The sequence below is a fragment of the Vibrio sp. Vb1980 genome (assembly GCF_033338615.1).
Classification (GTDB): Bacteria; Pseudomonadota; Gammaproteobacteria; order Enterobacterales; family Vibrionaceae; genus Vibrio; species Vibrio alginolyticus.
The window spans coordinates 1-115343 of sequence record NZ_JAWOSZ010000009.1; the positions used below are offsets into that span (position 1 = coordinate 1).

A 115343-nucleotide genomic window follows, 5' to 3' on the forward strand; every position below is an offset into this window, starting at 1 on the left:
CAATTTAATTAATATTGAGACAGGGATAGTAAAAGTGGGGGAGTGATCAAGGTCACAACTCTTAGGCCGAGATTTTTTCAGAGGTGACAACTCGCACCAACAAGAAGACATTATAAGTAAAGTTTAGCGATGGTGGGTGGTTTTAAGTTGCTGTTTTAAATTGATAATATTGCTAACTTTACTTGTTAGGATAGGCCGAAAGGACACCGTTGGAGCTGTACGGCCTGTTAATAGTGACAAACAAAGTTTAGCATATTACTATTGTTGAAAAGATGAGCTTTAGGAAGAGGTTAGTGCCATATGCGCCTTTCAGCGATAGCACAAGCAACAGAAGATCTAAGACCAGTTGTTATCACTTACACACGATTTTCAACGAACATTCAAAAAGAAGGTTTGTCTGAGTATCGGCAAGACGAACTAACACAACGATATGTTCTAGATTTTTGTGAAGAACACGGTGTTCCAGTCGAAGATATAATATCACTGAAAGACCGAGGAATTTCAGCGTATCGTGGTAAAAATATGACGAAGGGTAGTCTTTCAGAGATTATCGCTAAGTTTAATTCTGGTGAGCTACCAAAAGTCTATAACGAGAAAGGCGAGATAAACACTTTCTTGTTCATTGAATCGCTAGACCGTCTTTCTAGGGCAGATCTACACACAGCAAATAAACTCTTCTTAGACCTTGTTGAATACTGCAACATCGTAGTTGTGGCAGAAAATGAGAAGAAAATCTACTCACTCAATTCTTTGAAAACAGATATGGGAATGCTCGATCTGTTTTCTGCACTTCTAACATTATCTCGTTCACACAACGAATCAAGAATGAAGGAAATGCGTCATAGGGCTAACTGGTCGAAGAAGCGACAAGTTGTAATTGACTACTTTGAACTACCAGAAGATGAAAGAGAGGGCGTAGAATACCCGTTAAACCCGACAAAAACTTGTCCTTGGTGGTTACGTCCAAAAGCTGATAATCGAGGGTTCGAGTTCATAGAAGAGCATAAAGAAGCAATGCTGTATTTCTTGAATCGAATGATGGAAGGTCACGGTTTAACATCGTGCATTAGACGATTGAATGAAAAAATTGAGAATGGTGAACTAAAGGTAGAGTTTACGGAGCGTCAGAAAAAAGCTAAAGGGTTTCAAACCCATACGTTCTATCAACTACTTTCAGGTGATGATAATGAGTCAATCATAGGGAATTTGATTTTCCATCAAGATTACTATCCTACTGAGAAAGATGTTCAGCAAGGTCTATATGAAAAAAAATCACTTGGTAAAAAAGTAAGAATCCCTGTTTTTACAGCTAAGGGTTTCTATCCTGCACTTTTGAACGAAGTTGAGTATATGCGCTTAAAACAGCAAATGAAGCAGCGTAAACAATCTCAGACCAAACCTACTAAAAAAGTGCAAAACATAGCTCAAGGACTCTTAAAATGTCCTTTATGTGGATATAGCTATGTTTATGTCGCTGATAATAGAAAGGGACGACACCACAATTTAGTTTGTGGATTATCACGCTCTAAGAAATGTAAATCATATACTTTCAGATACAAATGGTTTGAAAAGAATCTTCTTAATTATTGTCGTAACCTCGATATGAATAGAATCTTGGGAATCAAAATCGACAATAAACTAAAGGAACGTATTAGTGAATTAGAAGTAAATGCGCTAACTTACGAACAAGAGATAGAAGTGAAAAACAAGGAGTTGGAACAACTTGTTGAGAACCTAAGCAAGATTACAATTCCAACACTACTAGAAAAAGCACAAGATCAGTATGTGAAAATCGAGAATAGTATAAAAGTCATTACTTATGAAAAAGAGCAAAATGAACTTGAGCTAGTTGATTTGAAAAAACGTTCGATTAAGAGTGATATTGTCAGTAAAGAGGTCTATGAACTGATTGACTCAGTTCAACTTCAAGAGAATGTTAGTTTAAGAGAAAGATTAAACATTGAACTGAAAAAAGTTATTTCAGAACTTTATATTTATCATAAAGACAACCCAAATAATTATTTTGGAAGAAATATGATTGTTGTTAAGTTTAGAGATGATTATATTAGGTTTATTCCATTAGATCGTGAACTTGAAAGAGAAGAACTGTATAACATTCTTCCAACCATAAGCACGAAAAAAGCAGTAGACTATTCTAAATATGAAATATTGCCTTTTGACTATTTAGAAGGATTAGAGGAAGGGCGATACCCTGAACATCAATTCATAACTAAATTTTATCAAGAAAATCCTGATGTATTGGCTGAGATACTTAGTGAACTTGATGAAGCTGATAATGTTTACGTATAGGGGAAAGTCTCATAGGGACAGGAAATTAACTCGCTTTTTCATAGTGAGTTAATACCTCTTTGATGGTAATCTCACCTTTCTTAAATCGTTTTGCAACGTCAAGATCGATAAGAATCACATCTTTTCTCTCATTTTGATAAAGTCGAAAAGGGACTTTAACAGGTCGAGGCGTGGTGAATGACAATGGTGAAGTTTTTTGGCTTGCCATAAATGATTTTCCTTAAATCAAATGGGTTGCCACAGAAAGTCAAAATCCATCTTGACGTTAAAGATACAACAAACGTAAAACGTATGTGTCTCTTCTCAACTCTCACTTTCCTTATGGTTTGCGCCATATCCTTATGGCAGTTCACTGTGTTTCGTCACGCTATGAGACTCTAACAATGTATCAATTCAAAATTGTTCAATCAAGTGAAGGTCGATTTTTTACCTAGAACTAGGGATTTTTTAGCCCTTTTCCAAAAGTCGGATTTTCGCAAGTGTCGTGTTTTATAAGACCTGATTTGGTTAAAGTGACCCATTTTATAACTTGATCTAAGAGTAAGTGCTGCATTTTGTAAAACCCTTCTCTATTAGAGATATATTTAATTGAGATAGATCTTAAAAGAATAGATATGGTGAAAAATCATTTTCACAGGTTTTTAAAAACAAAGTGATTTTGAATTTTCTATCATAGATCTTACCGTTCAGACTAATCTTCATAAAGTTTTGAAAATCGCTTCGCTCTAATTCTGTGAAAAAACTTTGAAACAGTTCAATTCATTTAAAAACTTCAAGAATTATTATTTACAGAATTGAAAATCTTTGATTTTCTTCGCCACTGCGTCAAAAAAAGAACTTAAAACGAAAGTAGATCTAAATGAAGTAAAGTGATTGTTTAACGATTGATTGAAAATCATACATTTAATTAGTATTAAAGTATTTAAGGAAAATTTGAAAAGCAAATAAAAGAATAAATATAGGAAAAATATTTATATTTACATATATTATTTATGGTTTGGCACTTGATTTAATCTTGTTTGATGATAAAACATTAATTACAGACGAAAAAAAAGCTCATCTGCAAAATGAACTTTTTTAGTAAAGATAGATTACCCAACTAATCTATAATATAAATTACAGCACTTTTATAGAAAGTCAACATTATATCTATCTTTATTTTAAAAATATTATTATACAAATAAGGAAATATATAATGCTAAATCCAATTACATCAATCAAAAAAGGTTTAAGTTTCGATGTTTTAAACCTTCCAACATACCTAATCCAATCAGGTTTTATCAGAGATAATATCAATCAAACAGAAACAATTCACACTGCAACTACTGGTGAAACTGTTAGACTAAACACAGTTCATTGTGAATTGAAGATTGGCGCACCACTTTTCAGCTATTTACTTACTCACCATCAAAATCTTTCATTAAACAAATGGAATGAATCAAAAGATACAATAACTGTGAAATACGGAAAACACAGCGATCTATTGAAATGCCTTAAAGCTAGAGAAAATCACAGAATAGGTGCAATAGAGAAACTTCTAGAGAGATTCGTAACTTACCTAAAGCCTGAACAGCAAATCACTCTAAAGGGTGAAACATTCAGTATTTTCGACACGTTAGAAGTTGATTATGAAGAAAGAACTATAACTTATAGATTCTCTGAACAGTTCATCAACAGCTTGAACGAAAGAAAATACCCATTTACATACATTCAAATCGAAGATCTAAAAGAAGTTGGTTCAAACAAACTAGCAGGTCATATCTTTTTATATTCAAAATCAATCGCAAAAATGAATGAGAAATATTTAAGAAAAGATAAATTGGCTGCGATGTTCGCAATCGTAAAAAACTCTAATCAATACATAGATAGTGCGTTAGAAACACTGAAAAACAAAGGAATTGTTTTGATTGAGAAGTTTATAGGCACAGAAAAAGTAGATGGAATATACAAACGTTTTTCTAAATATATTTTTAAGAAGATTAAAAAATCAACTGTAAGAAAGGCTAAAGATCCAACAACAGTTAAAAAAGATTCTGTTTCTAAACCAGTAGAAACACAAGGGACTGTAAAAGTATCAGAAGAGCTTTTAGGTGAAAACTATTACCTACAGTGTTATAGCAAGTTAAAGAATAACAAAAAGAAAAACAAAACTATTTTTGCTTAAGATAATAGACTTTTGACATTACCCTTCTACGATTTTTTGACGTAAAAAAATTGAATGATATAAATATATTTATGCGAATAACTATATTTGGAGAAAGGTTATGTTTAAAAGAATAAAAGAAAAGTTTAAAGCAAGAACTTTAGAGCAAGATCTTAAAAGAATAAGACTTGAAGAAGCTCAAAGACGCAAACGTGAAGAATTTGAGCAAAGAGAATATGCACAAGTTGAAGAAAACATTTCAACATTACAAGAAGAAGTAAAAGCAGTAAGAGAGCATTTCTTAAAAAAGGGAAGTGAATTATGCACTTTCTTAACTTTGAGTTTTGGTAGTTTCCTTGCTTCGCTATACGTCTTTGCTTATGTGTATCTAAGCTTTGAAAATCCGTTTGAAATGCTAAACCTTATCTTTTACTCAAGTGTGCTGATTTTCTCACTGCTGTTCGTTCTGTGGCAAAACCAACTCTTTGAAGAGAAGCTTCAACACATAGCTAAAGCTGTAGTGTTAAGCTTTAGCGTTGCTATATGGTATGTAGTTTACTTCTTCATACCAGACAATATACAAATAGTTCATTTCTTGCTGTGTTTGATACCTTTCCTTACTGTTAAGTTTATGATGAACAAGCATATCAAAACCTATGCAAATCAAGAAGATAAATTCAGAAAAAGAGCTATTTATCTTGGAAAAGTAAGAAAAAATAATCTAGAAGATTCAGTTCAAGAAGAGTATGAAAAGGAAAGTTCAAAATAATATTATTTTTTGAAAAATATAATATTATTTGTGATCGGGTGATAATATTATTCTCGAATATAATAATATTCTAACCCTTCAATAAATCAAAATATTTGACTTTTATATTTAGTTTTGATAAAATATATATAAAGAGATCAAGTTTTGATTTGGTTTTTAGATCGAAAAATCGCACTAAGATACGAAGAAGATAATTGAGACTTCCAATATGCTAATAGACAATACTCTTTCTTTACGTTAAGAATGTTTGTGAAGAAAAGTTACTGTAAAAAACATAATTCAATTTCCTTTTTTCAATCGAGTGTTCGGTGAAATTAAAAAAAGAGGTTTTAATTATGATTAGATTTTTAACAAACTTTATGCTACAAACAATTTTCGTCTTAACTGGTAGAGATCCACTAGTAAGAGTATCATTACCAATATTAATTCTTGGTATCGTAGGTGAATACTACTTCTTTACTGGCGTTGTTTTCTCTATACTACTACTTTACGCTTTTTACACTACAGAAAATGCTTAAAGGAAAATTATGTTATACAGAATTTATCAAACAGAATAAAAAAGATTATGAGTTAATATCATAATCTTTTTCTTTCTTTACTTTTTCTGCTTTAAGCAACTTTGTTTCAAAATCGTATATTCCTTTTCTAAATACTCTTCTTTATTGAAGTTTCTCTTCAAAACTAAAACTTCCATTGGTTCACCTTCTTCTTGATTAAGCCTAAAGTCGATAGGTTTGTTGAAGTTGGTTTTATACTTACCACCATCAACACGCTTGAAAGACGTTCTATCATAAATTCTAAGCTCATACGTATCATAGTTCCTTTGCTGAAATTCCCACTTCATACCATAACGCTTGCCGTTTGATTTCGCTTCTCTGTCGAAAAAACTATAACTGTATGTTGATTCTTCTAGATCTTTAACAGCGATTTCTTCTCTGTGACTTCCAACTCTCACATTCAAATTATAATGTGGGTTGAAGTAATAACTTTTGAGTTTAGGATTGATTTTTTCATCACCCTTATACTCTAAATAGATTCCATTGAAATCAGATTGACCATTGGCTTCGACAAAAGATTCATAATCATTAGTGCAACCACTGTAATATTTAGATAAATCTATGTCTTTTGCTATTGTAATGTTACTGATAGATAATACTATCATTGATAAAATTAATTTTTTCATATTGTATTCCTTTACATGATTTTTGATAATTTCTTAAGTTTGTTATAAGCATTTCCTGAAATCCCTTCAGGTGATGTTTTAAGAATCTTGCCTAGATAATTCCCAACCCATTGAAGCGATTTTAATAAATAAATTGAACTTATTACTTTAATGATAATCACAACAGCAAGAGTAACGATATAGTTAGAAGCTGCTAGTGGTATATAGCTGAATAACATCAAAACTATTGAGACAAACATTGTTGTTCTTAATAATGTTAGAATGGTGATATAACTCATTGAAGCTAGAGTTTGAACAATCATAATAACTCTGTTTAATAAAATTTCAGGTTCTTTCTTTGACACCAATAAAAAACCACACTCAAGCACAAACATAACTGCGTGTTCAAGAATCTTCATAATCAGTACACCTAAGAACATTATAAATATAAAGAACATTACAATGTATTCTAAATTCAATGCGATAATGGCTATGTTAGAGATGGTGTTTACCCCATTCCAGAAAACAGCACTCTTAGGCATTTCTTTAGCAAGAATCTTTGATGAAACTTTTATGCCCATCAATAAAGCCATTGTTTCAATGTAGTGGTCTGAAGTTCTTAAAATGTTAAAGTGTGTTTTGAATCTCTCTGTTGCAGTTCCATCAGTGTATTGACCAAAAGCAAGTTTATAATCTTTCAAGAACGCTAAACTATCACTCATTGCTGATTTAACTAACGAACTACTATTGAACAGAACAGTAATCTCAGCGTTAATTTTCGTAAAGAAGTCGTTAGCGTTTAAAATTACTATATTATCTATTTCTCTATCTTTTAGTGCATAACCTTTTTCTAAGTTTCTTGATGAACCCATAACTTTGTTAATGTTGTTTAGCTCAACATCAATAGCTTGCTGATATTCATCTTTTAAATGATTTGATTTAAAGAATCGAACAAGCAAATCCCAATAAGATAAAATCTTTGTTTCATCTTCTACATCATTTAAAACGATACCTGCTTCAGTATCAGAACCTTTTAGAGCTGCTTTGATTCTCTCAGCAGCTTGAACATTCATTTGATTAAATAAAGGGTAAATATCGTTCATTGCAAAAAGGGAGGAAAATTGTTCAAATTTTCTATCTTGATAGTTCAGGCAGTAAGAACCATTTGCTTCTTTATCTTCTTCAAAAGCCTTTTCACAGGTCATACCAACGTATTCATTGGTAAACTTGACCATTTCACTAATGTTCTCTTCAAACGCCTTGTTTAAGCCGTTAACACTCGAATCTAGCCTAAAACCACCACAATCTTTATATACAACGCCAAACTGAACGGAACACTCACGAACAGCAGCACTAAGCAAAGTGGTATTGCCAATCTCAGCAAAAGACTTAGAAGCGTTAGCCTGAATATAATCATCAATACAGTTCAATTCATCGTGAGTATCTTGAACAAGAGTTTCTTCCATCAACTCTTTTGTTGAGTAAATCGAAGCTAAATCTTGTTTATAGGTGATTGCACAAATCTCAGTGTTAACAACGTCTGAATTGAATTTAAGAGCTTTCTCTTGCACTTGACTCATTGACGCTTCAATAGTGCTATCAACGACAGGATTGAATGATTCTTTAACGTGAATCATCGAGACTAAGGTTTTCATTGGAATACCTAAGAACGTATCGTTCATCACTCTTACAGCAGCCTGAAGACCTCTTTCACTTGTGATAATCGTTGCGAGAGTCAATACAATCACTAAGCTGAAAATCATCTTGGATTTTTGTATATTCTGTTCGTTTTGAAGATCTTGAGATTGAAGCTTATATACAGTGTATAACTTTGAAAAAATCATCAATGAAGCAAAACCAGTTAAAAGATAAACAATCCATTCAACAGTTGCAGAGTAATCATCAGGTGAAATAACTCTTCTCATTAAATCACCTTGTCGGGTGTTTTGTGATAATTCGTGACTTACACAATCCTCAGATTGTTTTCTGATCTCGCTAATGTCATTACCTTGAATTCCACATTCTTCAAAAGTTTTATCTTTTTCATAAGCAAAACTAAGGGAAGTTGAAAGCGTCAGTAGTAACAAAAATGTATATAATATTTTTTGCATAATAAATAATCCTTTGTATAAGAATTATTTACCATATAAAATTATTTGTTCAATGATTCGTAGAAGGGGAAAAGCATTAATCGCTAGATTAAAGTAAAAATAAATCATAGAGAGACAGTAAAAGAATTATGTTTTTGATGTGATATTTTTTGATTTGTTGAAAGGTTAGAGTTGTCAATCGTGATTAGTATGATGTATAGGAAATAATATTATAAATATTGAAAAATAATATTATTTTAAAGAGCTACAAAATGTGATTTTGTTCCTCCAAATTTTCATTGATAAGACTTCGCTATATAAATTCAAAATGTGCGAGGGTTAGTATTGAAGGTAAGAGATATTATAGTTTTAGGTGTCTGTCAGGGTAAAAAAAGACCCGTTAAGGTCTAATCTTCTTGTAAGTGAGGTGAAACGAAGTCTATCAGGTTTCTCAACATCTTTTCATTCATAATCCAGTGTGGAAGCTCTTCTTTTACTTCAGGCTTTAACCATATGTTACCTTTGAAAAATAGTCCTGTTTCTTGAATAGAGTAAGAAAAGGCAGGTTCACCACAATCATCATCAAAAGGGTAAAATGAAATAGTATCTTCATCAACGATTAATTCAACATTTCGTCTTTGAGCAAAGTTAAAAGTTGTTTTTGAAATTTTCATAAAAAATCCAGATAAGAAATTATTAATATAATTATAGTATCTGGACCTTTATCTTATAGCAATATTTTAGTTAACTATTCTTCATTGTTTTTATCACCAAAATCATAGTGATCTTTTAGAGCGTCTTTTGTTCTTTCTTCACCAATTTGATTAACAGTAGTTTTAGTTTTACTCTTATGATACTCATCAACATCATCTTTCCATTGTTCAAGTTTATCTTTTCCTGAAGTCGGTTCATCATCTTTTTCTTCTTTAGAATCTTTACCTTCTTTCTTCAGCAAGTCTTGAAGAATGTCTTTATCTTTATCAGTAGTTTCATCGTTTGAGTTTTTGATCTTATCACTACCAGTATCAATATTAGGTTTACCATTATCATCAACACCATTACCATCACTATTACCACCTTTCTTCTTAGGTTGAGATAATTCGTTAATATAGTTATCAGTGCCTTGTTGAACTTTACTTAAATTCGCCATTGCACCAGTCGCTAAACCAAACATCGCAGCTTGAGCAAGTGAAGCCGTATCATTGCCAACCTTAAAACCTTTTGAGTTTGTTTGATCCATAATGTTGTTGTGAATTGCTACAGAAAGAGACACAAGAATCTTGAACATAAGATAACCAAACGCTACACACGTTATGATTAATAGAGCAATTGCCATAAAGATAGAATTGTCATAATCAGCATTTATTAGATCGAAAATTGCACCGCCTAAACTTGGCATTGTTAATAGACTCATTACTATGTAGATCGATAACATAATTGAACCTGAAGCGATAACAATACTCTTAACAATTGTTGTAGTTGTTGTAAGCGTCAAGAACTCATTAAAATCTTGTTCATTGCGATCTGAAGTTACATAACGAATTGTGTTATAAACTCCTTCAATCATAAATGACAAATAACCAACAACGAAAGCAGAGACAAAACCTATCGCAAAAACGAACAGTAGAAATACATCGTAGAAAACAGGTAATTGGTTCACTGCAAACAAACCAATTGCAAGACCAAAGAATACTCTTGATAAAGGTTTAATAAACGTATCTGATAAACCATCAACACCTTTCACGACACCACAACCAATCATCTTATAAGGATTTCCTTTACCTATAACAACATCAGCTTTAGTTCCAGTAAGATTATCAGCAGCGTCACAGATTCCGTTTGTCAAACTTGCTCCCACATCGAAAGCTCCTAAAGTAAATGCAAGATCCTTAGTGTGTTTCACATTTTGAACATTTATCTCAGCAATGCTTGCATCACATAGACCATCATTATCAACAACAGGACAAACAGGTTTAAACTCTTGAGAGAATGAACTCTCTTCATTCTTTCTAACCTCGTTTGCACTTTCTACAAACTTAGTTGTTGAGTGAGTGAAGAACTCTGAAAAATCGAACTTTCCTAAACCTTTATCTTTAGCAGCACCTTCAAGGTTTTGGTTATAACCGAATCTTGGAAAATCATAATAGTATTCAGGTTCAAGCATATTGTAATAACTCAATTGAGTTTCAATAATCAAAGAATCTTCAACTGCTTTAAGAGCAGAATAAAGCTTTTGCTTTGCGTCCGAAGTGATAGAAAAAGTTGATAACGATTCAGCGAAACTACCACTCATAGAGTTTGCAGCTTGCAAGATGATTTCTTTATATAAATTATCGTTCTCTAATATCAATTCCATTGCTGCTTGTCTTCTTGCAGCAAACAGCACATCAACAGCTAAGTATCTATCCTGAACAATCTCTCTTAACTTTTGAGAACTTTCAAACTTACCACCTGCCGATATAGAACCATCATCGTAAAATCTAAAACAGTGAGTATCATTCTTTAAAGAGAAATTTCCTGCGTGGCGAAGCTTAGTAGAGCGATCTAAACCATTGAACCTTTCAGCATACTTTTGACGAAGTTTATATTCATTGTCACTACCAAGACTTTCAGCACATCTAAGCTCTAAAGCAAGAAGTTGAGTCTGGTCTATGTAGTCCATCAGGTAAGTAATACCCATAGTAGTTTTATCTTCTACTTCAGAATCATCAGTTCCTTCCATATTGAACAACTCAGAGTAGTTATACTGGAAAGATTTTATCCCTAAGAACCCAACCCCTGCATAAGTATCTAGACCTTCAATTTCTTTGAAGTCGAACAAACTACCCATCTTAGATTTGTTCACTCTAACCAAGTTTTTAAAGGAAGGTGTTTCTTCTAAGATCTTACCTGACTGTCTAAACTCAAAAGCAGCGTTTTCAGCAAGTTCAAGATTGATATTAATAGCAGAAGGGTTAGACGCAGCTTGTTTCTCAGCTTGCTCAATATCCAAGTGCAATTGACCTGTTATGTCATCAAATGCTGACTTCATATGTTCAAGAACAGTTAGATCAGTTCCAAGATATTGAGGGTAGTTATTGTGAATGAAATTTTCTATCACCGTTGGAACGTTGCTCTCTACTGAAAGAAGTGGTGTTTGAAGTCCGAACCTATCTTTATCACAGTTGTAAGTCTTAGTGTCTGTAACGCCATTCACGAAGCTTGCTTTAGTCGTGATTTGAGAGAAGTTGAAGTTCATTAGGTGAACGTTCAATTCATTATCAGGAATGACAAAGTTTAAGCTCTTGCCACACACTCTATAGTAATCAAAAAAATCTTGAATAGTCGGATCAGAAATATCAAAACCTGAAGCGAATAGAGTCTTATCAATTTCGATATGACTACCATACATTAGATCGAATGTTTTAAGCTCAGTAACGTTGTTAACCAACGAACCAAAATGAAGAGCTTGTGACACATCTAAGTCAGTCTGTTTTAGAGCAGGAGCGATCTCAGAAGTATCAATCTCTTTCATCGCTTTAATCGTTTCGTGATCACCACTGTTATAGATCATATAGTTGAGTGAAGCGACATAATAAGTAGTAGCTTTGAAGTAGATTTGTTCAAAGTTAACGCTGAAGTAAAGTAAGACTCCAACTATCAAAGTTTTGAAGATTGTCTTGGGTGTTTGACCACTGTGTTTCAGTCCTGCAACAACGCTAGTTGTGATCCAACAAGACGAGATAAATCCTGCTAAGAAAACGAACTTGATCAAGAACTCACCAAGAACACTTTCTTCTTTCATTTGATTCTTCAACCAATCTGTTTCAGTTCCTAACTTTTGAAGAAAAGTTTTGTTCTCTTCGATAGTTTTCTTACTTACTAATAAAGATAGGTTTGAAGCTAATCTTGAATCCTTTTTGTGAAGAAAAACTTCACAAGCTTTAAATGATTGTGATGAAGCAAGATCTGACTCTTGGAAGTTATTTATCTTTGACGAAACAACAACCGCAGATAAACATTCATCTTCATTAGTATCAGCAAAAGCATTAACTGAAATGAATGAACTTAACATCAACAACATAGTAAAATATTTTTTCATAAGTCCCTCTTTGAAATATTTTTGTTGAAGATATTTATTTAAAAAATTTTCTCGAAGTTCCTTTTACTCCTTCCAACATATTCATTCAGAAAAATCATTTTCGGCTTTGCCGATTCTGAACAATGCAGCGCAAACAATTAATTAAAATAATATCTTATATATTATCTAATAAATCACATATTAAGATACTTACAAGCAAACAATTAACGATCAAAAATGAAAAGCCTTAATCTATAAAGAAATTACAAAAAATTAAAAGCTCAAAACAGCGAAAAACAATAAAAGATTTCATCATTTTTTTTCAAAAATCATAAAAAAAATTTCGACAACCACAACCCTGAAAATTATTGCAAGACAAGGGTTCACTACACAGCATAAATGTTTAGTGTGTAGTAATCCTCAATAAATTATCACGTTGTTTATAATTTACTCCTTTCAGTCGGTTTGCTAGAAAAAAGATTTTCTCTCTTGATTAATATTTTAATAATGGTTTATTGATTACATAAGCTTACTAAAGGAGAAATAGTTTATGTTAAAAAATTTAAAAAAGAAGTTATACGCAAATGACAAGTTCCTAATGAAAAAGATTCTTGCGTGGTCATTACTAATTAACCTTATCTATTCGTTCTCAGTGTCTTGGTTGTATGTTGCAATAAGTTTAATTGTTCCAATAGTTTTAATTATGATAGGCGTTGGTGTGATTTCAGTTAATGCGGAAATTAAGACAGTTACAGAAGATGATGATAATGAGTAATAATTAAGAGAAAAAGAAAATAATATTCACAACATAATTTAAAGGAGAATAATATGAGTGAAATAAATAGAAAAAATAAAAGCGAGTCAGGATTAAATGAATCAAAAAGGAAATGTATGTTTAGTCCAAAAGATGTTCTATTTGGTATTGCAATGGGTTTGTTGCTTACTATGATTTTGAATGCAAATGTAAATGTTATAGATTCGGAAGATAAAATTGGTTTGAGTGTATTTGTAAGCAAAGCTAATGAAGAGGGAAAATAAAACCCCAATAAATAATGGAGTAAAATATTATGGAAAATATTCAACACAATCTCGAACAACCAGAACAACAACAAGTTTCAAAACCTGAAGAGAAAGTAACAGTTAACTTTCCTTCTAAAGTTGAAATAGAAAAAGCATTTAAAGAGAAGAAAGTCAGCACTCAGTTCACTGAAACAGAACTGAACAGCTTTACTACTTCTATACAAGCATTACAGCCAGCTCTTGATTCAGCAGAAGGTGATTCAATCGCTCTAATGACTAAGAACATAGAGCTGATAATCGAAAGCGGTCATAAGCCGTTTCTACGCTCTTACAAAGAGTTTAAAAAGAGCTATCAGGGCAATCCTAAGCAACTATTCAGAGCGTTTGTTTCAAGCTGCACATCTTCACTTCACTCAGCGTTAAATGAGGTTAAGAACGGCAATAAAGAGCAACAGAAGAGCTTGAAAGAACAGAGTATCAATGCACTTGAAGCTATGACTCTATCTAAAGAAGATCTGATCCTTATCGGTATGGTTACAAAAATGTCTATTACGAAGAAAAGACAAACAATCTCAAGCCTAACGAACAAGAAAAAGTAAGTAGGTAGATATGAGCAAAGAAAGGTTTGTTTATAGTTCTTCTAAAGAGTTTGAAGCATTACTGAAGCGAATACTGAAAACGTTCAATGTCCCGAACAAAGGCACGTTCTTTGATGATTTGGTAAATGGTAAAGAGTTCACTTTAGACAGAGGTAAAGTGACTCTATTCGGAAGAGGGTTTAACAGCTTAGAATCTCAAATCCTCGATATAGATAAGAGATTCTTTTCAAGAACACCAGAGCAAAAGGTCAATGACTCAAATAAGTTTCAACCTAACGACTTTGACACGCTAGAAGAGCTTATAGAGCACATTCACATTACAGATATTGAAAATCTACCAGTAAAGAAATACGACTCAGTAAGATTCTCGAACAGTGGTGATTTTGGTCTAACGATATTCTCAAAGCAATATGCAGATAGTTATCTGAAAATTCTACAACAAACCATCGTTAAGTTTGACTTTGAAATTGCAGCTTTGAAGAAGGTTAAGCAATGTTCAAACTCACCGTTCATCAGTGAGCTAAGACAAGAGCTTTTAAACTTACCTGATAATAACGTAGGGCAGAAAGGCATAAAGGAAAGTGGTTTAACTCGTAAAACCCTTTTTGTGAAAGACCCTGTTCAGTTCAAACAGAATACGAATGATTTTGTAGGAGTGAGCCAAGATGAAATTGAAGGTCATTATGATAAGCATAAAGACCTAGTAACGGTATTGACTGAAGCCACTCGATCACTAGACGCACTGACAGCTAACAAGAAGAACGCTATCTATTGCCGACAACAGATTGTTAGCTTAATGGCAGAAATCACCAACACTAAAAAATTGAGTGTTAGAACATCTATAGACTACTTGATTCATCTTCTATCTAACATCAACGTTGTTACCTATGAAGTAGATAAAGAAGCCTTACCAACCATAAAGGCGTTTTCTAGCAATATGGAGAAGCTAAACACTCAGATTCGTGAATATCACGAACTAGCAAAGAGCAAGAAAGCTACCGCAAAAGCACTCTATCAAAAAGCAGCATTGGTTAAGTATCAATTGAGAGTGACAGCGATCAAGAACTACAATCTTGTGAAGGAATTTCAATATTCTAACTAACCTAGTAACTCCTCAGTAGACTCGAAAAAAGAAGTTTGACATTATCACATCATAGTGAAGGAGCTTCATACTCATATGTTTGCTTCTATTGTCCACGTTGACCTAGAAATCTGTTTACCCAAAAGATTTGATATGTTGAGGGTTTTAGTGATTTATGGCTTAGTAATTCTGACAAATTTTGTTAGAATTCTAGGCCATTTTTTATGAACCGTGTTGATTAACTTATAAGCAGATTAATTATTGATGAGAGTATGCAGCTTCTCGTCTTTGCACACGGAACAAAGCCTAGAACTGCACAAGTCTCTTTTGAGATGGAGAACAAAAACTCGCTATGCTCATTGATAATGTCACAACGAAAGTTTCTGATACGCTATCTGATACGATTCAACTGAATGATAAGCTCTCTGTATTAACGGGACTTTTCTCTATCTATGCTTTTGACCATTTGAAAGAGTCTTTGAGTAAACTCGATTCAGCACGAATTCTATTCTCACAAGCAAAAGGCTTTGATTCGGTAGATGTAGCATCACCATTCGGATCACTCAATGGTTCAGAGTTAGAAAACAAGTTTAGAAATCAGTTAAATCAAAAAGCGATTGCGAAGGAATTTTCTCTTTGGTTGGAAGAGAAAGCTTCGGTTCGATTGGTGCAACAAGCAGGTGCAGTTCACCAACACATCACGCACGTTTCGTCAGTTTCGGACTCAATAGCGATAAATGGTGCTCAGTTCAATGGTCAAGGTATTGGTCTAACTGAGACAAATGGCTTTGATATGATAAGTCTTGCTAACTCTGATCAAGCTAAAGAGCTACTTGGATTCTTTAACCGAGTATGGAGCAGCAAAGGACAAGTAGTTGATGCTAAAGAGCAATTAAAATCCGAACTATCAAAGCTTACCGCAGATAATACACCTCAGTTCATCTACTTCATCACGTTATATAATATTTTTAAAGACTTTGTAGGCGATCTACAAGAAGAGAGTATCTTAAAAACCAAAACGGGTTTTAAAGACACAATCGTTTGGAACAAGCTCTATAAGTTTCAACGTGATGGTGTACTTGGTGCAATCGACAAGCTAGAGCATTTTAACGGCTGTATCATTGCTGATAGTGTTGGTTTAGGTAAGACGTTTGAAGCTCTAGCTGTAATCAAATACTACGAACTTCGTAATGACAAGGTTCTTGTACTTTGTCCTAAAAAGCTACGTGATAACTGGCTTATCTACACTCAGAACGATAAGCGTAATTTATTAGCAAATGATCGTTTCAACTACGATGTGTTGAATCACACTGATATGAGCCGAAACAGCGGATTTTCAGGTGATATCAACTTAGAAACGATCAATTGGGGTAATTATGACCTTGTTGTGATCGATGAGTCACACAACTTCCGTAACAACAATCCAAAGAAAGATGGACGCAATCGCTACCAACGTCTACTAGAAGATATTATTCAAGCAGGGGTTAAAACGAAAGTATTGATGCTTTCTGCTACGCCCGTGAATAACCGTTTGAACGATATGAAAAACCAAGTTGCATTCATTACAGAAGCGAATGACAGGGCATTGGCTGATTTTGGTATTCAAAGCATTGAAAGTACATTGAGAAGAGCACAAGGGCATTTCACAAAATGGTCTGAACAAGATCCAGAAGTTCGAACTTCTAAAGACCTTTTGGATTCGATGAACTTCGATTATTTCAAATTACTGGATATTTATACAATAGCCCGTTCTCGTAAGCATATTGAAAAATATTATGGGACTGCTGATATAGGTAAATTCCCGACTCGACTTTTACCTATAAATATAAAATCTCCGATAGATGTCAAAGAACAATTTCCACCATTGGAAGAAGTGAACAAGACCATTCGTAGGCTTTCACTGGCGTTTTACTCACCAATGAAATACGTGCGAATGGATAAGAAAGCCGAATACGCTAGACGCTATGACCAAGAAGTTAAGGGCGGTAAGAGTGTATTCAAGCAAGTGGATCGTGAAGAGAGTCTGATTCACCTGATTCGTATTAACTTACTTAAGCGAATGGAAAGTTCTATTCACTCTTTTGCTCTCACGTCAGAAAAGGTTTTGGCACAAGTTGAAGGATTACTATCAAAAATTCATAACTTTAACGCTAATATCAAACCAACGCTGACAAGTGACCTAACAGAAGATTTTGTTGTTCCACCGATTGAAGAGATTGATGACCTTGAGTTTGAATCTCCTGAGCTTGCACCTTACTTAATTGGTAATAAAACTAAGGTAAGAATACAAGATCTTGATTTAGTGCGACTTTCGCAAGACCTCGAAGCAGATAGGGTATTTCTACAAGAAATAGTTCGAGTATCTAAAGGTATTGACTCAAACCGAGATGCTAAACTTGAAATGCTCAAAAAAGTTTATGCTGAAAAGTGTACAAATCCGATCAATGGAAATAATAAGAAAGTTATTATTTTTACTGCTTTTGCTAACACCGCAGAATATCTCTATAAACACCTTGCATCGTGGGCTGTTCAGGAATTGGGGCTACATTCAGCTCTTATTACAGGGCAACGAACGGATACGACTTTACGTGGTACTGATCGTAAGAAGTTCAAAACTGACCTGAACAGTTTGTTAACTCATTTCTCCCCACGCTCTAAAGAGCGAGATAAGGTCTATCCTGATTTTAAAGAAGAAGTAGACATTCTCATTGCTACTGACTGTATCTCAGAAGGTCAAAACCTACAGGATTGTGATTATCTTATTAACTACGATATTCACTGGAATCCCGTTCGTATCATTCAACGATTCGGACGAATAGACCGTTTAGGTTCAACCAACGATACCATTCAACTTGTTAACTTCTGGCCCAATATGGAGCTAGACGAATATATCAACCTTGAAGCAAGAGTAAGTGGACGTATGGTACTGCTTGATATTTCAGCTACGGGTGAAGAAAACGTCATTGAGCAAGATCCGAAAGTTAACAAAGGAATGAACGATTTAGAGTACCGAAGAAAGCAGCTTGAACAACTGCAAAATGCTGTTGTGGATCTTGAAGAAATATCAGGTGGGGTTTCTATAACCGATCTTACACTGAATGATTTCAGAATGGACTTATCAAGCTTCTTAAGTGACAAGTCAAAAAGTAATACTGAAACCTTAGAACAAACACCTTACGGTTTGTTTTCCCCTGTCATTATCAGTAAAGATTCATTTGAATCTGAATCAAGTCAATTTTCAGGTTTGAAAGACGAAATTCAATCAGGGGTGATTTTCTGCTTGAAAGACATTAAAGGCAAAGTACAGGTAGAAGAGAGCTATTCACTTGCGCCTTATTACCTCGTTTATGTATCTGACGAAGAGGAAGTATTACTTTCATTCAGTCAGTCAAAACAGATACTCGATCTATGCAAGAAACTAGGCTCTGAGTTCAAAGATATTGAACATTCTTCTCAAGCATATCAGACGTTTGAGAAGAGAACTCAAAAGGGAATGAAGATGAACCATTACCAGAATCTTCTTAGCAAAGCGGTAGAGAACATTGCAGGAAAAAGTGAAGAAATTGGTGCAACGAGTCTGTTTAGCCGTGGTGGTACTGTTTTATCAGCTTCTAGCTCTCAAAACGTGAATGATTTTGAAGTAGTGAGTTATATGGTCATTCTGTAGAGGCGTACCAATGAGTAATGTTATTGATTTTGACTCAATTGATGCAAACAGCGAAGACCTGTTTGACGTTGTATATGAACATTTAGCTTTGCCTGATTCAACGTATCTTGGTACTCGAATCACCAAAAAGATGATCCTAGAAAACAACGATTTATCATCAAGTGACAAAAAGTTGGTTAATGAAGTTGTTCAATCAGTAGAGTGGGTTAACACGCTTAAGCGTGAGACGTTGAACATTCCTACGTATGTTACTGAAATGGTTGAGTACACCGAAGTAGCGGTACTCAAAGTCACTTTAAAAGCTGATGATTCAAATCTTGGTAAGTTAAAGAACACGGCGAAGCTATTTCATACCTTAATCCCTTATCCCGTTATATTAATGATTGAGCTAGATGGACAGTTAGCGATCAGTCTAGCGGATAAGCGAATCAATCAGTCTGATAGTTCAAAACTGGTTATTGAACATTACTACAATAGCCAATGGTTTTCAGTTGTCGGTTTGAAGCGCAATGAGAAAGAGTTCTTGAACGACTTTACGCTCAAAAATGTTTCAAACGTCAACTATTACGAACTGTATCAAGATTTCATTTCAATGTTACTCGCATTGGAGGCGAGCCTTGTGACTGGTAAATACAGTCGAGACGTTCGATCAGAAGCTATTGGATTTGAAGATAGAAGCAATGAAGAAAAGATTTCCATTCTCAACAAACTAGCAAGCTTAGAGGCTGAACTGGTAGGTATTAGAGCCAAGTTAAAGTTAGAAACTCAGATGAATCAAAAGATGCGAATGAACGTTGAAGCACACAAGATTAAAAAAAAGATAGATGAACTAACTTCTTGTTTGTAGTAGAGCTTTTCTTATCAGGTCCATAAGGTATAATCAAGGCCTTTTTGGCCTTATGATCTGTTTTAAGTCATCTGTGCCAATATAAATGGGCTAGGATGACAAAAATGTATACAAAAAAAACTGATTGGATGAACGATTATTTAGCAAGTTCTGATTATTATGTATCTGATCACCAATCTTACAGCGATAAATTGGCATTACCTGCTGAGGCAAAAGTTAGTTTAAGATTTATTGGGAACATCAAATCAGGGTACATATTTCTATTAGTAATCAATGCTCACCGCAGTCAATGGAGAGCTTGTGTAACACCTGAATTAAGGGAGCATCTGAATCATTTAAATATGATTACAGGGAGCAATATAGCCCTTTTGTTGTTTTCTGACGATTGTCCAGATCAGTTTGGTGTTGTGGAGAGTAGCGGAAATGCACAAAAACTGGACACTACTGGCTTAAAACAGTTTTTTGGCCAATTTAACCAAGAATATTTACAGAATTTAGGCGATGCAAAACCAAGAAATAAAACCTACAACGATTACTTTCAAGCCTGGACTATCAACAACTTATCAAGGTATCTTACAGTAAACGATATTGATGCGTTTAGTATATCGTTACTAAAAAATCGCTTAAATTTAATCGAGCTAAAGAGACCCAATGAACCTTGTTCAACGTGGCTACCTTATGTTGATGATGCAGGTAACTACAAAGCAGGCAACTGGATGTCGTCTAACCTCAAAAATACTTACTTTAAAACAGTTGCATATAATGCTGAAAATATGGACTCCATTGTTTTTTTGGATGTCTCTCATATTCAAAGAAATGAACTCTCAGGATACTTATTCCGTGGAACGGTGCAAGCCATTGATTTTGAAAGCTTGGCTTGTATGCAGCCTATGGAACACTTCGCTTCGACACGAGTTAGAAGACAACACTACTGATAAGATAACTAAATTATGAAAATAACGAACCGAGATGAATCAAGCAAAAGTTGCGATCTTATCAATGAAAACATTGAAAATTTGAAGAAGATTTTTCCGAACGTTGTAAATGAAAATAAAATCGACTTTGAAGCATTAAGACTCGAACTTGGTGGTGCGGTAGAAGAGAAAAGCGAACGATTTGGCTTCATTTGGCCAGAAAAAGACAAATGTAAACAGCTAGCACTTAAACCGTCAACAGCTACACTGCGACCTGTGTTTAGTGCTAGTGATGATCTTTCGGATAACCTGTTTATAGAAGGTGATAACCTAGAGGTTCTTAAGGTATTACAAAGAAGCTACCATAAAAAAGTTGATGTTATCTATATTGATCCTCCTTATAACACGGGGAAAGACTTTATCTACCCTGATAACTTCAAAGACAATGTTAAAAACTACCTTCAAATTACAGGTCAAATTGACATAGAAGGCAATGCTACTTCTACACAAGCAGAAAAGTCAGGACGCTATCATACCAACTGGCTAAATATGATGTATCCAAGATTAAAACTGGCAAGAAATTTACTTTCAGATCAGGGTGTTATATTTATTTCGATAGATGACAATGAACAAAGCAACCTTAAATCTATCTGTGATGAGATTTTCGGTGAAGACAATTTTGTAAATAATATTATATGGCAGAAAAAGTACTCTCCATCAAATGATGCAAAATGGTTGTCAGATAATCACGATTTCATTCTTTGTTATGCTAAAAATAAGTCGACTTGGAGACCTAATTTATTACCAAGAACGGACAAGCAAAACTCTGCCTACACCAATCGAGACAATGATCCTCGTGGTGATTGGAAGGCAGGTGATATGTCAGTAAAAACTTATTCTGCTGCTAACGATTATGAAATAACCACACCATCAGGAAGAGTCGTTTCGCCCCCTGCTGGTGCTTGTTGGCGTGTATCAAGAGCCAAGTTTGATGAAATGGTCTTGGATAACAGAATTTGGTTTGGTGAAGCTGGGAATAACGTTCCCGCTATTAAGCGTTTTCTTAGTGAAGTGAAACAAGGAATAACTCCACTTACACTTTGGACTTACCAAGAGGTCGGTCACAACCAAACCGCCAAACAAGAGCTTAAGAGATTATTTCCTGAGACCAAGGACATCTTTGACACTCCTAAACCTGTGTCATTGATTAAACGAATATTGGAAATTGGTTCGAAAAAAGATTCAATAGTTCTAGACTTTTTCGCTGGAAGTGGCACTACAGCTCAAGCTGTTATTGAGAAAAATATCGAAGATAATGGTCATAGGCAGTTCATACTTGTACAAATACCAGAAGAAACAGGAAAAAAGGACTTTGTCACTATTTCGGATTTCACACAAGAGAGAATTAACAGGGTTTGCAATCAAAACAATCTTAAGGCAGCAAGAACTTTCAAACTTGACGAGACTAACATTCGCCCTTGGGACGCTGATTTTGAAAACTTAGAGCAAGTGCTTCAACAAGCCACTAAGTCAATCAAAGACGGGCGTTCAAGTGAAGATGTATTGTATGAGATTTTCCTAAAATACGGATATGACCTAACTACACCAGTTGAAACAGAAGTTGTTAACGGAAAGAACGTGTATGTTGTTGGTGCAGGTGCATTATTTGTTTGTTTAGATGATGAAATTACGACCGACACTGTTGAAGGAATCGCCAAGCTTAAAGAAGAGTATGACCCTGAAACAACTCAAGTAGTATTCAAAGATGAAGGTTTTGCAGATGATCGGGTTAAGACGAATGCTATCCAAATCTTGAAACAAGCAGCTATTGATGATGTTAAGAGCATTTAAGGGATAAATTATGTCTGAAATGAAGATAAAGTTTAACCCTGACTTAGCTCACCAAAATGATGCGATTAACGCAGTTGTTGGTGTATTTGAGGGACAGGAAACATTTCAATCGAACTTTTCTGTTTCACAAAATGCGTTGAGCAATGAGCAGTTAGGATTATTTGCAAAGAACAATGATATTGGTGTGGCTAATGCTCTTAGCTTATTGCCAGAAGAGCTTTACGAAAACACACGAAATGTTCAGCTCATTAATGGTTTACCGCAAACTGAAACGTCAAAACAAGCATTACCTAGTCTTGATTTTACTATCGAGATGGAAACAGGTACGGGTAAAACATACGTTTACCTGAGAAGTGCTTTTGAGCTAAATCAACGATATGGACTCACTAAGTTCATCATCGTTGTACCGTCTGTCGCAATCAAAGAGGGTGTTTATAAATCCCTTCAAATGACAGAAGAGCATTTCAGAAAAGAGTACAAGAACGTTCAGTATGATTACTTTGTCTATGATTCATCGAAGCGTGAGCAAGTCAGAAACTTTGCTACGAATGATTATATACAAATAATGGTTATCAACATTGATGCTTTCAGTAAGTCTTTCACTGATCCAGAGAAAGAAACGAAAGCTAACCTGATTCACCGTACTGATGATCGACTGAACGGTATGAAACCTATTGAGTTTATTCAGGCAACCAATCCAGTTGTTTTGATTGATGAACCTCAGTCGGTAGCATCTACAGTAAATCGAAAAAAGGCAATTGAAAGCTTGAACCCACTGTGTACTTTCCGCTACTCAGCGACTCTCACAGAAAGCTTCAATATGCTGTATAAACTGGACTCAATTGACGCTTATGAGCGTAAATTGGTAAAACAGATTGAAGTTGCTTCACTAGAAGTTCAAGACAACCACAACCAAGCGTATATCAAGCTGATTAGTGTTGATAATAAAAAATCACCTATCACAGCAAAGGTTGAGATTGATGCACAAACTAAAACGGGTAAGTTGCAACCACGTAAGAGTATCACTGTTAAGAGTGGTACTGACTTATTTGAAGCGGCTGGTGGACGTTCAGTTTATGAAGGTTATGTGATCAATGATATTTATTGTGAAGAAGGCAATGAATACATCGACTTCACTAGCCGTGATGACATCATTGAGCTTGGACAGTCAATTGGTGAAGTTGACCTAGACACTTATAAGCGTTTACAGATCTCTAAAACGGTAGAAGAGCACCTTGAAAAAGAACTCAAATTTTTCAAGAAAGTAACTACTGGTGTTGATCCTATGGATTATTCAAAAGTGATGAGCCAGAAAGGGATCAAAGTTCTAAGTTTGTTCTTTATCGACAAAGTAGCGAACTATCGAGGTTATACCAAAGAGGGCGTACCTACACAGGGTAAGTTTGCTCAGTGGTTTGAAGAAGAGTTTACGCAGCAACTAAGAAAGCCAAAATACCGTCTTCTTTACCCTTCTATATGGAATAAAGATAGTTCTGGTAAGTCTGTTTTGAACGAACAAGCCCTAAAAGAACTCGCAAGCTCTGTTCACAACGGCTACTTTGCTCAAGACAAGAAGAAAGATGCTTCTGGTAATCCTCAATTTGCAGAATCTAAACTTTCAGCAAAAGGTGAAGGTGGTAAAACTGCTGCTGATGAGTCTGCATATAACTTGATTATGAAAGACAAAGAGAAACTGCTTTCTATTGATGAAAAGCTACGATTTATCTTTAGTCACTCTGCTCTAAAAGAAGGTTGGGATAACCCTAACGTATTCCAGATCTGTACGTTAAACGAAACCAATTCAGTGATGAAAAAACGTCAAGAGATTGGTCGTGGCTTACGTCTTGCTGTAGATCAGTCTGGTGAGCGTGTGCCTTACGGTTTTGAGGTGAATACCCTTACTGTAATGGCGAACGAATCATACGAACAGTTTGTAACTGAACTTCAAAAAGAGATTGAGAAAGAAGAAGGTATCAAGTTTGGTGCAGTTGAAAAGCACCAATTTGCGAATATCGTTGTCTCTGATGAACTCGATAAGAAAGAGTTCCTTGGAGCTAAAAAATCAGAAGAAATCTACCAACATCTTGCTGATAAAGGTTATATCGACAAGAAAGGTAAGATTCAGGATTCTCTAAAACTCGATCTGGCTGAAAACTCTGTAACTCTTCCTGAAAGTGTTAAAGAACATACTGATGCAATTTTAGCTACTTTAACTAAAGTTTCTAAAGGCTTGAGTATCAAAAAACACGAAGAGAAGAAGACAGCATCACTGCGTGAGGATAACGGTAAACAAGTTGTACTAGGAGATGATTTTAAAGCTCTTTGGGATCGCATTAAGTACAAAACAACTTATCGTGTAGATTTTAGTATTGGCGAATTGGTTGATAAATGTATCAATGAGATTCGAGCGTCAGTTGCGGTAGCAAGTGCTAAGTTTGAATACAAAAAGGTCAAAGTAGCAGTAACGGAAGCAGAGCTTGAAACTTTTGATGAAGAGTCAAAAATTCAATATTACCGAAATAGAAACTTCCAGTTGCCTGATGTAGTAACGTACTTAGAGTCTCATACGAATCTAACACGTAAGACAGTAGTTCAAATCCTACTAGGGCTAGGGGATAAGCTTGAAGCATTCAAAAATAATCCTCAAAGATTTATTGAGCTTGCAGGTGAAGTAATCCGTAAACAAATGCGCCTTGCAATTGTCGATGGAATCTCTTATCACCGCATTGGTGATGAAGATTACTATGCACAAGAGCTGTTCCAAGAAGAGGAGCTTACGGGCTATCTTAAGAATATGGTCGAAGCGAACAAGTCAGTTTACGACTATATCATTTGTGACTCTGATACTGAGTTTGAATTTGCTGAAAAACTTGAAACATCATCTGATGTTAAGTTGTATGCGAAATTACCAGGGTGGTTCAAGATCGATACGCCTCTAGGCAGTTACAACCCCGATTGGGCGGTTCTAATTGACAAAGAAGATGGTTTGGGTGATCAGCTTTACTTTGTGGTAGAAACTAAATCTAGTATCTTCTCTGATGATTTGAGAGCGTCTGAACAAGCCAAAATCAATTGTGGTATCGCCCACTTTGAAGCATTGTCGAAAGATAGAAATGGCAATGCGTTAGAGAATCCTGCGAAGTTTGTTAAAGCAGACTCATATGATACATTTTCTTATCACCTAGAAAGTTAACTAGTTAGGAGTGTGGCTCTTAGTTATAGAAGCCACACTTCATAAAGTTATATTGTTTACATTACAAGACTTTTAGTTTATGCCCCCCGACTTCTCTCATCTAATAAAATCAGCATCTAATGATAGGTTAAAGCTTAGACTGTTAGCTGTTTCTTACTATGTTAATGGTAAAAATAGGACTGAAATAGCGAAAATGCTTAATGTTAGTCGTCTTAGCGTTAATAGATGGGTTAAATTATATTTAGATCTTGGTGTAGATGGGCTTGTTGAAAAACCTCGAATGGGTAGACCTCCACAGTTAACAAATGCTCAGAAAAAGGTTTTAAAGAAGCAAGTTACAAATTGTTTAATCGTACCGAAGGAAGGAAAGCTTCAAGGTAGTGATATTGCTGACTATATAGCAAAGGAATTTAACGTCAATTACAGTTTATCTAGTGTTTATCGTGTTTTAAGTGAAATGGGTATTAATAAACATAGTAGAAAGCTTGAGATTTGGTCTGAAAATATCGAGTAGGGTTCTGATTTTTAATTATAGTATTAAGGTTTATTTTGAGTGTGAAAGTCATTTTATCAACACTTATATACTTTTTGACCTAAAGGCCATTATCACACTTCATAGACTTCTTAGTGTATGATGTTCAAAAGACAAAAACGGTCAGGGCTTTCAAAATGGATTTCAATAGATTCAGTAATTTAGAAAATGTTTATGTGTGGGACGAAGAACACAAGATCCTAGAAAAATTCATCGACTATCTTAAGTGGCAAACCTCGAAAGATGAAGATGAAACTCAAGATGAATATGAAGACCGAGTGGATTACTACCTCAAGTATGAGAATGTTTTTGATTCTGGTGAATCTATTCTTAACTTCTGTTTGTCAGAGAGTGAAGTTTTAGGTCAAGTCCTCAAAGAAGTTGATGTATTTGAAATATATGAAAAAGATTTTTCATTCAGTGAAGTGAGTTTAAGACATACTGACTTAATACAGCCACTTAGAGTTTGGGGCTATGCAGACTCAAAGCGAATTCTTCAAATCCCATTTATCGAAGAAACATACGCTGATGAGGTAAAAGCTTTTATTGTTGCAAGAGAGCGCAACTTAGAGAGCAGAAGAAAAAGAAGAGCATTACTGAAACAAGAGCACAATAAGCTCTAATAGTATCTAGAGCACTGCATTGAAGCAGTGCTTTGTTGATCAGGAAGAAGTATGAACAATAATCTAGCCAATCTTTCATTAGAAGAGCAACAAGCTCAACTTGAAAGCCGTAAACACTACACATTTTTCAAAGATGGTTACATTGATGGATATAGTTTTGCTTTTTGGTTGTTTGAATCACTATGGCTAGATGGTTTTGACGTAAAGAATCCAGTAGATCTACTGAATTCACTATGTTTATTCATTGATGATGAACATATAGAACAAAAGAAAGTTGTAGAAACTCATATTAATGATATGAACCCTGAAGCTTACGCAATGTATCCACAGGGAAAGACCATTTTGTTCCACTGCACCTTTTTCCTCAAAGTGATACACGATTATATTAATCATATCGGTCATAGAGTTATTGAAATCCCAAGAACCGAGAAAGATAAGTTATACAGTTGGTGGTTGAAGCGTGAACACATCTACACATTCACGTACCTCGATACGTTTATGACGCAATTTACTGAGATTTTGGACACTATGCCATCTTTTAGAACGATGGTGATGGATCTTCATATCTCAAGGCATCATTTAGCTGATGAGGAATGTTCAGCTTACTCAACAATCATCAAGAAAGAAGAACGTTCTAAAGACATTGTAGAGCGTATTCAAAAAGCCTTAGAGCAAGAATTTTATCTTGAAGCAATTGCACTAGAAGAAAGTTGCATTTCAGATCGCTTATCACTAGCTATGTACATCAAAGGACAAAAAGCAGGAACTAAGAGCTTTGCGAAGCTTATTGAGCTATGCGCTGACTATTTACCAAAGAATCTTAAGCGTGATGTTGATGAGTGGCGTAGAGAGCGAAATAGAGCGATTCACAACTTGGTTAGGTCTTCACCTCTTGAAGAGATGATAGACCTAGATGAACTTGATGTACTATCAATGAAAACGGCAAAAGAGGGAGCTGTTCTACTGGAACAGATTAATCTTTGGTTTGAAGACTTTATTCTGGCTGAGATGAACCCATTCCGTTTACATCTACAAGAAGAAGCACTGAACTAACATTACAAGTCTTGAGCTAACATCAAGCGAGACTTTAGAAAGGATAAGTTCGGTTCATCGAATCGACTAAAATTGAACTTTCCGTCAGTCGCATCGTTAAACCTTTCACAGTAGTAATCGAGTAGCGGATCGTATCTGTCACCGTGAACCCAAGTGTAGAACTTACCGAGTTCATAGCTTAACTCTCTACTAAGCTCAGACTTGATTCTTAGGTCACTATCATTCACTAGATCAACAATGTTCATTTCTTGAAGATTTTTCTTAATCTCTTCAATCAAAGGAATGAGGGATTCTTTGTACTTATCAGCGAGTGGTACAAGGTCAGAGTCAGTGAGTTCAGCTTCAAAAATCATAATCAGGTCGTTAATCTCCCCATTATAATATTCATTGTCTAAGCGTCTTACTGACTCAGAACGAAGAACATAAAGCTGTTCTAGCGGATCGGATTTAGTTTCAATATCAACTTTTGAAAGGTTTTGTTGATATTCAACGAAGAGTGTTTGGATCTTATCAGCAATAACATCAAGATACGCATATCGAGTTTTCAAAAATTCTAATAACTCATTGATATTCAAGTTTAAAGTCAGGTCTTCTTTACCTACATCACGACTGTAGAGCATAACGCTCAGGTCGCCAGAATTGAAATGACTATCGAATGGCCAACTGGCGAAACGCTTTGAACCATCTTGATACAGATCTACAGGGTGAGCACCGAAACAAGCTCTAATAGTTTTGAAGTAACGATTATCATCTTCATCGAGAAAAAGTCGATTTTCAAAGCAACTCTTTTCCCCGTGAAACGGTAAGGTATTCGCATTGATAAACACTCGATGGAGTTGTTTAATTGACTCCCAGACGAGATCAATCGAAGAGATGAGTGAATAAACCTGCATACATTTAGTATCTATGTCTTTATCAAAATCAGGCGCATTTTCTAAGTGGCGAACGGATACCGAGATCCAGTCCATTGCTGAACAAACGAGGTTAAAAAGGTTTTTACCGCCTTTATCTTTGTAGATCTGATATACAAAGCTAGAGTTTGAATTTACCAAGTCTCTAAAATCAACGATTTTATCGTCATTTACGACATTTCTCATTCGTTCTACCTTGTTAGATGGTCAAGAAATAGGGTGAAGCAAATAGTGGTAGTTGTTCAATTCTTTATTCACTTGATGAGCTTCATATTTGAAGTAAAGCTGTTCATCTAGGCACTTTCTGAACTTGCCAAGTTCTACTGTGTGTATAAACAGTGATATAGGTGCAACTTGTCTATTCTCATCATCAAAGCAATTGTCTATGTGTGCTCGATCTAGATAAACAACGTTAGCTTCTTGCTGTGGTGTTTCTTCAATTAGCTTGGTTGCTATTCCTGTGCTCTCAAAGCTCTCTAAGACGCTGTAAAGCTTTTCTACATCGTTCTTTGCTATGACCGTTTTGTATTGGCTTAAAATGCCGTCTAAGTGCTTCTCGATAGAACCAAACTTATTCTTCATTAAGCAAACAGTTTTGAGTTTCTTCTTGATTGTCGAGTATCGAGCTTGCTTCAGTTTAGGCTTTAGATAGTCGATGATGATCTTGTTTCTCTGATCTTCTTTGACAAAGCTTGTAGAAGCATTAACTTGAAAGTAAAGGTGAAGAAGCGTGTTCTCGAAAGTTGATTGAATCAGTTGATGATACGACTTGTCAGACATTAAATCAGTTTAGTTACTTGGAAGATGAACGAATTTTACCATATTAAAAAAGCCCTACAAAATGTGCAGGGCTTTACCAGATAACTTTTAACCGTTTCATTTCCCCATTCCAACGTTAAGAAACATAATGGTAATTAAGATTTTTTTGTTAACCTTCTTTTCTGGTCAAGTTCATCATCACGAAGATAGTAAATCTCACCAAAGAAAGGGCTGTAGTTCCACTCACTGTTACAGCTCTTGCAACAGTGGTGATAGTAGAACTCCATTACGTAAGCGGTATCTACTCGTTTTGAAGTGAAATCTTCATTGCCACAGTAGAAACACTCGCTATCGTCATTTTCGACTTCTAAGGTCACTCCTAGTCTATGCTGCATAAGCTTTACCAACACTATCAAAGCTTGCTTGAAGCATTTCTTCAAAGATCTTTGAATTAATCAATTCATTCGCTTGTTCATAGTTGATGTGAGTGTATGAATTATCATCTTCAGGAAAGTCATTTAAAATTGCATAGTTATTACTTAATGATCCAAGCTTTAAAGCAAATTGATTAAAAAAATCAGCAAATGCTAGATTACAGCTTTTAAACTCTTTGCTTAACAATTTACTATCTATGCTCAACATTTTACAAACGTTTAGTTCATACAATGATTTTACATCATTGATCAGATAGTCATTCCCATCTATGCAATGAAGCATAAAAGCAGGGCGGTAGATCTCTTGTTTGTGAGTATCAATGGTTACTAAGTAATGTTCAAAGATGTTTCTTTGTTCTACAATGAATTGACCTTTGATTATTGTGTTATTTTCTTTTAAGTATAGTTCTGTGTCACGCAAGTAAACATTGTTGTATTCTTTTAAGATTTTGAAAATGTCTATAATTTCAAATTCAAAAATCTCAGTTCCTTTATCAGCTAGATCGATTTGTCTTGTTGCTAGTGTTGCTGTTTTACCTTTTGCTATATAATACATGATAATAATTACCTCTTTTGTTTTTTAGTTATGCAAACTCCTTTTGCAGTAAAATCCAATTGTTTTGTTTCTTAGAAAACTTCTTCGTTATCATTTCCATAAAAGTAAATAAGATTATGTTTATGGCTAACTTCCCATCTTGAACTACACTTATCACAAGTATGAATAAAGAATGGATCATCTTGTTCAGATTCTTCATTAACTGCAACATTGTAATTTTCTGAATTACATTTAAAACAACGCTCATAAGAATATTTATCAGGCATATCGTCAAAATCATAGAGTTCATTTGCATAAATCTTCTTTTTAAAGCCAGTTATTTTTGAAAGTAACTCTTGAGAGTCGAAACATAGCTTATAATCATTATCATAGTCTAATAAGTCTTGATAAACGTCTTCTATGTATTCAGTAGGGTATGTCCCAATGTTCGACCAATCTTCAGTTTCATTTTCTTGAATCTTTTCAACTATCAAATGAGTAAGCATTATTGAAAGCTGAAATATTACATTTCTATATTTTTTAAATTCTTTTTCTTCAATTCTGAAATCTTGATTGCAAAAAATGTTTTCAAAGATTTGTTTCTCAAAGCTCTTCAACTCTTCTAAAGTGAATTGCTCTTCATAAACTGAATCGTTATACAGCTCTATTAAAAGTTCAGTTATGTTGAACTTTTCTTTTATAATCTTTCTAAACAGGTCTTGATTATCCGTGAGCAAGATAAAGTCGTTTTTCAAAACAGTATCTTCTTCACATAGACATTTTACTTTCTTCAATTCGTTTTTGTTTGTTTTTATTTTGTATATATACATGATAATTCTCTCTCTATTTAGTTGAGCAACCTCCTTGTTGCGTTAAGTCTTCCACTTTTCATAGCTTTAACCTTTATTCGTTAAAATAACGTCTAACTTACATAGTCTAAAACTCTTGGGTAGATATAATGTTCTTCAACAAACAACATCATTCCTGAATTGACTGGACTCGTTTCATCGTTTATATCGTATGAAAGGGCAAAACATTCATCTATCACTAAGTTTTTATCTATATGAATATCAATCTGTGTTTCAATGAATATTCCTAATTCATTGTATAGCCCTTGTATGTCTCCCTTAGCATTGACACAAAGAGAGTCAATTTCATCATAAAATCTTTGATTCAATAATCGTCTTGTGTAGTGCATTACTTCAACAAAATGATCAGGTGTTTGAACATAAATCCATTTAAGATTTATTGGTTTATCAAAGTTACCTACAACTTTTACATATGAAACGCTATCAGGCATTTGAGGGTTTAGTTTTAATGTTTCACTGGTCATTGAAATATCTCCTTTTGTTTTTTCGATAAATGAACCTTCTGTATTGTCGTAATAAATCGAGTAAGATTTATCATTGATTGAATGTGTTGAAACAGACTTTTCAAGGTATGTTTCGATTTTGTGTTCAAGATTGTTATCAACAAGGCGAACAGGTTTTTTCTGTGCAATGATGAAAAGCTCATACAATTCTTCATCGTGGTTATCACGATTGATTGAATCACCATTCTTCAAAGCGGTTTGACTTTGCTTATTCTTCTTGTGAGAGGTGTAATACACTTTGAAAGTCGCCATCTCACAACCACCCAAGCGAAACACTTCTTCAAAGTCTTGAGCTGATAAAAGACCTTGCGTTGAGTATGAGAAACAAACGAACTTAGACTTTGAACGTTGAACAAGGTTAATGAACTCAGGCATAACAAGTTCTTTCTTGTTCTTTTCAATCGTGTCTTTGTTTGCTTTAGTCGCAATAGGGCGATTAGCCTTGCCGAAAGTCTCAGGGCGATTGTTATCTACAATCGTGTTGTTTAGATGGTAATAAGCTGAATAGCTAAAGCCTGAACCACTCTTATTGTTAGAGCCGTAAGGTGGATCGAAGTAGGTAATATCAGCGTGAACTTCATCAATTACATCACCAATATCACCACATAGATTCTTGTGTTTACGTTTGCTTTGCTCAAACTCAGGGACTAATAGAACGAGGTCTTTTAATGACTTATCAGACCATTCCTTCAAATAGCTGTTTTGGTGTCCTAGCGTGTTTTGAACAAGGTTTGAAGCACGAAGCAGCGAAGTAAGTAAGATGTTCATTTCATCTTGATTAATCTCGCCATTCTCACGCATTTCATCAATGCGAGTGCGGATCATATCGATCTTGCGAGCGTTCTTGCTTAACCAAAGCTTTCTAGAACCATCGAGAGACACTGCTGAACCATCTAGAAAATCTTGAGAATAGGTTTCTGTAAACCAACCATCAGTTTGATAAAAATAAAGCTCTGGTAGGTTGTTTAGTTCGTCTACTAGCTCTTGAATACGCTCTACATGAGCGTTAGAGCTTAAGAAAGTATCGTTAATCACTTTTGTAAAAGATTGTTTGTCATTCGTGATTAGGTCGAACTTATCTTTGAAATGGTGTGCTACTTGACCACTACCTGAAAATGCGTCAAAGAAACTATTAATTTCTTGATTATCGGAAAAGTTAGATAAGTAATGATCTAAAGATTCTTCTAGGAAAGTAAGAAGCTTTGCTTTGCTACCCTGATATGGAACTGACTTAAAATTGTGACTTTGTGTTTTCATTATTATTCTCTCTTAGTTTTTAGTTGTGCAACCTCCTTGTTGCAGTTTTTCCACTTCTTTCATTTGATTTCCCTAATTGTTCATTAAAAATGAAAGTTTTAAATTGGAATTCGATTTTTCCAATTTTGGGTTGTTTAACCTTACTGATACCTAAATGAATATTCTAAAGTTGGTTCTTCAGGGTAATAATCTTCTCCTTCAATTATTTGATATTGCTGACTGACAAGTTGCTCAAGGCAATCAAAAAAGTTAAATATTTTATCTACATCATCACAATGCTCATTTTCACAATTTGTATTTTCTAATGCACAAAGTAAAGTTTGTGTATCGTAATCAAGAACATTGCCATTCTCTTTCTGAAAAGAACGATAGTCAGTGTAAAACTTAAATCTATCAAGACTAAGTAATGTGTGAAAAACCGTTACTAACTCTTCTAAATCTTCTTCTGAACCATCGAAACCGCAATCTTCTAAAATGACAAATAAATCTATACAATCAATTTCAAGTTTGTTCAGTCTTGAGAATGTATCAGGGCAATCAAAAACTACTCCAAGTTCATCATCTTCTTTACCTTTGATGAAGCTTTCAAAACACTCTTTTTCTGATTGATGAACATTCTTCAATTGTTTAAAGTCTTGAATCAAAAGATTACCCATTGTTTCTTTTTTATAGTTGAACTGAAATACATCTTTTTCGTTTAAGATTCTCATTATGCAGCCTCCTTATGATTCGGTTTAGGCTGATCTTCAAGCATATCTAAAACTCTTCTATGCAAATCGAAGTTAGGCATAGATCTTCTTTCAAGAATCTCTACAACATCTTTATCATTGATATGATTCAGATTTGGCGCAAAGATAACGTCTTTCCCTGTCATATATTCCGTTAAAGCATTTGAGCGATATGCTTTAAGATGAATTGTGTCAAAAGAATCTAAGTGCATTTCATTCATCAAAACCTGAACAACCGCAGTCTTTACCATAAGTTCATCAATATCATTGATAATCACTTTTATGTTGTGTTGCTTGGTTTCGTGAATTGTTTCCATTTGTGCCAAGACTAAAGAACCAGAACCGCAGCAAATGTCGCTAAACGAGCCATATGAACGAGCTTCACCTTCAACATATCTATTAGTTAGTTTTGACAACAAACGAGCTATATCAGACGGTGTAAAGCATTGACCAAGGCTTTTCTTGTCTAGAGCATTTATTTCAAACAAGACAAACCCTAAAAGGTCTTCAAAAGGATTCTGATCCACTTGCTCAATATAGAGAACTAGGAAGTTTAAGAAGTCTTCGTGTAGCCAGTTAAAACGGTCTTTAAAGTCTCTAACTACACGCATTTGATAAGTCATTTCGATCAATGACTCATAAATATAGAAAGGCTTTTTATTATGTTTGTTTGCTATTTCCTCAATTTTCTTTGTAATAATATTCATTTGTTTTCTCCAAATAATGTTTAGTTTAAATCATAACACTTTTCCGTTGCCGTTTTGATGTTATATATTTTATCAAATAATAATATTAAAGATCAATACCTCGAAATCTTACAAAAACATATTTGTCAAATGTTTTTTGCACAATAAAAAACAAACAAATTCCAGCAAGCATGGTCCTATAAGGCCGCAACGAAATCTTTTTCTTTATTATTAAAGAAATAAAAAACTTCAATTTTTTTAATAAAAATTTTAAATTTCATCGAAATAGCCCCTTTTCGACCAAAAAACACGCATTTTCAGCCAATTAGAGCACCCAACTAATGAGATTAATCACTTCAGAAACAAATCTAAGCGAAGCTTTTAGAGTATTTTTAAGGACAAATCCTAGACAAGATTGAAAGTATTTTAATATGTGGTAAGAAAATACTTATGGATAGATAAAACATAAGGAGTTTTTTATGACATTCATTTGCTACAAAGTAATGCCTGTTGATGAAGATACAGGAAAAATCAGGTCAGGCGCAAACTCTCGCCTAAGTTATGAATTGGAAGATGTTGGTTTAGGGCAAGAATGGGGAATGGATCGGACAAGGTATCTATGTAGGAACAAGTAAAGAGTATGTTCTTGATTACTACTCAGGATTAGCCGAACAAGAATACTTGTTTGTCTTTGAAGCTGAAGAGAAAGATATAATCTCAGGTGATATTACAGACAGAGAACCCGAACTATCACTAAAAAAAGTTAGAACAAAGGAAATGTTCTACATAGAAGATGGTGAAATAGTTAGAAAATTAGAAGAAAAGGATTTTAATATGAAAAATGAAGAGACAGGATTATTACAAAGGAAAAAGGGCGTTGAACTTGAACTTGCTTTGCCAACGTATCAAGTTTTGTTTATGCACAACAATGAAGAGCGTAAAGCATTAGCAACACAAGTCGAAAATCTAACAAATGGTAAACATCGTTTTGGGGATTTTCAGTTTGAAGATGGTTTTGCAATAAACAAAGATTCAAAGATAGTTATCGTGTTACCTGAAAAATCTCTACACGAAAGAGCATTGTTCAAGCACGTTAGCGAGTCATTCGATTTTGGTTTTGACGCAGATAAGCTAGTTCCTAGCTTCAAGTCTGATCCAAGTCTTATTAACTATGGTGTGCGTGAGAACAACAACTTAGGCTTAACCCACTTTAACGGTAAGACATACAGAGTCTTTAAAGAAAATGCTATGGCTGTAGGCGACTCACCAACAGCAATAATGCTAGAGCTTGATAAGAGTAAGGTAGATGAAAAGCTTTTAAATTCCCTTAAAGCGACTGATCTTAGAATCTTAGGTGATACGGTCTATCAAACGTATCGTTCAAAGACCGAACCTAACAAAAGCTTCATAGTAGAAGTAGACCTTAAAGACCTTTCAAAAGACACGGTAAGAAATGAAAAACACTTAACAGACTTTTGCAAGAATCATAGAGGTTCAAGAAGTTTGTCAGAGGTTAGTTCTTCACTGAAAGAAGACCTTAAAGAACATACTTTATTACAGTTTGAAACTCATAGTTCTAAACTCAAAGCGGAAGAGAAAGAACGTTTAAGAACTAGAAATGATTTAAGGAAAGACGTTTATCAAGATGTTGAACAAAAACAAAAGAATCGTTCAAAACCTAGAAAATAAATAATTAACCACTCTTTTGAGTGGTTTTTTGTGTGTTCTGAAAATTATAATTCCATAATAAAAAAACAATAAAAAACTTGCATTTTACTTAATATTATTATTGTAAAATAATATATATATGATATAATATTTAAATAACAAATATAATTTATAGGAGCAATTTATGGAACATAGAGGTAATGGTTATAGCGGTTATTCTAAATCTAACAACGCAATTTTTGCAGAAGAAGAAAATAAATTTCCGATTTCTGAAATATCTAAAAGAACAAAGTTAGCGACTGACACTATCAGGTATTTTTTTGAGCCGTGTGAATGGCATCACACATCAAAGCTATATAATAAGACAGATTATTATGATTATAATGAAATTGTTGAAAATATTGATGATGAAGTCCTTGCCTATGACAAAGAACTAAAAGCGAAGAAGAGATCACAACGTAAAAATACTCAATTGCATAAAGGTTGTGATGTAGATTGGGTAGAGTGGAGAGGTAATGGTCGCAGTAAACGCAGGGTAGAGCGTTCTGAGGAAAATTGCACAATTTTGGTCAGTGGCAATAAACACACTATTACTACTCCATCTGGTGAAGTCGTTGTAAAAATGGGTCACGCCAACGGATTTATGTTCAGAACTGGTGAAGAGTTGCGTAAAGCAAAGCGTGAACGCAGACAGGAACAAGCTCAAATAAACAAAAATTTAAAGTCCTTGTTTTCTGATCAATCAAAATATTTCTACATCTTAGATTATAGATCTTTCAATAGAAACGAAAATGATGAAATTGTTCTTGATGATTTTGAGCCACAAGAGCCAAAGCGCATAACTAAAAAAGCATTTACAGAATTAGTAAAGTCAGAATTAGCCTGTTATGGGTTAAGAACTTTAGATGAATGTGCAAAACACGGTTATTCACGCTTAGGTTGTAAATACTTTGTTATTCATAGTGAAAACCCACAAGAAGTATTGAACAACTTGCTAATAAAATCAAAAAAATATATTGATTTATATATACCAAAAGGTTTAGAAAGTTCAGATCTTAGAGCAGAAACTTTAGGTCTTAAATCTAGAGATAAGAAGATTTTTCAAACATATCAGTTAAAAAATGAACCAAGTAAAAAGTTTATAGCTGAAGTTAATGTTTTTGGAGACTCTATTTCAATCATCAATGAGAAACATTTTAATGACTTTGCAAAAAATTACTGTGGCACAAAACCAATCTCAGAGTTCAAGGAATCCGTTAAAGAAAAACTAATGGAACATACATATTTGAGTTACAACGCTAACTGGAAAACGTTAAGGCTTGAAGAAGAAAAGAGAAAAGAGCAAAAACAAAAGCAAGAGTTAACACAAGATGATGAACAGAAACAAAAGAATCGTTCAAAACTCAGAAACTAATTAAGAAACCACTCGATTCAATTGAGTGGTTTTTTTAAATTCCTCATACTAAAAAACACCTCAAAAGAGGTGCTTTCTATGGACTATCCCTGTCACTTACTTCTTCTCAATAAGATATTGGAACTCAAGAAGAGTAATACTATCTTTATATACTATCTAAAATGTTTGTCAAATCTTGACCGTAAAAAAATCACTTCCAGATATCAAGCTGAAAACTAATCTCATTGATAAATCATTTCGATTAGTGCCTTATCGCTTACGCCATACCCAACCGTGATTTATTCTAAATCTCATTCATTCTTTTAAGAATTGGAAAAGCAGTGTTTTTTTGTTTGATAGTAAATCTTTGAGTTTTTCGCCATTGTCTAGACATTCCTTGCAGAAAAAGTTTTTCCCAAGAAGATGATTTTTCATACTTTTCTTGACTCAATATTGTTCTTTCAATTCCTAGTGCAATTTGTTGCTCTCTACCCATAAATATAATTCTCCTTAATCTATATATTTGTTTATCAAAATATTAAGTAAATGCAAGAAAATAAAACAACTTCTTCTTTGGTTGGATTGTAAAAAATAATATTAATGATAAATATTATAATATCTAACTAATAAAAAGGAGTTTAGATATGGCATATAAAAAGAAAGCTAATAAAAGCAAAGAAACACCATTTGAAAGAGATAAGCGTTACAAAAAAGAATTGGGTGAACGAATGATTGATTTTATCACTTCTAGCAATGACGCTTTTAACCCTGAAGAATTAGATATTGGTTTTAACAAAAGAAAAGGAAGATTCACCAAACCAAAAAAATATTCTTATAAAGAAGGTGATACTGAATTTTATTCTGGTATAAATCTTCTGAATCTTAGTGTTGTAGCTGAAGAATTGGGACTTGTTGTAAACAAATGGATTTCGTTTAAAAATGCAGAAGGTTTGATCATAGAAAACCTTGAGAATCTACCTGAAGGTTCTAACGCAAAACAGATATTGAAAGATGTTCACAAAGAATCAGTGTATAGGGCAGTTCCCGTTTATTGGGAAGCACCCGAAGGAAGTGATAAGAAACTACCTATCTACAATGGTAAAAGATACACAGAAATACGAAAAATGTCTGACAAGCAAAGGTCTGAAGAAGGAATTGAAACAACCTCTGTAATAGCTTACTCAGGTAAAGCTCTTCCAATGGAGCATTTAAGACCATTCATTGACGCTAAACACTTTGATAATGATCCTGATTTCAACATTGATTCAGTCAAAATGAGTGAAGAATTAGAAAATGCTTATATTACACAGCGAACTGATAATCTAATCGCTTCTCTTGGTTTACCTGTCTATGAGAGAGAATCTAACTCAGCGTATTACTCACCAAGTAAACATCACATAGTTTTGCCTTTACCAGAACAGTTTTACAACCCTGAATCGAGATTCAGCATAGCCTCTCATGAGGGAGGTCATTCAAAAGCTAAACAATTTGGTGTTGAATTTCTTCCATCAACACATAAAGACTATGAAAAGTCATACTCGAAAGAAGAAGTTGTAGCTGAAGGAACTGCAATGATTGTTTGTGCTCATTATGGTATTCAGTCTTTTTCTCAACACTGTAAGTATATGGGTGGTTGGGCTAAAAACTACTGTGGTGATAATCCAGAAGAGCTATATAAGTGCTTCAAAGAGTCAGAAAAACGAGCAAACGTGATAATCAATGATTTAGAGGCATACGAGCTAAAGCAAAAACTAGAGCTTGAGCAAAAACTTCCTAATTCACTTGAAGCAACAGATCTTAGAATCACTGGCGATACTGTTTATCAAACGTATCGTTCAGCTAATGAACCTGATAAAAGCTTCATTGTGGAGGTAGATCTTAAAGACCTTGATAAAGACACGTTTATTAACGAAAAACACTTAACAGACTTTGCAAAAAATCATTGTGGTTCTAAATCAATATCAGAGTATAGCGCAGCACTTAAATCTGATCTGAAAGAGCATACAGTTTTAAGCTTTGAAACGAATCGAGTAGTTCTACAAGCTCAGGAACATGAGCGTTTAAAGGCAAAAGCAGAACAGAAACAGGACGTTTCTCAGCAGCTAGAGCAGAAGCAAACAAAACGAGCTAAACTAAGTGCTTAACGCACAAAACAAAACCACTCAAAAGAGTGGTTTTTTACATTCTGAAAATTATCATTAATCATTTCTTTCTCTGCTTTTCAAAAACATTTGAGCTTCAGGGTTAGATTCTTTCGCTTTTTCAACTAAATGCTTCATCAATTTAAGATCTTCAACAGAGTTAAATATTTTAGTTTTTCGCTTAGAATCTTTATTAAGTAATACCTTTCTTCCATAACAATATTACTCATTTTCTAATTCTTCAAAATCAAGTTCTCTTTGAACTTTATCAGCAAGCTTTTTGTTCAATGAATTTTCGTTAGTTAATCTTTCGTTCTCTTTCAATAGAATATCTATCACTTTTCCTAGAATCAGTGGAACAGTAATTGTAGAAGCTAAAATTACAACCTTTTGTAGTTCTAAAGGTATAAGTGCAAAATCGCCTAATCTTAGTATTTGAGTGATTGAGAATAATGTTAATCCAACTACCCCAAACATCACCACGCCTATGTTACTCATTCCTTTTCTTTTTTCATTATTATTTATGCTCATAGTAAATCTCCTTTTTGATTTTTGTGTTTAGCATATTATCTAGTAGAGCATATAATTTTAATATTACAATAGACATAAAAAATAATATTATTTTTTTATAAATATAATATTATTTTTCTAGAGAAATAATATTATTTCAAAAATATTATTTGCTTTCATTAAAGGGAAAGTAGCTATCCACGACTTAAACAAGAAATAAAACCCTTGAATAAATCAAAATATAAGCTATTCAAATAATTATGAAATATTCAACGGAGTTAATGATGAAAAACAAAAATGGTTTAAAGAAAGTTCTAGTAGGTTTAGTAAGTGTGTTTATTGCAGGTTCAATGGCAAGTTATGCAATTGACGACTATCAAAATAATATTATTTTATCAGAGTGTATAAAAAGCAAGAAAGCAGCGTTAGATGAAGTCTATACAGGAATTAGTAACGATTATGAGGGTATCAAGTCACCAGTGTTAAGAAATGACTTAGATAGGGCATACAACAAGCAACTAGAAGAGTTAAAAGCGTTTCTGGTAAGTAGTAAAGAAACTCAACTTATAGAGTGTCAAAGATAAAAAGAAAACTCCTTTATGGAGTTTCTTTTTTTTCGATTTTCAGATGATATAGATTGTTTGTTTCTTCTACTGTGAATGAAAAAGTTTTCTTGAAGTGTTCTTCATAGTAATTCAAAACAGCGTTTAAATCATATCTGTGTCTTTCATACGCATTATACTTTTTCTTTATCTTAAACACTCTACAATACTTATAAATGAAATAGTTTGAAATTCCGATAAGTTCAAGAAACCAAATTGAACAAACTGCATTGTTTTGAACTTTGTTTTTTGAATTGATAAGACTCTTTAACAGTTTTCTATCTATCTCTTTTACGCTAATTCTATCAAACTTTTTTTCTGTCATAATAATTTCTCCCTCTATGATAAATATAGATATATCACCAATATTTGTTTATGCAAAAAATAATTTATTTAATAGCCTTGTGTAATGCTTTGTATGTGGTAATAAATTTATATAGACAAATGGATAATTAGGAGTAGTTAAAATGTTTAATAAAGTCTTTTTAATACGTAAAGAGCCGCACGACCAGATAGTTGAAGAACACGAAGATTTTGAATTAGTTTTAGATGAAGAAACACAAAAGCAAAAGGTTGAAGACAGATCTGAAGTTTCCTTTACTCTTTTCACTAATTTTGTTGATACACAAAATGAAATAGAGTTTGAAGTCAAATGCACAGTTCAAAAAGGAAAGGGTAAAGAATGGATTCAATCAAGTGTTGAACTTGCTGATAAAGAAGCTTTTAGACAATCTCTAATCAAATCTTATGGTTTGAAAGAGTTTGACTATGAAACACACGATAAGTTTTTCAATTCTTACCTTAGAGCGAGTAAAAACGATATGGAAGAGCTAACAAAGTTCTACTTTCTAGCACATCATCAAAACTATGGTATTGAGATAGATGTTCCTGTAAGGCTTAAAGAAGCACTTATCTTTGAAGATAAGCTAATCACAGCTTTTCAAAGCAAAAACTCTGATAAGAGCGTTTTACTGATAATTGACACTGAAAACAATGTTGATGTAGTAAATCAATCGACATTAAATCAAATCTGTAAAGATAATAATTGTTCAGCAGATTCTACAGTATCAAAACTAACTGATGTTGCTATAGCGAATTTTTATCTAAACAAAGATTCAATCATTGAAGATTCGAAGTATAAAGCAGAAGAAAAAATGAAAATGATTCAATCAAATAAAAAAGAAAAACGAAATAAAATGAAAATAGCATAATAATATTTTGATTGAATTGAAATATTATATTTGTTAAATTAACCATAAATAACAATAGAGAGGAAAATTATGGACGTAAAAATAAATAATATTAAAGAGCAAGATTTTCAAATTGAAACAATTGATACTGAATATAAGAAATATGCTTATTGCCCTGAAAATAATGGTAATACATTACAGACTTTCGCAGAAGAAAGAGTTTCAGCAATGATTACTTTTGAAGATGAAGGGAATGACATTACCTTTACCGTTTCTTGTGACGGTCATTCTGATGAAGGTGAATGGTTCGGCTTTAATTATTATATTAATGACGAAGAAGACGATGCTTTAAGAGAAGAAATCGCTGATAGGTTTGGACTTGAGTATGATGATCCAAAAGTCGTTGAGTATGTAAGTAAATATAAAGACGCAGTTGAAGAGCAAGTCATTGATAAAACGAAAAATGAATTTTTATCTAGACAAATCGACAACGAAGAAGAGCTTAACATTCCTGTAGAGCTGAAAGAAGCGAAAATCATAGATGATAAGTTAATCACATCTTTTCAAAGTAAAAATGGAAAAGATAGTGTTTTAATTGTTATTGATAAAGAAAACAAGGTTGATGTAGTTAATTCAGCAACTCTTAAAAAAATCGCTTCAGACAGTCATACTTCAAAAGACTCACTTTTAGAAAGAATGACTGATCTTTCTAAAGCAAATCATTACGCTAATAAAGATGAAATATTAGAATCATCTAAAAAAGCATTGAACAAAAACGAAGTCGATAACACTTTAGATCAGGACGTTAAAGCAAAACGTAAGTTCAAAAGATAAAGAGCATGTTTTATGACTAATAAAACTTAGGAAAAGCCGCTTAAACAGTGGCTTTTTTCATTTACAGCTAATCACAGGAATGTGTTTCCAATTGGTTGTGTATTGAGGACTTAACAGCTCTCTTCTCATTTCCCATTTCTTTTGTGTGCCTTGTGAACCGAGAAACACAGTGTCACGACCATACTTATCATTGAGCTTATCAAACACATTCATAAGCTTTTCGTTGTTGGGTTCAGGGTTAAACAAGTCAGGTTGTTCATTCCTTCCATCGACTAGATCCAACAGACCTACACCAATTTTATAGTAACGAACATTTTCCCTAAAAATCTCTTTCGCCATTCTCACACACGCAGAGGTGATTTGATGAACGTCCGAAGTAGGGTAAGCAAATCTATGTATTGCTTTATGACTGACAGGTTTATCGTCATAAGAAGAACTAGCAGCGAAACACAGCATTACTTTACATAATGACTTTTGATTACGTGCTTTGCGTGAAGCAATGTTAGCGTGTTGGCTTAACGCTTGAACCAATTCATCGAGCGATTCAATACGTTCACCAACAGATCGAGTAGAAAAAATTTGCTTCTTATCTTGCTGAACATTGTCCCACGATTTACAACGTTCACCGTTTAACTCTCTAACGATTCTCTCAACATCAACGTTGAAGTTTTTACGTGCTAACCCTACAGGGTAGTTCTTCAATTGAAGGGCAGTATTAACGCCTAAATGCTTAAAATGAGTTGCTAGACGTTTACCAATACCCCAAACGTCAGACGCTTCTAAATTACTCAGAGCATTGTTGATTTGCTCTTCGGTTTTTAAGACACAAACACCATTTAGATCAGGTCTTTTCTTAGCAAAATTATTAGCAATTTTACTCAGAGTGAGAGTGTTTCCAATACCCACACAAACAGGTAAACGAGTTTCTTTCCATACCGTTTTACGAAGGTTTAGAGCATGTTCTCTAAGGTCAGGAATAGCTTTACTTACTCTATCAAAAGAAAGGAATGATTCATCAATACTATAAATGTATTGGTCAGGCGCAAAGCGACCAATCACATTCATCATCTTGGAAGATAAATCAGCATAAAGCTCATAATTTGACGAACAAACGACAACGCCTTTCTGTTCGCATAAAGCCTTAACCTTGAAGTAAGGTGAAAATTTTGGAATACCTGATTCTTTCGCTTTACGATTTGCAGCGACTATAACCCCATCATTGTTACTCAGAACAACGATAGGCTTATCACGGTAATCAGGTCTAAAAACCGCTTCACAGCTACAGTAAAAGCTATTAGCGTCAACAAGTGCAAACACGGTTAAGAACTCATTAAATATCTTTTTTTGAACATACGAACTGATCCTATTACAACACCTTCAATGGTGAACGTGTCGTTCTCAGTGATGTGAAAAGAGCCATATTTGGGATTTGCCGATAAGAGCTGACGATTGTTCATATCTATGATTTTACAGATAAACTCACCGTTAAGGTTTGCGACAATCACATCGTTATTTTGGGCTACAGGGAATCTATCAACGATAAGCAAATCACCATCAAAGATACCCACTTCAATCATACTATCACCACTAGCCAAACCTAAGAACGTTGAACTAGGACGTTCAACAAGAAGTTCATCTAGTGAAAGATCGAGTTGTGAGTATTCTGCTGCGGGCGATTCAAACGAAGAGAATCCTGAAATCCCTGCACTAGCCGTTATTGGTATTACTTGCATAAGGTCTATACTGGTTAAACATACAGTATTGGAGTTTGAACCAAACCAAACGACTGATCAAGTGAAAATGAGGCTTTGAGGTGCGATAGGGCAAAAGAAAAGCTCTATCTGATTAGAGCTTTTTCACTTCTTAATTCTTCTATTTGTCTCTTAACTTGTTTACGTGCGTTAACTTTTGAAACCGTCATAGAAGTTTGAATATTTAGAGTCTCCATAAAACTTAGTAGTTTATCTATAGAAAACTTGTAATGAAATTCTTCAGGTCTGCTTAACTCACTAACTCTTGGTTGAGAGATACCTAAAATCTTTGCTATTTCTTTTTGCCTTGCTTTTTTTGGTATTAAAGAAAATGTATTCATTATCTCTTTCATTAAGTAAATGTGTAATTCTTTCTTTGTCATAATTAACTCCTTTTTATTTGTTATATTATAAAAACTACAATATATAAAATAAATGTCAATTATATGTTCAGGTTGATAATGTATATTTAACGAGAACAAAAGAAAAACTCTACCGAAGTAGAGTTTAAGTAAATCAAACCAAATGGCTAAGTTCAGAGTTAATTACGATTTACTTTAGTATTAACACACAAAACAACAAAGGATTTCTAATACTATTCTTAAATCAAACTTAATAATGAAAAACAGATAATTAATATCTATATAAAAATATATACCAACAAAATATTTAGTCAATACTTTAATTGTTTTTATTTTAAATAATCTTTATTTCTACAGATCGTAGAAGGAAAGAAAATTAATTATTTTTATAATTATACTTTCTTTGTTGTAAGTTTTCCTTTTTATGATTAGATGAATCATAGAAGGAGAAACATTATGATATTTAAAATGACGAAAGTTGCACATACTTTCAATCAAGTAAGAAAAGAAGAAAAGATCTACATTGAAATAAATTCTAAAGGTCGCCAAGTCTCAGTTAAAAAAACAGTGAATGTAAATGATTCAGCAGATTTTGGAAACCATATCTATTACAACGTAAAGAACAAAAAAACAGGTCTTTTATGCGATAAACGAGCTGATATGTTTATGAGCATAAATCCAAACCTTGCAGATTTTGGTCAATGGCTTAAAGCAAAAGGAAAAAAACTTAGTGCCAAAGAACTAAAAGAAAAATGTTTTGAAGAAGCAGAACGTCAGAAAAACTATATTAATGAAAAATATGTTATACCTAGCAACGAAAAATCAAAGTATTTAGATGAATATGGTGAATGTTTAGATAAGACTCAAATTTTCGCTTATAAGCTGAACTGCACGTTTACACAAGGCGAATATCAGAACATTCTTAATCATTGCAAGGGCAATGAATACAAAGCAAAAATGCTAATGAAGCGTATCAAGAATGATGTGATTTGTGCTTATTACAATCAAATCAAGAAAGACCAGAAGATCAAAGGGGAGACTAAAATTGAAGATATTGAGTCAATGGATAACTACCATATAGAAGGTGAAGAAAACCCTCACATTCACGGCTATATGCACGCTTTTGACCCCGTTTCTGGCAGGTATATGAACCCTCGATATTTCGCTCTAGCTAAACAGCTTGCTCACCATAAGATCGAGAAGAAGTATAAAAACTTACTGATTCAAGGCATTGCTCTAGGTGCTGATAAAATCCATGCTCTTGAGCAACGTGAACATTATCTTGAAGAGTGTAAAGCAAAAGGTCTTAATGAAGCTCAGTGCTTAGAAAAACTGGAAAGCTTGGTTAAAGAGACATACCAAAAAGGATTTGAGAACCCTGAACAACTTGAAGCTCTTTTAGCTCAGAACGGCATTAAAGAAGTGAAAGCGAATGGTAAGACCGTAAATCTAACGTTCAACAGTTCAACAATCCCTTATATGAACTCTACAGCCATTTTTACTATAGAGAGTTTTAATGATCCAAAACTAAAGCAAATGCTTAAATCCTACGGTGAACGTAAAGCGTTTGATCAAGGTTCATTCACTAAGGTTAATCAGGTTGAGCAAATCGTAAAATCTAACTATGACAACATCATCAAACAGATGAATGACAAGTTAGAATCATCACCAGTTTCAGAGCATAAACGCATTAAAAAACAGTTGTTTAAAGTGTTTGCTAGGAGATTGAAAAAAGATGGTCTATTGATGGATTTAACTAAGCAAGGAGCAATGAGTTACCTGGTTATGTCTTCCAATAATTTTAAATCAGGAAAGAACTTAACTCTAACTGCTTTGAAGTCTTCAACATTGGTTAATGACCAATATCACGGTAAATCTCTGATAGAGCTTTTCGGGCTTGAGCAAGATGATATTGAATTTCACGATTACCATTATATGACTGACGTTCCCAAGTCTATCAGGTATGGCAAAGCAAAAGTGCATATCGTTCAAGATAAATCGCAAGTGAACTTTATTGACTATGAGTTGTTCAGGCAGAGAATGAATCAAAATTATCTTCAGTGGCTAGGTGCAGATCTGATCGAACATCGAAATGGCTTTGTGTTGAAGAAGGACAACAAGCCAATAATGAAAGTCACTAAAGGAATTAATGATTCTTGTAGAGTTACTTTGTCTGATGTTCACCCAAAAGCAGCAGCTACGCTACTTCAAGACGTTTTTACAGACCAAAGCAAGAACCTGAAGGAAGATGAAGTTTTAAGGGTTTATCCAGTGAACGAGAACGGTCACTATCAACATCTTAGAGAGCTTCAAGTTAAGTTGATGTTTTCGACAGACAAGAACGCTAACAACATCATTGTTGACTATCCAATGATGAAGAATGACCAAATGCTGAAAAGTATGATTCAGAAAGAGCTTAAAGCAAAATTAGCAGCGATGGACAAAAAGCATAACACTTGTTCAAAACGCATAAAGAACGGTTCATATAATTTCACTGATGGTCTAGGAATTGGTTTGTTATCTAACGAGAAGAATAAACCTTATAGAGCGATTATAGAAAAGAAAATCAATGAACAGATTCTTGATCTAGTCACACGACACGATATTAAAGAAATCAAGTTCAACAGAAAGGTTGATACAGAATACTTTTTAAATAATAAAGATAAAATTTTCGATATGGCGCAAAGCCTTTCTGAAGATAAGAAAAAGAAACTAACTACTTTCTATAAGCAGTTTGAAGAGCAAAGAGACAACATTGAATCTAAGAACAAGAATCAGATTGACCATAAGCAAAGAAACAAAGGGAAGTATAAACGTTAAAAAGCAAAAAACTCTACAGGAGCATAGAGTTTTTGCAGAAAATAAAAAGTTGAATAAAAAACATATATAATTAAATTTAACTAATATATTATTTATACTATTAGTATGGCAATTATTTTCAGTTTGTCAATATTTCTTAGTTTTTATTTTTCTTCTTAGGTGCTTTTTTATTGCTATCATTGTCTTTTTTTACTGAAAATAAATCGTCAGGGATTTTCTTTTTATGGTATAAATGATAAAACTCATAGAACATAAATAGATAAATCTTTCTTAGTTCTTCATAACTCAAGGTAGAGTAATGCAAAAATAAATCACTTTTTAAGATCTTTTTCGTTTCACAGAATGAACTTATAATTCTATCTAGTTCGAGATTGTTTTTATCACCTTTCACGAAAGTTCTATCAACGTTCCTATGATGTGTATAACTTTGACTATGTGTAAAGTTATTTATTATAAACTCTGATAATTCCCTAACATCAGCTTTCATTTTGAACTTTGCAAAATGATCAATAAATAGTTCTTCATCAAACATACAGTTTTGTTCAATTCTGTCTTTGTCAGTTCCTTCTTCAACTTGTTCAGAAAGTTCTTCTATATCTACTGTAGGAGAACCCAAGAGCATAAGCTTGTTAAGCACAGCAGGAAGTTCAAAAGGCTCAAAACGATATGCTTTTTTAGCATAGTGATTCACTAGATACGTTAATGCTTCATTCATCAAAGGATTATCATAGACATTGATCTTAAAATCCTTAGTTTCAACATAAACCGTTTCACTATTAAACTCGTGATAATCAGCAAAAAGCGAAGCATAATTAGGGTGAAGCAACTCTTTCACTTTGTTGATAAAAGCTCTGTCAGGCGTGTAACTAAAGCGTATAGGTGCTTGACCATTAGATTTAAAGACAAACGCTGAAGCGATATTACTATTCACTTGTTCAATTCTTCTTTCCAGTTCAGCGTCAGCGATTAAGCTTTTACTCGATTCACCTTCTTTCTCGTTGTAAGCCACAGGAACAGGATTAAACACAAAACGAACGCAATTATGACGTTCTTTCGTCTTACACGACTCAATAGCTTTGAAGAAAGCATTTTGAAGCTTCTGATACACCACAGGGGAAGTTCTAAGCTCTTCAAAACAATCAGGGTATTGAACTACTGTGATTGTTCCATTTTTCACGTTAAACGTGATCTTCAAACCTTCAAGCGTTTGATTGTTAAAAAAGCCTTTTGGTTTGTTGGTTTCAGTATCTACTTCATTGACTTGTAGTTTTAGTTTCTTCAAGTTTGCACAAACTTCAAGAAAATACATCTTTTCTATTTCTTCTTTGTCGAACACAAAATCGACTTTTTCAAGATCTTCTAGTAAGTAGATTGTCGTTAAATGAGAAATAAACTTATCTAGTATCTTAGAAAAGTTTAAGTAATGAACTTCTGAAGCTTTTTCAAAACACAAAGGAAACCGTTTAACGATGATTTTATTCTTTTGATAATTTACAGCGATTCTTAAACCTTCCCACGTTACACCTTTATAATTGAAGAAGAAATTTTTAGTTGTATAATCTTTGTAAGTCTTTATTGATTTCAAGACTTTGTTTATATTTTTCCTTTTTGAGTCTGTATTCATACAAACCTCCTTCTATGATATATATAAATAATTAAAACATTAAAGTATTTATTTTCAATGGAAAGGCGCAAGGAAAGTTATTCTTCATAGAAGTGTTATTCAAGTTCTGTATTAATTAAAAGAAAAAACAATAAATGTCATTTCAATATCGAATATAAGATTATTCAAAATATTGACTAAAAAAGATGGAGTGATTTAATGAAAGTATCGTAGAAGGAGAAACACAAATGAAGGAAGCGATTAAAAGAATAAACACAATTAATCTTTATGAAAGGGCATTAAGAGACAACAATTCGATTAGTGATAAAAACTATTCAGAGTTTATCTATGAGGCTCTAGGTCTTGATACAAACACAATAAACGAACAACAGAAGATCATTAAAAAATTAGCTAATGAGATATGTTTAGTCAGGAAGTCAGACAAAAAAGCGATTGCTATAGCAATAGCACGTTATGAAAGAGCAAGAGAGAAGCTTGTTACATACATTATTAAGAATAGTTGTTTAACAAGTTTGAAAGACCTTAGAAGACCTGATCTGATTGATTTACTGATCAAGCGTAATTCTGTGAAAGTTGCACAGAACCAACACTTTAGTAACTTTAATGAATGTTTGAAAATTTTACAGCAAAACCCTAAGTTGAAAAAAGCCTACATCAGAGAGCTTAAGACCGTAAACCTTGAGTTCAGAGACATTGCAAGGCTTCACAAGGCTCTTAAAACTAAAGACCTTGCGCTTTACAAAGAGGTTGAACAAGAGATAGCTGAACAGTTCAACAAGCTACCTAAAGCGATTAACGTTAATAATGCGAGTCTTGATATAGTCATTGAAGGGTGTTTGAGAAGAGACGCATACTTGATCGATACTCACCCCAACTTTGATCGAATCAAAGCCAACGTTTATCACCCATCAGTTTTCATAGCAAAAGCGATACTTTCCAAAGCAATGAACCAGTTTCATTAAGACGAAAAAAACCGCCAACAAAGGGCGGTCTTTTTATACCTGAATAGGTCTTAACGCATATTGAATCTTATAGGTTATCAAACGCTGAAAGAGGTTGTTTCTCAGGGCTTTGAACTGCTTCACTGTCTGGTTCAAATTGAGCTTGAGATTCAGCGTAATGATCAAGTAAATCAGAAAGTGATTTATCGCTATCTTTAGCAGCTTCAACCTTTACAGCTTTAGAATAAGCTTTACGTCTAACTACTAGCTTTTCAGGCTTTTCTTCAAGCGGTTTAGCGTCTTCATTCTCTACTAAGTATTGGTAAAGGTTAGGTGCTTCAGTTTTGAAATTCTCAAGGTGTAACAATTGGAAAGTAACCTTGTTTTTACCACGCTTCTTAACAGGTTTATCAGTCGCTTCTTCATCACGTTCTACAACAACAGCTAAACGGTCACGAAGTTTTGGATCAGCTTTATCAATGTGTTTAGTTACAAACTGAATAACTTCATTTACAGCAATCTCAATTTCTGTTTCGTCAGTTAAACCAAAAAGAGTTTCTACTGTTTCATTGATCTTTTCTTTCTTCTCAGAAAAGTCTTTTTGAATCTTTAAAGCTTTTTCTAGTTGAGCTTGTAGTTCTTCAGGTGACATTGTGCGTGGATCAAAAGTAACTTGTGACATATCGTTTCTCTCACTGAATGAAGTAGGTCGTTAGAGAAACATTATGATAAGAAGATTTTTTTGTCAACATAAACAATAAAAAACATTGAAACTTTTTGTCTCAATGTTTTGTAAATTATCTTTTCAAACTTGAACCGTGTTTTTTCCTTTGTCTAGATCCAAGATTCTGTGATTGTTCTTGCTTTTGTTTCTCTTTTTCTTCTTCACTAGAAAGAGTTTGTTGAAAATCTAGCAAAGCGTCAGCTCTTGTATCTTCTAAGGCATTTGAAATCTTTTTATGATTCTTTTGAGCTTCTTCTAGATCTGGTTCAGTCTGACCAAACTCCGCTTTATATTCTGGTTTTGGTTTATCCTGATCGTTTGATTGTTCAGGTTTTGGTTTAGGCTTATCGAGCTTGTTATCTCTACCTAATTTCAATTGATCATTCTTAACTTCTTCTAAAGCTTTTTTAAAGTCTTCGTGAATTCCATTAGCGATAGTAATATCATCTAAATCAAACAGATCCTTGTCTCTAATTTCCATTAAGGCAGTTTTAAAGTTCAGAACATTCTCTTCACTGTGAGGGAATTTAGCGATGTGTTTATCAGGAACTAACATTAAACCTGCTACAATAGCGTCAGGCTTAGGTGAAGCACCAAGATACGCTTGTTTTACAGCTCTATTGAACTTTGACTTTTTAAGTTCAATGACTTTATTACCATCTTTATATAAGAAGTTATCACGCATATCGAAACTTTTAAGATATTCATCTTTTTTAGCTTCAAGCTCTTCTTCTCTTGAGTTGTATTTGTTCAGCGTTTTTGTAATCTCTTCCTGATTTTTGTTAGAAAAATCTAGATCGTCTTCCAGTTCAGAAACAAAGTCTAAACTATCATCGACTTTAGGTTTAGCTTGATCATCAAGAGCCATTTCAGGACTTTCTTCAACAGAACCAAGAACCATTTCATTCTCAGGAATTTCTTCTTCATCAAGCTCTAGGTCTACACCATCTAGATCAAGTTCTTCTTCAGCTTCTAAATCATTTTCATTTAGTTCTAAATCTTGATCGATTTCATCATCAAACTCATATTCTTCAATTTCATTCATATTACTCATATTAAATCTCCTTTTTATTTATTCGTAATTTTATTTTGTATTCTGTTTCAGTTTTTCAACTGTAGTATCTAATTTATTTATTAAAAATTGTGTCGCTCCCCACATCATCAGAATGTAAAACAATGTAGTGAATAGAAAAGGTGTTAAACCTGTTAAAACGTTTTCTATTGATAAACTCATAAATCTTAATGAGTCGATTTGTCTTTCAAAGATAAAGGTTAATGCTCTATCGTGTATCTCAGGCAAATTCAGTGCAAAAATCACAAGCATAGGAATGTATATAATCTCTATAAACAACTCAGAAACTAAGGCTGTGATACCATATTCTTGTAGTTCTACCGTTTCGGAAAAGGCTTTTAACCAAAACAGTGAAATATCAATTATCAGTTCAAACATTCTCGAAAAGATGTAAAGCCATACAGCGATAATGATTCCGTAAATCAGAGTGAATGTTGCAAGGCTCTTTGAGAAAAGGAATGTTGATATAAAATCTAGTGCAGAAGAAAGATTCACTTTCATAAAACTTGCTATATAACTACCTAACAACAGGCTTTGAATCGTTCCTTGCGTTGAATACTGGTTCTCCTTTACAGCCGAATCGAACATCAAAGGCACTATGATTGCTGTAGCAACATTCGCAGGTGCGCCAGCTTTAGCAGCTAACTTGTTTACTCCACCTAGAACCACGCCACCCATACCGTTTGATTTTGGTATTGCGCCCATTGCAACAGTGCCAACCTTAAGAGCAACAGCACTTTGCAGGTTTGAAACAGCTAGGTTTATCGCTTCATTCGTGATTGTTTCACACAGAAACCCATTCTTAATCTGATTTGGGTAATAAAGACAGGTCGCTAAACGCTCATAGGGTATTGTCAGGTCATTACCAAACATTTTCAAGAACGTTTCTTTTAGTGAAGGAACGAACAAGTGTTCAAACTCTAACAAACCAAAATTATCAAAAATCACGTTTTTGTTTTGTTTCAAGTTAAGACTAATTTCTAGATCAGCATATGAATCATTTTCATTAACAAAGTCTATAAAATAAACATTAGCAATTTTTGAAGTTTCAAATTTTCTAGACTCTAAAAGAGCAGCAGCACTATCTATCGTTCTATCTAATGGTTCACGAACCACATCTAACAGACCGTTTAAAGCTCCTAGCCTTTCTCTATACTCAGGGTTAATGTTAGATATTTTTTGCACTAACTCAGCACATATCAGGTAAGAGTTTTCACATTGTCTCTTAGTCAAATCTACTAACTCAGTAAAAGTGTATTTGTTAGCCGTTTCAACACCGTTATAAGTGTTTGTAGGAACTAACAAAACGTGTCTATCTTTAAGAGTTGAAGTGTTGCTATAAACTTCGTTTATATCAAAAAATTGTGACTGATATTGTGTCTTGAAAAACTCTATTGCAGCGCAAGAACTTGCTACTTGTAAGAACCTATGAACTACATATTTATTACTACCTTTAAGATCATACTCATAGATTGTAGGGCAATAGCTTAAAAGCTCACCTTCAAAAGCATAACTCTTACCAGAACTATTTATAATATTTTGAAAGTCAGCCGTTTGCTTTTCATTTTTGTATTGAGTAAATTCAATGTTTGCTAATTTATGACCAACTTTTTCAGAATGTTGTATCATTGCTTCAAAGTATGATTTAACAAACTCTTTTTCTTTTGATTCTAAATCAATAACAAATCTGTTTGCTTCATCATTTAAGGCTGTAACTGAAAGAAGAGTGATTTTATTCGTCAAACCGCCCATAGCAAACTCTACACGATATTCATTGTTTAAATATTCAATGCTGATCGTATCAATTTTTTCAGTAACATCTTCTTCAGTAGATTCATTACCTAGAAGATAAGTGTTAGTAAAGTTATAAAACTCTAAGTAAAAGTTTTCTGGTGATACTACTTTAATAGATGGAAGAGTGTATAAGTTATCGTTTAAATCTGTTACGTGCCTTTCAATGTCTAAAATTGTGTCAAACATAAACTCTTGAAACAACATAGGAATGACTGACTGAGAAGCGACAAATGATTGATTACCATTGTCAGACTTAATTTCCGTATCAAGTCTTACATTGATTAAAGCTAGACAAATCAGAGCTATAACAGCTCTTTTAACTACATTCGTATTGATGTTTTGTTTATCTACTGCAACAGAGATAATCGCTTGAACTGTGAACCATAAGAAGATCGAACCAAACAATGATTTTGCTAAAGCGTCAGCCGAATCAACCAATAAACTAAGGTAAACAGTTGCTTCATTAGATAGATATGAATCATTTACTGAACCATCAGAAACGTGAGGAAAAAGAACCGTAAACATTTCAGACAAGATCGGAAGCTGAATGTTTGTGTTAGGGTTTGCGTGAAGATTCAAACTAAAGAAAAATACAAAGCATATTGCAAAAGTTATTTTGTATTTCAAATCTATATCTTTTGATTTGTCATATGCTCTTTTGAAAGTTTTCGCTTGAGGTTTAAACAATAGAGAGAAAATGAATGTGAAAGGAATTAAGATTTTACTCAGCAAAAAAGAAAGAGTCGTAAATATTCCGTTCTTTTCTTTGTTTTTGTTTTCATTACTTTCATTTAAAATATTGTTTTGATTTTCGCTCATAATAATTAACCCTGTTTATAATATTCATAGCATATTTTTTTAATATTACAACAAGGCAATTATAAATAATTTACAAATTAATTTTCTTGTTTGTTCTTTTCTCTCTCTTTACGTTTTTGTTTGTTTTGAGAAACTTTGTTCATCGTTTTCTTCATTGCATTATAACCAACAACTGAAGCAGTAACATTTTTACCTTGATCTAAAACTCTGTTTCCTTCTTCAATAGAATTATCTACAAGTAGTTTATTCAGCATTTTTGCAGCTCTTGAATAAGTAAGCTTAATGATAAATATTGAAAGAATGAAAATTCCAAAAAACAACGACACTTGAGAAAAAATTAAATCAATTATTTGATCTAAAATATTTGCGTGGTCACTTCCTAGTGTCAAACCTGAAATTGTTGGAATATAATTTATAATTAATTTCATAAACTTATAGGTTAAATAGTTCAAAGAAGCAACTAGCACACTTAATGTAATTGGTGAAACATACAACAACAGGAAGAACAACAGAGCTTTTCTTTGTCTCTCAACTGTAAAAGCTGTTTGCATAACCGCAGCGACAAACACAATAGACATAAAACTGAATAACTCAAAGAAGTAGAATTGAGTTAAAAAGTGCCAAGTTGCAGGAATGGTCGGTAAGTAATAAATAGCGTCCATTACCAGACTCAGAACATAAAGCGCAGTTCCTAAAATCATCAAGAAGTAAGAACCGTCTTTCAATGCTTCAACTAAGCTTGAAACAGCACCAACTTTCGAGTTTTTACCAAAGATAGCTTGATGATCATCTTTGTTCTTATGCTTGCCAAAGTTTACAAATGCTTCTGAAGCTGCACCTGATACATAACCAGTAAGACCAACAACAATAAGAGGTTTTGCAAGTTCTTTCAGGTCTTCACTCATTCGATTCCATTCAATGAAACCTTCAAAATTCTCTTGAACATCAGCGCACGAATCTTTATCACCATTACAGGCAAATCTCCCCATTCTAGATAGGCGATTTACTGTGATATTGGCATATTCTGTTAAACCTGATTTAAGAGCTTGAGTATCACCATTTGCAGCGTCATTGATGAAGCTAGAATCATCTAGAGTGTATTCAAGCATACTCGTAGTAAGGTCATTCGCTACAAACTCAGTTTTTGTATCAACTGACTCAATCAAAGGTTTTAAATGTGCATTTACTTGACTTATCGTTGTGTCGATAGGTGGATTTTCTTCTAAGGTAAAATCAGGTAGAGCTTGCGTATATTCAAACTTGTGAACGTCTATCAATTCAGCATAAACTCTGATCATATTGTTCGATTGCTTGTTGATGTAAGACAGAAAATCGCTTTGAGCTTCAGCCCCTTGATTGTAGTAATGAACAAGAATCTTTTCGTGATTCGACATTCCTTCCATCAGCTTAAGATAACCTTCATTAACCTTCTTATACTCAGCTTTAAGGTAATCTACTGCTTCTTGTGCAACAGGGTAGCTTGCTTCTTTATACATCGTTACAGATTGGTCAACTAGCGTCTTGTTGTCTTCATAAATGTAAGCAACATGATTAAGTGGTTGAACGGTATCATCAGCAAAATCGACACATTCAAACTCCGTGATTTGATAAGCCTGATCTGAAAGATAGTCATTGATTTGCTTGTTTGTTTCTTTAACAAACGCACCTTGACGAACACATTGAGACTTAGACAGGTTCTTAGCTATCTGATCGTTCAATGATTGAAGATACAACAGATTATCGAAGTTGCTATCAATCACAGTAGAACGGTAATACTCGTTAGAAGTTTTCACTGAACCCCATATCAGACCCTTTTTATACTCTTTAGAGTAAAGATCTAAGATTTCCTTTAAATTAGAATGAGAATAAAGCGAATCGCCATATTTAGAGATATAAGCAGCTTTAAGCTTTTGACCACCTTCATAGTAAGACTTACTGATAATTGCATTGTGAAGAGTGTTCTTGAAGTCTATAGCGATAAGCTTTTCAAACGTTGATTGAGATACGTTTGACGAAGAGAATTTATCAACGCCACAGTTAGCGATTTCAACACCAACTAACAGCCCTGCGTCCCCAATGCGATAACCGATTTTTCTTTCATCACGTTCTTGACCGATGATGAACGGCTCATTTTTCTTATAGTAAAAATCGTGAATAGCTTTAGGACTATCAAACAGATTCATAGCATATTGATTCTCTTCTATATGATAGTTTTGAGTTCTCGATAGACACACGTTGATTTTTGCTAGTGCAAGAATATCAAGTATTGCTTCATTATCTGAATGGTCTGTAAATCCTTTAGCAGCAGTATTTTCAAACTCTTTTAACTCAGCAATCATTGTAGATCGAGCAAGGTAGTTACCCGTTTCAAGGGTAGCACGAACTTGAAAAACATTGAGCAAATCACTTCTAGCCAAAAACTGAATCAAAATTATCATACAAACTAACGTTGTGAAAAACTTAATGTTTTTGTTTTTATCTTGCTCTGAAGAGTTTTGAAAGTAGTGTCTGTGAATTAGAAAAATAACTAATAGAGCAGTCAAAGCCCAAGTATAAAGACTTGTGCCTAAGATTTTCTTCTTATCATCACGATTAGCAACAGCAGAATCATACTTTTGCTGCGCTTGAACGTTGTATCTGTTAGCCGTTTCTTCATCAAGAAATTGATTTTCTGAATATGGTGAAAATGGTTCATATTTCAAATACTCAGCTTTGTTGCGTCTTGCGCCAATGTCTAGTGATTGGCAAATACCACCATCAGCTTTAAATAAACTGTAATTTCCATTTGAACCTTTCAAATCATTGAATGAAGTTATACAACTTTCATCATTAAGTTTTTCAGTAAAGTTACAACCTGACAATAAAGTTATTAAAAATGTTGTGAATATAATCCTTTTTGTTTTGTTCATTACATAATCCTTTGTTATATAATTTCTATACCACAGATTTAACAAAATACAACAAAGAAGGAGAAATATTTTTATATGTTTGAGGGCATAAAAAAAGCACTGTGAAAAGTGCTCTTTAGGAAGGTGATGGTTTATTCTTCTTCAATTTCAATACCACAGGCTTTTTGTGCATTTTCTTGGTTAGTATCATTTTGGTTAAAGGCGATATAACCTGCTTTCATTGACTCACAGAAAGGAGAATTTTCAGAAGGGAAATATTTAATATTTTTTGTTATGTAAATCTCACCGAATGTTATGTTTTCTAAAAATCTCACATCTACAATATCATTACCTTTCATATGTAGCTGTTTCAGTTTCTTAATTTCACCTATGTTCAATTCTTCAAGATTCTTATTGTCATTGATGTAAAGAACATAGCCGTAATCAGCAGGTAGTTCACTTAAATCTATACGTTTTATCGCTTCTTTTTGTTCGTCCGTGTCGTGGAAAATCATTAGGGTAATGTCTTTCTTAACTCTTCCAAACTCAGCATAACGGCTCTTATACGCACTGTTTTGAACAGTGATGTTCAGTTGAGGACAATCCAAGCGAGGAATGTCTTTCTTTTCCCAACTCTTTTGAATAAAGTTTGAGTCAATAACACATTCAGCAAAAGCAGTAGAGCTTAAAGCAAGTGTTGTTAATGTAAGTAATGTTTTTAATTTGTTCATATTCGTTTCCTTATTGGTTGTTTAAAGATTTATACTAAAAATGGGATTTTCTAGTTCCTCAGTTTTGAAATTGAAAAGACTTCGCTAGTTTCAACTTCAAAAATCGAGGTTAAGTATTATTTTTTTAAATTATTTAGTTTCGATTGTGCAGTCTTTAGATGTATCTGAATGTCAAAGAAGAAAGCTTCAATAAATATTTTTTCCATAGCAGGGCATTTCTCTTCAGGATCAAGTTCTTTAATTTCTGCATATAGAGTTTTAAGGTCTTTCATTAAATCCCAATACTCAGCAGGAACATTGTTCAAAAGTTTAGATCTGAATTCTTTCTTGTAAATCTTTGCGTTAGAATCTTCAGGTTTAATTTTTTTCTTTTGTTTCTTTTTCTCTTGCTCTTTGTTTGGAACTAAAAGAGCGTCTTTACCAAATTGTTCACGCATTGAAGAAAGGTCTTTAGTTCTTTCTTCTTGCATTTGTTCTCTAAGTTTCTGTGCCATATCCATTTATAATTCTCCTTATGCAGATAGTAGGTTAAGTTCTGAAGCTAGTGCTTTAATGTCACGAGCTGCACGACTAGATTTTGTTTGAGGTAGTTCTAGAACAGCAAAGCCTTTGTTACTTGCTTTAACGTAATCCGCACGTTCATAAATGACTGAATCTAGTAGTTCCAAGTGATCTAGAGCTTCGACACGCTCAACTAGGTTTAAGAATCGTGGACTTGTTTTAGTTGTTCTGTGATGGATTCGACACGCTAGAACCTTGCCAGTCACTTTCTTATTAGCCGTTTTAGAGACTTGTTTAAGAGTCTCATTCATCGTTTCTAGGCTTTGTAAGTCGATTTCTGAAAGACCAGTAGGAATGATGATGTGATCAACGATAGAGTAAATGACACGGTGATCGGGTGAGTCGTAACCGCCTAAGTCATAAACTGCATTTACATTGTTTTCTTGAATGAAATTGAAGTATGTTTCAAAGTTATTTACTACTTCGATAGAACCATCTTCTTTAATCTTTCTTTCAAAAGATTCAAAGATTGACGCTTCAACAGGTAAGATTTTCTTTGCTTCAGCAATTTTAGTTCTGATCTTGTTGATAAAACTAAAGTTTGAAGTTGAGTCGTGAGCAATCATTATAGAATCTTTAATGATTGAATTGATTTGTTGTGAAGTTGTGCTTTTGCCAACGCCACCTTTGCCTGAACATATAGCCACTGAGATTGTCATAATCATATCCTCTACATTATATTTTGTTTTGTGATAGTTTTAATGTATCAATCATTTGTTATATGTAAAGTTATCAGGCCAGAATTGATTTGGCCAGAAAATAATATTATTTATTTTTAAGGATTTTCTTTGTTAAAAAAGTTCCTTTAAGTGCCTAAAAAATAATATTATTTTTTCCTAGAAATAATATTATTTCTACATATTAGAAAGTTGTGAAGGATAGAATGGTTTTACTTGAGTCAAATTTTTGAAAAAATAACGCTCTAATGAGCGTCATTTCAATGTCTGAAGTGTTTCTAGTTAAGGCTTTGTGTCGTCATAAACCTAGTGCTTTAGCAAGAGGTTTGAGAGTGTCAGAGCATAGAGGAATGACCAGTGAATCAGGTTTAAGATACTCTTTTGAAAGTTTCATAACCTGATACTTTGAATATTCTTTGTAGATTCTGTAATGGTGAATATCATTGTGTGTAACAGTAAAATCAGCATAGTTACTATCAACTTCAACAACTTCAAAAGTTAGACAATCAGAACTTAATGAATCAACTTCTTTTACATCTATGTGTCTTGATGGTAGAGAGCTAACCAATAACTCTTTTATAATATTGTTTATCATTGTCATTCTCCTTAACTTATACCAATGAAAGTAAGTGTTTCTTGAATTACTAAGATTGTATTTTGTAGATTAATCATCATAGTAGAACCGAACATAGCTAAAACGAGCTTCCCATAGTTTTGTTGAATTGCAGGTTTCTCAGGCTCTTTTCTCAACTGCATAACGGTTAGTAGAAAAGTGATTATTCCAATAATCTTAAACATTAAAAATCCGTTAGATACTGCTTCATCAATGGCTTTCTTATCTTCAGCACTAAAACCTTTATCATTCATCAATTCTTCTACAGGTTTAATCACTTCAGCCGTTGAAGTGTCAAAGCAACTTGAAGTTTTAAGATCTGCGTAAGCACTACAGTATCCGTTATTTTTTCCAAATATTGACGTTGTAACAACGTCCATTGCACCCGTTAAATTGAAACACAGCGCACCAACTAACAAACTTGCAATAGCGACTTTTGGTTTTGAGTTGGGTGAATTTGGATTATCGCCGTGTTCTTTAAGCTTCTTTACGCCAATAATTAAAAAGAGAATACCTAGACAGGTAGAAAGAATGAAAGCAAAAGTATCAAAACTCTTTAAGATTAAACCTAGATTGCTTAAATCATTTGCAAACGTAATATAAGAAAAGTTACTGACTAATAGTAAAAGAAATGTTTGTATTTTTTTGTTTTGTATATCCATATAAAAATCCTTTGTTATATGGATAGTGAAACATTGCAAAAACTTTAGTCAAACAAATCATAGAAGGGTAAAGCAGATTTTGTTTTAGGTTGGGAATATTTTAATACTAAGAAACAACTAGAAAGCAAGAAAAATATTTTATTAATTTTATGTTTTCTATGAAATGTTAAAAAATAGCATAATAATATTTACTGAACTGCATTGTTTTTTTAAGTCTAACATTGATTAATTGTTTATATTTCCTTGTATTTTACCATTTTGATGATAAATAAATTATATGGAATACAATATAATTAAAAGGAAATGATAATGAACATTAAAAAAATTCTATTAGCTACGTCAGCTTTAACAAGTATCTACTCTCAAGCTGCTTACTATGCAGTTGTAAACGTTCCAGTGGCAATAGGTGGCTCTGATCAACCAGAAATCTTAGTGACGAAGGACGATCCGTTATCGACTACAGGAACATATCAAGTCTTAAACTCAAAGCTTTTAAGCACAAACACGATAATCAGTGCAGATGGTTGTGATACTGAACTGACAGGAAGCACAGAATCAGGAACATTTCAGTATATAAACGATGGTTGTAGTGATGAAGATTCAATCACCTTCTTAGCTGAAGCAGGTTTGATGAAGACGGTTAAGATGTGGAATTACAATTGTGACTACAAATCAAATGAATGGTTAGAAGCTGCTTACAATGGCGTAGACGGTCTTTATTACAATCCTCGTTCTTGTAGCATTGATGGTTCAAACATCAACTACTTAATGAGTTATGACTCTATACCTGCAACGTGGTTGAGAGGTATAAATATAAACACTGTAGGCGGTCACGAAGGTTCAGGAGAACTAGGAATGATGATGATGGAAGGTGGCGGTGAAGGTGGAGAACCTGGGCTAGGAGAAGGCTCAAGCAAGTTAATCTTGCCACGAATCCAAGTAATCTACGGTGATATTTTTATTCAAAATCCATCACTTACAGAGATCGATATGAGAAATCTAATCTATGTAACGGGTAACGTGATAGATATGCAAGATTTACATATGCTTTCTACTTTAGAGTTTCCTAATCTACGTTCTTACGGCGGAACTGTTTTAGACGTTGTTGTAAGAGGCGCAATGAATGCCTTTATGATTGATATTCCCTATTTACGCTACGTAGGATTACTTGACATAAGACACACTTCAATCACTGATTTGTCGAATCTACCTAACTTACGACAAGCGTACATTGATGTTGGTCCACACGATTTTTTCTTGTATCAACCAGTAAATAAATTCCCTTCAAAAAGTTCTGATTTTTGTCGAGGTGTGAGAGGTGGAGATATTTACTTCAGTGAAACTCGATCACAAACCAACGCTATGAACTCTTGCAGTTACTAAGTTCAAGCAAAAAAGAACACTCCAACAGGGAGTGTTTTTTTGATGGTTTTCTTATCTAAACTTAGATGGAATATGATCGACAGGTGCTTCAAAGTAACCTTTATAGTAGAAATCCATCCAAGAAGTTGCGCTTGAAACGTCCCAGCCACTTAGATCGTGAGGGTAGTCTAGATTCACATAAAGAAACATATCAAAGTTCTCTACATTCGATACGTCCCAACCACTTATATCAATGTCAAAATCAGGATTCATAGCCATAGGTTGAGTCATAAAATTTGATAGAGTTTTTGCGCTGCTCATATCCCAATTTGATATGTCTTGGTTGAAGTTAGGGTAGCCAGTCAGTAAGTAAGAGAAGTCTTCAATTTGACCAACGCAAGCCTTAGTAACATCATCACCATTTGCAATCATAGTGTCTAGTTCAGATCTTGTTAGTTCTTTACCTACACAGCCGTTTACTGGTGGTGGTGTTGGTTCTTGTCCTGCTGTGTAATTTGCGTTAATTACAGCAACGAATTGCTGTGCATTTGCGACACTTGCGAAAAGTGCCATTCCTAAAAGTATTTTATTCATTATTATTCCTTGTTATATTTGTATGATTTCTACTTCACCATTCGTAAATGTTAAAATGAAAAAGTATGTTTATCGAATTGGTTTTCTTTAATTTCTTCTAAGCTAAGTAGATTCTGATCTAACTCAACAGTGTGTCTATCTTTGTTAATAAACAAGTGACTCTTAAAATATCTATTAACTATCTGATTCAAAGTGTCTTTGTTTAGGTTGTTTTCTAAAGCAATCTCTGTAAGTCTTGCTTTTTTAACTTCTCCATTTTCATCAAAGCTATTCAGAATCAACTTAAATAAATCAAAAGATAACGCTCGTTTTGTTAAAGTGTTTCTTAAAAAACAGAGGTAGTTATCGAAAGGGCAATCGAAAGTTATGCTATGAATCCCTTTACTCACAGTAAGCTTTTTAGATTCGAACGTTACAGATAAAGATTCATTGCTAAATAGTAAAGGTGATAAGAACACTTTGTTTTTATCTATTGTCGCTAATTTGTATTCTACTAATTTGTTAAGATAGTTTCTTGATTGTTGGTATGAACGCTTTAATGTTCTAAGTTCTCTGTAAACGTCAGTTACTAACATTGCGTTATGATCTGATGATGAAACGACTATACAAGTGTTTTCGATAAACTTATGAGATTGTTCACCGAAACAATAAAGCAAAGCTCTTACTTCATTGTAATTGGTAAATATTGATTTGTTGTTCTTGATTAAAAACATTAATTTTCTCCTTGTTATATTTTTTTGATTTATTCAAGGGTTAAAGAAAAATAATATTATTTTTAATTTTAAATAATATTATTTCTAGTTTTCTTCAATTGAATATCTTTCTGATTTCTAGCATTTTTTTATAATGCTTGTAAAAATCACGTTCTGAACCGAAAAGCATATCTTTTTCAGGATCGAGAAATTTTAATTTGTGTTTTGCTTCTTTATGATTCTCAGCAAGATTGTGAATACCTACATTCAGCTTTGAGATCGCTTCATTGAACGTATCCGCACTCTCTAAACCAATCTTTGAACTAGCAAGACTCAAAAGCTTTTTACACTCAGCAAACTGTTTCTCAGTGTTGCTTAGTTCTTCTCTGATTCTTTGCTCCATTACTCGTTTATCACGCTGTAAACGGTTATCTATGGTTCTGAACTTCTCTTTATGAAGCTCTATATAGTGCATTACTTGCTTTACGATAAGAGGCGATAGTTCTCTAGGGAAAAGAAGGTAAGTAGTCTTTTCATTGATAGTTTGAGTCAGTTTGATTTGTCCCAAATGATCAGTAACTTGATAATCAGTTACTTTAGTTGTTGGTGAAACCAGAAAGCGAATCTGATCTGACCAAGTTAGATTGTCTATCCCTGCAAAACTAAACGTTCCATTTGATTTTTCTTTAAGCAAATTCTCTCTGATGTTATTCATAACCTTTCTCCAATATCTTTAATTATTTTTTATCGTATATTTTGATTTATTCAAGGGTTTGGACAAGAAAGGGGATCGTCAAAGTGTTGTTGAAGTGAGGTATTGCAAGGGTTTGAAGGTGATATGATTTGAAAAAAAAAGTATTATAATGAACGAAAAAATAATATTATTTTTTACGAGAAATAATATTATTTCAAGAGCTACAAAATGGGATTTTGTTCCTCCCAATTTTCATTCAAAACCGCTTTGCTCCTTTTTAAATGCAAAATGTGCGAGGTTCAGCAAAAGAAAAAGACCGTTTTAAGGTCTTTATAAATCAGTGTAGTGAGTGTTTAGAACGGCAAGCTTGGAAGGTAGTTTCACGGTAGTTTGTATCTGTGATTAGTCTCAGTGCTTGTAAAGGTAAAGAGTCGATAATTAGTTGTATCTCTCTATTAGATTCAGCTTCATAACAGTTACTATCTAAGCAAAAGCTTTGTGCTGTATGGTCAAACGTTAATCTTGGCTCTGACATTCTTTTATTTTCATAATCTACAGCTTTAATAAAACAGTAAATGTTTCCTTTCTCAGTGATTGAAAGGTAGCCGAAACCGCCATAAGAATCAGTTTCATCGAAACATTCTATATCAAAAATTATCTCTGCATTATCACCAAAGTTTTTGAATTGTAGTTCTGAAAGCTTTATCTCTTCATTTAGTATCATAGTAAAGTCCTTTTTCATATCTTCTAGAATCGTTTTATAATCCTAGAAGATTTTGTCAAGTATTATAGTGCTATTTTTTATAATGTTTACTGGTAAAACTTTAAGCGATTAAAGCTTCTTCAAGTAATGCTCTTGTCATTGCATTGTATTCATTTAAGTTTCTTACTCTCTTTGTATTTATGTTTAAGTTTTCACAGATGTTCAAAGACATTTGTTCAATGTTTGTATCTGCGACACTTAGAATCATTCTACTACCAAAAGTTTCTTTATTCTTTTGAGCGTTTTCAATGTATTCAGATCTTGCTCTATCTAATAATCTTTGTAGTTCTAATGCTTTTGAATTTTTCATAATATTAATTTCCTTTCTTAAGTTCCAATATACTTTTTATATAATATTTTTTGATTTATTCAAGGGTTTTAAAAAATAATATTATTCGTATTTTGGAATAATACTATAATGTAGGCTTTATTTTGTGATTGAGGTAGGTGAGAATAATATTATCTCTAGGGAAAAATAATATTATTTTTATTGTGAAATAATATTATTTCGTAACCCTGATAATATTACAGCACAAAAAAAGCTCTACCGAAGTAGAGCAAAAATTAAAGGAAATGTTTTTTTTACTATGTCAAATTAAGAAAAATCGTTAAAGCCTCCTGATCCATTACCATCACGAGATCCATCACCAAATAGTGTTTTTTGCATAACGTCTGATGTAGAACCTAGACCGAACAATAACGCTCCTGCCAGTATGAAAATCAGAGGTTTACCCAGTGGCACTTGTTGAGGGTTGTCACCGTGTTTCTTCAGGTTTAAACCACCAATAATCAAGAATACGATTCCTAATAGCGTAGAACCCATAACAGCCATTGTAGTGACAGCGTTGATCTGTGTTCCGATTGCCGTTGCTGTATCGCCTATATTCTTTGCTGCAAAAGCTGAAGTAGTTGCAAAAGCAAGCATACTTGTAAATAAAATTTTTAATCTATTCATTTGAAAAGTCCTTTTTCTTTTAGTCCTACAATTCAATAAAACTGATTTATTTTTTTTGTAAATAGCAAAAAAGTTTTTCAAAGAAGGGGAAAGCAAATAAACCTTTATCTAAAAGGTTTTTGAGTGTCGAAAAAATATAAATATTTTAATGCTTGGTTGAAAAATAATTCTCTAAAATTGATATTACTCTTCTACGATATACGATGTAAGTAAATACATAATATATATAGAAGGAGTGTTTTAATGAATGAAATAGAAGAAAGAATTATTCAAGAAGTGAAAGATAGTGCTTTAGCAATTGTTGCTGAAGATGTATCACAGTTAACTATTGATCAAAGAATCTGTTTTGAACAAGAACTTGAAGATATTATTCAAAGTTATCTTGAACAAGAGATTGATAGAAAACAATGCTTAAAAAGAGTCAAAGCATTACTAAGGAAATATGGAAAAGACTAACCAAAAACCAAAAACCAAAAAAAAGACAGCACTCATTTTGTGCTGTTTTTTACGTATTGTTTAAAGTCTTTATGGTTTGATAGTTCATTGAAAATAAGTTCTTCAAGTTGTTTTGAGATTCGGTAATAGGGGAAATAATTACTTTCACTATCTTTCTGTTTTTCGATAAGGTTCAGTTCTATCAGAATCTTTGTCAATGCTTGATTTGAGATTCTAGATTTGGCTAACAAAATTTGTTCTTTTGTTCTGATAGAGTTTGATTCAAAGATAAACTCTACAAAATGTTTTAGTCTTAACCTCTCCAACTTCTCTTTTCTTGATTTTTGTTTGTTTATGTTCATAGAAGCAACCCTTTAAGCGATTGCTTCATCTATAGCTTTGTTAAAAGAAGATTCAAACAAGATTTCATCATAGTTTTCATCACAGTGACCTTCTTCAACTTTCAGATATTCCAAAAGTTCTTCTTTTGTAAAAACATTATCTTCATACTTAAAGAAAAGAGTGTTGTTAGATTGAAATACAATTACTGTATAGAAACTATTCTCAGTTTCAATATCAAACTCTTCAAAATTATAATCTAAACCTTCCAGTATCGTTTTGCTCATTTCAAAACTACAATATTCAAAAGTTGTTTTATGTTTTTTGCCAAAGCTGCGATTTTCAATAACAGTTGAATTAATCAGGTCATTCTTATCAAAAACAATGTGTTCCATTTTTTTTCTGGATTTTTCAAACTCTTCGTGAGCAATGTGTTTGAAATGTTCATAAACTTCTTCATTGTCCATATCATATTCATCACCAAACTCTTCTCTCATTTCATTAGGTAAGTAGCAAGAATTATCAATAGTATCTTGAGCGTAAAATCTTTGAAACTCTTTTTCTGTAGGGAAATCTAACTCTGCTGCATTGATAAAATATAGATTTGATTCTTTTGTGCTTTCTTTAAACTCTTTCATTATTATTCTCCTTTCATATTTATTTGATTACTATTTCTTCTTGGTTTTCGATACGTGATAAAGTGCTTTCTATATAATCTTTTAGTGATTGTGTTCTGATATTTTCAACTTCCCAATCAAGTTTATATGTGTGAGAAAGTGAGGTGTCCAACTTACTCTCTATTAGCTTATACATTTCTTCAATTACTAATTGAACATCAAAGTAATTTAAGTTGAAATTATCAATCGTCTTATGAACTCTAAAATCAATTTTAAAACCTTTAGACTTTACTACTATCTTTAACTCTTTCATAAACTGTGAATACATATTTGTCATAATCATTCTCCTTATCTTATATAATATTTATATCATTTTTTTATTTATTGTAAAGCTATACAATATAAAAATATTATTATGCTATTGAAGAATCCTTATAAATATAGGTTTTTAGTATGTATAAATATTTTAATACTTTTAAAATATTGTAGAGCAACACTATACAAAAACAAAAAAACCACTCCGAAGAGTGGCTTTTAAATATCATTAATTAGTATTTGTGCTTGGTGAAGTTTCAGTTAGATTTCAGGTTAAAACAACAAATCTAAACGTATGGATTGCTGAACGTCCTGAACCTCTTAGAGTGTTGTGTTTGAAAAGAAAATAAAAATTAGAAATATTTTTTTGGAAGAATATTTTTGATTTTTATCTTGATATACAGTGGGTTAGGTAAGCTTTGTGTGTGCTAAATATTACTTTTTACTATCTTGATCATCCAAACCATTGCGTCAACGATGCAGTTAACACCATTGATGATTGGTTCACGACGCTCTTTTGCTTGCTTAGAAATCGCAATACCAAAGAACATACAGAAAACGAGGATCTGTAGGATGTTTGCTTCATTTAGTGATTGGAAAACGTTGGTTGGGATCATACCAGTGATGGTTGCCCAGAAAGTAGGTAGTTCACCTTTTGAAGCGTATTCTGCTGAGAACATGCCTTCAACGCCAGAGACGTCGATACCCATGCCTGGTTGGAATACTTCACCCATAAATAGTGCAAGCGCAACGGCTAGGGCGGATGTTAAACCAAAATAACCTAGAGTGACGATGCCAACTTTACCTGCTGACTGGCTGTTCCCAAGACCAGCGGCGCCAGAAATCAAGGCTACAGCGACCAAAGGAATAACCAACATTTTGATTAAGTTGATAAAGATAGCACCTAAAGGAGCGAACACTGTCGCATCATGACCCATCATGGCACCAACGGCTGTGCCCACGATCATGGCGATTACGACTTGTACGCCAATGTTGTTTAGCAAACTCTTTTCTTTTAACACTTCCATAACCTCTGTGCTAATAAAATGTAAAATCCTAAAATTACCCACTAACCATAAATGGATTTACGGATAATTATCTCGCCTTGCTTTTTACACTTATCGTTTACAATTGGCAATATGCAGCAAGGTATTATTGATGGATTAATCGATATTTTATTGACGAACGATAAAGTTTTGTTCAATAGCAAACGTTTGCTATTGATTTTTCTTATAAGGGTTACGCTTGGGATTGTTCAAGTTTATTTTTCTTTATTTGTTTTCTTTTTGTTAATTTTAACCGCTTTTGTATTTGCTATTGCAGTCAGAGTTTTTAGTGACTTGGGGTGATATTTATAACAATTCATCTCTTTCAAGCTCACACTTTTATTAATTTGCCTTCTGAAATGTTAATTGCTTTACATTCTTAGTCCTGATTGCGTTGTAAACATAATGTTAAATGGTAATGACTGGTGAGAATCAAATGCTGACGATCCAGTGTTAAGGATAACTTGCTTAGTTAATGCTCCTGAGCTGATTAGACGAGAAAGACAAGTAAGAGGTGAAGAGACTATGATGAATCTTGCTGCTGCGTTACAAAGAAATGCTGCGAGTAAACCAGATAAAACGGCGTTGATATGTGGCACTGAAAAGATAAATTATGCGCAGTTTGATGCGATCGCCGGCAAGATCGCAGCGTCTTTAATCAATAAAGGCGTAAAGCCAGGTGACCGCGTTGCGATTTCATGCCCAAACATTCCTTTTTTCGCGTTTGTTTATTATGCAATACAAAAAGCTGGCGCGGTTGCAGTCCCATTAAATGTGCTTTTGAAAGCGCGAGAAATTAAGTATCACTTAGAAGATTCAAAAGCGAAGTTTTATTTCTGCTTTGAAGGGACGAAAGAACTGCCAATGGCAAAAGAGGGTGTCAAAGCCTTTGAACAAGTCGATACATGCGAAGGCATAGTCGTATTGACTCAATCTCAAGATGAAAGCTATTGGAATGGTGTAATAACTCTCAATGCGTTTATAGCCGATGTCCAACCGTTGCCGGATTATATACCGCGTAATGCGGATGATACATGTGTGATTTTGTATACATCAGGGACGACAGGCTTACCAAAAGGCGCTGAACTGACTCAGCAGAACATCATAATGAACGCTCTGGTGGCACAAAACATTATGGGCAGCCAGGCCGATGATATTCACTTAGTAACTTTGCCTTTATTTCATACATTTGGTCAAACCGTCCACTTAAATGCTAGTGTTTTGGGCGGGGCAACATTGGTGTTAGTGCCTAGGTTTGAGCCTAAACATGTTCTTGAGCTGGTGGAAAAACATAGGGTGACGATATTTGCTGGTGTGCCAACGATGTACATCGGTCTGCTTCATGTGCAGCATCAATTTGATACCTCGTCATTGCGTGTTGCAGTAAGCGGTGGTGCGCCATTACCAACCGAAATCTTTCGAACCTTTGAAGAAACATTTAATGTGCCGATCTTAGAAGGATACGGGTTGTCGGAGACAAGTCCTATTGCATGTTTTAATCATTTAGATCAGGAGCGAATACCAGGCTCGGTAGGTCAACCGGTTCAAGGCGTCGAAGTAAGAGTTATCGACATTGAAGGCAATGCACTACCGATAGGCGAAGAAGGTGAGATTGTTGTGCGTGGTCATAATGTTATGAAGGGATATCTTGACCGCCCAGAAGTTACTGAATCTGCGCTACAAAATGGTTGGTTCCATACTGGTGATGTGGGCCGCTTTGACAGTTCAGGTAATTTATTTATTGTCGATAGAATGAAAGATCTGATCATTCGAGGTGGATTTAATGTTTATCCCAGAGAAATTGAAGAAGTTTTCATGACTCATCCTGCCGTTTCAATGGTCGCGGTGATAGGGATTCCAAATGAAGAGTATGGCGAAGAGATAAAAGCCTACGTTGTACTTAAACCAAAAGAATACATTGACGCCGATTCATTACAAAAGTGGGGTAAAGAGCAATTAGCCTCGTTTAAATATCCTCGTTATGTCGAAATTCGTGAACACCTCCCGATGAGTGCGACAGGAAAGATTTTGAAACGTGAGTTGAAATCTGAATTGAATATAGCTTAGTCAATTCAATGGTCTTTGTGTCACAGCGCCACTTGCCTAAGCGCAAATGGTGTTGTGCTCTTGACCAATTAGATGCATAAGGTTTTTAGCTATCGTTAGACAATACTTACCGTTTGTTGAATGGATCTATTGCTCGAGTTCTTTAAAGTATTCTTCTAAGCGTTTCGGATTGGTAATGGTTACTGAGCCATAGTTTAGCTCTAGCATCCCAATACTTTCTAATCGTTTTAGTATCTTGTGTACGCTCTGACGAGTTAGCCCCATCATGTTAGCGATATGTTCTCTTGTTACCCTGACAACGCATGGTCGAGTATCGATCGCTTGATTAAGTTGGTATTCAGCAAGTAGCAGCAACCTTTTGGCGACTCGTTCTTCAATTCCTCTAATCGCGTCATCTTCGATAACAGAAATAGCAGACCACAAGCGGCGGCTAAGTAAGTCGAGTATAGTGGGGTAACTTTGAGGGTATTTGGCGAGTAATTGGCGAAATTTATCTCCAGGAAGCTCCATTACAGTCACGTCAGAATGCGCGGTCGCACCAAAAATACGAGGCATGCCGGGAGAAAAAACATTGTCTCCAAACCAGCCACCAGCTTCGAAAATCATCAGTGTGACTTCTTTGCCTTTTGAACTAATTGAGTTCACTCTCACTGCACCTTGAGCTATGACCATAAGAGAAGATTGAAGCGCACCTTTATTGCAAATCAGTGCTTTTTCGTCGAAGCAGCGGACCTTAGTCATTTGCGCTGCTTCACTAAGCCCTTTATCTGGCAGCCCTGATAGTACAGGACATTTGGCTAGCAGTGTTTTGACTTCTTCCATGTAGCAACCTTACTGCACATTGCTTTATTGAGTTAGTTAAGTTACCCAAGCTTAACACTCTTTGAGTGCTCTGCTTGAGATAGATTTGGAAAGTGCGGGCGTTGAACAAAAAATGACGTGGCATAAACGCGATAGTAAGAAAACGCCCACTAAACATAATGTTAAGCGGGCGTTGTTGTGTCATATCAAACTGAAATTATTTTTGAGTGGCGGCTTTCATTGCAGAAACGAATTCACCTAGCTTGTCGAGCATAATTTGTGGCTGATCAACGTTCGCTTCAATGATTTTGACCACGGCTGAACCAGAAATTGCACCAGCGGCGCCAGATTCTAGTGCTTGTTTCACCTGTGCAGGCTCTGAGATGCCAAAACCAAGTAGTGCTGGTGGCGCATCAAATTGGTTCAGTCTATCCAGCATATGACCTACAGGCATGTTTGCTTTGGTTTCTGCGCCAGTAACGCCAGCACGAGATAGTAGGTAAGTGTAGCCGCCACCTAACTCTGATACTTGCTTCAGTGTTTCATCACTTGCCGTTGGTGGTGCGATGAAGATTGGGTGAATACCAAACTTCTCTGCAGCAGCAACAAATTCAGCACTTTCATTAGTTGGTACGTCTGCAATCAAAACAGAATCGATGCCTGCTTTTGCACAACGCTCATAGAAGTTCTCGATACCACGAGAGTAAACAAGGTTCGCGTACATCAGAAGACCAATAGGCAACTCTGGGTATTTAGCTCGGATCTTACCGATTTGCTCGAAGCAGATATCTGGTGTTGCACCTGAATCTAACGCGCGAATGTTAGCGCCTTGGATGGTTGGGCCATCGGCTAGCGGATCTGAGAATGGAATACCAAGTTCAAGGGCATCTGCGCCAGACTCAACCAGTGTTTCCATGATTTTGTAAGACTGCTCTGCGTTTGGATCGCAAACCGTTACGAACGGTACAAATGCGCCTTGGTTCTTTTCGTTTAGGCGCGCAAACATCTTCTCATAACGGCTCATTAGATCGCTCCTTTTTCTTCTAGGATGGCATGTACAGTGAAGATATCTTTATCACCACGACCAGATAGGTTAACAACCAGCAATTGCTCTTTTTCTGGATTCTCACGTGCCATACGCAGTGCGTGTGCCACGGCGTGAGAAGATTCAAGTGCAGGGATGATGCCTTCATGGCGTGCAATCTCTTGGAATGCTTCTAGCGCTTCATCGTCTGTCACGTTGTCGTATTCAGCACGGCCAATTGCGTTTAGGTGTGCGTGCTGTGGACCAACTGAAGGGAAATCAAGGCCAGCAGACACCGAGTAAGACTCTTCTACTTGGCCGTTTGGATCTTGCATCAATGGTGCTTTCATACCGAAGAAGATGCCTGTTTTACCATGCTTAAGTGGTGCACCGTGCTGGTCAGTATCGATACCTTTACCTGCTGGCTCAACACCAATTAGGCGAACGCTTTCTTCTTCGATGAAGTCAGCAAACATACCAATCGCGTTTGAACCACCGCCCACACATGCGATAACCGCATCAGGAAGACGACCTTCACGTGCCAAAATCTGATTCTTCGTTTCTTCACCAATCATGCGTTGGAAGTCACGCACGATCGTTGGGAATGGGTGAGGGCCTGCCGCTGTACCTAGTAGGTAGTGCGCGTCTTCATAAGTTGCAGACCAGTCGCGTAGCGCTTCGTTACATGCATCTTTAAGTGTCGCTGAACCCGAGTGGACAGGAATAACTTCTGCGCCCATTAGCTTCATACGGAATACGTTCGGGCTTTGACGCTCAACGTCTTTTGCACCCATGTAAACGCGACACTTAAGGCCAAGTAGTGCACACGCTAGTGCGGTTGCAACACCGTGTTGGCCTGCGCCTGTTTCTGCGATGATTTCGTTTTTACCCATGCGTTTCGCAAGCAGAGCTTGACCTAACACTTGGTTGGTCTTGTGCGCGCCACCGTGAAGTAGGTCTTCACGTTTTAGGTACAGTTTGGTTTTCGTACCTTTGGTTAGGTTACGAGTTAGAGTCAAAGCCGTTGGACGGCCCGCATACTCTTGAAGAAGCGTCATGAATTCGCTGCGGAATTCTGGATCTTCTTGCGCGTCGATAAACGCTTGCTCTAGTTGCTCCAGTGCTGGAACTAGAATTTGCGGAACGTACTGACCGCCGTATTCGCCAAAGTAGGCATTCAGTTTTGCCATCGTTATATTCCTTCTCGTATTTTTCGCTACGAATAGCTTTAAATTTTTTAGCTGATGTCCAGCTTTAGTAGTTGCGAATAGCAGCGAATGCCGCGAGCAACTTCTGTGAATCTTTTTTGCCTGGTGCGCTTTCTATACCAGAGTTTAAATCTAATCCCAAACAACCTAGTGTCGCTGCTTGTTGAGCATTTTCTGGCGACAGTCCGCCCGCTAGCATAATTTGACTTGGGTCGCCGATCAGTGACCAGTCGAACACTTGACCAGTTCCGCCAGTTTGAGTGCCAACTTGCGCATCTAATAGGTGGCGGTCAATGTTGTCTGCTAGCAGTTCTGGCTTGGCATCAGTCACGCCGTAAGCTTTCCAAATTTCTACCGCTGCTGGCAGTTCGGCTTTGAGTTGGTTTACGTAAGCTTGGTCTTCTTGACCGTGCAGTTGCACCGCTTTTAAACCCAAAGAGGTCACGACAGAAGCAACAAAATCGATATCGTGATTTTGGAACACGCCTACATAGTTCAGTGGAGCACCGCTCATGGTTAAGCGCGCACCTTCAAGGTCGACCGCACGCTTCGACTTCTCGACAAAAATCAGGCCACCAAATACTGCGCCTGCTTGATATGCTTTTGCTGCGTCATCTGGATGCGTTAAGCCACACACTTTATTTTCGCCTAACGTCACTTTACGTACAGCAAGTTCTAGGTTGTCTTCCGCCATCAGTGAACTACCAATCAAGAAGCCGTCTGCGTATTCCGCTAAATCACGAATTTGTTGATGCGTATAAATGCCAGATTCTGAGATTACTGTTGCGTTAGGAGCCAGTTCGCGAATGGCCGGTGCCAGTTCTTTAGTACGATTCAAATCAGTACTTAGGTCGCGAAGGTTACGGTTATTAATGCCGATAACGCGTGCGCCAAGCTTAACGGCACGATGAAGCTCTTCTTCGTTGCTGACTTCGGTCAAGATACCCATGTTCAGGCTGTGTGCTGCTTCCTCTAGCGCTTTGTACTCTTCGTCATTAAGGACAGAAAGCATCAGTAGCACGGCATCAGCACTGTAATGACGCGCTAGGTAAACTTGGTAGGTATCTACCATGAAGTCTTTGCACAGAACCGGTTGTTTGACTTGACCACGCACTTGAGGAAGAAAGTCAAAGTTACCTTGGAAGTACTTCTCGTCTGTTAGGACTGAAATCGCATCAGCATGGTTGTTGTAAACCGATGCAATGTAATCCAAGTTGAAGTGATCACGAATCAAACCTTTAGAAGGAGATGCCTTCTTACATTCGGTGATGAAGGCCGTCTTTTCGCCACTCAGAGCATCGTAGAAGCTGCGGTCCGATGGCAGCAAATCAGACTGAAATGTGCTTAGCGGTTGAGACACCTTACGGTCTGCTACCCACTGATATTTGTCGCGGACAATTTTCGCCAGTACTTCTGCCATTTCTGCTTCTTTCTTAGAAACGTGTTCAGACAGGTTGTCAGCTTGCTGAGTGTTGAAGTCAGTCATCTTCTTCAATTCCTTAAGCGTGTGCGGCAAGTTGTTGTACCAATTGATACGCCTTGCCTGAATTCATTGCCTCAATCGCTTGTTGCGTGTTGGCTTTTAAATCTTCGTGGCCGAATAGACGCATTAGCAGAGCAACGTTTACTGCCACTGCACCCAACTGTGCGTCTGTACCTTTACCCGTCAGGATATTGGTAATGATCGCTTTGTTTTCTTCAGGATCGCCACCTTTGATCGCTTCTAGTGGGTGCGCGTCTAGACCGAAGTCTGCAGGCGTTAGTTTGTATTCTGTGATCTTACCGTCTTTGATTTCGGCAACGGTTGTTTCACCATGAATCGCCACTTCGTCCAAGCCACTGCCGTGAACTACAGCGGCGCGCTTCATACCCATTTGTAGCATGGTTTCTGCGATAGGACGAACCAGTTCTTCACTGTAAACGCCCATCAATTCGATGTTAGGACGAGCAGGGTTAATCAGTGGGCCAAGAATGTTAAAGATGGTGCGGGTTTTCATGGTTTGACGCACTGGCATCGCATGGCGCACACCACCGTGGTACTGAGGTGCAAATAGGAAAGCAACACCAATATCGTCTACCGCTTTGCGCGTATCTTCTGCGCTCATAGCTAGGTTGATACCAAATGAATCAAGAAGGTCAGAAGAACCCGATTTGCTGGAAACGCTGCGGTTACCGTGTTTCGCTACTTTTAGACCACATGCTGCAGCAACAAACGCCGCAGTGGTTGAAATGTTGATGGTGTTGTGACCGTCACCGCCAGTACCTACGATATCTGCGAAATCGTAATCTGGGCGAGGGAATGGATTTGCGTTTGCCAGCAGTGCTTTGGCCGCGCCTGCAATTTCGTCTGGCGTTTCGCCTTTGATTTTTAGTGCAGTCAGTGCTGATGCCATCAAAATTGGATCTAGTTCACCACGGATAATGATGTCGAATAGCTGTTGGCTCTCTTCCTGAGTAAGCGATTCTTGCTCGTACAGTTTGGTAATAATAGGGTTGATGATTGTTTCCATATTTCCTCTCCTAAATTTCTTATGTGCCAAGTGCTTATTAAGCAGTGAGTGGGTTCGCTGAAGTTTGTTCTTCAAGTGCCCATTCAATGGCATTGGCCAACAGTGTTGCTCCGTAGGTCGTCATAATAGATTCCGGGTGGAACTGGAACCCGCAAACTTTATCTTCTTCATGTACAACAGACATTACCAAGTCATCCACTTCTGCTGTGATGGTTAGGCTCTCAGGAACCTTGGTCGCAACCAGCGAGTGGTAACGTGCAATTGCAAGTGGTGATGGTAGGTTTTGGTAAATCGCATGGTTTTGGTGCTCCATCATAGAGACCTTACCGTGAATGATTTCGCCCGCGCCAGCAACAGTACCGCCGTACGCTTCAACAATCGCTTGGTGACCAAGACAAATGCCGATCATCGGCACTTTGCCTTTCATACGTTGGATAAGCTCTGGCATTGAGCCTGCCTCTGAAGGTGCACCAGGACCTGGTGATAGCAGAACCACTGGGTTTTCAAGCTCATTTACCGCTTGTTCAATGGTTTCTGCTGGGATGTTGTTTCGGTAAATCTTGACTGAGTGACCTAGCGAGCGGAATTGATCCACAAGGTTGTAGGTGAACGAGTCAAAGTTGTCGATAAAAATGATATTAGCCATCTCTGAACCCTATTCCTTATTGTGAATTATGCGCTGCTTGGATAGCAGAGATTACCGCTTGTGCTTTGCCGCGCGTTTCGTCTGCTTCCGCTTGTGGATCAGAGTCGAACACCACGCCAGCACCAGCTTGAACTTGAGCAATGCCGTTCTCAACGTACGCTGAGCGGATCACGATACAGGTGTCGAGTGTGCCTTCACCAGTGAGGTAGCCAACAGCGCCGCCGTAGCTACCGCGTCGTGCGCCTTCTACATCGCGAATCAACTGCATGGCACGAATCTTAGGTGCGCCGGTGAGCGTACCCATGTTCATACATGCTTGGTATGCGTGCAGCGCGTCTAGGTCTTCACGCAGTTGACCAACCACACGAGACACCAAGTGCATTACGTGGCTGTAGCGGTCGACTTTTAGAAGGTCTGCTACGTGGCGAGTACCAGATTGAGCAATACGAGCGACGTCGTTACGTGCCAAGTCAACCAACATCATGTGTTCTGCGTTTTCTTTCATGTCGGTGCGCAGTTCAAGTTCGATGCGACTATCTAGGTCGAAATCAATCTCGCCGTTAGGGCGCTTACCACGGCGACGTGTGCCTGCTATTGGGTAGATTTCAATTTGGTTAGTGTGTGTTTCGTACTTAAGCGCACTTTCTGGTGATGCGCCAAACAGAGTGAACAGCTCATCTTGCATGTAAAACATGTAAGGGCTTGGGTTACTTTGTTTCAGTTCTTTGTAAGCCGCGAGTGGAGAAGGGCAAGGTAGAGTGAATCTACGAGACGGTACAACTTGGAATACATCGCCTTTCACTACGAACTCTTTTAAGTCGCGAACGGTTTGGCAGAAGTCTGTATCAGACACGCTAGGTTCTACCGTTACATCTGTTATTTGCTCTGCACTCGGCAACAGTTTTGGCGCTGCACACTGGACGCTAATTTCTGCAATACGAGTCTCTAACGTTGTTTTCTCTGAACCATCAACAAACAACGTCGCTTGAAGCTGGCAAGATTCCGTTTGATGGTCGACAACAAGTAGTGTTTCCGCTACGTAGAAAACGTAATCTGGACACTGATTTGTTGCTTTTGCATTACCAAGCGGCTCGAAGTTTGCGACTAAGTCGTAGGCAAACAGACCACCAAGGAAAATCGCGTGCTTGTCTTGCTGCGAAATATCAAAACTATGCTGAACCAAACGCAGCGCATCGAAAGAAGAGGCTTCACGTAGGCGAGAGTCTTCATCTAACGTGTCGCATGGCTGGTTAAACTCCAAAGTTAGCGTTTCGCCATCGAACTTGCTCTCAACGTCACCACGGATGTTTTGGTTTAGGTGAGACAGTAGGTTTTTACCGTTATTGGTCAAGGCGTGCATGCTAACGGTATGGCCGAAGCAAACAATGCGAACCGCTGAATCTACGATCAGCAGGGATTTTAAATTTTGCTTTGAATCGATCTCAGCAGATTCCAGCAATAGGCTGTCAGTTTTGTTCTCACATAGTGTGTGGAACAAGCGAGTCGGGTCTTGAGTATAAGGGACGGAAGCCGTTAGCACTTCAAGCTGTCCAAGTTTCTTAATTTCAATGGCCTTGTTCACAAGACCTCCTTGTAGCTGTTTAAATCTTCCTGCCGTACATAGTCGCATAAAGCAAACGTTCTCCCAATCTAGAGTTGGCCATATTCGATTAATGTTTAGGCAGTTGAATGTGAAATGAGCAACAAAACAAAAAAGCCCGCTTAAGTAGCGGGCTTTACAACGTTTGGTTCTATAAACTAGAAGTATACGTTTGCCCACCAAGAACTAGTCCAAGTGCGCCACCAAGCAAGATCTGATGAGTTTGCCTTATTAAGACAAACCGCAACTTTCGCTTTTTGGTTTTGGTTAAATTCTTGTAACATGGTGAACCTTAAATTACGTACTTTGTATTTGTGTACTAGTTAACTAGTGCGAGAGTAAAAAGTCAACCCCAAAACGGCATTAAAACGATAAAAATATGAGAATTGATTTACATAGTCACACCACTGCATCGGACGGTCGGTTAGAACCTAAAGATTTAGTGGAAAGGGCGCTGAGTTTTGATATCGAGGTTTTGGCGATCACTGATCACGATACGGTTGACGGTTTGGCGTTAGCTAAGCAATACGTTCAAGATAATAATTTGCCGATAAAAATCATCAATGGCATTGAGATATCGACCGTCTGGCAAAACAAAGACATTCATATTGTCGGCCTGAATATCGATCCGGAAAATGAACAATTATCTGCCCTCATAGAACAACAGAAGCAGCATCGCATAACACGATCTGAGTTAATTGCAGAGCGACTACAAAAAGCAACTCGAGTAGGTGTGCTTGAAGAGGTAAGGCAAATCGCCGGTGATGCTCCAGTGACAAGAGCGCATTTCGCGAAATGGTTGGTAGATAATGGTTACGCAAAAACCATGCAAATGGTGTTTAAAAAATACCTAACGCGTAATAACCCAGGTTATGTACCACCGAATTGGTGTTCGATGAAGGATGCGGTTGATGCTATCCATGCGGCTGGTGGAATGGCGGTATTAGCGCATCCTGGCAGATATAAGTTGACAGCGAAGTGGATTAAGCGTCTTCTAGCAGCGTTTGTCGAAGCAGGTGGTGATGCGATGGAAGTTGCACAGCCACAGCAAGCACAACAAGAAAGGCGCAACTTGGCTGATTATGCTATACAATACAAACTATTAGCCTCTCAAGGCAGTGATTTTCACTACCCATCACCGTGGATGGAGCTAGGAAGGAACCTATGGTTGCCTGCTGGCGTCGAACCAGTTTGGAAAGATTGGGGAATAGATCCTTCGTTGAATAATACTCAGTAATACGAAGTCGAGAACCCATAGAAATATAGAGCCGAGAGGCTCGATAATGAGGAATTACAATGAGCCAGTTTTTTTACGTTCACCCAGAAAACCCACAGGCTCGCTTGATTAATCAAGCAGTAGCAATCATTCGTAACGGCGGCGTTGTGGTTTACCCTACTGATTCAGGGTATGCACTTGGCTGTCAGTTGGAGAACAAACAGGCGCTGGAACGAATCTGTCAGATTCGTCGTCTGGATGATAAGCATAACTTTACTTTACTGTGTCGTGATTTGTCGGAGCTTTCTCTCTATGCGCGAGTGGATAACTCTGCATTCCGACTGCTGAAGAATAACACACCAGGTCCTTACACCTTCATCTTCAAAGGCACAAAAGAGGTGCCGCGTCGTTTGATGAATGCAAAACGTAAGACCATCGGTATCCGTGTTCCAGACAATCAAATTGCCTTGGACTTGTTGGAAGCATTAGGTGAGCCGATGATGTCTACGTCGTTGATTCTACCTGGCAGTGACGTAACAGAATCTGATCCAGAGGATATTCGAGATAAACTAGAACATGCGGTTGATGTGATTCTTAATGGCGGTTACCTAGGTGAACAACCTACGACTGTAATTGACTTTAGCGAAGGTGAACCTGTTGTAGTTCGTTTGGGATCTGGTGACCCTGCACCATTCGAATAGTAGACGCACATCATCGTCAAACAAAATAGGAGGCATCGCGCCTCCTATTTTAGTTGTCATATCGAATATCTCATTGAACTTAACTGATTGAGGTTAAGCGAAATCGAAAATGTCGATACCATTTTGTTCTGCATAGTTGATGTATGCAGAGCTCACACCGTTTAGTGTCACTTCAACATTGTATTCATCACTTGAGAATACTGCCCAGCCACACTCATTGTAAGATAAAGTCAGATCATCCGCTGAATCCAAGAACGTATCTCGAATGCCATCGTTATCAGTGTCTCGGCCCATATCAAAGACAAGTTTGTCATGGAAAATATTAAAATCGACAATGTCGGCTTTGACATCAATATCGTTGGAAGATACTGGCTGATCAGGTACACCAATAGCCAGGCGGTTTGTAAGCACGAAGGTGTCGTCTCCACAGCCACCGCTCAGTACTGATTCACCATCACCAACAACGAGGGTGTCGTTACCCCAGCCACCACTCAAGTAGTTGTTGCCTGAATAATCAAAAATTGTGTCGTCGCCACAGCCACCAAAGAGTTTGTCGTTTCCTAATCCTCCGGATAGGAAATCGTTTCCAAAGCCGCCAGAAACAAAGTCGTTACCTCGGCCACCAAGCAAGGTATCATCTCCCCAGCCACCGAAGACAATATCATTACCTCCGTATCCTACAAACTTATCATCACCACAGAAGCCGAAGAAAATATCGGTTGTTTCAGAGCCTTTTGTGCCTGTCATATCGTCATCTTGAGATGTCCCAAAAATCCAATTTAGGTCGAGATTTAGCATAGACATTGTTCTATTCCTTTTTGTCTGATTTATGCCAATCGCCGAGAGTGCAGAGCGAACCTAGAGAGTCAGAGTACACGATAGCATTAGTGTTATTTTTGATGTGAACTAATGACTTAAAGACAATTTTTGTCTTGTTACCCACGACCGTGCTTTGCTATGAGCGCTCATTGTCTGCGGTGATTGGTATTACTTAGCAGCAAACAGGGACGGCTTATTCTTCGTTGCTTTCTAGCAATACGAACAGTAAACACACCCCAAGTGGTTATTGTTGTAACCCTGACAATTTTATCAGGTACCGCGTGGTTAAAGTGGTTCAGGAAGACCGATATTAGTGGGATTCTCGTTGAGCAATGCCTGCTTTAAGTAGTAAAAAAGTTGCAGAATAGGACAAATATTTCGGTCATTTTTGAAGTGAATTTTGGTGTGGAGAATGGCGCCGATTTAGCTTACATTAACTAAGAAAGTTACGTATAATGTCCGACCGAAAAATCCCACTGAAATGGGTAAATAGCAAAATACAGACCAATCCTGGTCTAGACGTCTGTGAAGACGACACATAGGTAGATAAATGAGCGAAAAGTTACAAAAAGTATTAGCACGTGCTGGTCACGGTTCTCGTCGTGAGATTGAATCGTTAATTAAATCTGGTCGCGTTAGCGTGAACGGTGTAGTCGCTAAGCTTGGTGAAAGACTTGAAGACGAGAGCAGCGTAGTTCGTATCGATGGTCACATTGTCTCTGCAAAGATTCAAGAAGAAGTGATTTGTCGTGTACTTGCGTACTACAAACCTGAGGGTGAACTGTGTACTCGTCACGATCCAGAAGGTCGTCGTACTGTTTTTGATCGTCTGCCAAAAATTCGTGGCTCTCGTTGGATTTCAGTTGGTCGTCTGGATGCGAACACTTCTGGTCTTCTACTTTTCACAACGGATGGTGAACTGGCGAACCGCTTAATGCACCCAAGCCGCCAAGTTGAACGTGAATACCTAGTACGTGTGTTCGGTGAAGTAACTGAACAGAAAGTTCGTAATCTAGTAAAAGGTGTTGAACTGGAAGACGGTTTAGCTCGCTTTGAAGATGTTGTTTACGCGGGTGGTGAAGGCATGAACCACACGTTTTACGTTGTTATCAACGAAGGTCGTAACCGCGAAGTTCGTCGACTATGGGAATCGCAAGAGTGTACCGTTAGCCGTCTGAAACGTGTTCGTTACGGCGACATCTTCTTAGACAAGAAACTGCCTCGTGGAGGTTGGATGGAGCTTGACCTGAAAGAAGTAAACTATTTGCGTGAGCTTGTAGAGCTTCGTCCAGAGAAAGAAACCATGCTTGATCTGAACAAAGACAACACGTCACGCAAACGTGAGCGTGCACGCAGCCAAAAAATTCGTCGCGCAGTTAAGCGCCATGAAGAGCGTGTTAACACGCCAAAAGGCCGCAGCAACAACCCTTCTCGTCGTAAGCCGAAGAAGGCTGCTGGTGACCAAGGCGCACGTAACAAGCATCGTTAATCGATAGCAAAACATCAGAAAGGCTTGCCAATTCGGCAAGCCTTTTTCTTATCTGTTACATAACAAAAGGATCTAAAGCCGATATAGAGCAGGGTGCTTTGGATAAACAAATATCTCAGCTAAACAAAAACAACAGATAAAAAAATACCAGCACTAGGCTGGTATTTTTGTTCATGATGAAGAAACGTTAATCGCGTTTCCAAAGCATATGGCAGAACTTATGTTCAGGGTCTCGGCTGATTAGCATACGAGCAAATACGTCATCAAGAACGTCATTTTCCTCATTTACTAGGCCGATACGAACCTCTGCATATACTTCTTTGTCGATCTCGAAGCCAACATGTTCAACCCAGTCATCACTGGTTTCAACAAGTTCTGCGGCACCACGATCTTCAAATTGCGCAGTAAACAGAATCACGTCAGCAGGCTCTAGGTTATCCGGAGCCATCTCAAGGAAAATGTCGTACGCTGCGTCGATGACGTCGTCGTAAGAAATCAAATCAGACATGCTTATGCTCGGCTCATGTATTTACGTTCAGCTGTGTTAATGATAACTCGGTCACCAGTTGCAATGTACTCAGGAACCTGGATGACAAGACCTGAAGCGAAGCGTGCTGGTTTAGTACGAGCAGATGCAGAAGCACCTTTGATTGAAGGGTCAGTTTCTTCAATCACTAGCTCAACAGAAGATGGTAGTTCAATACCCACTGCAGCACCGTTAACAAGGATAATGTGGATACCTTGTGTATCTTCGTTGATGAACAGCATGTCGTCTTCAACTTCATTGTGCTTGAATGTGTATTGTGAGTAGTCTTCGTTATCCATGAAGATGTGCTCATCGCCGTCAGCGTATGAGTACACAACTGCACGTTTGTTCATTTCTACCGTTTCAACAACGTCATCAGACTTGTAACGCTCATCTACACGTGCGCCCGTGTTTAGATCTGTACAACGCATTTTGTAGATTTTAGCGCCGCCACGACCGCCAGGAGTCGTTACTTCGATGTCTTTAACTAGAAGAGTTTTACCATTAGACTCGATTGCGAAGCCTTTTTTGATTTCACTTGCCTTTGGCATTGTATATTCCTATTCATACTTATTAAGCAAAACTCGGTGATTATAGCGCTAAGTTAGCCGCCTAGCATTAAAATTCATTGCAGAAATTTGTTGTTACTCCCATGACTAAACACCTGAATGGACTTGATTCGGTGAGTCGGCTAAGAGAACATATAGCCCAACTTCTTGAACCATCTGAGAACACGTTTTAAGTCATGTCTCTGCCTGTTATCGATCCTAAACAACCATTTCAACCAGAGTTTGCGCCTTTAATTAGGGAAGTCACCGCTTGTCTCAAAGGTGGACTGGGGCAAAACTTACACAGCGTTTATGTATACGGTAGTGTTGCTCGCAAAACAGCGATCGTTGGGAAGTCGAACTTAGACTTGGTTGTCGTTACTCAATCATCCTTTGAGCACAATCGCGCGACTTTGCTCAACACAATTAAGTGGCGTGCGCAGCAGAGTTACCCTCACGTTAATGGTGTATCGGTCCGTACAGCCTTAGTGAGCGAAGTGGCTAATTTAGATAGTATTTTTACTTGGGGCTTTATGCTTAAGCATTGCTGTGTCTGTGTTTATGGTGATGATCTAGCAGACTGCTTCGGTGATTACGTCCCAAGTTGGGAAATTGCTAAGCACTGGAATATGGATGTGGAAGATTGGATTACGGTGTATCGCAAAAAAATCGTACAAGCGAAGACGATAGAAGAGCAGGTGGCCGCCCAGCGAGTGATTGCTAAAAAGTTACTAAGAGCGTCATACTCTTTGGTGATGTATCGAGATAAACGTTGGTTTGATGACCCTATACAATGTGGCAAGGTATTCTTAACTTATCATCCTGAAAAGCAGCTTGAGATCGAGCGGCTAGAAATTTTACTTTCTGGCCGGGGTATTCCCAAGCGTTCTGTTATCGGGCTAATTGATGCGTTTGGTGATTGGTTAGTCAAACAGTACCAGAAAACAGAGTTTCGTATCGGCTAAAACAACCCCATTTGTGGCGCTGAAAGCCTGTCAAAATCCGTCCCAATGAAAGGGAGAATCGCATCTGCAACGGGTTTGAGTTGTTTATCAATGTAATGTTGATAATCAATCGGGCTATTGAGGTACTCATAAGGTTCAGGGCCGTTCACGGTAATAATGTATTCAATTCGTCCTTTGTTTTGATACTGTAATGGGCGGCCAAGCTTGGCATTTATCTCATCCGCTAAACGAGCTGCACGCACTTGTGGCGGGACGTTCTTCTGATACTCATGCAGTTTTCTGCGCAGTCGCTTTTGATACACCAACTGTTCATCAAATTCACCGTTGTTAGTTTTCTCAACCATCTCTCGGACATAGTCGCTTGGATCTTCACCATGGAAAATCATGCTATAGAGTGTATTTTGAAATTTCTGTGCTAACGAGGTCCAGTCAGTACGGGCACTTTCTAACCCTTTAAATACAATCCGTTCTTGCTCTCCTTCACCGATTAAACCCGCATAGCGCTTTTTCGAGCCAGTTTCTGCGCCACGAATCGTTGGCATAAGGAATCTGCGATAATGGGTTTCATACTCGATTTCCAACATAGATGTTAGGTTGTACTCAGAACGCAGGTGTTCTTGCCACCAAGAGTTGATGTAATCAACTAATTGATTTCCAACAGCGTCAGCTTCTACTTGACTGTATGGTCGATTCAACGACACGAATGTGGAATCCGTATCGCCGTAAATCACTTGATATCCTTGCTCCTCAATCAGCACCTTAGTTTGCTTCATGATTTCATGTCCGCGCATGGTAATACTAGAAGCTAACCGAGTATCAAAGAAACGACATCCCGATGAGCCCAGTACGCCATAAAAGGAGTTCATGATGATTTTGATTGCCTGAGAAAAAGCTTTTTCATTGTTCTTCTTTGCAACATCACGTGCTGCCCAAAGCTTTTCAATCATTTCTGGTAAAAAGTGTTTCGTACGATGGAACTGCCCACCGCGAAAGCCAGGTACAGCCTGATTTTCTTCTTTTCCAATATCGAGCAATAACCCCTCAACTAAACCCATAGGATCAATCAAGAAAGAGCGAATAATCGATGGATATAGACTCTTAAAATCCAATACTAAAACAGAATCATATAGGTTAGGGATGGAGTCCATCACGTAACCGCCGGGGCTGGCAATCCAATTTTCAGGGTGTAGGTTCGGAGCAACGTAGCCTGCTCGGTGTATCTGAGGCATGTATAGGTTTGTGAATGCTGCAACCGAACCGCCGACACGATCCAGTTCGACACCAGTGAGACGAGAGCGCTCTATTGCAAAGTCGAGCAGGTGAGTGTGATTGAAAATCTTATTCACTAACACGCAGTCTTGTAAATTATATTTAGCCAGCGATGGTTTGTCGGAGCGGTACATACGATTGATCTCATCCATGCGGTCATGAACGTTGTGGATTTCTTTCCCTTCCCCTAAGAGTTCTTGAGATACAGACTCTAATGACCAAGACCGAAAGTGATAAGTCGCCGTTTTTAACGTATCGATACCATCCATCACAACTCGCCCGGGAATGGAGATAAACCCTTGTTGGCTTTGAGATGAACTTCTAAAAAAGCTGGCTTGGTCTGCTCTGCCAAGCATTAGCTTCATGTTGTGCCATTCTGCTCGTTTGTGTAGTAGACGAAAGTCAAAATCAATGACGTTCCAACCGACAATGACATCGGGGTCGAATTGTTTAAACCAAACGATGAGTGCTTCTAGAAGCGCTTTTTCATCCTTAACCCATTGTATCGGTGTCTCCGAAGGTTCTGGTTCTCCGATCATGATAACGCGGGAATCCATGACGCTGTCTAATCCGATTGAGTAAAGAATGCCTTTCTCAGAGCATTCTAGATCTAGCGAGACAACGTTTAACTTCGGCTCATATTGCCCCGAACGGCATTTTGCGCTCTGGACGCGTTGGTAGCCATTGGTGCGAGTCACATTGCCTGTAAACTCGATACTGCCTTTGATAAAACGCTCCATTAGGTAGCGATCGGCGAGGCGAATATCACTTTCATACGTAGTGATATCTTTTTGAGCGAATGTGTCTTTGAGTGCGAGAGCGTCTCTGGTTACATTGGTATAGCAGGCAGCAAGAGGCGTATGTTCAAACGTTTTGAGATCCAAAAGGCGGATGTCGACGAATATGTTTTTTTCTCGTGCGAGTGTCTTTGCTTGCTCTGAGTGTTTCTGAGCGATGAAAAATACTGGCTTCTCACCATTAATAAGTAACTGAGTAGGACCTGCTTCTGTCGAAAGCCACAACTCGATTTGAGTTTGACCTTTGATGTCTCGTGCCTGTCGAGTAAGCAGAAAGCCTTGTTGGATATTCAAATGTGAGAAACCTTAGAAAACTTGAAGAACGTTAGTTTAACACTAAGAACTGTAAAAATAACCAGTAAAGAAAGCGTCTCAAATTTTTGCTGGAATTAGTGATTACAAGTTAGTCTTTGGTGCAAGAGGGACAGTGTCATTTTAAGTTATAGCGTGTTTCTCTGGGCAATATGAAACCTAGTTACTTGATTTATTGTACTTAATGTTGTTAATTGTCTTTTCTTAGATTTCGGTTCTGCTCATCACGCTCTAAAATAATAGAGTGGTTTATGAATAAGTTCTTGCTAAAGTTTGCGTTTCAGCACATATTCATAGAAAGCAATTTTTTGTCGATTACGTTAGTATATAGGCAGTCATACTGATATCCACATTTAACAAATAATGGTTATGTGGGTGCAGAACCAATACAAAGTGTGGAGATACAAGTTTGATAAATGTTTTCCTTGTAGATGATCACGAGCTGGTTCGCACAGGGATACGACGTATTATTGAAGACGTCCGTGGAATGAACGTAGCAGGAGAAGCTGACAGCGGTGAAGATGCAGTAAAATGGTGTCGCAGTAATCATGCTGACGTCGTTTTAATGGACATGAACATGCCAGGAATTGGTGGCTTGGAAGCCACTAAAAAAATTCTTCGCGTGAATCCTGATGTGAAAATCATCGTACTTACCGTTCATACAGAAAACCCGTTTCCAACCAAGGTGATGCAGGCAGGTGCGTCTGGTTATTTAACCAAAGGTGCTGGCCCTGACGAAATGGTGAATGCGATTCGTGTAGTTAATAGTGGGCAGCGTTACATCTCACCAGAGATTGCGCAGCAGATGGCATTGAGTCAATTTTCTTCAGCCTCTGAGAACCCTTTTAAAGACTTATCCGAACGTGAATTGCAGATCATGCTTATGATCACCAAAGGCCAAAAGGTAACGGATATTTCTGAGCAACTTAATTTAAGTCCAAAGACAGTCAACAGCTATCGCTACCGACTCTTTAGTAAATTGGACATTAATGGTGACGTTGAGTTAACTCACTTAGCGATTCGCCACGGAATGCTGGACACCGAGACCCTTTAGCGTGAATCCTCCCTTCGATTCGGCTTCCTTTCTCAAGACAGTAACTCATCAGCCCGGCGTTTACAGAATGTACAACGCCGAAGCTGTTGTAATCTACGTAGGTAAAGCCAAAGACCTTAAAAAGCGCCTTTCAAGCTACTTTCGAAAAAAAGTAGACAGTGAGAAAACTCGCGCGCTTGTCAGTAATATCGCCAAAATAGACGTCACGGTGACTCACACTGAGACAGAAGCGCTGATCTTAGAGCATAACTACATCAAGCAGTATTTGCCGAAATACAATGTGTTGCTGCGAGATGATAAGTCTTACCCTTATATCTTTATTAGCGGTCATAAGCACCCACGGCTTTCTATCCACCGTGGCGCCAAGAAGCGCAAAGGTGAATATTTTGGCCCCTACCCAGATTCTGGTGCAGTAAGAGAAACATTGCATTTGCTGCAAAAGATATTTCCTGTGCGCCAGTGTGAAGACACTGTCTATTCCAACCGAACGCGCCCATGTTTGATGTACCAAATTGGTCGTTGTGCAGGACCGTGCGTTAATACCATCATTTCTGATGAAGAATATGCAGAGTTGGTTGGCTTTGTGCGCATGTTTTTGCAAGGCAAAGATCAGCAAGTACTCAAACAACTGATCGAGAAAATGGAAGTTGCCAGTCAGCAATTGCGCTTTGAAGATGCCGCTAAATTTCGCGATCAAATCCAAGCGATTAGGCGTGTTCAAGAGCAGCAGTACGTCTCAGAAGACAGCATGGATGATATGGATGTACTTGGGTTTGCTCAGGAGAATGGTATCGCGTGTATCCATATCCTGATGATACGTCAAGGCAAAGTGCTTGGTAGCCGTAGTCATTTTCCGAAAATCCCACAAAATACAAGCCAGCAGGAAGTGTTCGATAGTTTTCTGACTCAATACTATTTGAGCCATAACGAAGCACGTACAATTCCTTCTCGTATTATTTTGAATCAAGAGTTGGCAGAAGATATTGCGCCAATACAGAAAGCGTTAAGTGAAGTGGCAGGCCGTAAGGTTCATTTTCATACGTCGCCAACTGGCTCTCGAGCAAGGTATCTCAAGCTTTCGAACACGAATGCACTAACGGCGATTACCACCAAAATCAATCACAAGATGACGATTAATCAGCGTTTTCATGCGCTTCGCGAAACATTGAAGTTGGAGTCTATAGCTCGAATGGAATGTTTTGATATCTCCCATACGATGGGGGAAAGCACGATTGCGTCATGTGTTGTGTTCAACAACGAAGGCCCCGTAAAGCAAGAGTATCGTCGCTACAACATTACTGGGATTACCGGTGGTGATGATTACGCAGCAATGGGACAAGCGTTGGAGCGCCGTTATTCGAAGCAATTGGATGTAGAGAAAATTCCCGACATCATCTTTATCGATGGTGGTAAAGGCCAGTTAAATCGTGCGCATGACATCATTTCGCAGTACTGGGGGGATTGGCCAAAGCGTCCTATCATGATTGGTATTGCAAAAGGCGTTACTCGCAAACCAGGTTTAGAAACGCTGATTACAGTCGATGGGGACGAGTTTCATTTACCAAGCGATGCTCCTGCGCTGCATCTTATTCAACATATTCGTGATGAAAGCCACAACCATGCTATAGCGGGGCACCGTGCTAAGCGAGGTAAAACCAGACGTACGAGTGCACTCGAAGGGATTGAGGGAATCGGCCCTAAACGACGTCAGGCGTTACTCAAGTACATGGGTGGGTTACAAGAACTTAAACGTGCAAGTGTCGAAGAAATCGCCAAAGTACCGGGAATAAGTCACTCTTTAGCAGAAATTATTTTCCAAGCATTGAAACAATAAGGAAAATCGCGCAACATTAAGCCGCAATGTGTAAGAGAATAATAAAATGCGTTTGAATATCCCGAACATTCTGTCTCTTCTTAGACTGTTCCTAATCCCTGTTTTTGTGGTTGTCTTTTATCTACCTTATTCATGGGCACCGTTTGCAGCAGCAATGGTGTTTTGGGTAGCGGGTTTTACTGACTGGCTTGACGGCATGTTGGCCCGTAAACTTGGCCAAACTTCTCGTTTTGGCGCGTTTATTGATCCTGTCGCTGATAAAGTGCTAGTGGCAACGGCATTGATTCTAATCACGGAACATTATCATTCAATTTGGGTGACCATTCCTGCGGTAACGATGATTGCGCGAGAAATCATTATCTCAGCATTGCGAGAATGGATGGCTGAAATCGGTAAGCGAGCGAGTGTTGCGGTATCTTGGGTTGGCAAAGTAAAAACTGTTTCGCAAATGTTCGCCTTATGGGTGTTGATATGGCGTTACGATGAATGGATGGTTTGGCTAGGCTTTGCGGCCTTGTATGTGGCAACTTTCTTGACATATTGGTCAATGATTCAATATTTGGCTGCTGCGAAAGACGATCTGTTGAATGAAGAGCACCATTAAATTCTGATGTTAGAAAGCAGGCTTAATAGCCTGCTTTTTTGTATCTAAGACAATCTACAGCATTTTTTGGCTTCTCTCGCTTTTCAATGCTTGCTAACGGCCATGTTTGCAATTTGTATCTGGGGCTTTTGCTTCGATAGAGTTCTATTTGTGATCTAAGTCTTGTTTTTGTCCTTGGAGAGTCTTAGAGAGGCGAGTCTTCTGATTATTAATACTTCAATGCACGCAACGCACGGCCAGCAGTGTAAGGCGTAGCCAAAGTTTTATGATAAACAAGTGTATTTAAGCGATTTTTAGTATTAAAACTAAGCAATCCATCGTCTTTCGCACAAATTCTAGTCAAACGATTTAAAAAAATAAAAATAGTGTTGACTCGATCGCTCGAATCCGTAGAATGCATCCCGTACCCAAGAGAGCACGGCTCAAAAGGGTTGTGAGAAAGCTTAGCTTTATTCACAAATGAGGCGCCTTGGCAGAGTGGCTATGCAGCGGATTGCAAATCCGTGGACCTCGGTTCGACTCCGGGAGGCGCCTCCATTATTCTTTTGAGAGCGAATGGCTTTCGAGAAAAATGCGACACTAGCTCAGTTGGTAGAGCGCAACCTTGCCAAGGTTGAGGTCACGAGTTCGAACCTCGTGTGTCGCTCCAAATTTTATTGATATGGCATTGGCGATATCAGATGGTGTTTTACTTTTCTGTAAAGGCATCACAAAGAATATTTGTGTGCCCTGGTGGTGGAATTGGTAGACACAAGGGATTTAAAATCCCTCGACGTTCGCGTTGTGCCGGTTCAAGTCCGGCCCGGGGCACCATCTCATATTAAATGCGACACTAGCTCAGTTGGTAGAGCGCAACCTTGCCAAGGTTGAGGTCACGAGTTCGAACCTCGTGTGTCGCTCCAGATTTAAGGCCTAACATGAAAATGTTAGGCCTTTTTCGTATTTTTTGAAAATCTCAAACTTCTTTTCTGTCACAGACTTCGTTAAGTAGCGAACCCTTTGTCTCATTGACTCAAGTGATTGTTCATTCTGCCATTGCAAAACATCTTAGCTATTCCTACTAGTCTATGTTTAAACCATCACTTGTGGTGAATAACCACTCTTACTCCAGGCAAAGCTGTGACGAGAATGCTATCTTTTTAAATGTTCCGGATATAGAAAGGAATGTTTTACGATTAAGCAGCACAACCTTAAACCTCTGTTTAGATGAGGTGATGATATCTCAAGAATATTTGTTTAAATAACAGCTATTTGAGAGAAGCAGAAAAGCATAGCTCATGAATATGAACATGTGAGTTGCAATGGGGTATGTTTTGTTGTGATTTACATCACTGTTACTAATATGAAAAATCGTTGCCAGAAGATTTTATTTTGTGATAAATTCGCGCGCAATCTCGGAGCGTAATTAACAACGTTTGATCTCTGGGGGATACGCGTAGTGACCATTCAAGCTGATTGTGACACTGCGTAGGGTAGGTATCGGCAAAGCCTTTTGTCGATAGACGGGATACTAATGCTGTAAACGCGGCATATTAATGGGAAACCCAACATTGAAACCTTTGAATAAACACACACTAATCAGCTTCATACTGCCGAAATGTCCTGTTTTACAAAACGGGTGCATTACAGAACCTTGATTAATCCCTTTTACATATAAAGTCGCGAGTATCGTGGCGGATGATCTGTATTTGTCATTTATGCACTGACAAATGCGGAGGGGTATTCACACCTCCTGTAATTTCATTCTAATGATTATTAATACAGGATACAGAATTATTATAATTCAAGGGATTATGTAGTATGAGCACTGCCTTTGAAGTCGATAGCAATATCGCAAACATTTTTTCGTCTCAGGTTCCTATCGTTGAGGGAACGTATGACTTAACGCCAGATCAAGTATTGATTGATCAGGCTGAGCATGAATCTGAAGTACGTTCTTATCCACGTCGTTTGCCGATCGCAATTAAACAAGCCTTTGGGTGCTTGGTTGAAGATACGCGTGGACAGATCTTTCTAGACTGCCTTGCGGGGGCAGGCACTCTAGCTTTGGGGTATAACCATCCTGAAATAAACCAAGCTCTGAAAGAGCAATTAGATTCAGGACTGCCATATCAGACGCTAGATATTGCAACATCAGCAAAAACGACGTTTATTCAATCTGTTAAGTCTTTTCTTCCTCAAGAGTTAAGCGAGAACAGCGTTATCCAATTTTGTGGCCCGTCTGGAGCTGATGCGGTTGAAGCTGCTATCAAGCTCGCGAAACAGACTACCGGTCGCAACACTATGTTTGCCTTCCGTGGCGCATACCATGGTATGACTAATGGTACGATGGGGATGATGGGTAACTTAGGCACCAAAGCTCGTCGAACTGGTTTGATGTCGGATGTGCACTTTATGCCTTTCCCATACAACCTGCGTTGTCCTTTTGGGCTTGGCGGTGATGAAGGTGCAAAAGCAAGTATTCGCTATATCGATCGTCTTTTAAACGATGATGAGTCAGGCATTATGAAGCCTGCCGCGATTATCGTGGAGCCAGTGCAAGGTGAGGGTGGTGTTGTTCCTGCGCCAGCATTCTGGCTACGAGAGTTACGTCGTATTTGTGATGAACACGGTATCTTACTGATCTTCGATGAGATCCAGTGTGGTGTTGGTAAAACTGGCTACAATTTCGCGTTCGAAGAGTCGGGCATTGTTCCAGATATTCTGTGTTTATCAAAAGCAATTGGTGGTGGCTTACCAATGTCGCTATTGGTTATCAACAAGCAACATGATACATGGAAGCCGGGCGAGCACACAGGTACATTTCGTGGTAACCAGCTAGCTATGGTCTCTGGTGCGAAAGCATTAGAAATTATCCAGCGTGATAATCTTGTTGAGCATGCCAATATTGCGGGTCAGTACTTGCGCTACGGCCTTGAAAGTATTCAAAAGCGTGTGAACTGTATTGCAGAGGTTCGTGGCAAAGGTTTGATGCTAGGCGTGGAGATTAAAAATCCAGACGGTGAGCTCAATAAATTTGGTGAACCTCAAGCGGATAGTGAACTCACACTTTCTATTCAACGCGCAGCACTCGAGCGTGGCTTGATCGTTGAGAAAGGTGGACGCGAAGGCGCAGTAATTCGTTTCCTTCCTCCTCTTATCATCTCGTTTGAGCAAATCGACTTTGCTTTACGTGTATTTGAAGACGCGATTTTAGCCGCTGGCGGTAGTCACATCGAAACTCAGCCACAAGATGAATGGAAGAAGCATTTCATCCACACTGGAGAGATGGGCAGCAATGAATTTGCTTCGGTGATGAATCACACTACTACGGCAATGAAGTCAGTGTTTGAACAAGTGACTGCACCGTATTCAGGTATGGATCCAAAAGCATTGGAAGCAGCGATTCACGACGTTGATCTTGATAATGGAAATGCGCCTCTTAAATCCGTTATCGACGATGCTGCTGAGCTGGTCGCGAAAAACGCAATTTTTACTCAACATCCAGATTGTATTGCTCACCTACATACTCCACCGTTGATGCCAGCGATCGCGGCAGAGGCAATGATTGCGGCTTTGAACCAGTCTATGGACTCATGGGATCAAGCTTCATCAGCGACTTATGTTGAACAGAAAGTTGTGAACTGGTTATGCGATAAATATGAGTTAGGTGCAAAAGCGGACGGTATCTTCACGAGCGGCGGCACGCAAAGTAACCAAATGGGTTTGATGCTTGCGCGAGATTGGATTGCTGACAAACTCAGTGCACACTCAATTCAAAAGCTTGGCCTTCCTGAATACGCAGACAAGCTACGTATTGTATGTTCGAAAAAATCCCACTTCACGGTTCAAAAATCAGCGTCTTGGATGGGATTGGGTGAAAAAGCGGTCATGACTGTCGATGCTAATGCCGATGGAACGATGGATGTCACTAAGTTAGACGAAGTTCTCAATCAGGCCAAAGCAGAAGGTTTAATCCCATTTGCCATTGTTGGCACAGCGGGTACAACGGATCACGGTGCTATTGATGACTTAGACTTTATCGCCGATATGGCAGCGAAACATGACATGTGGATGCACGTCGACGGTGCATACGGTGGAGCTCTGATTCTAAGTAGCCAAAAAACACGTCTGAAAGGTTGTGAGCGTGCACATTCCATCAGCGTAGACTTCCATAAGCTGTTTTACCAAACCATCAGTTGTGGTGCGCTATTGGTAAACGACAAGTCTAACTTTAAATTCCTGCTTCACCATGCAGACTACTTGAACCGCGAACACGACGAACTACCGAACTTGGTGGATAAGTCTATTGCGACAACTAAGCGTTTTGATGCGCTCAAAGTGTTTATGACGATGCAAAGCGTAGGGCCAAAAGCACTAGGCGATATGTATGATCATTTGCTTGAACAGACGCTTGAAGTGGCAGACATGATTCGAGATAACAAACACTTTGAGTTGTTGGCTGAACCATCACTATCTACGGTTCTGTTCCGAGCGACACATGAATCAGCGGATCTTGATGAACTGAACAAAACGTTGCGCTTAGAAGCGTTAACACGCGGTATTGCGGTATTGGGTGAAACCATTGTCGACGATAAAACTGCATTGAAATTTACGATTTTGAACCCGTGTCTGACGACGGCGGACTTTGAATCTTTGCTCTCAAAAATCAATACGCTAGCGGCAGAGCTAGTTTAACAAAGGTAACGGAAAACTATGGCAATTCTACAGATTGGTGCAGGCGGCGTTGGCTGGGTAGTTGCACATAAAGCAGCACAAAACAACGACGTTCTGGGTGATATCACAATCGCATCACGTACCGTAGGTAAGTGTGAGAAAATCATCGAATCGATTCAGAAGAAAAACAATCTGAAAGATTCAACTAAGAAATTAGAAGCGCGAGCGGTAAACGCGGACGACGTAGATTCTTTAGTTGCTTTAATTAAAGAAGTACAACCTGACTTAGTGATCAACGCAGGTCCTCCTTGGGTGAACATGTCTATTATGGAAGCATGTTACCAAGCTAAAGTGTCATACCTTGATACATCTGTTGCGGTTGATTTGTGCTCTGAAGGCCAACAAGTACCTCAAGCTTACGATTGGCAGTGGGGTTACCGTGAGAAGTTTGAAGAAGCGGGCATTACAGGTATTCTTGGTGCTGGTTTCGATCCGGGCGTAGTATCGGTGTTTGCCGCATACGCAGTGAAACATCTGTTCGATGAAATCGATACTATCGACGTAATGGATGTAAACGCAGGCGACCACGGTAAGAAGTTCGCAACTAACTTTGATCCAGAAACGAACATGCTTGAGATTCAAGGCGATTCGTTCTACTGGGAAAATGGCGAGTGGAAACAAGTACCTTGTCACTCACGTATGCTTGAGTTTGAATTCCCGAATTGTGGTTCACACAAAGTGTACTCAATGGCGCACGACGAAGTTCGATCTATGCAAGAGTTCATCCCGGCGAAACGCATCGAATTCTGGATGGGCTTTGGTGACCGTTACCTAAACTACTTCAATGTGATGCGCGACATCGGTCTACTCAGCCCAGATCCACTAACGCTTCACGACGGTACGGTTGTTCAACCTTTGCACGTGCTAAAAGCACTACTACCAGATCCAACATCACTCGCACCAGGCTACACTGGCCTAACGTGTATCGGTACTTGGGTTCAAGGTAAGAAAGATGGTAAAGAGCGCAGTGTATTTATTTACAACAACGCTGATCACGAAGTCGCATACGAAGATGTTGAACACCAAGCTATCTCATACACCACTGGCGTACCAGCGATCACTGCGGCTTTGCAGTTCTTCCGTGGCAAGTGGGCAGACAAAGGCGTGTTCAACATGGAACAACTAGATCCAGACCCATTCCTAGAAACCATGCCATCTATTGGTCTAGATTGGCATGTTCAAGAACTGGAGCCAGGACAACCTGTTATCCATAAATTGAAGTAAGAATTTAGCGACTCTTATTTGTAAGTTTAAGCCGATGCACTTGCGTCGGCTTTGTTCGATTTTATAGTGCCTTTGCTAAGGCGAAGGGACGTAAGGTATCAAAATGCAACAAAACGAACTAAAAACGCCATACTTCATGATCAATGAAGACAAGCTGATTGAGAACCTAGAGAAAGCAAAACAGCTAAAAGACATCTCTGGTGTGAAGCTTGTATTAGCACTGAAGTGCTTCTCAACATGGGGTGTATTCGACATCATCAAGCCTTACCTAGACGGAACAACAAGTTCTGGCCCGTTTGAAGTGAAGCTTGGCTACGAAACGTTCGGTGGTGAGACACACGCATACAGTGTGGGTTACAGCGAAGATGACGTTCGCGATGTGGCGGACATCTGTGACAAGATGATCTTTAACTCTCAGTCACAGCTAGCGGCTTATCGTCATATTGTCGAAGGCAAAGCATCGATTGGCTTGCGCCTAAACCCAGGTGTGAGCTATGCAGGGCAAGACTTAGCAAACCCAGCGCGTCAATTCTCTCGTCTTGGTGTTCAGGCTGATCACATCAAACCGGAAATTTTTGATGGTATTGATGGCGTAATGTTCCACATGAACTGTGAGAACAAAGACGTGGATGCGTTTATCGGCTTACTCGATGCTATTTCAGCTCAGTTTGGCGAGTACCTAGATAAGCTGGACTGGGTAAGCATGGGTGGCGGCGTGTTCTTCACATGGCCGGGGTACGATATCGAGAAGTTGGGGTTAGCACTTAAAGCGTTCTCAGAGAAACACGGCGTACAAATGTATTTAGAGCCGGGTGAAGCGATAATTACTAAGACCACTGATCTCGTTGTAACAGTGGTTGATATTGTAGAGAACGTAAAGAAGACGGCGATTGTCGATTCGGCCACAGAAGCTCACCGCTTAGATACGTTGATCTACAATGAGCCAGCGTCAATTCTTGAAGCATCTGAAAATGGTGAACATGAGTATGTGATCGGCTCGTGCTCTTGTTTGGCTGGTGACCAGTTCTGCGTGGCGAACTTCGAACAGCCTCTAGAGATAGGACAGCGTCTGCATATTCTAGATAGTGCCGGTTACACCATGGTGAAACTGAACTGGTTTAACGGTCTACGTATGCCGTCGGTCTACTGTGAACGCTCGAATGGTGACATTCAAAAACTGAATGAATTTGACTACTCTGATTTCAAACGTTCACTGTCTCAGTGGTCAGTGAAATAAAACGTATTGAGTATTAGAACGACAAAGAGCAGCTGAATTGCTGCTCTTTTTATTGGGGAAGCGTTAAAGGTATGCAGTTAGCTTTCTACAATTACACGAGTGTCTTCACTCAGAGATTCTAACTCATTGGCTATGTCTTCAATTTCTAGCTCGCTAGGTAGTTTTATCGCCATTTTAGCGCTGAATAAACTAGAGCTTACCCCTCCGCCTCCTGCAATGAATACACGCTGACAATCCATATCTAAAATTGAGATACCTTGATTATCAAGAACGTGGGTAATTTCATTCACAATACCCGCTCTATCGTTGGCATCTAAACGAAGTTGGAAGATAGTGTCTTCACGATATGAGTGAGGCTCAGAGTCGACGAACCTAACAACAAGAGTCTGACAAGAAGAGAACGCCTGTTTAACGATGTCGGCATTTTCTCTTGGAAGCTCCACTTTGATGACACCTGCAACTTGGTCTTCGATAAAGTTTACTTTGCTGATCAGCCATTTCCCGCCGTTTTCGTGTGTGATTGCAGCGAGCTCTTTAATCGTGGCGGGTGACGCTTGTCCGACAAAATTAACAATAAATACGGTGTTCATAATGTCCCCTCCTAGAATCAAGGTTTGGACGCAGTACGAATAAACGTGCTACTTAAGTTATTGGAATAAATCCTTTTATTTAGTGTAGGTGCTAAGGGCAGGTAATGTTTGATGAAAGTCAATTTTTAACACTAATTCGTGATGGAAATAATTAAAACAATGTTCAGAGCACAAAAAAGCAGCCATCGTAAGGCTGCTTTTTACCGAGTATCAACTTAGGATTAGAAGGTTACTTTTAACTCGACACCAAAAAATTGACTGTCGTAGTTTGCGCCTGCGTCCATGGCGAATTTTGCAACATCTTGGTTTCCAAACCAAGGTGATGAATTGAATTGTAGTTCTGCACTACCGCCCCATGCATCAGTTACCCAATAATGAATATGTCCAACAGGGTTTAAGAAGAAGAGCGAAACATCACCTGCGGTTTCAGAGCCCATAACTTCGCCGCCGTTTGCAATAATGTCTTGCTCAGCCGTTAACATCATTTCACCAACAACAGCACCAAAGAATGGTGTGATAAAAATATCCTGCCAAGATGGTACTTCTGCGAACGCCTCCACGCCATACTCCCAAAAGAACGTCGACATAGTTGCGGAGTACAAAAACGACTGAAATTCATTATAGCCAGCGTGACGTGCTGCCGTGTAGTAAACGCCGCCAAAATATGGGTGCATGATGTAGTTGAGGACATGTTCATCGCGATCCCAAACGGGGCCGTCAGAGACATTATCTTTCCACTTTTGCCCCAACTTACTCATGTCTCGGTCTTCTTCGTCCCATTTGGTGATACTTTCTGGAAGAAAAGTCATCATGCCTACGGTCGCGATACTGAGACCTAGAATAGTGTAGGTTTGACCCATCAGATAATCCCAGTCTTTATCTTGAGGGATGATGAGATGTTTAGGCTGAAGCCCTGCGTCAAGGTTTAGCGAATCATCATTATTCTGTTCATACATAACACCGCGATTTTGAGCCTCGAAGGTGTACAGAGTCGTCGTTTCGCAGTAACCTGACAAGCAATCAGGTGTGTAAGAAAACTCTGTATGACGGCTTAGGTCATAGTGACTTGCGTGCGCAAGCGCTGACGAAGCCAAGCAAAGGCCTGTTAGAGTCGTCTTGAACATGGATGATTTTGACACAAAGGTCTCCGAGTTAATGGTGTATGTTCGGGCTCGTAATTATCCCTCAAAACATCAATCATTTAAACACTTGACCCTTATTTAGTCCCAACAAACCTCGGCGAGATTTGTCCAAATAAAAAGAAAAATAAGCGCTATAACGAAAATAGGATTGTGCTTACGTTCAGGAGTCAGTTGTGAAAATAGCAATGCTTAGTACTGGTGAGGAAGTCCTCCACGGTGATATTGTTGATACTAATGCGGCATGGTTGTCTAGCCTGTTTTATCAACATGGATTTGGCTTAACAAAGCGCTCAACGGTTGGTGATAGCCTATCGAGTTTGGTTGAAGAGTTTTTAATGCTCAGCTTTAACAACGATGTGGTTATTGTTAATGGTGGTTTAGGCCCTACAACGGATGACATGAGTGCTGCCGCCGCCGCGAGAGCCGCCGATTGTAAACTGGTGCTATTCAAAGAGTGGTTGCAGCATCTAGAAAGTTTGTATGCTCGACGTGGCATCCCTATGCCGGACAGTAATTTAAAGCAAGCAATGCTGCCAGAAACGGCAGAGATATTGGACAACCCGATAGGCACTGCTTGCGGTTTCAAAATGCTGATTAATGATGCCATTTTTTATTTCACACCGGGTGTACCAAGTGAATTTAAGCTCATGGCAGAGACGCAAATTCTTCCCGATCTGAGAAGAGTGTTTCCCGATGTTCAAGGTTCATGTTGTAGTCGAATCTACACGTTTGGTCTGTCTGAATCCGGTATTTCAGATAAGCTAGATCAGCTAAAACTTCCTCAAGGCTATGAGCTAGGGTATCGCTCTTACTTGCCTTTTATTGAAGTGAAACTTTTTGGTCCTTCAGATCAGATTGAACAGCGTTTGAAACTCGTACAGATAATTAATAAACACCTTGAGAGTAATACCGTTAGTATTGACTTACCTATGGTTGAAAATGTCGGCCAGTTGTTGGTCGATAAAGGACTAACAGTGTCGACCTCCGAAAAAAGTAGCGGAGGATACTTAACGTACTGGCTAAACGGTGATGAAAACGCTGAAAAGCAACTAGGGCATGGTTGGATACTACCGAGCCTGACTCAAGCGATGGCCAACAGCGGAGATCCATTAGCAGAGACGTTTGCTCTGGCTGGCGCTACGCGAGAGAAGTGTGGGACGGATTTATCACTCGTTACTGGCCATATTGAAGAGGGTGTTTTTTCCGTCGCTTTATCGACACCGTCAGGCGAGTGGGGAGCATTATATAAACTCTCGAAAAAGTATCAGCGCAATGATCAAGTTAAAGTGATCAGCACGGCAGCACTAGACTTGTTGCGTCGCTACCTAGAACGTAAACCGATGTTTGCGCATTATGCATTTTTAGAGAAAGTTAAAGAGATGCACCTCCCGAGCAGTGCTTTATAACCAAAGCTCTATACAGTAGTCTGAGAGACAAAACACAGAGACAAAAAAGCCAAGGTGATTACCTTGGCTTTTGCATTTTATACCGTCGAGTCAACGTTATGCGCGCTGCTTTTCTTTCATCGCGTAGTTAACGCCGCTAAGTGACAAATCTGATTTTGCTTTACAGATACAAGGTAATATTTCATCACTTTGTGTGTAAGCCATGGCAAAACCAACATACTCCACTTCACCAGACTCCAATTTGCAGCGACAGGCGCCGCAGTGCCCATCACGGCAGTTGTATTCTGGTAATAGGCCAGCTTGCTCCATTGTTTCCAAAATCGTATTGGAAGGGTTGGATTCAATGCTGATCAGTTTGTTGATTTTGAGTGTTGCCATTACAGCTCGAATCCTTCGAAGTCATCTGCGCGAACTTCATTGTCAATTTGACCCACAAGGTAAGAAGAGATTTCTGCTTCTTGAGGCGCAACTTGAACGTTATCTGAAGACAACCAAGCGTTAATCCATGGAATTGGGTTGGTTGTTGCTTCTGGATACGCTGCTGGTAGACCTACCGCTTGCATACGAATATTTGTGATGTATTCAACGTATTGGCTTAGGATGTCTTTGTTTAGACCGATCATAGAGCCATCTTTGAATAGATACTCTGCCCACTCTTTTTCTTGCTCAGCCGCTTCTTTGAATAGGTCAAAACAGTCCTGTTTTGCCTCTTCTGCGATTTGCATGAAAGTGAAGTCATCTTGACCGTTACGTAGCAGGTTGATCATGTGCTGCGTGCCGTTTAAGTGAAGTGCTTCGTCACGAGCGATCAGCTTGATGATTTTCGCGTTACCTTCCATTAGTTCGCGTTCTGCGAAAGCGAAAGAACATGCGAAACTTACGTAAAAACGAATAGCTTCTAATGCGTTAACAGACATCAGACAGATGTACAGCTTCTTCTTGAGATCGTACAGACTAACCTTAACCGTTTCACCGTTAAGGACATGCTCACCTTCACCGTAGCGATGGTAATCATTCGTCGCTTGAATCAAATCGTCGTAGTAGTGCGCGATGTCTTTTGCACGCTTCAGAATGTGCTCGTTCTCAACAATATCATCAAACACCACAGCAGGGTCGTTCACGATGTTACGAATAATGTGTGTGTAAGAACGAGAGTGAATCGTTTCAGAGAAAGACCAAGTCTCAATCCAAGTCTCTAGTTCTGGCAGAGACACAAGCGGCAGCAGTGCCACGTTAGGGCTACGACCTTGAATAGAGTCAAGAAGCGTTTGGTACTTCAAGTTAGAGATGAAGATGTGCTTCTCGTGATCTGGCAGTTTGTTGTAATCGATACGGTCGCTAGATACGTCTACTTCTTCTGGACGCCAGAAGAAAGAAAGTTGTTTCTCGATAAGTTTTTCGAAAATCTCAAACTTTTGTTGGTCGTAACGTGCAACGTTTACTGATTGACCTAGGAACATTGGTTCCTTCAATTGGTCATTCTTTTTTTGGTTAAAAGTACTGTAAGCCATAATGCCTCAATTCCTTTTAAACCTCCCCGTAAGGGGGAGGTTATCGATAGTCTGTCTTTACGGGTTCGCTAGGTACGGGAAGATTAAATCTTACAACCGCCGCCAGCACAATCGTCATCTTGTGGTTGAACAGCGTCTTTCTGTTCATCTTTCGCGCCATCACGAGTGTTGTGGTAGTAAAGCGTTTTCACACCAAACTTATACGCTGTTAGCAGGTCTTGAAGTAGTTTCTTCATTGGAACCTTGCCAGTCTCGTAACGTGACGGGTCGTAGTTAGTATTAGCAGAGATAGCTTGGTCAACAAACTTCTGCATAATACCCACAAGGTGTAGATAACCGTCGTTCGAACCGATATTCCAAAGCAGTTCATAGCTGTCTTTAAGTTCTGTGAACTCTGGTACAACTTGCTTCAGGATACCGTCTTTCGAAGCTTTTACTGAAACGTAACCACGTGGTGGCTCAATACCGTTAGTTGCGTTTGAAATCTGAGAAGAAGTCTCAGAAGGCATTAGCGCAGTCAGTGTTGAGTTACGTAGGCCGTGCTCCATAATTTCTTTACGTAGGCTGTCCCAGTCGTAATGCAGCGCTTCGTCACAAATTAGGTCGATATCTTTCTTATACGTATCAATCGGCAGTAAGCCTTTCGCGTAGTTCGTCTCGTCGAATGAAGGACACTTACCTTGTTCTTTCGCCAGTGCTACAGATGCTTTCAATAGGTAGTACTGCATTGCTTCGAACGTACGGTGAGTTAGGCCGTTCGCGCTACCGTCAGAGTATTTCACGCCATTCTTCGCTAAGTAGTAAGCAAAGTTAATCACACCAACACCTAGCGTACGACGGTTCATAGTCGATTTGTATGCCGCTGGTAGAGGGTAATCTTGGTAATCAAGCAGTGCATCTAACGCACGAACAACAAGATCGGATAGCTCTTCGAAATCATCTAGAGACTTGATAGCACCTAAGTTGAATGCAGAAAGCGTACACAGTGCGATCTCGCCTGAGTCATCTTCAACGTTAGTTAATGGTTTCGTTGGCAGTGCGATTTCTAAACATAGGTTCGACTGACGAACTGGAGCGACTTCAGAATCAAATGGGCTGTGAGTATTACAGTGGTCCACGTTCTGGATGTAGATACGACCCGTTGATGCACGCTCTTGCATTAGCAGAGTGAACATTTCAATCGCTTTAACCGTTTCTTTCTTGATTGAAGGATCGTTCTCGTACTTCACGTATAGACGCTCAAACTCTTCTTGGTTTTCGAAGAATGCGTCGTACAGACCAGGTACATCAGATGGTGAGAATAGCGTAATATTGCCGCCTTCAACTAAACGTTGGTACATCAGTTTGTTTAACTGAACACCGTAGTCCATGTGACGAACACGGTTTTCTTCAACACCACGGTTGTTCTTAAGTACCATTAGTGAGCGTGCTTCACCGTGCCACATTGGGTAGAAAACAGTAGCTGCGCCACCACGTACACCACCTTGTGAACAACATTTTACTGCTGTTTGGAAGTACTTGTAGAACGGAATACAACCAGTGTGGAATGCTTCACCACCGCGAATCTCTGAGCCTAATGCACGGATACGACCTGCGTTGATACCAATACCAGCGCGCTGAGATACATAACGAACAATTGAGCTTGCTGTTGCGTTAATAGAATCAAGACTGTCTCCACACTCGATCAGAACACATGAGCTGAACTGGCGAGTAGGGGTACGCACGCCAGACATAATTGGCGTAGGTAGAGAAATCTTAAATGTCGATGTCGCATCGTAGAAACGTTTGATGTAATCAAGACGTGTCGCTTTTGGATATTTCGCAAATAAGCACGCTGCTACAAGGATGTATAAGAACTGAGCACTTTCGTAAATTTGGCCCGTAACACGGTTCTGTACGAAGTACTTACCCTCTAGCTGCTTAACTGCCGCGTATGAGAAGTTTAGGTCGCGTTTATGGTCGAGGTACGCATCAAGTTCGTCGAGTTCTGCTTTTGTGTAGTCTTCTAGAATATGTTGATCGTACTTACCCATATCGACGAGGCGAGACACGTGATCATAAAGCGTTGGTGGCTCGTATTGGCCATACGCTTTTTTACGCAGATGGAATACCGCTAGGCGAGCAGCTAGGTATTGGTAATCCGGAGTCTCTTCAGAGATCAGGTCTGCCGCAGACTTGATGATTGTCTCGTGAATATCTGTCGTTGTGATGCCGTCGTAAAACTGGATGTGAGCGCGAAGTTCTACTTGAGAAACCGAAACATTATCTAGACCTTCTGCAGCCCAAGTGATAACGCGGTGGATTTTATCCAGATCGATACTTTCTTTACGGCCATCACGCTTGGTGACGGTAAGTTGTTGGTTCATTCTGCTTTATTTCCCTAAGAAAACTGATAAAAGCCGTATTTTTGTTTGTTTATGTGCAATATGAGTAAAGCTTGCGGCGGCTTTGTGATCAAAGTCTATCTATATATTGTCGCTTAAACACAACATATAGGGGTTCATTTGTTTGCGGGTTACAAGATAGTGCTATTACACTGATTTATCAAGGTACAGATCGGGGATGACTTGTGGATAACTGACAAAATGAAAAAAATCAGTAAGTGAACACTAACCGATGAGAAAAGGGCTGACTTGAATGGTTAAAAGTACGGTTTCGAGATCGGTTTAGAAATAACCGCATGCAAAAATATTTTCCTTGATCTTTGGCCGTTTTTATCTGCGAAAAATGGCTTGGTCAAAATGGAATCTAGAGCACGAATTTTAGCCATAAAAAGACAAAAAAAGCGGCAACTTTGTGCTACCGCTTCCGATTCATTTTCTTTAAAAAATGTCAATCACAAAACTCATTTTTTAACTTAATAGCGTTCAGTATTTTTTAGTATGAACGATGTAGTTTACATCTACATTACGACCGAGTTTGTAGCTGTCATTTAGAGGGTTGTAATGAAGCCCAGTAATGCCCATTTCCGTCAGGTCAGTTTGGTCTATCATCTTCATCATTTCGGCTGGCTTGATAAACTTATCGTGCTCATGAGTGCCTTCAGGAACAATCTTAAGAAGCTTCTCAGCACCGACAATAGCAAATAAATACGACTTAATGTTTCGGTTCAAAGTTGAGAAAAACACGTGACCACCGGGTTTGACTAGCGCAGCACAAGAGCGGATAACGGAGAGAGGATCTGGAACGTGTTCAAGCATCTCCATACAAGTCACGACATCGTAAGTTCCTGCGTTTTCTATAGCGTGGTCTTCTATTGTGCTCTGAATGTAGGTCAGTTGAGTGCCTGTTTCTAATGCATGTAGTCGCGCGACTTCTAATGGTTCTTTACCCATATCAAGCCCCGTCACAATAGCGCCTTCTTTTGCCATGCTTTCAGCAAGAATGCCACCACCACAGCCGACATCAAGTGTTCGCTTGCCAAACAAGCCATTTGCTTTTTCAAGTACATAGTTCAAACGAAGTGGGTTAATTTGATGAAGCGGCTTAAACTCGCCTTCTAAATCCCACCATCGAGAAGCCATGTCCTCGAATTTCTTAATTTCACTTGGGTCGACGTTTTGTGCTTTAGTCATAATTGGTTTTATTGCATTCAATCTGAGTCCTTTAGAGGGCGCCAGTATACTCCAACGTTTTACACCCAAACAACCTCGATGTTCTTAGTTAAGGGACAATGACAGAGTTCACTGGCGCGGCAATCGAGACAGGTGCCTGTAATTTGTAAAGCGCTAACTATTGTTTTTGCTTCATCCTTGAACTGGTGCCAGTGATAATAACTCTAAAACCTGCATTTTCGCGTTGTGTGGTTAAAGGAATTTACCTCGCTTTTCCGCGTAAAGGGTCCGATTTTGCTCAATATTGACCGAAATATAACCACTAATCAGAAAGATATGGGATGAGTGTGCAAATTCTCGACATTTGATTCATAACCAAGTTCACAACCTGATAAAAGGAGAGGGAAAGTGATGCCGAAGTGATGAATTGTGTGTTATATTTTTGCACCTTACACGTATCGTAATTACGATCAGATAATAGAGGGATAATGGCTCTATGAGCGATTTAGCTAAAGAGATCACGCCCGTAAACATTGAAGATGAGCTTAGAGGTTCATACCTAGACTATGCGATGTCAGTCATCGTGGGTCGTGCTCTTCCAGATGTGCGTGATGGCCTAAAACCAGTACACCGCCGCGTTTTATTCGCGATGAACGTACTAGGCAACGATTGGAACAAACCATATAAAAAATCAGCCCGTGTTGTCGGCGACGTAATCGGTAAATATCACCCACATGGTGATAGTGCTGTGTACGACACAATCGTACGTATGGCTCAGCCGTTCTCGCTTCGTTACATGCTGGTCGATGGTCAAGGTAACTTTGGCTCGATCGATGGCGACTCTGCTGCGGCAATGCGTTACACCGAAGTTCGAATGGCAAAAATTGCCCATGAACTATTGGCTGACCTAGACAAAGAAACCGTAGACTACGTACCAAACTACGACGGTACTGAGCAGATCCCAGCGGTTCTTCCAACTAAAATTCCAAACCTATTGGTTAACGGTGCTTCTGGTATCGCAGTAGGTATGGCAACCAACATCCCGCCTCATAACCTTGGCGAAGTGATTGATGGCTGTCTTGCATACATCAATAATGAAGAAATCACTATTGATGAACTAATGGATTACATTCCTGGTCCTGATTTCCCAACAGCGGCGCTTATCAGCGGTCGTAAAGGCATTGTAGACGCGTACAAAACAGGTCGTGGCAAAATCTACATGCGTTCGAAAGCGGACATCGAAGTGGAGAAGAATGGTAAAGAGACCATTATCGTCACTGAAATTCCTTACCAGGTGAACAAAGCTCGCTTGATCGAAAAGATCGCTGAGCTAGTTAAAGATAAGAAAGTAGAAGGCATCAGTGCACTGCGCGACGAGTCAGATAAAGACGGTATGCGCATTGTTATTGAGTGTAAGCGCGATGCTGTGGGCGAAGTAGTTCTAAACAACCTTTACGCTCAGACTCAGCTGCAAACCACTTTCGGTATCAACATGGTGGCCCTAAACAATGGCCAGCCACAGCTATTCAACCTAAAAGATATGCTGAAGTGCTTCGTTGATCACCGTCGTGAAGTTGTGACACGTCGTACTATCTTCGAACTGCGTAAAGCGCGTGAACGTGCTCATATCCTTGAAGGTTTAGCTCTAGCGCTTGCTAACATTGATGAAATCATTGAGCTTATCCGTAAGGCACCTACACCGGCTGAAGCAAAAGCGGGTCTTATCGCTCGTGGTTGGGATTTAGGCAACGTTTCAGCAATGCTAGAGCGTGCTGGTACAGATGCTGCGCGCCCTGAATGGCTAGAGCCTGAATATGGTATTCGTGATGGTCAGTACTTCCTGACTGAGCAACAAGCACAAGCTATCCTAGATCTACGTTTACATAAACTAACAGGTCTAGAACACGAGAAGATTCTTGGCGAATACAAAACACTTCTAGAAGAAATCGCTGAACTCATGCATATCCTTGCGAGCACTGAGCGTTTGATGGAAGTGATCCGTGAAGAACTTGAAGCTGTTCGTGACGGCTTTGGTGACGCTCGTCGTACAGAAATCACAGCTGCGAGCCATGATATTGACATGGAAGAGCTGATCGCACGTGAAGACGTTGTGGTTACTCTATCTCACGGTGGTTACGTTAAGTACCAAGTACTGAGCGACTACGAGTCACAGCGCCGTGGTGGTAAAGGTAAGAGTGCGACTAAGATGAAAGATGAAGACCATATCGAGCGTCTTCTAGTGGCGAATACCCACGATAACATCTTGTGTTTCTCTACTCGTGGTAAGACATACCGCCTGAAAGTTTACCAATTGCCTCTAGCGAGCCGTACTGCGCGTGGTAAGCCAATTGTGAACATCCTTCCACTCGAAGAAGGTGAGCGCATTACCGCAATTCTGCGTGTTGATGAATTCTCTGAAGACAAATTCATCTTCATGGCAACAGGTGACGGTACGGTTAAGAAAACGCCGTTGAACCAGTTTGCAAACGTACGTTCAAACGGCCTAATCGCTGTGAACCTACGTGAAGACGATTCGTTAATCGGTGTGGATATCACTAACGGCGAAAACGAAATCATGCTGTTCTCTAAAGCGGGTAAAGTGGTTCGCTTTAAAGAAGCAGAAGAGATTCCAGTACTTGATGAAAATGGTAAACCAGTTCTTGATGAGAATGGTCAGCCAGAGATCAAGTTTAAAGGTGTTCGTCCTATGGGTCGTACCGCCTCTGGTGTTCGTGGTATGAAACTGGCTGAAAATGACCAAGTTGTATCACTTATTGTTCCTTCGCACGAAGGCGACATCCTAACGGTTACAGAAAACGGTTATGGTAAACGTACAGCACTTAGCGAGTACCCGACAAAAGGTCGTGGCACTCAAGGTGTAGTTTCTATCAAAGTTTCTGAGCGAAATGGCCCGGTAGTTGGTGCTATCCAGGTTGTTGAAGGTGATGAAATGATGATGATCACCGACGCTGGCACGTTAGTACGTACTCGTGTGGGTGAAGTTAGCCAGGTTGGTCGTAACACACAAGGTGTAACGCTTATCCGTACTGCGGAAGATGAATCAGTTGTTGGTTTGCAACGTATTGAAGAAGTTGATGATGAAGAGCTGCCTACTGATGAAGATGCAGAAGAGTTAGAGTCAACAGACGAAAATACGCAGCAAGACGCTTCAGAAGCTCCAGCTGCTGATGATGCAGAGGAAGGTAACGAAGAGTAATCTTACATCGTTATCCTGATATGAAAAGCCGAGCCTTAGTTGCTCGGCTTTTTTGTATCTGTATCAACGCATTTAAAGTAAGAAATGCGTACACTGACGTTATCTTTGTTTACAGGACGTGTTATGTCTGTTTGGTTTTTCGTTGCCATCTCTTTGATGGGCTTGTTCATCGTCCTCTTATCACTGAGTGCATCAAAAGTGAAACCTACCCAATGGTTCGGCTTTTGTCTGTTAGTGCTTGTCATAACCAGTGCAAGTTTCTTATTGCTGCATCAAACTCCGCCTAAACCAATACAAGCGGAAATGTCACGAATGATGACTGCTCGTGACATCATGAAAGAGATTCAAGACCAGTTGCGTGAAGATCCGAACAACGCTGAATTGTGGTTCCAACTCGGGCAGGGCTACCTGCTAGAGGGGGAATTTGATGGCGCGCTGATTTGTTTTGATTACGCGATCCAGCTGACTGAGCCAGTCAGTGCCACGCAACTTGCCGCAAAAGCGACGACCTTGTACTACATTCACCAGCAATCAATGACGCAAGAAGTTAGCTTGCTTTTGGAGCAAGCTTTGCAGATAGAACCGCACAATGAAGCCGCTTTGTCTTTGATCGCAAATGATCATTTTCTGTCATTCCGATTTCAGGAAGCGATTGATGCCTGGGTACTATTATTAGATTCTGATGATCCAAATTTAGATAGGGTGCAAATCATTAACTCTATTAACAAAGCAAAAGAGCTGTTGTAAGCGTACAATTTAACAAGCAATAGAGGGAAAGGTGGGCAACGAATGAAAAATAAAGCACTAAGCATATTGGTTTTGCTGTGCGGCTCTGTGCTGGCGGGTTGTAGCTCTTCCGATCATTCTGGCTCTTCCTCTACGGTTTATTATTCATCGGGTTACTACGACCCGTGGTGGTACGATCATGACGACTACTGGATTTATTACTATCCGGGCTGTTGCGATAACGACGATGAATACAAAGAGAAACTGGAAGAGTGGTGGAATGGTTTAGATGAAGACCAACAGCAATCCATCAAAGACAAAGTCGAAGATTGGAAAGACGATGATATGTCCGCCAATATCGATAACATGAAACGCCAACTCGACGATCATTGGCAATCACTGCCAGACGAGCAAAAGCAAGAGATTCAAACCAAGTGGGAGAATCGTCCGGAGCGTATTGAGCCAGCGGCTTTACAAGACAAAGCGGTAAAAGAAAAGGTTCAACAAAGAAAAGCACTGCCGGAAACGAAGATCCAGCGCCCAGTTGCTCGCCCAAATGTGCAGATGCCTAAAGCACGTCCAAATATTCAACCTAGACCTAGACTTCCTCGTCGCTAGTACATTCGATTTTTACTCTCGATAAAATCGAGGATGAAGAAATAAAGAAAAGGGGCGTTCAGTACGCCCCTTGTTGTATATATAGATTAACCTCTGCCAGTTAGACTAATACGTGGCTTCACGCTCAGCCGCTGCTTTATCCCATTCTGGTGCCACCGTTTCTAGGAAGTGTTTCTTATCTGCGTTCATCTTTTCCATATCCATGCCCAGTGCTTGTTGTGCTTTCGCTTTGGTCGAGATATCTGGAATTTGAACAGGATCAGTAATGCCTTTGGTTGCCAGTAAACGAACCAATTTGGTACGGGCGTCAGCAGCCCGATCAACTGCAGTACCTAGTACTTCAAGTGCTATCTCAGGAGCATGCATGTGGACACCGTGAGAAGCAATCGCGTAGTCCCAACGCCATTGTGCATGGCGAATATCTTGTAGGATAGGTTCCATCTCTGCTTCTGTTGCACCTGCTTTCCACGCTGCGCCTGCTTCAAAGTGTGCCGCTACGATTTGCTTCTCGGCGGTTAGCTTCATGTTCAGTACTTGCGCTTTGCGAGTCGAGACGATGCCTTGTAGCTGCTCTTTAGTTTGGGTATGGCATTGCGCACAGGTGTCTTCAAAACGATCAAATGGGTTACCCACTTTGTGGTCTGTGTACACCGTACCGTCTTCTTTGGTCACTTTAGGCATGTGGCAGTCCACACACACCACTTTGTTTTTACCATGAATACCCGCTCTCCAAGTTTCGAAACCCGGGTGTTGTGCTTTTAGCATCGGCGCTTTAGATACGGCATGCGTCCAATCTTTGAAATTCAACGCGTCGTAGTATTTCTCCATGTCATTAACGGTGGTGCCCATATCCCATGGGAATTTAACCGCTTTAGTTGGGCCGGTGAAGTAGTATTCAACGTGACATTGAGCGCAGACCGATGCTTGCTTATCTAGGCGAGACTGTTCATCAAAGTTTTTACCAATAGTATCAAAAGCACGCTCGACGTATGGGCGAGTCAGTGCTAGCGCAGGTTCGCCTTTCTTGAAGGCTTCAGAGCCTGTGTTGTGGCAATCGGAACAACCGATAGGGTTGACGATTTCTGAGCCTAAGCGTGCCCATTTACCTTCGAAATAACCATCTTCACCACGTTCATCAATCACGCGAGCAACGTCTGGGCTTTTACAGCTCCAGCACGCCATCGGCATAGGCCCGGACTTCTCGTCGGTTGGTGCGCCGGTACGTAAGGTTTGGCGAACATCATCAAGTGCGTAAAAGTGACCGCGCGCTTTGTTGTAGTCTTTCGCGAAGCCATAACCTGCCCACAGGATAACCATGTTTGGGTCTTCACTTAGAGCATCTTCAATGTGCTCACTTTCGGATGTTGCTTTCCAAGAATGGTATTGATCAGGGTGGTTCTGTTCAAAGACATCGTTACGAGGATCGATAAAATCCTTCTCTTCTGCCGCTAACGGAGCGTCAACCAAAAATAATTGGCTGGCGAATAAGGTCGCAACCGCAATAGGTGCGCTCATCCAGTGTTTTATGCTCACAGTGTTATCTCCATATTCGTTTTTATTAGCAGCGTTGTGAGGAGCTATTCCAAATAAGAACTGGAGATCTACGATTAATAATATTGCTTAATTGGATAGATGAAATAGTGAGTGAATCTTGTCTTGTTTTAGATCAATTTACACCAGTGATCTCAGTCATGTTTGAATTCATATACCTCCAAAGTGGTAGTTGTTAAGTCATTGTTCTGCAATGCTTTGGGTTTTTAACCTTTTTAAAATAGGGTGATTTAGTTCGCTTTTTGAGCAGGCGTTTCTACCCCTTATGAATAATAGAGGTATTATAAATATAGGTTTAGCGTTGTGGCTTTCCGAGATAAGAATTGATGTCATTTGAAGATCTAAAAAATATCTTCAGAGGAAATTAATTGTCGCTCAAATAAATAATTGAGAATAGTTATCAATTATTATCGAGCTAAGGAAAGAACAATATGGGCAATATAAAATTGACCATAGAGACAATGCTGAAACTTCTCTTCGTCTTTGCCATCTATGGTTTCTCCATCGCCGCCCATGCGACTTCTTCAGAGCCGATTGAAGGTGCTCAAGCTGAGCGTCATCAAGTCGAGTTGATCCGTGACCGTGACTACAAGTGTCTGCAATGTCATAAGGATGCAAAAGAGACTCTGAACCTTTCGCATGACCCGCAAGCTCTACTCAGCCAAGGGAAGCAACTTAATTGCACCAATTGCCATAGCAACATTGGTCCCGACCATCGTGAGGGCGCGCCTGATGTGATTAAGTTTTCTGCCGCGCAATCGAAAGAGGTACACGACAAAGTGTTCCTTGATCCAAGCATGATTCTTAAAGCCAACAGCCAATGTGTGGATTGCCACGCACCGACACAGCTGAGAGAAAGCCACTGGACGCACGATGTGCACGCCAAAAACCTCACTTGTTCAAATTGCCACGATGTACACGCAGCGAAAACCAAAGCGTTGTCGTACGACAGAAAACAACTGATCAAGCAGTGTGTGGATTGTCACTCTGAATTTGCCGTCGAACCTGAACTTGCCAAAGAAGAGGAGAGATAGCATGAAATGTTCGAGAAGAAACTTTTTAGCCGGCAGCGGCGCGTTGATTTTAACTACAGGCGTTGCAGGCACTTCCGTTGTTAGCTCCTCTCTCTATGCCAGCAACAGTGAACAAGCGAAACGCATGGGTATGGTTCATGATGAAAATGCCTGTATTGGCTGTACCGCTTGTACCGATGCTTGTCGCGAAGTAAATAAAGTCCCTGAAGGCGTAACGCGACTTAAAATTCATCGCAGTGAACCGATTGGCGAATTTCCAGATGTGGAATACCAGTTTACTCGCGAATCCTGTCAGCACTGTGATAACCCACCATGTGTGTACGTTTGTCCAACAGGCGCTGCATACAAAGATGAAGCGACCGGCATCGTGGATGTGCACAAAGAGAAATGTGTCGGATGTGGTTATTGCCTTGCCGCTTGCCCTTACCAAGTGCGCTTCTTTAATCCAGTCGATCACTCTGCGGATAAATGTAACTTCTGCCGTGATACCAACCTAGCGCAAGGTAAGCAGCCAGCTTGCGTGGAATCTTGCCCAACAAAAGCACTCATCTTTGGTGATTTGAATGACCCAACTAGCGAGGTGAGCAAAGCTATCGAAAGCCATGTTGTCTATCGCGATAAATCGCATTTAGGTACGCAACCTAAACTGTACAAAATTCCGCATAGCAAAGGGGAGGTGTCATCATGAACGGCTTCGAAAGTGCATTCCACTTTGACTCGTTAGTCTGGGATTGGATCATCGCGATTTACTTATTCCTTGCTGGGATGTCAGCGGGTGCGGTGATGATTTCAATCTATTTAAAACGCAAAGTGATTGAAGGTGATCCCGCAAAAAACGGCATCATGAAAGCGATGGCTTGGCTCGCACCATTTGGCATCATTGCTGGGTTGGCAATTTTGATTTTCCATTTAACCAAGCCTTTAGAGTTTTGGAAGATCATGATCTACTACAACCCAACGTCTGTGATGTCGATGGGCGTGATCTTGTTCCAAGTGTACATGATCGTGTTGTTTGTTTGGATTGGCGTTATCTTCCGCCATCAAATCATCAGCTTCTGTGAAGGGAAGTTACCAAGCAAACTGCTGGATTTTGCCGATGGCATTTTGATTAAGGCGGGGAAAGCCAACAACGCCATTGAATTGTTCTTGGGCTTCTTAGCCATCGTACTTGCAGCGTACACTGGCTTTCTATTGTCTGCGTTGAAGACTTATCCAATGCTAAACAATCCAGTACTGCCAATCTTGTTCCTGTTCTCTAGTTTGTCCTCGGGCGCAGCGGCATGCTTGATGTTCGGCATCTTGGTGTTTAAAGAGTCGACCAGCAGCCCAAGTGTATCTTGGGTGCACGGATTTGAACGCCCAGTAGTGTTGTTTGAGTTGTTTGTCTTAGTGACCTTCTTTACTGGATTGATCTTCAGCGGTGGTCAGAACGAAGTCGCGGCTTGGAATGCAATTTCGAGTGGATTCTGGGCTCAATGGTTCTGGGTTGGGGTAGTGTTCATCGGCATGATTACGCCTTTGACTCTCAATTGGTTGACGCCTTCTGAAGTGCGCCACAAAGGCAGTTACGTTTTTGTGGTCACGACGTTGAGCTTGGTTGGCGTACTTATGCTGCGTACTTTCATTCTCTATGCCGGTCAAATGACCGTAGTGTAAGGGGGATAAATGGAAGCTGAGCTAGGGTTCTTCTTACTGATATTGGTGGCTGTAACATCGACTTGTGCATCGTTGCTGCATTGGCTACGTCGTGCTATGAGTAAGAAGGCGACATTGCCGCATCAAGTCGCGATGTCCCACATCATTAGCTTAGCTTCCTTCATTTGTTTAGCACTTCTGATCGTCTGCTTCGTGCAAGACAACTTCGCGTTGGAATATGTTGTTACGCATTCCAACAGTCAACTTCCCGTAGCATTCAAGATTGCTGCCGCTTGGGGCGGGCACCAAGGCTCCATGTTGTTTTGGGTCGTCACCTTGAGTTTATGGGCGTCGTTTATTGCATTTAAGTCACCGCTCAACGCCCAATATACTTGTGACTGTTTAGG

At 38.0% G+C, this 115343-nt stretch carries 101 protein-coding genes, 4 tRNA genes, 1 pseudogene and 1 other annotated feature (1 of these 107 running past the window's edge); of the genes and pseudogenes, 48 read left to right on the top strand and 58 right to left on the bottom strand.

The features are described 5' to 3' along the window. The first annotated feature begins 300 nt into the window (after positions 1–300). On the top strand, positions 301–2310 hold the full coding sequence (locus R7F64_RS14515; RefSeq protein WP_318071817.1) for a recombinase family protein: 2010 nt from the start codon (positions 301–303) through the stop codon (positions 2308–2310). A gap of 25 nt (positions 2311–2335) precedes the next feature. Here the strand turns inward: R7F64_RS14515 and R7F64_RS14520 are convergent, their stop codons facing one another. Further along, entirely contained in the window at positions 2336–2518 is a 183-nt protein-coding gene (locus R7F64_RS14520; protein WP_005392863.1) for a hypothetical protein, read from the bottom strand. Between the two features lie 987 nt (positions 2519–3505). On the opposite strand from R7F64_RS14520, the gene R7F64_RS14525 reads away from it, so the two are divergent. Then, positions 3506–4474, top strand: coding sequence for a hypothetical protein (locus R7F64_RS14525; RefSeq protein WP_318071818.1), 969 nt, complete (start codon positions 3506–3508; stop codon positions 4472–4474). A 100-nt stretch (positions 4475–4574) separates the two neighbouring features. After that, entirely contained in the window at positions 4575–5222 is a 648-nt protein-coding gene (locus R7F64_RS14530) for a hypothetical protein (RefSeq protein ID WP_318071819.1), read from the top strand. 595 nt (positions 5223–5817) lie between these two features. On the opposite strand, the gene R7F64_RS14535 is transcribed toward R7F64_RS14530, so the two are convergent. The 4 genes from R7F64_RS14535 to R7F64_RS14550 form a co-directional block, all read right to left on the bottom strand. Beyond that, a complete protein-coding gene (locus R7F64_RS14535; protein WP_159357209.1) occupies positions 5818–6405 on the bottom strand; it encodes a hypothetical protein in 588 nt (195 codons plus the stop codon). A gap of 11 nt (positions 6406–6416) precedes the next feature. After that, positions 6417–8495, bottom strand: a complete 2079-nt coding sequence (locus R7F64_RS14540; protein ID WP_318071820.1) for a hypothetical protein — start codon at positions 8493–8495, stop codon at positions 6417–6419. A gap of 386 nt (positions 8496–8881) precedes the next feature. After that, positions 8882–9148 (bottom strand): hypothetical protein, encoded by a 267-nt coding sequence (locus tag R7F64_RS14545; RefSeq protein ID WP_159357206.1) that lies wholly within the window; start codon positions 9146–9148, stop codon positions 8882–8884. 74 nt (positions 9149–9222) lie between these two features. Further along, the gene (locus R7F64_RS14550) at positions 9223–12555 is read right to left on the bottom strand and encodes a hypothetical protein (protein ID WP_318071821.1); all 3333 of its coding nucleotides are present in this window, start codon (positions 12553–12555) and stop codon (positions 9223–9225) included. Positions 12556–13362: 807 nt separating this feature from the next. Here R7F64_RS14550 and R7F64_RS14555 point away from each other — a divergent pair. The 11 genes from R7F64_RS14555 to R7F64_RS14605 all read left to right on the top strand — a co-directional run bounded on the left by R7F64_RS14555 (position 13363) and on the right by R7F64_RS14605 (position 27914). Beyond that, positions 13363–13572, top strand: coding sequence for a hypothetical protein (locus R7F64_RS14555; RefSeq protein WP_318071822.1), 210 nt, complete (start codon positions 13363–13365; stop codon positions 13570–13572). A 29-nt stretch (positions 13573–13601) separates the two neighbouring features. Next, positions 13602–14153 carry a hypothetical protein gene (locus tag R7F64_RS14560; protein WP_318071823.1) on the top strand — a complete coding sequence of 184 codons (552 nt, stop codon included), beginning with the start codon at positions 13602–13604 and terminating at the stop codon, positions 14151–14153. Between the two features lie 10 nt (positions 14154–14163). Continuing rightward, positions 14164–15255: a hypothetical protein gene (locus R7F64_RS14565; protein WP_318071824.1), complete on the top strand. Its 1092-nt coding sequence runs from the start codon at positions 14164–14166 to the stop codon at positions 15253–15255. A 331-nt stretch (positions 15256–15586) separates the two neighbouring features. Continuing rightward, positions 15587–18901 (top strand): helicase-related protein, encoded by a 3315-nt coding sequence (locus R7F64_RS14570; protein ID WP_318071825.1) that lies wholly within the window; start codon positions 15587–15589, stop codon positions 18899–18901. Between the two features lie 10 nt (positions 18902–18911). Further along, positions 18912–19748, top strand: coding sequence for a DUF4391 domain-containing protein (locus tag R7F64_RS14575; RefSeq protein WP_318071826.1), 837 nt, complete (start codon positions 18912–18914; stop codon positions 19746–19748). A 104-nt stretch (positions 19749–19852) separates the two neighbouring features. Next, positions 19853–20683: a hypothetical protein gene (locus R7F64_RS14580; protein ID WP_318071827.1), complete on the top strand. Its 831-nt coding sequence runs from the start codon at positions 19853–19855 to the stop codon at positions 20681–20683. Positions 20684–20698: 15 nt separating this feature from the next. Then, positions 20699–22513: a site-specific DNA-methyltransferase gene (locus R7F64_RS14585; protein ID WP_318071828.1), complete on the top strand. Its 1815-nt coding sequence runs from the start codon at positions 20699–20701 to the stop codon at positions 22511–22513. Between the two features lie 10 nt (positions 22514–22523). Then, complete coding sequence (locus R7F64_RS14590; protein WP_318071829.1) at positions 22524–25706, top strand: type III restriction-modification system endonuclease; 3183 nt, start codon at positions 22524–22526, stop codon at positions 25704–25706. A 79-nt stretch (positions 25707–25785) separates the two neighbouring features. Then, the gene (locus R7F64_RS14595) at positions 25786–26220 is read left to right on the top strand and encodes a helix-turn-helix domain-containing protein (RefSeq protein ID WP_318071830.1); all 435 of its coding nucleotides are present in this window, start codon (positions 25786–25788) and stop codon (positions 26218–26220) included. Between the two features lie 155 nt (positions 26221–26375). Continuing rightward, complete coding sequence (locus R7F64_RS14600; protein ID WP_318071831.1) at positions 26376–26861, top strand: hypothetical protein; 486 nt, start codon at positions 26376–26378, stop codon at positions 26859–26861. A gap of 51 nt (positions 26862–26912) precedes the next feature. Next, positions 26913–27914 carry a hypothetical protein gene (locus R7F64_RS14605; protein WP_318071832.1) on the top strand — a complete coding sequence of 334 codons (1002 nt, stop codon included), beginning with the start codon at positions 26913–26915 and terminating at the stop codon, positions 27912–27914. A 2-nt stretch (positions 27915–27916) separates the two neighbouring features. Here the strand turns inward: R7F64_RS14605 and R7F64_RS14610 are convergent, their stop codons facing one another. The 8 genes from R7F64_RS14610 to R7F64_RS14645 form a co-directional block, all read right to left on the bottom strand. After that, on the bottom strand, positions 27917–29011 hold the full coding sequence (locus R7F64_RS14610) for a hypothetical protein (protein WP_318071833.1): 1095 nt from the start codon (positions 29009–29011) through the stop codon (positions 27917–27919). A 21-nt stretch (positions 29012–29032) separates the two neighbouring features. Continuing rightward, complete coding sequence (locus R7F64_RS14615) at positions 29033–29605, bottom strand: DUF2913 family protein (protein WP_318071834.1); 573 nt, start codon at positions 29603–29605, stop codon at positions 29033–29035. A gap of 134 nt (positions 29606–29739) precedes the next feature. Next, positions 29740–29979 (bottom strand): hypothetical protein, encoded by a 240-nt coding sequence (locus R7F64_RS14620; protein ID WP_318071835.1) that lies wholly within the window; start codon positions 29977–29979, stop codon positions 29740–29742. After that, positions 29969–30574: a hypothetical protein gene (locus R7F64_RS14625; protein ID WP_318071836.1), complete on the bottom strand. Its 606-nt coding sequence runs from the start codon at positions 30572–30574 to the stop codon at positions 29969–29971. The genes R7F64_RS14620 and R7F64_RS14625 overlap by 11 nt, the downstream gene beginning before the upstream one ends. Positions 30575–30645: 71 nt before the next feature. Beyond that, a complete protein-coding gene (locus R7F64_RS14630) occupies positions 30646–31383 on the bottom strand; it encodes a hypothetical protein (RefSeq protein ID WP_318071837.1) in 738 nt (245 codons plus the stop codon). A 92-nt stretch (positions 31384–31475) separates the two neighbouring features. Next, a complete protein-coding gene (locus tag R7F64_RS14635; protein WP_318071838.1) occupies positions 31476–33182 on the bottom strand; it encodes a DNA adenine methylase in 1707 nt (568 codons plus the stop codon). A gap of 140 nt (positions 33183–33322) precedes the next feature. Further along, entirely contained in the window at positions 33323–33892 is a 570-nt protein-coding gene (locus R7F64_RS14640) for a hypothetical protein (RefSeq protein ID WP_318071839.1), read from the bottom strand. Beyond that, a complete protein-coding gene (locus R7F64_RS14645) occupies positions 33892–34617 on the bottom strand; it encodes an N-6 DNA methylase (protein ID WP_318071840.1) in 726 nt (241 codons plus the stop codon). Before R7F64_RS14645 ends, R7F64_RS14640 begins: the two co-directional genes overlap by 1 nt. Positions 34618–35075: 458 nt before the next feature. On the opposite strand from R7F64_RS14645, the gene R7F64_RS14650 reads away from it, so the two are divergent. The 3 genes from R7F64_RS14650 to R7F64_RS14660 all read left to right on the top strand — a co-directional run bounded on the left by R7F64_RS14650 (position 35076) and on the right by R7F64_RS14660 (position 37678). Beyond that, positions 35076–35231, top strand: coding sequence for a hypothetical protein (locus R7F64_RS14650; RefSeq protein ID WP_318071841.1), 156 nt, complete (start codon positions 35076–35078; stop codon positions 35229–35231). 46 nt (positions 35232–35277) lie between these two features. Continuing rightward, on the top strand, positions 35278–36285 hold the full coding sequence (locus tag R7F64_RS14655; protein ID WP_318071842.1) for a hypothetical protein: 1008 nt from the start codon (positions 35278–35280) through the stop codon (positions 36283–36285). A gap of 163 nt (positions 36286–36448) precedes the next feature. After that, the gene (locus tag R7F64_RS14660; protein ID WP_318071843.1) at positions 36449–37678 is read left to right on the top strand and encodes a hypothetical protein; all 1230 of its coding nucleotides are present in this window, start codon (positions 36449–36451) and stop codon (positions 37676–37678) included. A 283-nt stretch (positions 37679–37961) separates the two neighbouring features. Here R7F64_RS14660 and R7F64_RS14665 read toward each other — a convergent pair whose 3' ends face one another. Then, the gene (locus R7F64_RS14665) at positions 37962–38153 is read right to left on the bottom strand and encodes a hypothetical protein (RefSeq protein ID WP_318071844.1); all 192 of its coding nucleotides are present in this window, start codon (positions 38151–38153) and stop codon (positions 37962–37964) included. 148 nt (positions 38154–38301) lie between these two features. Between R7F64_RS14665 and R7F64_RS14670 the strand changes: the two genes are divergently transcribed. Further along, a complete protein-coding gene (locus R7F64_RS14670) occupies positions 38302–39801 on the top strand; it encodes a zincin-like metallopeptidase domain-containing protein (protein WP_102370956.1) in 1500 nt (499 codons plus the stop codon). A gap of 219 nt (positions 39802–40020) precedes the next feature. Here the strand turns inward: R7F64_RS14670 and R7F64_RS14675 are convergent, their stop codons facing one another. Continuing rightward, entirely contained in the window at positions 40021–40329 is a 309-nt protein-coding gene (locus R7F64_RS14675) for a hypothetical protein (RefSeq protein WP_102370957.1), read from the bottom strand. 260 nt (positions 40330–40589) lie between these two features. Here R7F64_RS14675 and R7F64_RS14680 point away from each other — a divergent pair, with 260 nt between their 5' ends. Then, on the top strand, positions 40590–40892 hold the full coding sequence (locus tag R7F64_RS14680) for a hypothetical protein (RefSeq protein WP_318071845.1): 303 nt from the start codon (positions 40590–40592) through the stop codon (positions 40890–40892). 13 nt (positions 40893–40905) lie between these two features. On the opposite strand, the gene R7F64_RS14685 is transcribed toward R7F64_RS14680, so the two are convergent. Continuing rightward, complete coding sequence (locus R7F64_RS14685; protein ID WP_318071846.1) at positions 40906–41235, bottom strand: hypothetical protein; 330 nt, start codon at positions 41233–41235, stop codon at positions 40906–40908. A 142-nt stretch (positions 41236–41377) separates the two neighbouring features. Here R7F64_RS14685 and R7F64_RS14690 point away from each other — a divergent pair, with 142 nt between their 5' ends. Together R7F64_RS14690 and R7F64_RS14695 are read left to right on the top strand one after the other, a co-directional pair. After that, positions 41378–42121, top strand: a complete 744-nt coding sequence (locus tag R7F64_RS14690) for a hypothetical protein (RefSeq protein ID WP_318071847.1) — start codon at positions 41378–41380, stop codon at positions 42119–42121. A 69-nt stretch (positions 42122–42190) separates the two neighbouring features. Continuing rightward, complete coding sequence (locus R7F64_RS14695; RefSeq protein WP_318071848.1) at positions 42191–42934, top strand: hypothetical protein; 744 nt, start codon at positions 42191–42193, stop codon at positions 42932–42934. A gap of 57 nt (positions 42935–42991) precedes the next feature. On the opposite strand, the gene R7F64_RS14700 is transcribed toward R7F64_RS14695, so the two are convergent. The 3 genes from R7F64_RS14700 to R7F64_RS14710 all read right to left on the bottom strand — a co-directional run bounded on the left by R7F64_RS14700 (position 42992) and on the right by R7F64_RS14710 (position 45068). Beyond that, positions 42992–44251, bottom strand: coding sequence for a Y-family DNA polymerase (locus R7F64_RS14700; RefSeq protein WP_318071849.1), 1260 nt, complete (start codon positions 44249–44251; stop codon positions 42992–42994). A gap of 2 nt (positions 44252–44253) precedes the next feature. Then, positions 44254–44667, bottom strand: coding sequence for a LexA family protein (locus tag R7F64_RS14705; RefSeq protein ID WP_318071850.1), 414 nt, complete (start codon positions 44665–44667; stop codon positions 44254–44256). Between the two features lie 104 nt (positions 44668–44771). Continuing rightward, on the bottom strand, positions 44772–45068 hold the full coding sequence (locus R7F64_RS14710) for an XRE family transcriptional regulator (protein WP_318071851.1): 297 nt from the start codon (positions 45066–45068) through the stop codon (positions 44772–44774). A gap of 435 nt (positions 45069–45503) precedes the next feature. Between R7F64_RS14710 and R7F64_RS14715 the strand changes: the two genes are divergently transcribed. Next, positions 45504–47867 carry a hypothetical protein gene (locus tag R7F64_RS14715; protein WP_318071852.1) on the top strand — a complete coding sequence of 788 codons (2364 nt, stop codon included), beginning with the start codon at positions 45504–45506 and terminating at the stop codon, positions 47865–47867. 136 nt (positions 47868–48003) lie between these two features. Here R7F64_RS14715 and R7F64_RS14720 read toward each other — a convergent pair whose 3' ends face one another. Continuing rightward, the gene (locus R7F64_RS14720; RefSeq protein WP_318071853.1) at positions 48004–49491 is read right to left on the bottom strand and encodes a hypothetical protein; all 1488 of its coding nucleotides are present in this window, start codon (positions 49489–49491) and stop codon (positions 48004–48006) included. A gap of 227 nt (positions 49492–49718) precedes the next feature. Here R7F64_RS14720 and R7F64_RS14725 point away from each other — a divergent pair, with 227 nt between their 5' ends. Beyond that, positions 49719–50453 carry a hypothetical protein gene (locus R7F64_RS14725; RefSeq protein ID WP_318071854.1) on the top strand — a complete coding sequence of 245 codons (735 nt, stop codon included), beginning with the start codon at positions 49719–49721 and terminating at the stop codon, positions 50451–50453. A 67-nt stretch (positions 50454–50520) separates the two neighbouring features. Here the strand turns inward: R7F64_RS14725 and R7F64_RS14730 are convergent, their stop codons facing one another. The 9 genes from R7F64_RS14730 to R7F64_RS14770 all read right to left on the bottom strand — a co-directional run bounded on the left by R7F64_RS14730 (position 50521) and on the right by R7F64_RS14770 (position 60973). Further along, complete coding sequence (locus R7F64_RS14730; RefSeq protein ID WP_318071855.1) at positions 50521–51114, bottom strand: hypothetical protein; 594 nt, start codon at positions 51112–51114, stop codon at positions 50521–50523. Between the two features lie 115 nt (positions 51115–51229). Continuing rightward, entirely contained in the window at positions 51230–52210 is a 981-nt protein-coding gene (locus R7F64_RS14735; RefSeq protein ID WP_318071856.1) for a hypothetical protein, read from the bottom strand. A gap of 30 nt (positions 52211–52240) precedes the next feature. After that, positions 52241–54841 (bottom strand): hypothetical protein, encoded by a 2601-nt coding sequence (locus R7F64_RS14740; protein WP_318071857.1) that lies wholly within the window; start codon positions 54839–54841, stop codon positions 52241–52243. A 77-nt stretch (positions 54842–54918) separates the two neighbouring features. Beyond that, positions 54919–57750 carry a hypothetical protein gene (locus R7F64_RS14745; protein WP_318071858.1) on the bottom strand — a complete coding sequence of 944 codons (2832 nt, stop codon included), beginning with the start codon at positions 57748–57750 and terminating at the stop codon, positions 54919–54921. A gap of 131 nt (positions 57751–57881) precedes the next feature. Then, positions 57882–58460, bottom strand: coding sequence for a hypothetical protein (locus R7F64_RS14750; RefSeq protein ID WP_318071859.1), 579 nt, complete (start codon positions 58458–58460; stop codon positions 57882–57884). Positions 58461–58576: 116 nt separating this feature from the next. Next, on the bottom strand, positions 58577–58960 hold the full coding sequence (locus tag R7F64_RS14755) for a hypothetical protein (protein WP_005392956.1): 384 nt from the start codon (positions 58958–58960) through the stop codon (positions 58577–58579). A 12-nt stretch (positions 58961–58972) separates the two neighbouring features. Then, complete coding sequence (locus tag R7F64_RS14760; protein WP_031780314.1) at positions 58973–59680, bottom strand: ParA family protein; 708 nt, start codon at positions 59678–59680, stop codon at positions 58973–58975. A gap of 316 nt (positions 59681–59996) precedes the next feature. Further along, positions 59997–60293: a hypothetical protein gene (locus R7F64_RS14765; RefSeq protein ID WP_318071860.1), complete on the bottom strand. Its 297-nt coding sequence runs from the start codon at positions 60291–60293 to the stop codon at positions 59997–59999. Positions 60294–60304: 11 nt separating this feature from the next. After that, positions 60305–60973 carry a hypothetical protein gene (locus tag R7F64_RS14770; RefSeq protein WP_005392961.1) on the bottom strand — a complete coding sequence of 223 codons (669 nt, stop codon included), beginning with the start codon at positions 60971–60973 and terminating at the stop codon, positions 60305–60307. Positions 60974–61282: 309 nt separating this feature from the next. Here R7F64_RS14770 and R7F64_RS14775 point away from each other — a divergent pair, with 309 nt between their 5' ends. Next, a complete protein-coding gene (locus R7F64_RS14775) occupies positions 61283–62356 on the top strand; it encodes a hypothetical protein (RefSeq protein WP_318071861.1) in 1074 nt (357 codons plus the stop codon). A 51-nt stretch (positions 62357–62407) separates the two neighbouring features. Here R7F64_RS14775 and R7F64_RS14780 read toward each other — a convergent pair whose 3' ends face one another. The 6 genes from R7F64_RS14780 to R7F64_RS14805 all read right to left on the bottom strand — a co-directional run bounded on the left by R7F64_RS14780 (position 62408) and on the right by R7F64_RS14805 (position 66033). Next, complete coding sequence (locus tag R7F64_RS14780; RefSeq protein ID WP_138937402.1) at positions 62408–62929, bottom strand: BspA family leucine-rich repeat surface protein; 522 nt, start codon at positions 62927–62929, stop codon at positions 62408–62410. A gap of 50 nt (positions 62930–62979) precedes the next feature. Beyond that, the gene (locus tag R7F64_RS14785) at positions 62980–63642 is read right to left on the bottom strand and encodes a hypothetical protein (protein WP_138937403.1); all 663 of its coding nucleotides are present in this window, start codon (positions 63640–63642) and stop codon (positions 62980–62982) included. 94 nt (positions 63643–63736) lie between these two features. Then, positions 63737–64336 (bottom strand): hypothetical protein, encoded by a 600-nt coding sequence (locus R7F64_RS14790; protein ID WP_138937404.1) that lies wholly within the window; start codon positions 64334–64336, stop codon positions 63737–63739. A gap of 316 nt (positions 64337–64652) precedes the next feature. Continuing rightward, positions 64653–65039, bottom strand: coding sequence for a hypothetical protein (locus R7F64_RS14795; protein ID WP_138937405.1), 387 nt, complete (start codon positions 65037–65039; stop codon positions 64653–64655). A gap of 100 nt (positions 65040–65139) precedes the next feature. Beyond that, positions 65140–65388 carry a hypothetical protein gene (locus tag R7F64_RS14800; protein WP_138937406.1) on the bottom strand — a complete coding sequence of 83 codons (249 nt, stop codon included), beginning with the start codon at positions 65386–65388 and terminating at the stop codon, positions 65140–65142. Between the two features lie 285 nt (positions 65389–65673). Next, a complete protein-coding gene (locus tag R7F64_RS14805; RefSeq protein ID WP_318071862.1) occupies positions 65674–66033 on the bottom strand; it encodes a DUF6750 family protein in 360 nt (119 codons plus the stop codon). A 243-nt stretch (positions 66034–66276) separates the two neighbouring features. Here R7F64_RS14805 and R7F64_RS14810 point away from each other — a divergent pair, with 243 nt between their 5' ends. After that, positions 66277–66489, top strand: coding sequence for a hypothetical protein (locus tag R7F64_RS14810; RefSeq protein WP_224055809.1), 213 nt, complete (start codon positions 66277–66279; stop codon positions 66487–66489). Positions 66490–66521: 32 nt separating this feature from the next. On the opposite strand, the gene R7F64_RS14815 is transcribed toward R7F64_RS14810, so the two are convergent. From R7F64_RS14815 to R7F64_RS14830, 4 genes and pseudogenes are all read right to left on the bottom strand, one after another. Then, entirely contained in the window at positions 66522–66830 is a 309-nt protein-coding gene (locus R7F64_RS14815; RefSeq protein WP_031780319.1) for a hypothetical protein, read from the bottom strand. A 12-nt stretch (positions 66831–66842) separates the two neighbouring features. After that, a complete protein-coding gene (locus tag R7F64_RS14820; protein ID WP_318071863.1) occupies positions 66843–67445 on the bottom strand; it encodes a hypothetical protein in 603 nt (200 codons plus the stop codon). A 19-nt stretch (positions 67446–67464) separates the two neighbouring features. Beyond that, positions 67465–67761, bottom strand: coding sequence for a hypothetical protein (locus R7F64_RS14825; protein WP_318071864.1), 297 nt, complete (start codon positions 67759–67761; stop codon positions 67465–67467). A 421-nt stretch (positions 67762–68182) separates the two neighbouring features. Next, positions 68183–68767, bottom strand: a pseudogene (locus R7F64_RS14830) (dicarboxylate/amino acid:cation symporter); the annotation flags it as partial. Positions 68768–69310: 543 nt separating this feature from the next. On the opposite strand from R7F64_RS14830, the gene R7F64_RS14835 reads away from it, so the two are divergent. Then, positions 69311–70852, top strand: a complete 1542-nt coding sequence (locus R7F64_RS14835) for a long-chain-fatty-acid--CoA ligase (RefSeq protein WP_054577046.1) — start codon at positions 69311–69313, stop codon at positions 70850–70852. Between the two features lie 126 nt (positions 70853–70978). Here the strand turns inward: R7F64_RS14835 and R7F64_RS14840 are convergent, their stop codons facing one another. From R7F64_RS14840 to R7F64_RS14875, 8 genes are all read right to left on the bottom strand, one after another. Beyond that, positions 70979–71674, bottom strand: a complete 696-nt coding sequence (locus R7F64_RS14840; protein ID WP_005376777.1) for a Crp/Fnr family transcriptional regulator — start codon at positions 71672–71674, stop codon at positions 70979–70981. Positions 71675–71870: 196 nt separating this feature from the next. Further along, positions 71871–72677, bottom strand: coding sequence for a tryptophan synthase subunit alpha (gene trpA / locus R7F64_RS14845; RefSeq protein WP_047009991.1), 807 nt, complete (start codon positions 72675–72677; stop codon positions 71871–71873). Next, complete coding sequence (gene trpB, locus R7F64_RS14850) at positions 72677–73867, bottom strand: tryptophan synthase subunit beta (RefSeq protein WP_005376781.1); 1191 nt, start codon at positions 73865–73867, stop codon at positions 72677–72679. Before trpB ends, trpA begins: the two co-directional genes overlap by 1 nt. A gap of 64 nt (positions 73868–73931) precedes the next feature. After that, positions 73932–75371, bottom strand: a complete 1440-nt coding sequence (gene trpCF / locus R7F64_RS14855; RefSeq protein ID WP_318071865.1) for a bifunctional indole-3-glycerol-phosphate synthase TrpC/phosphoribosylanthranilate isomerase TrpF — start codon at positions 75369–75371, stop codon at positions 73932–73934. A 13-nt stretch (positions 75372–75384) separates the two neighbouring features. After that, positions 75385–76395 (bottom strand): anthranilate phosphoribosyltransferase, encoded by a 1011-nt coding sequence (trpD, locus tag R7F64_RS14860; RefSeq protein ID WP_318071866.1) that lies wholly within the window; start codon positions 76393–76395, stop codon positions 75385–75387. Positions 76396–76432: 37 nt separating this feature from the next. Next, positions 76433–77041: an aminodeoxychorismate/anthranilate synthase component II gene (locus tag R7F64_RS14865; protein WP_005434961.1), complete on the bottom strand. Its 609-nt coding sequence runs from the start codon at positions 77039–77041 to the stop codon at positions 76433–76435. A gap of 16 nt (positions 77042–77057) precedes the next feature. Continuing rightward, positions 77058–78623, bottom strand: a complete 1566-nt coding sequence (locus tag R7F64_RS14870; RefSeq protein WP_064354137.1) for an anthranilate synthase component 1 — start codon at positions 78621–78623, stop codon at positions 77058–77060. Between the two features lie 126 nt (positions 78624–78749). After that, positions 78750–78853: a sequence feature (Trp leader region), on the bottom strand. Next, positions 78800–78925, bottom strand: coding sequence for a trp operon leader peptide (locus R7F64_RS14875; protein WP_005376787.1), 126 nt, complete (start codon positions 78923–78925; stop codon positions 78800–78802). Its footprint overlaps the feature before it by 54 nt. A 95-nt stretch (positions 78926–79020) precedes the next feature. Here R7F64_RS14875 and rnm point away from each other — a divergent pair, with 95 nt between their 5' ends. Together rnm and R7F64_RS14885 are read left to right on the top strand one after the other, a co-directional pair. After that, the gene (gene rnm, locus R7F64_RS14880; RefSeq protein ID WP_005386777.1) at positions 79021–79878 is read left to right on the top strand and encodes an RNase RNM; all 858 of its coding nucleotides are present in this window, start codon (positions 79021–79023) and stop codon (positions 79876–79878) included. A gap of 59 nt (positions 79879–79937) precedes the next feature. Further along, entirely contained in the window at positions 79938–80558 is a 621-nt protein-coding gene (locus R7F64_RS14885) for an L-threonylcarbamoyladenylate synthase (protein ID WP_005376791.1), read from the top strand. A 93-nt stretch (positions 80559–80651) separates the two neighbouring features. Here the strand turns inward: R7F64_RS14885 and R7F64_RS14890 are convergent, their stop codons facing one another. Then, the gene (locus R7F64_RS14890) at positions 80652–81362 is read right to left on the bottom strand and encodes a calcium-binding protein (RefSeq protein WP_005376796.1); all 711 of its coding nucleotides are present in this window, start codon (positions 81360–81362) and stop codon (positions 80652–80654) included. Between the two features lie 565 nt (positions 81363–81927). Here R7F64_RS14890 and rluB point away from each other — a divergent pair. After that, positions 81928–82866, top strand: coding sequence for a 23S rRNA pseudouridine(2605) synthase RluB (rluB, locus tag R7F64_RS14895; RefSeq protein WP_054701249.1), 939 nt, complete (start codon positions 81928–81930; stop codon positions 82864–82866). 187 nt (positions 82867–83053) lie between these two features. Here rluB and R7F64_RS14900 read toward each other — a convergent pair whose 3' ends face one another. Beyond that, complete coding sequence (locus tag R7F64_RS14900; protein ID WP_074191537.1) at positions 83054–83374, bottom strand: HI1450 family dsDNA-mimic protein; 321 nt, start codon at positions 83372–83374, stop codon at positions 83054–83056. A 2-nt stretch (positions 83375–83376) separates the two neighbouring features. Then, positions 83377–83943: an elongation factor P-like protein YeiP gene (gene yeiP / locus R7F64_RS14905; protein ID WP_005376801.1), complete on the bottom strand. Its 567-nt coding sequence runs from the start codon at positions 83941–83943 to the stop codon at positions 83377–83379. Between the two features lie 194 nt (positions 83944–84137). Here yeiP and R7F64_RS14910 point away from each other — a divergent pair, with 194 nt between their 5' ends. Further along, positions 84138–84905, top strand: coding sequence for an elongation factor P (locus R7F64_RS14910; protein ID WP_017635724.1), 768 nt, complete (start codon positions 84138–84140; stop codon positions 84903–84905). On the opposite strand, the gene R7F64_RS14915 is transcribed toward R7F64_RS14910, so the two are convergent. Next, positions 84902–87265, bottom strand: coding sequence for a DNA polymerase II (locus tag R7F64_RS14915; protein WP_042522809.1), 2364 nt, complete (start codon positions 87263–87265; stop codon positions 84902–84904). The genes R7F64_RS14910 and R7F64_RS14915 overlap by 4 nt on opposite strands. 427 nt (positions 87266–87692) lie before the next feature. Between R7F64_RS14915 and uvrY the strand changes: the two genes are divergently transcribed. The 10 genes from uvrY to nspC all read left to right on the top strand — a co-directional run bounded on the left by uvrY (position 87693) and on the right by nspC (position 97952). Beyond that, positions 87693–88337, top strand: coding sequence for a UvrY/SirA/GacA family response regulator transcription factor (uvrY, locus tag R7F64_RS14920; protein WP_075984088.1), 645 nt, complete (start codon positions 87693–87695; stop codon positions 88335–88337). A gap of 1 nt (position 88338) precedes the next feature. Beyond that, complete coding sequence (gene uvrC / locus R7F64_RS14925; protein WP_080773718.1) at positions 88339–90171, top strand: excinuclease ABC subunit UvrC; 1833 nt, start codon at positions 88339–88341, stop codon at positions 90169–90171. A gap of 46 nt (positions 90172–90217) precedes the next feature. After that, positions 90218–90775 carry a CDP-diacylglycerol--glycerol-3-phosphate 3-phosphatidyltransferase gene (gene pgsA / locus R7F64_RS14930; protein WP_005394805.1) on the top strand — a complete coding sequence of 186 codons (558 nt, stop codon included), beginning with the start codon at positions 90218–90220 and terminating at the stop codon, positions 90773–90775. A 463-nt stretch (positions 90776–91238) separates the two neighbouring features. Further along, positions 91239–91312, top strand: a tRNA-Cys gene (locus R7F64_RS14935). A 36-nt stretch (positions 91313–91348) separates the two neighbouring features. Next, positions 91349–91424, top strand: a tRNA-Gly gene (locus R7F64_RS14940). A 77-nt stretch (positions 91425–91501) separates the two neighbouring features. Next, positions 91502–91588: transfer RNA gene (locus tag R7F64_RS14945), tRNA-Leu, on the top strand. 13 nt (positions 91589–91601) lie between these two features. Further along, positions 91602–91677: transfer RNA gene (locus tag R7F64_RS14950), tRNA-Gly, on the top strand. 898 nt (positions 91678–92575) lie between these two features. Then, on the top strand, positions 92576–95452 hold the full coding sequence (locus R7F64_RS14955) for a pyridoxal phosphate-dependent class III aminotransferase (protein ID WP_047103278.1): 2877 nt from the start codon (positions 92576–92578) through the stop codon (positions 95450–95452). Between the two features lie 18 nt (positions 95453–95470). Further along, entirely contained in the window at positions 95471–96715 is a 1245-nt protein-coding gene (locus tag R7F64_RS14960) for a carboxynorspermidine synthase (protein WP_012841628.1), read from the top strand. 103 nt (positions 96716–96818) lie between these two features. Continuing rightward, positions 96819–97952 (top strand): carboxynorspermidine decarboxylase, encoded by a 1134-nt coding sequence (gene nspC / locus R7F64_RS14965; protein WP_005386789.1) that lies wholly within the window; start codon positions 96819–96821, stop codon positions 97950–97952. A 77-nt stretch (positions 97953–98029) separates the two neighbouring features. Here nspC and R7F64_RS14970 read toward each other — a convergent pair whose 3' ends face one another. Together R7F64_RS14970 and R7F64_RS14975 are read right to left on the bottom strand one after the other, a co-directional pair. Beyond that, complete coding sequence (locus R7F64_RS14970; protein ID WP_005376814.1) at positions 98030–98542, bottom strand: glycine cleavage system protein R; 513 nt, start codon at positions 98540–98542, stop codon at positions 98030–98032. 221 nt (positions 98543–98763) lie between these two features. Then, positions 98764–99666 carry a DUF3943 domain-containing protein gene (locus R7F64_RS14975; RefSeq protein WP_206949302.1) on the bottom strand — a complete coding sequence of 301 codons (903 nt, stop codon included), beginning with the start codon at positions 99664–99666 and terminating at the stop codon, positions 98764–98766. Between the two features lie 191 nt (positions 99667–99857). On the opposite strand from R7F64_RS14975, the gene R7F64_RS14980 reads away from it, so the two are divergent. Then, complete coding sequence (locus tag R7F64_RS14980) at positions 99858–101090, top strand: CinA family nicotinamide mononucleotide deamidase-related protein (protein WP_047103272.1); 1233 nt, start codon at positions 99858–99860, stop codon at positions 101088–101090. A 96-nt stretch (positions 101091–101186) separates the two neighbouring features. Here the strand turns inward: R7F64_RS14980 and yfaE are convergent, their stop codons facing one another. The 4 genes from yfaE to ubiG all read right to left on the bottom strand — a co-directional run bounded on the left by yfaE (position 101187) and on the right by ubiG (position 106176). Further along, entirely contained in the window at positions 101187–101468 is a 282-nt protein-coding gene (gene yfaE / locus R7F64_RS14985; protein WP_005376817.1) for a class I ribonucleotide reductase maintenance protein YfaE, read from the bottom strand. After that, complete coding sequence (gene nrdB, locus R7F64_RS14990; protein WP_005376818.1) at positions 101468–102601, bottom strand: class Ia ribonucleoside-diphosphate reductase subunit beta; 1134 nt, start codon at positions 102599–102601, stop codon at positions 101468–101470. The genes yfaE and nrdB overlap by 1 nt, the downstream gene beginning before the upstream one ends. Before the next feature lie 83 nt (positions 102602–102684). Continuing rightward, positions 102685–104967, bottom strand: a complete 2283-nt coding sequence (gene nrdA / locus R7F64_RS14995; protein WP_005376819.1) for a class 1a ribonucleoside-diphosphate reductase subunit alpha — start codon at positions 104965–104967, stop codon at positions 102685–102687. Positions 104968–105468: 501 nt separating this feature from the next. Further along, positions 105469–106176 carry a bifunctional 2-polyprenyl-6-hydroxyphenol methylase/3-demethylubiquinol 3-O-methyltransferase UbiG gene (gene ubiG / locus R7F64_RS15000; RefSeq protein WP_017636129.1) on the bottom strand — a complete coding sequence of 236 codons (708 nt, stop codon included), beginning with the start codon at positions 106174–106176 and terminating at the stop codon, positions 105469–105471. A gap of 475 nt (positions 106177–106651) precedes the next feature. Between ubiG and gyrA the strand changes: the two genes are divergently transcribed. From gyrA to R7F64_RS15015, 3 genes are all read left to right on the top strand, one after another. Then, a complete protein-coding gene (gene gyrA / locus R7F64_RS15005) occupies positions 106652–109372 on the top strand; it encodes a DNA topoisomerase (ATP-hydrolyzing) subunit A (RefSeq protein WP_213973232.1) in 2721 nt (906 codons plus the stop codon). A gap of 123 nt (positions 109373–109495) precedes the next feature. Continuing rightward, entirely contained in the window at positions 109496–110119 is a 624-nt protein-coding gene (locus R7F64_RS15010; protein ID WP_213973231.1) for a tetratricopeptide repeat protein, read from the top strand. Positions 110120–110161: 42 nt separating this feature from the next. Then, on the top strand, positions 110162–110716 hold the full coding sequence (locus R7F64_RS15015; RefSeq protein WP_213868127.1) for a hypothetical protein: 555 nt from the start codon (positions 110162–110164) through the stop codon (positions 110714–110716). 105 nt (positions 110717–110821) lie between these two features. On the opposite strand, the gene nrfA is transcribed toward R7F64_RS15015, so the two are convergent. Continuing rightward, positions 110822–112249 carry an ammonia-forming nitrite reductase cytochrome c552 subunit gene (nrfA, locus tag R7F64_RS15020; protein WP_158156655.1) on the bottom strand — a complete coding sequence of 476 codons (1428 nt, stop codon included), beginning with the start codon at positions 112247–112249 and terminating at the stop codon, positions 110822–110824. 449 nt (positions 112250–112698) lie between these two features. Between nrfA and nrfB the strand changes: the two genes are divergently transcribed. The 4 genes in view from nrfB to R7F64_RS15040 are tightly spaced (at most 9 nt apart) and all read left to right on the top strand, a layout consistent with a single transcriptional unit that may run on beyond the window. Continuing rightward, positions 112699–113301, top strand: a complete 603-nt coding sequence (gene nrfB, locus R7F64_RS15025) for a cytochrome c nitrite reductase pentaheme subunit (RefSeq protein WP_009706898.1) — start codon at positions 112699–112701, stop codon at positions 113299–113301. A 1-nt stretch (position 113302) separates the two neighbouring features. Beyond that, entirely contained in the window at positions 113303–113989 is a 687-nt protein-coding gene (nrfC, locus tag R7F64_RS15030) for a cytochrome c nitrite reductase Fe-S protein (protein ID WP_017636123.1), read from the top strand. Then, positions 113986–114957: a cytochrome c nitrite reductase subunit NrfD gene (gene nrfD / locus R7F64_RS15035; RefSeq protein WP_213963904.1), complete on the top strand. Its 972-nt coding sequence runs from the start codon at positions 113986–113988 to the stop codon at positions 114955–114957. The genes nrfC and nrfD overlap by 4 nt, the downstream gene beginning before the upstream one ends. A gap of 9 nt (positions 114958–114966) precedes the next feature. Further along, positions 114967–115343 carry the 5' portion of a heme lyase CcmF/NrfE family subunit gene (locus R7F64_RS15040; protein WP_130545098.1) on the top strand. The gene runs 1531 nt beyond the window's last position, so only the first 377 of its 1908 coding nucleotides appear in the window; it begins with the start codon at positions 114967–114969; the stop codon falls past the right edge of the window.

Bases quoted from the DNA above. Each gene is read 5' to 3' on its own strand.
- R7F64_RS14755 (WP_005392956.1), bottom strand. From the start codon at position 58,960: ATGGATATGGCACAGAAACTTAGAGAACAAATGCAAGAAGAAAGAACT.
- R7F64_RS14800 (WP_138937406.1), bottom strand. From the start codon at position 65,388: ATGAAAAATTCAAAAGCATTAGAACTACAAAGATTATTAGATAGAGCA.
- R7F64_RS14720 (WP_318071853.1), bottom strand. From the start codon at position 49,491: ATGAATACAGACTCAAAAAGGAAAAATATAAACAAAGTCTTGAAATCA.
- R7F64_RS14960 (WP_012841628.1), top strand. From the start codon at position 95,471: ATGGCAATTCTACAGATTGGTGCAGGCGGCGTTGGCTGGGTAGTTGCA.
- nrfB (WP_009706898.1), top strand. From the start codon at position 112,699: ATGGGCAATATAAAATTGACCATAGAGACAATGCTGAAACTTCTCTTC.
- R7F64_RS14835 (WP_054577046.1), top strand. From the start codon at position 69,311: ATGATGAATCTTGCTGCTGCGTTACAAAGAAATGCTGCGAGTAAACCA.
- trpCF (WP_318071865.1), bottom strand. From the start codon at position 75,371: ATGACTGACTTCAACACTCAGCAAGCTGACAACCTGTCTGAACACGTT.
- R7F64_RS14665 (WP_318071844.1), bottom strand. From the start codon at position 38,153: ATGGGTAGAGAGCAACAAATTGCACTAGGAATTGAAAGAACAATATTG.
- R7F64_RS14690 (WP_318071847.1), top strand. From the start codon at position 41,378: ATGTTTAATAAAGTCTTTTTAATACGTAAAGAGCCGCACGACCAGATA.
- R7F64_RS14785 (WP_138937403.1), bottom strand. From the start codon at position 63,642: ATGTTTTTAATCAAGAACAACAAATCAATATTTACCAATTACAATGAA.
- R7F64_RS14610 (WP_318071833.1), bottom strand. From the start codon at position 29,011: ATGAGAAATGTCGTAAATGACGATAAAATCGTTGATTTTAGAGACTTG.
- R7F64_RS14570 (WP_318071825.1), top strand. From the start codon at position 15,587: ATGCTCATTGATAATGTCACAACGAAAGTTTCTGATACGCTATCTGAT.
- R7F64_RS14810 (WP_224055809.1), top strand. From the start codon at position 66,277: ATGAATGAAATAGAAGAAAGAATTATTCAAGAAGTGAAAGATAGTGCT.
- R7F64_RS14970 (WP_005376814.1), bottom strand. From the start codon at position 98,542: ATGAACACCGTATTTATTGTTAATTTTGTCGGACAAGCGTCACCCGCC.
- yeiP (WP_005376801.1), bottom strand. From the start codon at position 83,943: ATGCCAAAGGCAAGTGAAATCAAAAAAGGCTTCGCAATCGAGTCTAAT.
- R7F64_RS14645 (WP_318071840.1), bottom strand. From the start codon at position 34,617: ATGAATATTATTACAAAGAAAATTGAGGAAATAGCAAACAAACATAAT.
- R7F64_RS14750 (WP_318071859.1), bottom strand. From the start codon at position 58,460: ATGAACAAATTAAAAACATTACTTACATTAACAACACTTGCTTTAAGC.
- R7F64_RS14910 (WP_017635724.1), top strand. From the start codon at position 84,138: ATGTCTCTGCCTGTTATCGATCCTAAACAACCATTTCAACCAGAGTTT.
- R7F64_RS14815 (WP_031780319.1), bottom strand. From the start codon at position 66,830: ATGAACATAAACAAACAAAAATCAAGAAAAGAGAAGTTGGAGAGGTTA.
- R7F64_RS14890 (WP_005376796.1), bottom strand. From the start codon at position 81,362: ATGTCTATGCTAAATCTCGACCTAAATTGGATTTTTGGGACATCTCAA.
- R7F64_RS14590 (WP_318071829.1), top strand. From the start codon at position 22,524: ATGTCTGAAATGAAGATAAAGTTTAACCCTGACTTAGCTCACCAAAAT.
- R7F64_RS14705 (WP_318071850.1), bottom strand. From the start codon at position 44,667: ATGCAAGTAATACCAATAACGGCTAGTGCAGGGATTTCAGGATTCTCT.
- R7F64_RS15010 (WP_213973231.1), top strand. From the start codon at position 109,496: ATGTCTGTTTGGTTTTTCGTTGCCATCTCTTTGATGGGCTTGTTCATC.
- R7F64_RS14865 (WP_005434961.1), bottom strand. From the start codon at position 77,041: ATGGCTAATATCATTTTTATCGACAACTTTGACTCGTTCACCTACAAC.
- R7F64_RS14955 (WP_047103278.1), top strand. From the start codon at position 92,576: ATGAGCACTGCCTTTGAAGTCGATAGCAATATCGCAAACATTTTTTCG.
- R7F64_RS14685 (WP_318071846.1), bottom strand. From the start codon at position 41,235: ATGACAGAAAAAAAGTTTGATAGAATTAGCGTAAAAGAGATAGATAGA.
- R7F64_RS14625 (WP_318071836.1), bottom strand. From the start codon at position 30,574: ATGTATTATATAGCAAAAGGTAAAACAGCAACACTAGCAACAAGACAA.
- R7F64_RS14775 (WP_318071861.1), top strand. From the start codon at position 61,283: ATGAACATTAAAAAAATTCTATTAGCTACGTCAGCTTTAACAAGTATC.
- R7F64_RS14515 (WP_318071817.1), top strand. From the start codon at position 301: ATGCGCCTTTCAGCGATAGCACAAGCAACAGAAGATCTAAGACCAGTT.
- rnm (WP_005386777.1), top strand. From the start codon at position 79,021: ATGAGAATTGATTTACATAGTCACACCACTGCATCGGACGGTCGGTTA.
- R7F64_RS14640 (WP_318071839.1), bottom strand. From the start codon at position 33,892: ATGAGAATCTTAAACGAAAAAGATGTATTTCAGTTCAACTATAAAAAA.
- R7F64_RS14710 (WP_318071851.1), bottom strand. From the start codon at position 45,068: ATGACAAAGAAAGAATTACACATTTACTTAATGAAAGAGATAATGAAT.
- R7F64_RS14575 (WP_318071826.1), top strand. From the start codon at position 18,912: ATGAGTAATGTTATTGATTTTGACTCAATTGATGCAAACAGCGAAGAC.
- R7F64_RS14635 (WP_318071838.1), bottom strand. From the start codon at position 33,182: ATGAAAACACAAAGTCACAATTTTAAGTCAGTTCCATATCAGGGTAGC.
- R7F64_RS15015 (WP_213868127.1), top strand. From the start codon at position 110,162: ATGAAAAATAAAGCACTAAGCATATTGGTTTTGCTGTGCGGCTCTGTG.
- R7F64_RS14875 (WP_005376787.1), bottom strand. From the start codon at position 78,925: ATGTTACAAGAATTTAACCAAAACCAAAAAGCGAAAGTTGCGGTTTGT.
- R7F64_RS14585 (WP_318071828.1), top strand. From the start codon at position 20,699: ATGAAAATAACGAACCGAGATGAATCAAGCAAAAGTTGCGATCTTATC.
- nrdA (WP_005376819.1), bottom strand. From the start codon at position 104,967: ATGAACCAACAACTTACCGTCACCAAGCGTGATGGCCGTAAAGAAAGT.
- R7F64_RS14805 (WP_318071862.1), bottom strand. From the start codon at position 66,033: ATGAATAGATTAAAAATTTTATTTACAAGTATGCTTGCTTTTGCAACT.
- R7F64_RS14770 (WP_005392961.1), bottom strand. From the start codon at position 60,973: ATGGATATACAAAACAAAAAAATACAAACATTTCTTTTACTATTAGTC.
- R7F64_RS14675 (WP_102370957.1), bottom strand. From the start codon at position 40,329: ATGAGCATAAATAATAATGAAAAAAGAAAAGGAATGAGTAACATAGGC.
- R7F64_RS14975 (WP_206949302.1), bottom strand. From the start codon at position 99,666: ATGTTCAAGACGACTCTAACAGGCCTTTGCTTGGCTTCGTCAGCGCTT.
- ubiG (WP_017636129.1), bottom strand. From the start codon at position 106,176: ATGACTAAAGCACAAAACGTCGACCCAAGTGAAATTAAGAAATTCGAG.
- R7F64_RS14605 (WP_318071832.1), top strand. From the start codon at position 26,913: ATGAACAATAATCTAGCCAATCTTTCATTAGAAGAGCAACAAGCTCAA.
- gyrA (WP_213973232.1), top strand. From the start codon at position 106,652: ATGAGCGATTTAGCTAAAGAGATCACGCCCGTAAACATTGAAGATGAG.
- R7F64_RS14885 (WP_005376791.1), top strand. From the start codon at position 79,938: ATGAGCCAGTTTTTTTACGTTCACCCAGAAAACCCACAGGCTCGCTTG.
- R7F64_RS14725 (WP_318071854.1), top strand. From the start codon at position 49,719: ATGAAGGAAGCGATTAAAAGAATAAACACAATTAATCTTTATGAAAGG.
- R7F64_RS14795 (WP_138937405.1), bottom strand. From the start codon at position 65,039: ATGATACTAAATGAAGAGATAAAGCTTTCAGAACTACAATTCAAAAAC.
- R7F64_RS14620 (WP_318071835.1), bottom strand. From the start codon at position 29,979: ATGCAGCATAGACTAGGAGTGACCTTAGAAGTCGAAAATGACGATAGC.
- rluB (WP_054701249.1), top strand. From the start codon at position 81,928: ATGAGCGAAAAGTTACAAAAAGTATTAGCACGTGCTGGTCACGGTTCT.
- R7F64_RS14695 (WP_318071848.1), top strand. From the start codon at position 42,191: ATGGACGTAAAAATAAATAATATTAAAGAGCAAGATTTTCAAATTGAA.
- R7F64_RS14730 (WP_318071855.1), bottom strand. From the start codon at position 51,114: ATGTCACAAGTTACTTTTGATCCACGCACAATGTCACCTGAAGAACTA.
- nrfC (WP_017636123.1), top strand. From the start codon at position 113,303: ATGAAATGTTCGAGAAGAAACTTTTTAGCCGGCAGCGGCGCGTTGATT.
- yfaE (WP_005376817.1), bottom strand. From the start codon at position 101,468: ATGGCAACACTCAAAATCAACAAACTGATCAGCATTGAATCCAACCCT.
- nrdB (WP_005376818.1), bottom strand. From the start codon at position 102,601: ATGGCTTACAGTACTTTTAACCAAAAAAAGAATGACCAATTGAAGGAA.
- R7F64_RS14670 (WP_102370956.1), top strand. From the start codon at position 38,302: ATGGCATATAAAAAGAAAGCTAATAAAAGCAAAGAAACACCATTTGAA.
- R7F64_RS14580 (WP_318071827.1), top strand. From the start codon at position 19,853: ATGTATACAAAAAAAACTGATTGGATGAACGATTATTTAGCAAGTTCT.
- pgsA (WP_005394805.1), top strand. From the start codon at position 90,218: ATGCGTTTGAATATCCCGAACATTCTGTCTCTTCTTAGACTGTTCCTA.
- R7F64_RS14650 (WP_318071841.1), top strand. From the start codon at position 35,076: ATGACATTCATTTGCTACAAAGTAATGCCTGTTGATGAAGATACAGGA.
- R7F64_RS14600 (WP_318071831.1), top strand. From the start codon at position 26,376: ATGGATTTCAATAGATTCAGTAATTTAGAAAATGTTTATGTGTGGGAC.
- R7F64_RS14735 (WP_318071856.1), bottom strand. From the start codon at position 52,210: ATGAGTAATATGAATGAAATTGAAGAATATGAGTTTGATGATGAAATC.
- R7F64_RS14740 (WP_318071857.1), bottom strand. From the start codon at position 54,841: ATGAGCGAAAATCAAAACAATATTTTAAATGAAAGTAATGAAAACAAA.
- R7F64_RS14550 (WP_318071821.1), bottom strand. From the start codon at position 12,555: ATGAAAAAATATTTTACTATGTTGTTGATGTTAAGTTCATTCATTTCA.
- R7F64_RS14555 (WP_318071822.1), top strand. From the start codon at position 13,363: ATGAGTGAAATAAATAGAAAAAATAAAAGCGAGTCAGGATTAAATGAA.
- R7F64_RS14535 (WP_159357209.1), bottom strand. From the start codon at position 6,405: ATGAAAAAATTAATTTTATCAATGATAGTATTATCTATCAGTAACATT.
- R7F64_RS14530 (WP_318071819.1), top strand. From the start codon at position 4,575: ATGTTTAAAAGAATAAAAGAAAAGTTTAAAGCAAGAACTTTAGAGCAA.
- R7F64_RS14760 (WP_031780314.1), bottom strand. From the start codon at position 59,680: ATGACAATCTCAGTGGCTATATGTTCAGGCAAAGGTGGCGTTGGCAAA.
- R7F64_RS14790 (WP_138937404.1), bottom strand. From the start codon at position 64,336: ATGAATAACATCAGAGAGAATTTGCTTAAAGAAAAATCAAATGGAACG.
- R7F64_RS14840 (WP_005376777.1), bottom strand. From the start codon at position 71,674: ATGGAAGAAGTCAAAACACTGCTAGCCAAATGTCCTGTACTATCAGGG.
- R7F64_RS14565 (WP_318071824.1), top strand. From the start codon at position 14,164: ATGAGCAAAGAAAGGTTTGTTTATAGTTCTTCTAAAGAGTTTGAAGCA.
- R7F64_RS14820 (WP_318071863.1), bottom strand. From the start codon at position 67,445: ATGAAAGAGTTTAAAGAAAGCACAAAAGAATCAAATCTATATTTTATC.
- R7F64_RS14780 (WP_138937402.1), bottom strand. From the start codon at position 62,929: ATGAATAAAATACTTTTAGGAATGGCACTTTTCGCAAGTGTCGCAAAT.
- R7F64_RS14560 (WP_318071823.1), top strand. From the start codon at position 13,602: ATGGAAAATATTCAACACAATCTCGAACAACCAGAACAACAACAAGTT.
- R7F64_RS14615 (WP_318071834.1), bottom strand. From the start codon at position 29,605: ATGTCTGACAAGTCGTATCATCAACTGATTCAATCAACTTTCGAGAAC.
- R7F64_RS14745 (WP_318071858.1), bottom strand. From the start codon at position 57,750: ATGAACAAAACAAAAAGGATTATATTCACAACATTTTTAATAACTTTA.
- trpD (WP_318071866.1), bottom strand. From the start codon at position 76,395: ATGGAAACAATCATCAACCCTATTATTACCAAACTGTACGAGCAAGAA.
- nrfD (WP_213963904.1), top strand. From the start codon at position 113,986: ATGAACGGCTTCGAAAGTGCATTCCACTTTGACTCGTTAGTCTGGGAT.
- R7F64_RS14520 (WP_005392863.1), bottom strand. From the start codon at position 2,518: ATGGCAAGCCAAAAAACTTCACCATTGTCATTCACCACGCCTCGACCT.
- trpA (WP_047009991.1), bottom strand. From the start codon at position 72,677: ATGAGCCGTTATGAGAAGATGTTTGCGCGCCTAAACGAAAAGAACCAA.
- R7F64_RS14545 (WP_159357206.1), bottom strand. From the start codon at position 9,148: ATGAAAATTTCAAAAACAACTTTTAACTTTGCTCAAAGACGAAATGTT.
- R7F64_RS14715 (WP_318071852.1), top strand. From the start codon at position 45,504: ATGATATTTAAAATGACGAAAGTTGCACATACTTTCAATCAAGTAAGA.
- R7F64_RS14765 (WP_318071860.1), bottom strand. From the start codon at position 60,293: ATGATAAACAATATTATAAAAGAGTTATTGGTTAGCTCTCTACCATCA.
- R7F64_RS14595 (WP_318071830.1), top strand. From the start codon at position 25,786: ATGCCCCCCGACTTCTCTCATCTAATAAAATCAGCATCTAATGATAGG.
- trpB (WP_005376781.1), bottom strand. From the start codon at position 73,867: ATGGCAAAACTGAATGCCTACTTTGGCGAATACGGCGGTCAGTACGTT.
- nspC (WP_005386789.1), top strand. From the start codon at position 96,819: ATGCAACAAAACGAACTAAAAACGCCATACTTCATGATCAATGAAGAC.
- R7F64_RS14680 (WP_318071845.1), top strand. From the start codon at position 40,590: ATGATGAAAAACAAAAATGGTTTAAAGAAAGTTCTAGTAGGTTTAGTA.
- R7F64_RS14900 (WP_074191537.1), bottom strand. From the start codon at position 83,374: ATGTCTGATTTGATTTCTTACGACGACGTCATCGACGCAGCGTACGAC.
- R7F64_RS14540 (WP_318071820.1), bottom strand. From the start codon at position 8,495: ATGCAAAAAATATTATATACATTTTTGTTACTACTGACGCTTTCAACT.
- R7F64_RS14525 (WP_318071818.1), top strand. From the start codon at position 3,506: ATGCTAAATCCAATTACATCAATCAAAAAAGGTTTAAGTTTCGATGTT.
- R7F64_RS14630 (WP_318071837.1), bottom strand. From the start codon at position 31,383: ATGTATATATACAAAATAAAAACAAACAAAAACGAATTGAAGAAAGTA.
- R7F64_RS14660 (WP_318071843.1), top strand. From the start codon at position 36,449: ATGGAACATAGAGGTAATGGTTATAGCGGTTATTCTAAATCTAACAAC.
- R7F64_RS14825 (WP_318071864.1), bottom strand. From the start codon at position 67,761: ATGACAAATATGTATTCACAGTTTATGAAAGAGTTAAAGATAGTAGTA.